The organism is Pseudonocardia sp. DR1-2, from assembly GCF_023717215.1.
GTDB classification, from domain to species: domain Bacteria; phylum Actinomycetota; class Actinomycetes; order Mycobacteriales; family Pseudonocardiaceae; genus Pseudonocardia; species Pseudonocardia alni.
Genome location: NZ_JAMQOF010000005.1, coordinates 224,076 through 339,418, shown reverse-complemented (window position 1 = coordinate 339,418; position 115,343 = coordinate 224,076). Strand labels below are relative to the sequence as shown.

The window sequence follows — 115,343 nt, the reverse complement described above, 5'->3', positions numbered from 1 at the left end:
CGTCGCCACCCTGGACTTCGTGTCCACCGGGCGGGCCGGCTGGCAGCCCGACGTGTCGCGCACGCAGGCCGAGGCCGACCTGTTCGGCCGTGCGCGCGCCGACCGCGACGCGGCCTCGCTCTGGCGGGAGGCCGGCGAGGCGATCGAGGTCGCCGCCCGGCTGTGGGACTCCTGGGAGGACGACGCCGAGATCCGCGACGCCGCCACCGGCCGCTTCGTCGACCGCGACCGGCTCCACCACATCGACTTCACCGGCGAGTTCTTCTCCGTGACCGGACCGTCGATCACCCCGCGCCCGCCGCAGGGGCAGCCCCTGACCGTGCTGCGCGGCGACGAGATCGAGGCGCTGGCGACCGTGGGCCGCTACGCCGACGTCGTCCGGGTCGCGGCCGACACGGTCGCCGGTGCCGCCGAGGCCCGGGACCGGGTGCGTGCCGCCGTCGCCGACGCCGGGCGCCACCCCGACCAGGTCACCGTGCTGCTCGACGTCGAGACCCTGCTGGGCGACGACGCCGCCGCGCGGCTGCGCGAGCTCGACGCACTCGCCCCCGCCGACGCCGACACCGTCCCGGCGACGCTGCGCCACGTCGGCGACCCGGCCGCACTCGCAGCCCTGCTGCGCGACGCCGCCGAGGAGCGCGCCGCCGACGGGTTCGTCCTGGTCCCGCTGGCGCTGCCGTCCGGGGTGGACGAGATCGTCGACGGCCTGCTGCCCGCACTCGGCGACGCCTGGACGCCCGCCCCCTACGACGGCACCCTGCGCGACCGCTTCGGGCTCGCCCGCCCCGCGGACCGGTACACCCCGACGGCGGGCTGACCGGCACACTCGCCGGGTGCGCGTCCTCACCGCCGACGACCGGCTGCGGGCCCTGCTCGCCCGCCAGCTCCTCACCGGGCGAGCCGTCCTGACGGTGCCGCGCGCCCTGGAGCGCATCGGTGGGCTGCAGACCCAGCACGCCCCGTCGGGCTACCTCGGGCTCTGGTCGCGGCTCATCGGCTTCGAGCGGTCCGCACTGACCGCGATGCTGCACGACGGACGCGTCGTACAGGCCTGGGCGATGCGCTCGACCATCCACATGCTCAGCCGCCGCGACCACCGGGTGTTCACCGCCGCCGTCCGCGCCGAGCAGCGCGCGGACTGGCTGCGGCTGTCCCGCGACGTCACCGACGCCGACATGACCGCCGCCGCACGCGTCGTCGGCGGGCTGCTGGCCGACGGGCCGCGCCGGCACGCCGAGATCACCGCCGCACTCGCCGACGCGGGCCTGCCCGCGGGCGTCTTCCCCGGCGTGCAGCACTGGGTCGGGCTCGTGCGGATCCCGCCCGCCGGCACCTGGGCGACCCCGCGCGCCCACGTCTACGGCCTCGCCGCGCCCGGCCCGGAGCCCGGCCCCGCCGCGGCACGGGCCGCGCTGGCCCGCCGCTACCTGCGGGCCTTCGGGCCCGCGTCCGCGCCGGACGTCGCGCGGTTCGCGGGCTGGCCGGTCCGCGTCGCCCGCGCAGCCCTGGCGGGGGAGGACCTGCGCCCGTTCGCCGCCGAGGACGGCACCGCGCTGCTCGACGTGCCGCGCGCCCCGCTGCCCGGGCCCGGCGCCCCGCTGCCGGTGCGCTTCCTCGGCCCCTACGACGCGGTGCTGCTGCTCGGGCACGCCGCGGCCACCGGGATCGTGCCCGCCGAGCACCGCCACCACGTGTTCGCCACGACCCGGCCCCGCTCGGCGCCGGTGTTCCTGCTGCACGGCCGGGTCGCCGGCACCTGGGAGCACCGCGACGGCCGCGTCGCCACCACCCCGTTCACCCCGCTCGACGCCGCCGACCGGCGCGCCGTCGACGACGAGGCCGAGCTGCTCACCGCCTGGTACCGGGACCCGGGGCCGGGAGCGTCCCCGGCGTGACGCACGATGGGATCATGACCGGCACGACGCAGCCGAAGTCGACCAGGCCCGCACCGGGCACCCGGGAGCGGCTGCGGCGCGCGCCGGTCGAGTCCGGTCTCGGGATGGCTCCCGACCCGTCGTCGACCCCGGAGCGCGTGGTGGTGCGCGCCCCGCTGCACGACGGCGTCCGCACCGCCGACGGCCGGGTCCTCCCGGTGCTCCCGGCGCTGCTGGCCGACGCGGGCCTCGGCTACCTCGTCTTCTCCACGGCGCGGCTCACCGGAGGCGCGCCCACCGTCGACCTGCGCCTGGACGCGGCCGGCGTCCCCGCACCGGACGCGCGGTGGCTGCGCGCCGAGCTGACGCTGCTGCACCTCGACGACGAGGTCGGCGTCGGCCGGGCCGAGATGCGCGACGACACCGGGGTCGCCGTCGCGCACGTCGTCGCCACCTTCGCCCTGACCGGTGCCCCCGCGGGCCCCGGCGGGCTCGCGACCGCGCCCGCGACAGGGACCACCGCCGCCGGCACCGACGCCCGGGCCGCGCTGCCGCCGTTCGACGCCACCCGGCTGCGGACCGAGCACCTCGAGCGCGACGCCGACGGCGACGTCGTGTTCACCCCCGGCCCGTCGACGACGAACCTCAACGGCACCACCCACGGCGCGGTCCTGTCCGGGCTCGCCGCCGCGGTCCAGTCCGCGCACCCCGGCGCCGCGGACGCCCGGCCGTTGTCCACGACGGTGGAGTTCCTGCGCCCGGTGCAGGTCACCGACCGGCTGCGGGCCCGCACCGTCGCGATCCGCGACGGCCGCCGCTTCCGCACCCTGGGCACGGAGCTGCTGCTGCCCGACGGGCGGACCGCGGTGCGCGCCGTCGGCACCGCGCTGCGCCGGTGATCGCCCGGACGGGTCGTCGCTGTTAGCGTCGTCACCGTCCCCGGCTCGGAGGTGCGCACGTGTCGACCCCGCAGGTCCCCGCCCCACGACCCCACCGGATCGCCGTCATCGGGTCCGGACCGTCCGGTCTGTACACGGCCGAGGCGCTGCTGGCGGGTGACCCGTCGGTGCACGTCGACGTGATCGACCGGCTGCCCGCGCCCTACGGTCTGGTCCGCTACGGCGTCGCCCCCGACCACGTGAAGATGAAGTCGGTCATCCGCGCGCTGGTGCGGACCTTCGACGACAGCGACCGTGTCCGGTTCCTCGGCAACGTCCACGTCGGCCCCGGCGGCATCCCGGGGGAGGCGCTGCGGGAGCACTACCACGCCGTCGTGCACGCGACGGGCAGCGCGGTCGACCGCGACCTCGGCGTCCCGGGGGAGGACCTCGCGGGCTCGGTCGGGTCCGGTGCGTTCGTGTCCTGGTACTGCGGGCACCCCGACGCGGTCGGTCCCGGCCCGCTGCTCGACCGCCCCGGCGTGGTCGTGGTCGGCGCGGGGAACGTCGCCGTCGACGTCGCGCGGGTCCTGGCCCGCCCCGCCGACGACCTCGCCGCCACCGACGCGCACGACGCGGTGCTCGACGCGCTGCGGGCGAGCGCGGTCACCGACGTGCACGTCCTGGTCCGGCGCGACCCGCTGCACGTGAAGTTCACCCCCGCCGAGCTGCGCGGTCTCGGCGGCCTCGACGACGTCGACGTCGTGGTGCACGACGACGGCCTGCTCGCCGCGGGCGTGGCCGAGCCGGAGGAACGCCGGATGCGCCAGAACATCGAGATGCTCACCGAATGGGCCCGCCGGTCCTCCACCGGCGCGCCCCGGCGGATCCACCTGCGGTTCCTGCGGTCCCCGGTCCGGCTCGTGGACGACGGCACCGGCCGGGTCGGCGCCGTCGAGATCGAACGCAACGCCCTCGGCGACGACGGCCGGGTGCGCGGCACGGGGGAGCGGGAGACCCTGGAGGCGGGCCTGGTCGTGCGGGCCATCGGCTACGCGGGCGAGCCCATCGAGGGGCTGCCGTTCGACGCGGCCACCGGCACCGTCCCGCACGAGGCGGGACGGGTGCTGCTCGGCGGGGAGCCGGTGCGCGGCAGCTACGTGGCCGGGTGGATCAAGCGGGGTCCGACCGGCGTGATCGGCACCAACAAGGGCGACGGCGCGCAGACCGCGGAGTCGGTACTGGCCGACCTGCCGACCCTGCCGACGCCGCCGCGGCCGGGCGGCGACGCCGTCGTCGAGCGGATGCGCTCCTACGGCGTCGACCCCGTGCTGTGGGAGGACTGGCTGCGTCTCGACGCCGCCGAGCTCGCCCTGGGGGAGCGGCGCGGCGGCACCGACCGGGTCAAGATCGCGGACCGGGCGGAGATGCTGGACGCCGCGCGCCGCCACAGCTCGCGGTCGTAGCGGCCGGTTCCCGCACGGCCGCCGTACGGCTCAGTACGGGTCGACCGCCATGACGCAGGACATCGCGCCCATGCCGCGGGAGAAGTCGTCGGCCTCGTCGGGGGTCATCGACATGGTGCAGGTGACCGAGCTGTAGGCGACGCCCTCACGGACGTCGACGCAGAACTCGCGCAACGTGCGGCCGCAGCTCTGCAGCGCCGAGGCGATCTGCATGACCCCGGCCATCCCGTCGCCGGTGACGACGGTGTGCCGGCGGGGCATCCGGGACGCGATGTCCGCGGCGCCACCGGAACCGGTGGGGAAGGAGAAGGTGGTGGTGGGACGGTCGGCGGTGATGCTCATGATCGTGTGGCTCCATGCGTTGCGCGAGAGAGAAGCGGGAACGCGAGCCAGGTCTCGTGGATCCTCACCGCGGTGTGCGGGAGGGAAGCGCCGGGATTGCGGCGCGGGCGCGTCGGCGGCCTGGATCAGCCGACGCGCAGTGCTACTACCGCGAGAAGTCGTGCGGGCAGCGCTGCGGCCGGAGCAAGGGTGTGCTCGACGGTGCGCATGACGATCACAGTAGCAACCGGATGCGGCCTGCGCCACAGGGGATGCCCCCACTAGCCTCATCGGTGTCCGCCACGCCCTGACCCGAGGGGGAGCCCCACCGTGATCACCGCGATCGTCCTGGTGCACACCGCCGCCGACCGGATCCCCGAGACCGCGCAGGCCATCGCGGACCTCGACGGCGTCTCGGAGGTCTACTCCTGCGCCGGTGACGTGGACCTGATCGCGATCGTCAAGGTGCGCGAGCACGAGCAGCTCGCCGACGTGATCGCCAGCCGGCTCAGCCGGATCGACGGCGTCGTCGGGACCGACACCCACATCGCGTTCCGGTCCTACTCCAAGGCCGACACCGACGCCGCGTTCGCCATCGGGCTCGACTGAGCCCGGCCCCCGCGGGTCAGGCCGACGCGAGCTCGGTCGAGAGCGCGGCCCAGCGGGCCAGCAGGTCCGCGGCCGCACCGGAGTCCACCGCCTCGGCGACGGCGTCGAGCGCCGCCCCGACCGACGCGGTGAGGTCCGCACCGACCCCGCGGTGCGCGGCGAGCGCCCCGGCGGCGTTGAGCAGCACGGCGTCGCGCACCGGTCCGGTCTTGCCGGCCACCAGGTCGCGGACGACGGCGGCGTTGACCTGCCGGGTGCCGCCGCGCAGGTCCTCGGCGGTGGCCACGCCGACCCCGAGGTCGGCCGGGTCGAGCCGCTCCTCGCGGACGGTGCCGCCGTCGCTGATCCAGACGGTGCTGCGTCCGGTGGTGGTCAGCTCGTCGAGCCCGTCGTCGCCGCGCACCACCAGTACCGACTTGCCGCGCCGGGCGAAGACCTCGGCCATCGTCGCGGCGTGCCGGGGGTCGGCGCAGCCGATCAGGCCGGTCTCCGGCTGGGCCGGGTTGGACAGCGGCCCGAGCAGGTTCATCGCGGTCGGGACGCCGAGCTCGCGACGGACCCCGCCTGCGTAGCGCATGGCGGGGTGGAAGGACTGCGCGAAGCAGAACGCGATCCCCAGCTCCGCGGCGCACCGCTCGACCGCGGACGGGGTCAGCTCGATCGCGACGCCCAGCTCCTCCAGCACGTCGGCCGTCCCGCACTGCGACGACGCCGCGCGCCCGCCGTGCTTGACCACCGGCGCACCCGCCGCCGCGACGACGATCGCCGCCATCGTGGAGATGTTCACCGTGTGCGCCTGGTCCCCGCCGGTGCCGACGACGTCGACCGAGCGCCCGGGCACGTGCACCCGCAGCGCGTGGGCCAGCATCGCGTCGGCCATGCCCGAGATCTCCGCGGGCGTCTCGCCCTTCGCGCGCAGCGCCACGAGGAACCCGGCGAGCTGCGCCGGGGTCGCGTCGCCGGCGAAGACCTGACCCATCGCCCAGGTCGCCTCGTCGGCGGTGACGTCCTCGCCGCGCATCAGGCGGCCGATCACGGAGGGCCAGGTGGGTGCGCTCACGACGTGAGGTGTCCTCTGTCTCGCTACTGCTGCGGGGTCAGGGTGCCGGGCCGGTGGTCGCGCAGGACCTGCGCGACGACCTCGGCCGCCTCGATCGGGTCGAGCGGGTGCACGAGCACGGCGTCCGCCTCCGACCAGGTGGCGAGCCAGCGGTCGTCCCGGCGGCGGACGGTCAGCACGATCGGGGGGCAGTCGACGATCTCGTGACGCAGCTGCTTGGCCACGCCCATCCCACCGGTCGGCTGCGCCTCGCCGTCGAGGACCAGCAGGTCGGCCTCACCGGCGTCGCAGGCCGCGAGGACCTCGGCGATGCCGGCCGCCTCCACCCAGCGCACCCGGCCCACGTCCGGAGCGGGCCGCCGCCCGACCGCCTCGATGATGCTCTCGCGGACCTCGGGACGGTGGCTGTAGACCAGCACCGTGCTGGTCCCCGTCACCGATCCGGCCGCGCTGCCGATCTCTGCCGCTCGTCCGCTCACGCCGGGGATACTAGGGGAACCCTCCGTCGCCCCCGAACGTTGTCGTGCCGGCGGTCCGGGACGGGGCCGTCCGGCGGCCCCCCGGTCGCCCCGACCAGGCGAAGAGTTCGGTGATCATGGGGTCCGTTCGCCGATCGTGATGTGGCGAGGGGTATCCCGACAAGCCGTAGAAGTTCGGCTCGGGTCATAATGCCCGACGTGACGACAGCGGCACCCAACATCAGCGCGCGGATCCATTCGCTGAACCGCCCCAACCTGGTCAGCATCGGCACCATCGTCTGGCTCTCCAGCGAGCTGATGTTCTTCGCCGGGCTGTTCGCGATGTACTTCACCGCGCGGGCGCAGAACGACGGCCCCTGGCCGCCGCCGCCCACCGAGCTCGACGTCCCCTACGCGCTCGCGATCACGATCGTGCTCGTGGCGTCCTCGTTCACCTGCCAGTTCGGCGTGTTCGCCGCCGAGCGTGGTGACGTGTTCGGCCTGCGTCGCTGGTACGCCCTGACGCTGGCGATGGGGACGTTCTTCGTGCTGGGCCAGGCCTTCGAGTACTACACCCTGGTCACCTCGCACGAGACGACGATCGCGTCGAGCGCCTACGGGTCGGTCTTCTACCTGGCGACCGGCTTCCACGGGCTGCACGTGGTCGGCGGCCTGGTCGCGTTCGTGTACCTGATCATCCGCACGAAGCTCAGCAAGTTCACGCCCGCCCAGGCCACCGCGGCGATCGTGGTGTCGTACTACTGGCACTTCGTCGACGTGGTGTGGATCGGGCTGTTCGCCACGATCTACTTCATCCGCTGACCGATCGCGCCGCCCGTTCCCTGACAGCACCCGCCACGACGTCGAGGTTGGAAGACCCCCAGCGATGACCGAGAACCAGAACCCACCACCGGCCGACCGGCCGGACGAGAAGGCCGGGGGCCGCACCCGTCCGCACGGCAAGATGAAGCGCCGCATCGCCGGCGCCCTCGCCATCGGGCTGGGCCTGCTGTCCGTCGGTTTCCTCTACGCCGCCTTCGCGCCGCAGCCGCAGGTCGCCCAGGCGCAGCAGGACACCGCGCTGATCGCCAAGGGCGAGCAGCTCTACAACAACACCTGCATCACCTGCCACGGTGCGAACCTGCAGGGCGTCGAGAACCGCGGCCCGAGCCTCATCGGCGTCGGTGACGCGGCGGTCTACTTCCAGGTGTCCTCGGGTCGTATGCCGATGGCGCGCCAGGAGGCCCAGGCGGCCCGCAAGCACCCGCTGCCGATCTTCGACCCGGAGACCCAGGAGGGCCGGGCGAACCTCGAGGCGCTGGGCGCGTTCGTGCAGGCCAACGGCGGCGGGCCGGTCACCCCGGCCGCGACCGGCGAGGCCCTGCGCGGCGACGACCCGGGCCGCGGCGGCGTGCTGTACCGCCTGAACTGCGCCTCGTGCCACAACTTCACCGGTGTCGGCGGCGCGCTGTCGTCCGGCAAGTACGCTCCCGCGCTCGAGCCTGCCAGCGAGGAGCAGATCTACACCGCGATGCAGACCGGTCCGCAGAACATGCCGCGCTTCTCCGACCAGCAGCTCACGCCGCAGGAGAAGCAGGACATCATCGCGTACATCAAGTCGGTGAACCACGCCAACGACCCGGGCGGCTACTCGCTGCTGGGTCTCGGTCCGACGGCCGAGGGTGTCTTCATCTTCGCCGTCGTGATGTCCGGTCTGGTCGGGTTCGCGATCTGGTTGGGGGCGAAGAGTTGAGCAGCGAAGTCAGCACCGGGTCGGACCGTCGTCCGACCAAGGAGGAGCTCGACGCGATGTCGCCCGAGCAGCTGGCCCGTCTGGCCGGTGAGCTCGACGAGGTCGAGGTCGTGCACAACACGCCGGCGTTCCCGATCCCGGGGACCCGTGCGGAGAAGCGCGCCGAGCGTTCGGTCGCGCTGTGGTTCGTCATCTCGGCGATCTCCATGATCGCCTTCGTGGTCGCGTTCATCGCGTGGCCGTGGGAGTACGTCAACGTCGGCGAGCCCGGCCACGCGCTCTACAACCTCTACACCCCGGTCATCGGCTTCACCTTCGGGTTCTCGGTGCTCTCCATCGGCATCGCGGTCATCCAGATGGTGAAGAAGCTGTTCCCGGAGGAGACCTCGGTCCAGCAGCGCCACGACGGCCCGTCCACCGACGTCGACCGCGCCACCTTCCTGGCCCAGGTCGCCGACGCGGGCAAGGGCACCACGATCGGGCGTCGCAAGCTGATCATCCGCAGCGCCGGTCTGGCCGCGGCCGTGGCCGGTATCGGCACCGGTGTCGTCGCTCTCGGCGGCATCATCCGGAACCCGTGGGCCGAGGGCGACGACGCCCCGCTGTGGCACACGGGCTGGCGTCCGGAGAACGGCGAGACGGTGTACCTGCGCACCGACACGGGTATCCTCTCCGAGATCGCCCGAGTGCGACCCGAGGACATGGAGCCGGGTGCCATGATGACCGTCTTCCCGTACCGCGAGAGCGAGCGGGGCAACGAGGAGGAGCTGCTGCACGCGCAGCGCGCCTCGGACGCGCCGGTCATGCTCATCCGTCTCCGCCCCGGGACCGAGGTCACGAAGCGCCCCGGTCAGGAGAATTTCAACTACGGTGACTTCTACGCCTGGTCGAAGGTCTGCACCCACCTCGGGTGCCCGACCTCGCTGTTCCAGGCGCAGGACAACCGCATTCTCTGCCCGTGCCACCAGTCGCAGTTCCTGGCCACGCAGGACGCCGAGCCCGTCTTCGGGCCGGCCGCCCGGCCGTTGCCGCAGCTGCCGATCACGGTGAACGAGGAGGGCTACTTCGTCGCCCGCAGCGACTTCGTGGAGCCCGTCGGACCCGCGTTCTGGGAGAGGCCGAAGACGACATGAGTTCGATCACGACACCCACCACCTCCTCAGGGGGCCTCGCGGCCAAGGGCGGCGCGGCACTCGACCAGGCGGACCAGCGCTACCACGCGGCCGCCGGACTGCGGAAGCAGTTCAACAAGGTCTTCCCGACCCACTGGTCGTTCATGCTGGGCGAGATCGCCCTGTACAGCTTCATCATCGTGCTGCTGTCGGGCACCTACCTGGCGCTGTTCTTCGACCCCTCCATGCAGGAGGTCGTCTACAACGGGCCGTACGACCCGCTGCGCGGCGTCCACATGTCGCGGGCCTACGAGTCCGCGCTGGAGATCTCGCTCGAGGTCCGCGGCGGCCTGTTCATGCGCCAGCTGCACCACTGGGCGGCGCTGCTCTTCGTCGCGGCGATGATCATCCACATGTTCCGGGTGTTCTTCACCGGCGCGTTCCGCAAGCCGCGTGAGGCCAACTGGACCATCGGCGTCGTGCTGATCCTGCTGGGCACCTTCGCCGGCTTCACCGGCTACTCCCTTCCGGACGACCTGCTCTCGGGCGTCGGGCTGCGGATCGCCTCGGGCATCACGCTGACCGTGCCGATCATGGGCACCTGGGTGCACTGGGCGTTGTTCGGCGGCGAGTTCCCCGGGACCGAGATCATCCCGCGGCTCTACATCATCCACGTGCTGATCCTGCCGGGGATCATCCTCGCGCTGATCGCCGTGCACCTCGGCCTGGTGTGGTACCAGAAGCACACCCAGTTCCCCGGCCCCGGCCGGACCGAGAACAACGTCGTCGGCGTGCGGATCATGCCGCAGTTCGCGGCGAAGGGCGGCGCGTTCTTCTTCGTCGTCGCCGGTGTGCTGGCCCTGATCTCCGGGCTGTTCCAGATGAACCCGATCTGGCACCTCGGCCCGTACGACGCCTCGCACATCTCCGCCGGGTCGCAGCCGGACTTCTACATGCTGTGGTCCGAGGGCATGGGCCGGATCTTCCCGCCGTGGGAGTTCTACCTGTTCGGGACGTACACGATCCCGGCGGCGTTCATCCCCACCGCGGGCTTCCTGCCGGTGCTGTTCGTGCTCGCCGGGGCCTACCCGGCCATCGAACGGCGCTTCACCGGGGACGACGCGCTGCACAACCTGCTGCAGCGTCCGCGCGACGTGCCGGTCCGGACCGCGCTCGGCGCCATGGCGATCTCGTTCTACCTGTGGCTCGTGATGTGCGGGTTCAACGACTGGATCTCGTACTTCTTCCACATCTCGCTGAACGCGACCACGTGGGCCGGCCGCATCGGTCTGCTCGTCGTGCCGCCGATCGTGTACTGGGTGGCCTACCGCTGGTGCATCGGTCTGCAGCGGTCGGACCGCGCGGTGCTGGAGCACGGCATCGAGACGGGCATCATCAAGCGGCTGCCGCACGGTGAGTTCATCGAGGTGCACCAGCCGCTGGGCGGCGTCGACTCGCACGGCCACGCCATCCCGCTGGAGTACCAGGGCGCCTCGGTGCCCAAGCGGATGAACCAGCTCGGGTCGGCGGGTGAGCCGGTCTCCGGTTCGCTGCTCACGCCGGACCCGGTCGAGGAGTCCCGCGCGCTGGCCGTGGCCCGCCACGAGGCCCACGAGCGGGAGCTCGAGGAGTCCCGCCGGCGCCACGAGGCGCGGGCGGAGCTCGAGTCCCGCAGCGGTGAGCTCGCGGGCCGCCCGGACGACGGCGGTCGTCCGCAGCAGCCGCGCGACTGAGCACGGTCCGGGCCCCGGCCCGGAAGCACTCCACGGCGGCCCCGCCGGAGACACGGTCTCCGGCGGGGCCGCCGTCGTGTGCCGGTGCGTCGTCGTCCGCCCGGCGGGGCCGCCGTCGTGTGCGGGCTGCGCGCGGTCGGACGCCGCGGCCCGTGTGTCCGGCCACGGCGTCGTCGCCCGGGGCGCCGTCGGGAGGACCGTGGACCGCCGGCCTCAGACCCCGGCGGGCTCGTCGGGGGAGCGGTCACCGGTGCGGTGCGACGCCTCCCGGGCCCGGTCGGCCCACTCCCGCCAGGCACCCCCGCCCCGTGCCGGCTCCGCCCAGGGCGGGTCGCAGTACACGAGCCGGGTCCCGCCGGTGGTGAGCCAGCGGTGCAGGATCCGGACCTCCTCCGACAGGGCCCCGCGCAGCGGCCCGTCGCCGGGCAGGACCGTCTGCGCGCCGGTCCGCAGCGCCTCGACGACCGGCATCGGCCGCACCCCGCGCGGGGCGTTGCCCGCCGCGGCGAGCCGTCCGTGGCGCAGGACGGCGAGCTCCCAGCCGCCCCGGCCGTCGGGCCGGGCACCGACCAGCTCGTCGATGCCCGCGAGCGCGGCCAGCGTGCCGCCCCGGTCGACCCCGGCGGCCAGCGTCGCCAACCGGTCCCGGGCCCGTGCGGCCGCCTCGTAACGCCCGCCGGCCGACCGGTCGTCGACCTCCGTGGCCAGCACCCGCAGCGGGCCGTCGTCCCGCCCCGCGACGAGGTCGCCCCAGGCGTGCACGGCGGGCGCGTAGTCCTCGACGGGCTGCAGACCGGCGCACGGGGCCGCGCAGCGGCCCAGCTCGTGCAGCGCGCACGGCGTCGCCGAGGGGTTCCGGGCCGGGATCCGGATCGTGCACCGGCGCAGCGGCAGTGCGTCGAGTGCCGCGTCGAGCACGTCGGTCGCGGCCCGCTGCGACCCGAACGGGCCCAGGGCACCCGCCCGCGGGGTGGCGACGACCGACAGCCGCGGGAACGCCTCCGCCGTCGGCGCCACCCAGTAGGCCCGGCCGGGGTTGCGCGAGCGCCGGTTGTACGGCGGGCGGTGCGCGGCGATGAGCGCCAGCTCGCGCACCGAGGCCTCCAGGGCGTGCGCGCAGACCACCGTGTCGACCTTCTCGGCGCGGGCGAGCATGTCGCGGACCCGGCGGCGCTTCTCCCCGGCCGTGAAGTACGACCGCACCCGCCGGTGGAGGTCGCCGCTGGTGCCGACGTAGAGCACCTGGCCGTCGCCGCCGCGGAACAGGTACACACCGGGCTCCGAGGGCACGTCGTTCGCCAGGTGCCTGCGGCGCCGCTGGGTGGTGGTGGGCCGGTGCGGGGCCCGGTCACGGACGAGCTGCAGCAGCTCCTCCAGGCTCTGCACACCCAGGTTCCCGATCCGCTCCAGCAGGTGGTGCAGCACCTCGACGGTCGCCCGGGCGTCGGTCAGCGCCCGGTGGTCCGGGGTGGTGGCGCAGCCGAAGTGCCGGGCCAGCGCGCCCAGCTTCACACTGGGGCACTCGGCGTGCGGGAGCACGGCCCGGGCGAGCCGGGCGGTGCACAGGACCGGCGGGCCGGGCCAGGGGCGTTCGAGGCGCTCGCAGGCGGCCTTGAGGAACCCCGTGTCGAACGGGGCGTTGTGGGCCACCAGCACCGCGCCGCGGAGCATGTCGAGCACCGAGGGCAGGACCGCACCCAGCGGTGGCGCGTCGTGCAGCATCGCGTTCGTGATACCGGTCAGCCGGGTGATGTCGGCCGGGACCCGTACACCCGGGTCGACGAGGGTGCCGAGCTCGGAGATCCGGCTGCCGCCGCGCACCGCGACGGCGCCGACCTCGGTGATGGCGTCGGTCCGGTGGCTGCCGCCGGTGGTCTCCAGGTCGACCACGCAGAAGGTGACGTCACGCAGTGGCGTGCCCAGCTCGTCGAAGGTGAGCTGCGGGGAGCAGGAGGTCACGCCCTGCACCGTAGCCGTGGGGTCCGACAGTATGTTCGAACACCCGGCCCCGGTCCGGGGGAGCCGGGGCGCGGACACCGATCCGGGGACGTCCCGGCTGCGGACGGCCACGCCGACGGCGATCCCGGCCGGGCGGGGATAACCTGGACCGATGGCGTACGACGACACGGAGCGACCGGAGCCCACGTGCTCCGGGGTCCCGTCGTGCGCCGCGGACCCGGCCGCGAGCGACTGGCCGGAGCTGCCCGCCCCGCTGCGGGCCCGGCTCGCCGAGATCGCGGGTACCGCGCTGGGCGGGCTGCCGCCCGGGGACGTCCCCACCCCGCTACGCCGCTTCGCCCGGTTCACCCCCGCCAAGCGGGCCCGTCTCGGCGGGCAGGTACTGGTGGCCCGGCTGCAGCAGGACACGGCGTTCCGGGCGGCCGTGGTGGCGTGGTGGGCCGAGAACCGGCCCGGTGAGCTGGAGCTGCCCGAACCCGCCACGACACGACCCGCCGGCGACCCGCCCGAGCCCCCGAGCGGACCCGGGGCACCCACCGGGGACACCGGAGCAGCGGAGGCAGCCGGCCCGTCCGGCCGTCCCGCGGCGCAGCACGCAGCCGCATCACCGGTGGACGGGTCGACCCCCGCCGCGGAGGCCGCGTCCGTCGCGGATCCGCTGCCCGCACCCGTCGACAAGCTCGACGCGGCCGCGGTCGCGCTGCTCACCGCCGATCCGCTCGCGCACCGGCGGGTCGCCGAGGTGGGGCAGACCGCGGACCTGGCGAACCTGCGCGCCGAGCGCGACGAGGCCCTGGCCAAGGTCGACAAGCTCACCGCCGAGCTCGAACGGGCCCGGGCCGAGCTGGTCGAGGAACGGGAACGCGCACGGGCGCTCGTCGGGGAGCGGGAGACCGAGTACCAGCAGATGCGCCGCCGGGTCAGCGACCAGGGCGCGCGGCTGCGTGCCGCACTCGACGCCCGCACCGAGCTGGAGGAGGAGGTCGCGCGGCTGCGCGGCGGCGTCGACGACGAGCTCGCCCGCTCCCGCGCCGAGACCGCCGCCGAGCGGGAGCGGGCCGACCGGGAACGCCGCCGGGCCGACGCCGCGGCCGGTCAGGTCGCCGCCGCCCGCCAGGCCGCCCGCGAGGCCCGGCGCGGCGACGAGGTGCGCCTGGAGCTGCTGCTGGACACCGTCAGCGGCGCGATCTCGGGGCTGCGCCGCGAGCTCGACGTCGGCGCGGGCGGACCGCGGCCGGCGGACCTCGTCGCGGGAACGGGCGACCGCGGGACCGGCGCGCGCGTCGCGGCCCCCGTCGACGGGCTGGCCGCGCTGGACGCGCTGCTGACCGTGCCGTCGGTGCACCTCATCGTCGACGGCTACAACGTCAGCAAGACCGGCTACCCGGACCTGCCGCTGGCCGACCAGCGCTCCCGGCTGGTGGCCCAGCTCGGCGCACTGGGTGCCCGCACGGGGGCCGAGATCACCGTGGTGTTCGACGGGGCCGCCGTGATCGCCGCGCCGGTGCGCGGCAGCCGCGGGGTGCGGGTGCTGTTCAGCGACGCCGGGGTGATCGCCGACGACGTCGTCCGCGACCTCGTCGCCGCCGAGCCGGCGGGGCGGCCGCTGCTGGTCGCGACGTCGGACCAGGAGATCGTGCGCTCGGTGCGCCGCCGGGGCGCGCACACCGTGGCGTCCGCGGTGCTGCTGCGCCGCCTCGGCGGGTGAGCGCTCACCCCACGTCACGGTGCCGCGGCCCGTGCCCGGCCGGCGGGACCACCGGCATCGGCAGCGCCGTACGTCCGGCCCGACCGGGCGCCGGTGCGCCCGGCTCGACCAGGCGCAGGTGCGGGATGAGGCCGCCCTCGGCCAGCACCTGCAGTGCCCGGCGCTCCGGCTCGGCGAACTCCAGCGGGGCGACGGTCGTGGCCACCGTGCCGGCCGGCAGGTCGACGGGAAGGTAGGGGATCGGCCGGTCGTCCTCCGGGACCTCCAGCAGCACCCCGATGACGCAGACACCGCACGCGGCACCGCGGACCTCGCAGCGATCGCAGTCGACGATCATGGCTCCTCCTTCGTCGGACCCGAGGTGGTCGAGCACCGCGGACGCTAGGGGAGGGGTCCGACAGAATGGCCGCGCCGGAGAAAAACCGGGCGGGGCCGTCACCGCGGGCCGCCGCGCTCGTTCACCTGAACAGCACGACATCCTCACCAACTGTGCCGCCGAGCGAGCACCACCACTCGTACGGAGCAGTGCCACCCCGGCGGGCGACCGATCCGGTCACGCAACGGTGAGGACGCGGAACTCGTCCGCTCCCCGGAGTGTCGGACGGCGGCCCGCATCCCCGACGCGCAGCGCGCGTGCGGAGCCGCCGTCCCGACCCCCGCTGTCCCCTCCGCCGGTGACCACCGGCGGCCGGCGCCCCGCCGAGGACTAGCGTCGCCGACCGTGGCGCGCACGCTGCTGGTGACCAACGACTTCCCGCCCCGGCCCGGCGGCATCCAGTCCTACCTGTCCGACCTCGCCCGCGCGCTCCCGCCGGACTCGCTCGCGGTCCACGCGCCCGCCTGGCGCGGCGCCGCCGACCACGACGCCGCGCTGCCGTTCCCCGTGCACCGGCACCGGTCGTCGCTCATGCTGCCGGTCCCCGAGGTCGCCCGGCGCGCCGCGGAGCTGGCCCGCGAGCACGACGCCGGGACCGTCTGGTTCGGCGCGGCCGCGCCGCTGGGGCTGCTCGGCCCGTACCTGCGCCGCCGGGCCGGGGTGGAGCGGGTCGTCGCCACCACGCACGGCCACGAGGTCGGCTGGTCGATGCTGCCCGGCGCGCGCCGGGCGCTGCACCGGATCGGCCGCGACGCCGACGTCGTCACCACGGTGTCGCGCTGGACCCGCGGCCGGCTCGCCGGCGCGCTGGGCCCGGACGCGGCGCTGGAGGTCCTGCCGCCCCCGGTGGACACCGTCCGCTTCGCACCCGACCCGGACGCCCGCGCCGCGGTCCGGGCCCGGTACCGGCTCGGCGACGCACCCGTCGTGACGTGCGTGTCCCGGCTGGTGCCGCGCAAGGGCCAGGACGTGCTGGTCGCGGCGCTGCCACGGATCCGCCGCCGGGTGCCGGGCGCCCGGCTGCTGCTCGTCGGCGGCGGGCCCTACCGGGACCGGTTGCGCACACTGGCGGCACGCGCCGGGGTGGCCGACGCCGTCGTGCTCACCGGCGGGGTCCCGGCCGCCGAGCTCGCCGCGCACCACGCCGCCGGGGACGTGTTCGCCCTGCCGTGCCGCACCCACCTCGGCGGGCTCGACGTCGAGGGGCTGGGGATCGCGCTGCTGGAGGCCGCGGCGTCGGGGCTGCCCGTCGTCGCGGGGGACTCCGGCGGCGCGCCGGAGACCGTCGAGGAGGGTGTGACCGGCCACGTCGTGCCGGGACGTGACGTCGCCGCTGTCGCCGACCGGGTCGCCGACCTGCTCGCCGACCCCGTCCGGGCGACGGCGATGGGCCACGCCGGACGGGCCCGCGTCCGGCGGGTCTGGGGCGGGCCGTCGTCGGCGGCCCGCCTGCACGGCTTCCTGACCGGCCACGACGGGCCGCGCTGAGTGCACGACCCGTCGTCGACGGCGGGGGGTCAGCCCTTGTCGGCGGTGGTCCCCGCGTAGAGCGCCTCGATCTCGCCGGAGTAGGACTCCACGACGACCTTGCGCTTGACCTTCATCGTCGGCGTCAGCTCGCCGCCGGCCTCGCTGAAGTCGTGCGGCAGGATCGTGAACTTGCGGATCTGCTCGGCCCGCGAGACGGCCTGGTTGGCGTCCTCGACCGCGGCCGCGATCTCGCCGCGCAGCTCCGGGTCGTCGACGAGGTCGGCGGCCGAGCTGCCGTCGCCCGCGGGCTTGCCGTTGCGCTCGCGCCAGCCCGGCAGGGCGTCCGGGTCGATGGTGACCAGCGCGGAGATGAACGGCTTCTGGTCGCCGATCACGATGCACTGCCCGACCAGCGGGTGCGCCCGCAGCCGGTCCTCGAGCACGGCCGGGGCGACGTTCTTGCCGCCGGCGGTGACGATGATCTCCTTCTTGCGGCCGGTGATGGTGAGGAAGCCGGCGTCGTCGAGCTCGCCGATGTCGCCGGAGTGGAACCAGCCGTCGGACTCCAGGGCCTCCTTCGAGGCCTCCTCGTTCTTCCAGTAGCCGCGGAAGACGATGTCGCCGCGCAGCATGATCTCGCCGTCGGAGGCGATCCGGACCGCGCAGCCGGGGACCGGGCGGCCCACCGAGCCGACCCGCTGGGCGTCGACGGTGTTCAGCGTGATGCCCGCGGAGGTCTCGGTCAGGCCGTAGCCCTCCAGCACGGGCAGCCCGATGCCGCGGAAGAAGTGCCCGAGCCGGCCCCCGAGCGGGGCCGAGCCGGACACCGCGGCCTTGACCCGGCCGCCGACGGCGGCGCGCAGCTTGCCGTAGACGAGCTTGTCGAACAGCGCGTGCCGGGCCTTGAGCAGCAGGCCGGGCCCGCCCGCGTCGAGCGCCTCGGAGTAGGCGATCGCGGTGTCGGCGGCCGCGTCGAAGATCTTGCCCTTGCCGTCGTTGTGCGCCTTGAGCCGCGCGCCGTTGTAGACCTTCTCGAACACCCGCGGCACCGCGAGCAGGAAGGTCGGCCGGAAGTCCGCCAGGTCGGGCAGCAGGGTCTTCACGTCGGGGGAGTGGCCGACGACCGTGCGGGTGGACAGGCAGCCGCACTGGATGGCCTTGCCGAACACGTGCGCGAGCGGCAGGAACAGCAGCACCGAGTCCCCGGGCTCGAACAGGTGCGGGATCGTCGCCGCGATCGTGCGGATCTCGGCGACCAGGTTGCGGTGGGTCAGCTCGCAGCCCTTGGGGCGACCGGTGGTGCCCGAGGTGTAGATCAGGGTGCACAGGTCGTCGGCGCGCACCCCGCCGCGCCGGGCGTGCACCACGTCGTCGGGGGTGTCCGCGCCGAGGCCGCGCAGCTGCTCGACCGCCGAGGGGGCGTCCGGGGCCGACGCGGCGGGCTCGATCTGCCAGACGGTGCGCAGCTCGGGCAGGTCTCCGCGGACCTTCTCCACCGACGCGGCGTGCTCGGCGGTCTCCACGACGATCCCGACGGCGCCGGAGTCGGACACGATCCAGGAGATCTGGTCCGGCGACGACGTCTCGTAGATCGGCACGGTGACCCCGCCCGCGGCGAGGATCGCGTAGTCGAACAGGGTCCACTCGTACCGGGTCCGCGACAGCAGCGCGACCCGGTCCCCGGCCTGCACACCCGCGGCGACCAGCCCGGCGGCGATCCGGGTGACCTGCTCGCCGAACTCGGCCGCGGTCACCTCCGACCAGTTCCCGTCCGCGCCCTTGCGGCGGTAGAGCACGTCCGACGGGTGCTGCGTGGCGTTGTCGAACACGGCGTCCGAGAGCGATTCCTCGTCTCCCACGGACACCGCGGCGGGAACGCTGTACTCACGCACGGGGATCGACCTCCTGGCGGCCTCGACAGGCTGAACGCGGTCGCCGCGACGGCTGCGGCGACACCTCGGAGCAGAACCTACCGGAGAGTAGGGTCCACGTACATCGATTCGGACATAACGGATCGGTCGGTGGTGCCGCCGGTCCGGTCCGGGCCGCGACGGTACCCGTGACCGGCGCCGTCGCACGGGGTGGCACGCTGACCGGGTGCCCGCGATCGACGTGATCGACGAGACCTTCCTGGCCGTGCCCCGCGAGCGGGTCGCGGCGGAGTTCGCCGACCCGGCCCGGTGGCCGTCGTACTGGCCCGACCTGCGCCCCGAGGTCGCGCACGACCGCGGACCGGCCGGGCTGCGCTGGACCGTGACCGGCGCGCTCGTCGGGACCATGGAGGTCTGGTGCGAGCCGGAGGGCGACGGCACCGTCCTGCACTTCTTCCTGCGCGCGGACCCGGACGGCCCGCCGCCCGGTGGACGGCTGCGGCGCCGCCGGTGGCTGCGCGCGGAGTCCGACCGGCGGCACCGCGCGTTCAAGGCGCACGCCTTCGCGCTCAAGCGGCGCCTGGAGGGCGGGCGCCCGGCGGGCGTCGCGCCGTCGGCGTTCCGGCCGGACCGGACGGCCTGAGCGTGCGGCTGCACGTCGTCACCGACGTCCACGGCGCCACCGTCCCGCTCGCCCGCGCCGCCGAGGGCGCCGACGGGGTGCTGGTGCTCGGCGACCTGCTGGAGTTCATCGACTACCGCGACCCGACCAACGGGATCATCTCCCGGCTGCTCGGGCCCGAGGTGGCCGCGGAGTTCGGCCGGATGCGCCGGATCGGGGCGCCGCGCGCGCAGGTGCTGGGCCTGCTGGAGCGCTCCTGGGCCCGGTTCACCGACCCGGCCGCCGCCGTCGCCGAGGCCGTCGCCGCGCAGTACGCCGAGGTCTTCGGGGTCCTGGGCGGGCTCGGGGTGCCGGTCTGGGCGATCCCGGGCAACGTCGACGTCCCCGACGCCTGGCCCGACACCGACGGCGTCACCCGCGCCGACGGACGGGTGGTCGAGATCGGCGGTCGCCGGTTCGGCTTCCTCGGCGGGGTGCCGCTCCCGCCCGGGGTCGACCCGCGCCGCACCGGCCCCTGGCGGCCGCACTTCGTGACCCACGAGGACTGGACCGCGCGCCTGGACGCGCTCGGCCCGGCCGACGTGCTGTGCACCCACGTCCCGCCGGCGCACCCGGGCCTGACCTACGACGTCGTCACCCGCCGCGCCGAGATCGCCAGCGCGCCGCTGGCCGCGCGGATCCGGGCCGAGCAGCCGTCGCACGCCCTGTTCGGGCACGTGCACCAGCCGCTGCACCGCCGCGCGCGGATCGGCCGCACCGAGTGCGTCAACGCCGGACACTTCCGCGCGCACGGCACGCCCTACGTGCTCCGGTTCTGACCACCGGATAGCCTCCCGCCATGGCCGACGCGACCTCGTCCTCGATCCACATCGACGCCCCGCCGGAGCGGGTCATGGCGGTGATCGCGGACTTCGCGTCCTACCCCGAGTGGACCGACCAGATCACCAGCGTCGAGATCCTCGACGCCGGTGCCGACGGCCGCGCCCGCCAGGTCCGCTTCGCGATGGACGCCGGGGCCATCAAGGACACCTACACCCTCGACTACGACTGGGCCGCCGACGACCGCTCGGTGTCCTGGACGCTGGTCAAGGGCGGCATCCAGCGCGCCCAGGACGGCGCGTACCGGCTGGTCGGCGACGCCGGCGGCACCACCGTCACCTACGAGCTCAGCGTCGAGGTCAACTTCCCGATGATCGGGATGCTCCGTCGCAAGGCGGAGAAAGTGATCATCGACGCCGCACTGAAGGGCCTCAAGCGCCGCGTCGAGAAGGGCTGAGCCGGTCGGCGGCGACCCGGACGCGATCGTTAGGCTCCGCGCTGTGCGCGTCGTGCTCTTCACCGGCAAGGGCGGGGTCGGCAAGACGACCCTGGCCGCCGCGACGGCCGCGCACGTGGCCGGGACCGGCCGGTCCGCGCTGGTCGTGTCCACCGACCCGGCGCACTCCCTCGGCGACGCGCTGGACGCCGAGCTGGGCGCCGAGCCCACCGAGGTCACCGAGAACCTGTGGGGCGCCCACATCGAGGCCCGGCACCTGCTCGAGGGCGCCTGGGGCGACCTGCAGGGGCACCTGCGCACGATGCTCGCCGGGGCCGGGGTGGACGAGCTCGTCGCCGACGAGCTGACCGTGCTGCCCGGCGTCGAGGACCTCCTCGCGCTGGTCGAGGTGCAGCGCTACGCCGAATCGGGCCGCTTCGACGTCGTCGTCGTCGACTGCGGGCCGACCGCGGAGACGCTGCGGCTGCTCACCCTGCCCGAGGCGCTGTCGGGCTACCTGGAGCGGCTGTTCCCCGCGCACCGCCGCGCGGTGCGCGGCCTGGTCGCCGGGCTGGCCGGGGCCAAGGCCGACGGCGCGGGCTGGGACCGCACGGTCGACGCGCTCGGGGTGCTGGCCGAGCAGCTGCGCGGGCTGCGCGGCCTGCTCGCCGACCGCTCCCGCACCTCGATCCGGCTGGTGCTGACCCCGGAGCGGGTGGTCGCGGCCGAGACCCGCCGCACCCTGACCGCGCTCGCCCTGCACGAGCTGCGGGTCGACGGGCTGCTGGCGAACCGGGTGATGCCCGGCCCGCCGCCGTCGCTGCGCGGGCCCGCGGCGCGCTGGCTGCGCGAACGCGCCACCGAGCAGCAGTCCGTGCTCGCCGAGCTGGGCGAGCTCGGTGCGGACGTGCCGGTGACCGCGGTCCGCTACACCGCCGCCGAGCCGACCGGCGTCGGTGCGCTGCGCGAGCTGGCCCTGTCGGTCTACGGCGACGACGACCCCGCGGGCGCCGCCGACGGCGCCCCGCCGCGGCCGTTGATGGAGCTGCGCCGCACCGCAGGTCACGGCGTCTCCGCCGACACCGAGTTCGAGCTCGACGTGGCGCTGCCCGGCGCCCAGGACGCCCCGCTGGACCTCGCCCGGGTCGGCGACGACATGGTCGTCGGCATCGGGTTCTCCCGGCGCGTGGTCTCGCTGCCGTCGGTCCTGCGCCGCTGCGAGGCCACCGGTGCCCGGCTGGAGGGCCGCGGCTCCGACGCCCGCCTGGTGATCTCCTTCATGCCCGACCCGGGCACCTGGATGACCTCGTGAGCGGCCGTGACACGCGGGGCGGCACCCACTGCGGCGATCACGGCGGCATCCCGGAGGACCTGCGGGTCACCGCGGTGGCGCTGCTCGACCGGCTGCGTGCGGCCACCGAGACGATGTCGGACTCGCTGCGGGCTGGCGGGAGCGACCCCGGCCCCGGCGACGCCGGCTCCTGCACCGCCTGCCCGGTGTGCGCGCTGATCGCCGTCGTGCGGGGGGAGCGGTCGGAGCTGGTCACCCGGCTCGCCGCCCACGCCGGCGGGCTGCTCGCCGTGCTCGTCGCGGTGCTGGAGGAGGCCGCCCCGCCCGCGCGCCAGGAGCCCCGCCGCCCGCACGGCGGCGGACGCTCCGTGCAGCGGATCGTGGTGCACCGGACGTGAGCCCCCGGATGTCCGACGTCCGCACCATCGGGGTGGACGTCGGGGGCACCAGCGTGCGCGCGGGCGTCGTCGACGCCGAGGGGGAGATCCTCGACTCCGCCTCCGCGCCGACCCCGCGCACCGACGACGCGCTGGAGGCGGCCATCGCCGGCGCCGTCGACGAGCTGCGGCGCAGGCACACCGTCGCCGCCGTCGGGCTCGCGCTCGCCGGGTTCGTCGACGCCCCGCGCGGCCTGGTCCGCTACGCGCCGCACCTGTCCTGGCGCGACGCCCCGGTCGCCGAGCGGATCGGCGACCGGCTCGGCGGGATCCCGGTCGTCGTGGAGCACGACGCGAACTCCGCCGCGCTCGCCGAGCGGCGCCACGGCGCCGCGGCCGGTGCCTCGGTGGCGCTGGTGATCGCGCTGGGCACCGGGATCGGCGGCGCCCTGCTGCTCGACGGCGAGCTGTTCCGCGGCGCGCACGGCGTCGCACCCGAGCTGGGGCACCTGCGGGTCGTCCCGGACGGACGGGCCTGCCCGTGCGGCAAGCGCGGCTGCTGGGAGCGCTACTGCAGCGGGACCGCCCTCGGCGCCACCGCGCTGGAGATGCTCTCGGGCGGCGACGTGCCGGGCCCGTCCGGGCTGGCCCGCGAGGCCGCCGTCGACCCGGGGCGGGTCACCGGCAAGCGGGTCGCCGCGGCCGCCCGCGAGGGGGACCCGGTCGCCCGCGCCGCCGTCGACGACATGGGGCGCTGGCTGGGGGAGGGGCTCTCGCTCGTCGCGGACGTCTTCGACCCGGACCTCGTGGTGATCGCGGGCGGGGTGTCGGCGTCGGCGCCGCTGTTCCTCGACGCCGCCCGCGAGCACTACGCCCGCATCCTCACCGGGGCGGGCAACCGGCCGCTGGCCCGGATCCGGACCGCGCAGCTCGGCGCTGCCGCCGCCGTCGTGGGCGCGGCGACGCTGGCCCGCGAGAGCCTGCGGTCCGGCGCCCGGCGCTGAGCGCGCTACAGCCGCGAGCCGTCGTCCCAGGGGTCGGGGCCCTCGTCGGGGTCGGGGCTCCACAGCCGCAGCAGCAGCCAGCCCAGGCCGGCCGCGATGAGCACCAGCCCGAGCGGCAGCGGCCAGGTCCCGCCGACGCCGATCAGCCCCGGCGCGATGCACAGCAGCAGCCCCACCGCGATCAGCCCGCCACCCACGACGGCCGGTGGTCCCGGCCGCGGCAGCGGCGGCGGCTCCGGCGGGTGGTAGTGGTCGTCCGGGTCGGCACCCGTGCCGGTGCCCGGGTGCGGGGCGGCCGGGCCGGGCCGGTGCGCGGGCCGGTCGGCGCCGCCCGCCGCGCCCGCGGCGTCACCGGCGTCGCCGCGGTCCGTGCGGTCGGCGCGCTCCACGGGCTCGGCGGGCCAGTCCGGGACCGAGCCCTCGTCGCGCCAGGCGGCGACGATCGCGTCGAAGTCGTCGTCGGGCCGGTTCTCGCGGTCACGCGAGGGGTCTGCGGAACTCATACCGGTCCGTCCCTCCCCGCTCGCGGCGGCTCCCATCCTGTCACGGCCCGTGTCCCGCCCGACACCGCCCACGGGCCCGCGCGGGCGCCGCGCGGGGCCCGCCCGACCCCGGTGACCACCGCCCCGTTGTGAGGAGGTGTCGACGCTCCGTAGGCTGTCGCCGAAGTCGGTAGGGAGGCAGCGCAGGGTGCTGTACTGGTGGTCCAAGTTCGTGCTGCTCGGCCCGTTGATGAGGCTGTTCTGCCGGCCGGAGGTGCGCGGTGCCGAGAACGTGCCCGGTGGTGCCGGCGCGATCCTCGCCAGCAACCACCTCGCGGTGGCCGACTCCTTCTTCCTGCCGTTGATGCTGCCGCGCCGGGTGACCTTCCTCGCCAAGCGCGAGTACTTCACCGAGCCCGGGATCCGCGGCTGGTTCAAGAAGCAGTTCTTCACCGGCGTCGGGCAGGTCCCGGTGGACCGTTCCGGTGGGTCCGCGGCGCGCGCCGCGATGGACACCGCGGTCCGGCTGCTGAACGAGGGCAAGCTGCTCGGGATCTACCCGGAGGGCACCCGCTCGCCCGACGGGCGGCTCTACAAGGGCAAGACCGGCGTCGCCCGGATGGCCCTGGAGGCCGGGGTGCCGGTCATCCCGGTCGCGATGGTGGGCACCGACAAGGTCAACCCCATCGGCTCCAAGATGTGGCGCCCGCGCAAGGTGAAGATCGTGATCGGCGAGCCGCTGGACTTCTCCCGGTACGAGGGCATGGCCGGGGACCGGTTCATCGAGCGCTCCATGACCGACGAGATCATGTACTCGCTGATGGAGCTGTCCGGGCAGACCTACGTCGACCTCTACGCAGCGTCGGTCAAGGAGAAGGCCGCGGCCGGTGCGCCGCCGCCCGCGCCGTCGCGTCCCGCTCCGCAGCGGCCGGACGCGAACGTGCCCGACTCCCGCGCCTCCTGATCGACTTCGGAAGTGCGTCCCGGCGATCTGACCCACCGATGTGGAGCTGGGCGAAGGCTCCTCTGTCGGTGAGAGCCCGTGGTGGACCGACCTGTCGCCCGGCAGAATCCGGCGGTCGGTGACCTCTCGGGAGGCGAAGCAGGCAACCGAGCCGGCCGGAGCCGGACGGCGGCCCGCTCACCTGTCCGGTCAGTGGAGCTTCCGGCTTGCGACAAGGGCGTCGAGCATGCTCGTTTCGATCCGGTAGGTGGACGACCTCCTCTACGATCGAAGGTCGTCGAGCCGTGGCGGAGCTCAGTGCCGGTTCTTCGGCTCGGCGGCGGAGTGGCTGCCGGTGTCGTCCGACGGATGAGCTCGATGCCCGGGCTCGGCCGGTCCCGATATCGCGCGAGCGCAGTACGATCGCCGCACTGTTTCGTATGGGAGGCGCGATGACCGCCGGAACCCACCAGGCCGTCACGCTGGCCGACGTGAGTGCACGTCGGGACTACATCGTGGACGTCGGGCGCCGTCATGGTGTTTACAACATCCGTGTCTTCGGTTCCGTCGCGCGTGGCGAATCGACCCCCACCAGTGATCTCGACCTGCTGGTCGACCTGGAACCCGGCCATGGTTATGTCGACATGGTTTCCTTCGCGCTCGCGGTCGAGGACTCACTTGGGGTTCTCACACAGGTCGCCACGGTGAACGGTCTCAAACGCCGTGTCCGTGATCAGGTTCTCGCCGAGGCGGTGGCAGTGTGACCGTCTTCTCGAAGATCGCTCGTGATGGAGGGATCCCTGTTGGTCCGACGTGACCGGGAGCGGATCGCGGACATGTTGGAAGCCGCTGAGAAGATCCGGGTCCGGGTTGCGCGCGGCCGTGCGCGGTTTGATGCCGACGAGGACGTGCAGATCGTCTTGACGCATCTGATCCAGGTGCTCGGTGAGGCTGCTGCACGCGTGAGCCCCGAGCTGGCTGCTGCTCATCCGCACCTGCCGTGGCGGGCACTGGCGGGAATGCGCAATCGTGTCGTGCACGAGTACTTGGAGATCGATCTCGAGATCCTCTGGGCTGCTGCGTCTCAGGAAGTCCCGGCGCTGGCGGTCCAGCTGCGTGCGGTTCAGGCAACGGAGGACGCCTGACCCGGAGCGGTCCCGATCACGGCAGCAGAGGCACGTACGCTCGTCGGGCGGCACAGCTCAACGACCGAACCCGAGCCCAGGACGGCAATGCGCTTCTTCTACGACACCGAGTTCATCGAGGACGGCACGACGATCGACCTGGTGTCGATCGGGATCGTCGGCGAGGACGGCCGCGAGTTCTACGCCGTGTCCACCGAGTTCGACCCGGACCGGGCCGGCAAGTGGGTGAGGGCCAACGTGCTGCCCAAGCTGCCCTCGCCCAGCGACCGGGCCTGGATGTCGCGGGCCCGGATGCGCGAGGAGATCCTCGACTTCTGCACCGGCGCCCCCGGCGACGTCGAGCTCTGGGCCTGGATCGCCGCCTACGACCACGTGGCGCTGTGCCAGCTGTGGGGTGCGATGCCCGCGCTGCCGCGGCCGATCCCGCGCTTCACCCGCGAGCTGCGCCAGCGGTGGGAGGACGCGGGCCGCCCGGCGCTGCCCCCGCCGCCCGCCGAGGCGCACGACGCGCTCGCCGACGCCCGGCACAACCTGCGGCGCTGGGAAGTGATCGCCGAGACCCTCGCGACGGGGGCCGCGCCCCGGTAGGGATCGGCCCCGGCCTAGGCTGGGCCGCGTGAACTGGTCCGTCGACGCGCCGATCGACGTCCTCCCGGAGCTGCCGCCGCTGCCCGCGGACCTGCGCTCCGCCCTGGACGACGCGCTCTCCCGCCCTGCCGCCCAGCAGCCCGAGTGGCCCGACCCGTCGCAGGTGGGCGACGTGCGGAAGGTCCTCGAGTCCGTCCCGCCGGTGGTGCTGCCGCCGGAGGTCGACCGGCTGCAGTCGCGGCTCGCCGACGTCGCGAACGGTGAGGCGTTCCTGCTGCAGGGCGGCGACTGCGCCGAGACCTTCGTTGACAACACCGAGCCGCACATCCGGGCGACGATCCGCACGCTGCTGCAGATGGCCGTCGTCCTGACCTACGGCGCCTCGATGCCGGTGGTCAAGGTCGGCCGCATCGCCGGTCAGTACGCCAAGCCGCGCAGCTCGCCGATCGACGCGAGCGGGCTGCCGTCCTACCGCGGGGACATCGTCAACGGGCTCGCCCCGGACGCGCAGGGCCGCATCCCGGACCCGTCGCGGATGGTGCGCGCCTACGCGAACGCCTCGGCGGCGATGAACCTGGTCCGCGGGCTGACCGCGACCGGGCTGGCCGACCTGTCCAAGGTGCACGACTGGAACAAGGACTTCGTCCGCACCTCCGCCGCGGGCGTGCGCTACGAGGCCGTCGCCGCCGAGATCGACCGCGCGGTCCGCTTCATGGACGCCTGCGGGGTGCGCGACCACAACCTGCACCAGGTCGAGTTCTACGCCAGCCACGAGGCGCTGCTGCTCGACTACGAGCGCGCGATGCTGCGCCTGGACCTGGAGCGCGACCCCACCGGCGGGGAGTCGCCGAAGCTCTACGACCTGTCCACGCACTTCCTCTGGATCGGGGAGCGGACCCGTCAGCTCGACGGCGCGCACGTCGCCTTCGCGGAGCTGCTGGCCAACCCGATCGGCATGAAGATCGGCCCGACGACGACGCCCGACCAGGCCGTCGAGTACGTCGAGCGGCTCGACCCGCACAACCGCCCGGGCCGGCTGTCGCTGATCTCCCGGATGGGCAACGACAAGGTCCGCGACGTGCTCCCGGCGATCGTCGAGAAGGTGACCGCCTCCGGGCACAAGGTCATCTGGCAGTGCGACCCGATGCACGGCAACACCCACGAGGCCTCGACCGGCTACAAGACCCGGCACTTCGACCGGATCGTCGACGAGGTGCAGGGCTTCTTCGAGGTGCACCGGTCGCTCGGCACGCACCCCGGCGGCATCCACGTCGAGGTCACCGGCGAGGACGTCACCGAGTGCCTCGGTGGTGCGCAGCGGATCTCCGACACCGACCTCGCCGGCCGGTACGAGACCGCCTGCGACCCGCGGCTGAACACCCAGCAGAGCCTGGAGCTGGCGTTCCTCGTCGCGGAGATGCTGCGCGGCTGACCCGTCCGTCCCCGGGGCGGCTCCACCCGGAGCCGCCCCGGTGGTGTGTCTCAGGCCCCGGTGCTGGCCCGGGCCGCGAGCCGCGAGGGCAGCAGGGGGGCGGCGGCGCCGTCGCCGTCCCCGGCGAGCACGGCGGCCAGCCGCTGGGCCGCGGCCCGGCCGAGCTCCTCCGCCGGCAGCGCCACACTCGTCAGCGACGGCGCCGTGACCTGCGAGTACGGCAGGTCGTCGAACCCCGCGACGGCGATGTCCCCCGGCACGGCCAGCCCGAGCCGGTGCGCGGCGGCCAGCACGCCGTAGGCCATCGTGTCCGCCGCCGCGACGACCGCGGTGGCCCCGGCCGCCCGCCAGCGCGGCAGCGCCTCGGTGCTGACGTCGGCGGCGGCGTCGAGGGTCAGCCCGGCCCGGGTGCCGTCGTCGAGGACCCGCAGGCCGTGCTCGGCGGCGACCCGGGCGAGCAGCTCACGGCGCACGGTGAAGGTGGCCGAGGGCGTCGAGCCCTCCAGGTAGGCGAGCACCGTGTGCCCGGCCTCGGCGAGGTGCGCGACCAGCGCGCGCACGCCCGGCTCCAGGTCGAAGGTCACGGTGGCCGCGCGGCCCTCGAAGCCGGGGGCGTCCATCAGCACCAGTGGCGGGCCGCCCGGTTCGAGGTCGTCGAGGAACGTCGGCGACGGCGCGTGCACCAGCAGCCCGGCCGGGCGGAACGCCGCGACCCGGCGGACGTCGTCGGCGCCGGGCTGTTCGCCGCCCTCGATCACCGACAGCATCAGCTGGTGCCTGCTGCCCAGCGCCTCCCGGATCCCGGTGGTGACCCGCCCGAAGTAGGGGTTGGGGAGGTCGGGGGCGAGCAGCACGACGAGGTCGGTGGTCCCGCGGGCGAGCGAGCTCGCCGCGTGGTCGACCACGTAGCCCAGCTCGTCGACCGCGGCGCGGACCCGCTCGGTGATCACCGCGGACACCCGTCCGCGCGACTTGCCGTTCACCACCAGCGACACGGTGGACACGCTCGTCCCCGCCCGCCGGGCCACCATCGCCGCGGTCACCCGCCGGCCCACCGGTCCTGCCATCCGGCGAGCCTACCCGGACGCGCCACACATCAAGCGCTTGACGTCATGCGCTTGACAAGTCACAGTCGACACGTCCGGACCGCCCCGGGCGACCACGACGACGAGGTGGGACACCGGAGATGACCGAGAAGATCGTCCTGGACTGCGATCCGGGCCACGACGACGCGATCGCGCTGCTGCTCGCCCACGGCGACCCGCGGATCGAGCTGCTCGCCGTCACCACGGTCGTCGGGAACCAGACGCTGGACAAGGTGACCCGCAACGCGCTCTCGGTCGCGACCCTGGCCGGGATCACCGGCGTGCCGTTCGCGGCCGGCGCCGACCGCCCGCTGCTGCGGGAGATCTCCGTCGCCGCCGACATCCACGGCGAGAGCGGCCTGGACGGCCCGGAGCTGCCCGCACCGGCGTTCGCCGCGGTGGACACCCACGCCGTGGACCTCATCGTGGAGACCGTGCTGGCCCACGAGCCGGGCACCGTCACCCTCGTCCCCACCGGCGGGCTGACCAACATCGCGCTCGCCGCCCGGCGCGCCCCCGGGATCGTCGACCGGGTCAAGCGGGTGGTGCTGATGGGCGGCGGCGTCGCCGTCGGCAACCGGACCCCGGTGGCCGAGTTCAACATCGCCATCGACCCCGAGGCCGCCGCGATCGTGTTCGAGGCGGGCTGGGAGGTGGTCATGGTCGGGCTCGACCTGACCCACCAGGCGCTGGCCGGTCCCGAGGTGCGCCGCGCGATCCGCGCCGTCGGGACCGGCCCGGCGCGCTTCGTCGACGAGCTGCTGGACTTCTTCGCCGCCACCTACCGCGACGTCCAGGGCTTCGAGGCCCCGCCGGTGCACGACCCGTGCGCCGTCGCCCACGTCATCGACCCGACGATCGTGCGGGCGTTCCCGATGCCGATCGTCGTCGAGACCGCGGGCCGGCACACCACCGGGATGACGGTCGCCGACCGGCGCGGCCCGGCCCCGCAGGGATGCCGCACGCACGCCGCGCTCGAGCTCGACCACGCCCGCTTCTGGGGGCTCGTCGTGGACACCCTGCGCGCCATCGGCGACCCCGCCCTCCCGGCCACCACCGTCGCTGCAACGGAGCAGATCGCATGACCACCCCCGACCGCCGCCCGGTCGTCACGCTCGTCGTGGCGGTGCTGGCCGCCTGCGTGGCGTTCCAGCTCAACGCCTCGATGCTCAGCCCCGCGCTGGTCACCATGGCCCGCGAGCTGGGCACCGACGACGCCACCGTCGGCCTGTCCCAGACCATGTTCTTCACCCTCGCGGCGATGTTCTCGCTGTTCCTGCCGCGGCTGTCCGACATCGCGGGGCGCCGGCGGGTGCTGCTGGTGATGCTCGCGGTCATGCTGGTCGGCAGCGTCGTCGCCGCCCTCGCCGTCAGCGTGCCGATGCTGTTCGCCGGCCGGGCCCTGCAGGGCATCACCGGGCCGGTCGTCCCGATCTGCCTGCTCATGCTGCGCAGCGAGATCGCCGACCCGCGCCGCTACGGCATCGTGCTCGGCCTGATCACCGCCGTGAACGGCGGCGTGGCCGGTCTCGACGCGCTGCTCGGCGGCTGGCTGGCCACCCACCACGGCTTCCGCTCGATCTTCTGGGTCATCGCCGCGGTCACCGTCGTCGCGCTGGTGCTCGTCGCCGTGTGGGGCGTGGAGTCCCGCCCCTCGCAGGGCACCCGGATGGACTGGCGCGGGGTCGTCCCGCTGGTCGTCGCGGTCGGCGCGCTGCTGCTGGCCTTCGACGAGGCCGCCGCGCTGTCCGACGCGCGCTGGGGCCGGGTCGCCGGGTACGCGCTGCTCGCGGTCGTCGCCGCGGTGGTGTTCTGGCGGCTGCAGGGCCGCACCGCCCAGCCGCTCGTCGCGCCCGAGGACCTGCGCCGGCGCGCCACCTGGGCCACCCTCGGCACCACGCTGCTGACCATGACCGGCGTGTTCGCCGTGGTCAACGGCCTGGTCGCGTCGATCGCGCAGAACCCGGCGGCCGGGTTCGGGCTCGGAGCGGACCTCACCGCGCTCGCCCTGCTCGCCCCCTACGCGCTGATCGGCTGGCTGGTCGGGCCGTTCGCCGGTCGCCTGGCCCCGGTGCTCGGCTACCGCACCGTCCTGCGGGTCGGGCTGGCCGGCAGCGTCGTCGCCACCGTGCTGCTGGCGGTCGTGGGCGTGCACTCGTTCGCGGTGCTGGTCGTCGCGACGCTGCTGCTCGGCGTCACCTACGCCGGCATCGCCAACATCATGCTCAACGGCCTGGGCGTGCTGCTCTCGCCCGCCGACCGGCCCGGCATGCTGCCCGGGCTCAACGCCGGCGCGTTCAACCTCGGCGCCGGGATCAGCTTCGTGGTGCTGCCCGCGGTGCAGGTCGCCGTCGGCGGGGCCGGGCAGACCGGGGTCGGCGGCTACACCGCGGGCATGCTGGTCGGGGCCGCGTGCACCGCGGGCGCGTTCGCGCTGTCGCTGCTCATCCCGCGCCCGGCCGCCGCCGAGACCGGCGCCGCGCACGACGTGGTGGACGCCCGATGAGCCGGGTGCTGGTCGTCGGCTCGCTCAACGCCGACCTGGTGGTGCGCACCGAGCGCTTCCCGGGGCCGGGGGAGACCGTGGCCGGGTCGGACCTGACCGTGGGCCCCGGCGGCAAGGGTGCCAACCAGGCCGTCGCCGCCGCCCGGCTCGGGGCCGCCGCGGGGGTCGCCGTGGGGATGGTCGGCGCGGTCGGCGACGACGACCACGGCCGGACCGTCCGCGACGCCGTCGCCGCCGCCGGTGCCGACGTCGACGGGGTCACGGTGCGGACCGGCACGGCCACCGGCACCGCGGTCATCACCGTCGACGCCGCGGGCGACAACACGATCGTCGTCTCGCCCGGCGCCAACGCCACCCTGGAGCCGGGTGACCTGCCCTCCTTCGACGACGTCGCGGTGCTGACCCTGTGCCTGGAGATCGGTGTCCCGACGGTGCTGGCCGCCGCCCGGGCCGCCCGGGCCGCCGGGACCACGGTGGTGCTGAACCTCTCGCCCTACGCCCCGGTGCCCGCCGAGCTGCTCGCCGCCACCGACGTGCTCGTGGTCAACGAGCACGAGGCCGCGCTGCTGGGGGAGCACCCGGTGCCCCGGTCGGTCGTGACACGCGGGGCCGCGGGCTGCGAGGTGCACGACGCGGGAGCGGCTACGCTGTCCACAGTGGATGCGATGCGGGCGGACGTGGTGGACACCACCGGGTCGGGCGACGCCTTCCTGGCGGCCGTCGCCGTGCGGCTCGCCGCGGGGGACGAGCTGCCGGACGCCGCGCGCTACGCCGTGCGCGCCGGTGCCCTCGCGGTCACCGTCGCCGGGGCGCAGCTGCCCGCGATCGGCGACGCCGAGCGCACCCGCTTCGGGCTGTAGGGCCCCTCGAACGCCGGTGTCCCGGCCGGGCCGCCATCCGGCCGGGGCGCCGGCTCCCACCCGCGACGCGGGCTCAGAGCACGGTCAGCGTGATCGTGTCGCCGGGCTCGGCGTCGCCGCCCGCCCCCGGGTCCTGACCGACGACGCGGCCGTCGCGGCGGCCGAAGGGGAAGCTGCGCTCGATGTCGACCTCGAAGCCGTCCTGACGCAGCAGCGCCTCCGCCTCGTCGGCCCGCATGCCGATCACGAACGGCACGGAGGTGGGCGCCGCGGGCTCGGCGGTCGGCGCCGGGGGCGGCGGTGCCGGCTCGGCGCCCCGGCTGGTCACCAGGGTGACCGCGGCACCACCGGCGAGCCGGGTCCCGGCGGGCGGGTCGGTGCGGATCACCGCACCGGCGGGGACCTCGCTGCTGAACTCCTCGGCGCTCGTCGAGCGCACCGGGGTCAGCCCGGCGCGGCGCACGGCGTCCTCCGCGGTGTCCACGGCGCTGCCCGCGGGCACGTCGGGCACCGCGGGACGGCCGGTCGACACCACCAGGGTGACCGTGGTCCCGCGCAGCACCCGGGTCTCCGGGGCCGGGTCCACCTGCGCGACGAGGTCGGGCGCCACGTCGTCGTCGGCCCGTTCGGTGACCGTGGGCGTCAGGTCGGACTCGGCGACGAGCGCGGTCGCCCGCTCGCGGTCCAGACCGGTGACCGCGGGCATCGTGGTCCAGCGGCCCGACCCGAGCCACCAGGCTCCCGTCCCGGCCAGCGCGGCCAGCAGCAGGAGCAGCACCATCCACAGCGCGAACACCCGGCGGCCGCGACGGCGGCGCCCAGCCAGCTCCTCGCGGGTCATCGGCTCCGGCTGCCCGGCGGGGGTGACGGCGGTGCCGTGCGCGCCGCGGGCCCGGGTCTGCACCCGGGTGCCGCCGGGGCCCGGCGCGGCGGCGTCGAGCGGCCGGTGGCGCAGGGGGCCTGCGGGGAGGGTGGGGCCGTCGTCGGGCGGGGGCGGGCCGGGCGGACGCGGGGTCGCGGTCCGGGGCAGGCCCAGCCGGTCGGCCATGTCCAGCAGCTCGCGCCGGAAGTGCTCCGCATCGACCGGGCGCTGCTCGGGGTCCCGCGAGGTGGCCCGGGCGACGAGCGCGTCCACGGCCGGCGGCAGCCCCGGGACCAGCGCCGACGGCGGCGGCACGTCCTCGTTCACGTGGCGGTAGGCCACCGACAGCGGGTTGTCGGCGGTGTAGGGCGGCTGCCCGGTCAGCATCTCGTAGAGCACGACACCGGCCGCGTAGACGTCGCTGCGGCCGTCGGCGCGACCGGACACGACCTGCTCGGGGGAGAGGTAGGCCATGGTCCCGAGGATCATCCCGGCGTGGCTGACCCCGGCCTCGGCGGCCGCGGTGAGCAGGCCGAAGTCGGCCACCTTCACCTCGCCGCCGGAGGAGATCAGCACGTTCTCCGGCTTCACGTCGCGGTGCACCATGCCGAGCCGGTGCGCGCGGGCCAGCCCGGCGAGGACCGGTTCGAGCACCCGGACCGCGGCCGGGAGCCCCAGCGCACCGCGGGCGCGCAGCACGTCGCGCAGGGTGCCGCCGTCGACCAGCTCCATGACGACGAACAGGCTGGCCTCGCCCAGGGGCCCCGCGGGGACGGTGCCCCGGTCGTAGACGGCGACGACGCACGGGTGGTCGATCCTGGCCGCCAGCCGCGCCTCCCGGTCGAACCGGGTGCGGAAGGCGTGGTCCCCGGCCATCCGCGGGTCCATCACCTTGATCGCGACGGCGCGTTCGAGACGGGTGTCGGTGCCGTGGTGCACCGTCGACATGCCGCCGCGGGCCAGTACCGGGCCGACCCGGTAGCGGCCGTCGAGCAGCACCTCGCCGGGGCCGTCGGCGGCGAGCCGCCCGGCCCCACCCGGGGCGCCGGGATCGACCGGACCGGACGGTGAGCTCATCGCGGGTCAGGTTACCGGTGGGGATCGGGTCGGTCGTGCAGGTGGTCGGCGTAGGACCCCACCGCGTCGGCCGGTCCGGTGGGAGTCGGCGCCGCCCGGGGCGGTGTGGGACAGTGTCCGGCTGTGAACGAGTCCCTCCCCGCCGCTGTCACCGAGGAGACGCTGAGCGTCGCCGAGGTGGCCGACCGCCTGTCGATCCCCGTCTCCCGGGTGCACCAGCTCGTCCGCGACGGGCAGCTCCTGTCGTTCAAGAACGGGCACGACGTCGTCGTCCCGACCGCGCTGCTCGACGACGACGGTGTCGTGCGCGGGCTGCCGGGCACGATCGTCGTCCTCCGCGACGGCGGCTACGACGACGACGCCATCCTGAGCTGGCTGTTCACCGAGGAGGAGTCGCTCTCCGGTGCCCCGATCACCGCGCTGCGCGCGGGCCGGCACAAGGAGATCAAGCGCCGCGCCCAGGCCATGGCCTTCTGAGGGTTCTCCCCGGCCCGGTTCACCCGCGGGACGGACGCCCGGCGCGTTCGCGCGCCAGCTGGGTCCCGCGGGCGGCCAGCGCCCGGCCGAGCCGGGGCAGCGCGACGGCGGCCCGGCGCCGGTTCGGCACCGCGACCCGGTGGGTCAGCACGTCGTAGCCGGCGTCGGCGATCTCGTCGAGGATCTCCGCGTACAGCACCCGGGCGGCGCCGACGCAGGCCCGCGACACCGGCTCCAGCATCGGGATCCCCGGGTCGGCCCGCCGGTAGGTGGCCCGGGTCCGGGCGACCAGGTGGGCCAGGGCGCGGCGGATCCGCGGGTCCGGGCGCCCGGTGCGCCTGCTCCAGGTCAGCAGCTCCCGGTCGACGCCGAACGCGGCGAGCTCGTCGGCGGGCAGGTACACCCGGCCGCGGTCGAGGTCCTCGCCGACGTCGCGGAGGAAGTTCGTGATCTGGAACGCCACGCCCAGCAGCGCGGCGTGCGGCTCGGCCTCCGCCCGCGGGACGACCGTCCCGAGCACCGGCAGCGTCTGCAGCCCGATCACGGCGGCCGAGCCGTGCACGTAGACGGCCAGCTCGTCGTCGGTGGCGTAGTCGGAGACGGTGAGGTCCATCCGCATCGAGACCATGAAGTCCCGGAACAGCGACGCGTCGAGGTCGTGGCGGCGCGCGGTCTCGGCGACGGCGAGCACCTCGGGCCTGCTGCCGGGCAGCGGGGCGCCCGCCAGTGCGGCCGCCAGCTCGGCGTCGAGCGCGTCGAGCCGGGTGTGCGGGTCCCCGCCGCCCGCGCCGTCGGGGTCGTCGACGATCTCGTCGGCGAAGCGGGCGAAGCCGTAGAGGGCGTGGATGTCGACCCGTCGTGCCGGGGGCAGCAACCGGGTCGCCAGGAAGTAGGTGCGCCCGTGCTCGGCGTGCAGCGCGCGGCAGGCCGCGTAGGCGGCGCGCAGCTGCGGGTCGGTCAGGCCGGCGGCGTCGAGCTCGACGCGCCCGGCCCGCTCAGCCGCGGACGCCCGCATCGGTGGTGGGCGCGGTCGACGGTGCCTCCGGGGCGCCCCGGCGCAACCCCAGCGGGTCCGGGCGGAGCAGCGACACCGCGGCCAGGACACCGGCCAGGGCACACGCCAGCAGGTAGTGCGGCACATAGAGGGCGGTCTCGCCGTCGGGGAAGTACACGATCATCAGCCAGATCGAGCCGACGACCACCCACTGCAGCCCGCGCGCGCTCCACGGGGTCATCGCGAGCAGGCAGAACCCCCAGCTCAGATACCACGGCAGCGTGGTGGGGGAGAGCACGGCGGCCAGCGCGAGGGCGATCGCGGCGTTGCGCACCGCGGCCCGCGGGTCGTCGCGGCCGCGCCACCACAGCAGGGCGATCAGCAGGCCCATCACCAGCGCGCCGAGGAACCGGAACGTGTCGACGAACGCCTGGGTGTTCACCTCACCGGCGAACATCCCGGCCACGCTCGCGGTCGCCTGACCGAACGCGGTCGGCACCGACAGCCAGTTCACGATCATCGACGGGGCGCTGAGCGCGGGCAGCCAGCCCAGCCCGAGACCGGTGAGCCAGGTGGCGCCGCCGAACACGACGCCGAACACGGCCACCGACGGCACCCCGGCCCGGACCAGCCGCGACCAGAACCCGCCGGACAGCTTCGCGGCCCACACCAGCACCAGGAACGGCAGCACGATCCCGGCCGAGGCCTTCACCGCCATCGCCAGCGACGCGACGGCGATCGCCCACACGAACCGCTGCCGCAGCGCCAGCAGCGCCGCCAGCGGCAGCAGGCCGACGACCAGCAGGTCGTTGTGCACCCCGCCGACCATGTGCACGACCATCACCGGGTTCGCCACGGCCAGCCACAGCGCGACCGCCGGGCGCCCGCCGAGGCGCCGGGTCAGCGCGGGCAGCACCGCCACGAGCAGCAGCAGCCCGGTGACCAGGGTCAGCCGCATCAGCACGACGCCGAGCAGCACGTTCTGGCCGGCCAGCAGGACCACGCCCTGCGCGAGCAGGATGAACAGGGGCCCGTAGGGGGCGGGGGTGTCCTGCCAGAAGAAGTGAACGTTGTCGGTGAAGATCCCGCCCATGGTGTCCGGCCCGACGACGTACGGGTCGTACCCGGCCAGCGGCAGCGCGCCCTGGGCGAGGTAGCTGTAGGGGTCGCGGGTGAACAGCGGCGCCGTGACGAGCATCGGCAGCATCCACACCGCCGCCGTCGTCAGCACCGCGCGGCCACCGGCGCGACGGGCGAGCACGGCGCGGCCCAGCCGCACCCACGCCCACACCATCAGCACCAGGCCGACGTAGATCACGATCGTCGCGAGCATCGCGCCGTGGCCGTAGCGCCAGAACGACAGCGCCGAGTTGCCGATCACCGGGTCCCGCATCGGGATCCCGCCGCCGCCGAACGAGCCGAGGAACATCAGCACGGTCCCGGCCAGCCCCAGCAGCAGGACGCCCCGCGGCGGCGAGCCGAGCCGCTCGACCAGGCCGGGGCCCGCGGTCCGCGGTGCGGGTGGCGGGGGCACGACCGCGCCCGTGCCGGGGTCCGGCGTCACCGGTTCGGGTGCCGCCGGGCGGGGGAGCGGGGGCGAGGGCTGAGCCGTCATCGTGTCCGTGTGTGCTGGTCGGGCATCGTCGGGAAGCATGATTCCACGCCCCTCGGCGCTCGTACTCGGCGCCCGCCCGCAGTGCCCCTCCTCAGGGCCCCGTGCGTGCGGCGGCCCCGCGTCCGGCGTGCTCGGCCGGGCGCGGACCGGTGATCCGTTCGGCCGCGAGCCGGCCGGAGATCAGTACCGGCGGGATCCCGACGCCCGGGGTCGTCCCGCACCCGGCGAGCACCGCGTTCGCCGTCCCGCGGACCAGGTTGCGCGGCCGGAACGGACCGGTCTGGGCCAGTGTGTGCGACGCCGAGAACGGCGTGCCCGCGGCCATCCCGGCGGCCGCCCAGTCCTGCGGGGTCCACATCCGGGTCCAGCTCGGCTGCGCGGAGGGGTCCACCAGCCCGCGGTCGGCGAGCACACCGAACAGCTCCTCGGCGTACGCCGGGCCGACCCGGTCCCAGTCGATGCCGGGCGCCACCGCGGTGTTCGGGCACGGGGCGAGCACGCTCATGACCTCGCGCCCGCCGGGCTGCAGCGACGGGTCGGTCAGCCCGGGCCGGGTGACCAGCAGTGACGGGTCGGACATCAGCCGTCCCTCGTCGATGATCTCGCGGAAGGTACCCGCCCAGGAGCCGCCGAAGGAGATCGTGTGGTGGTGCTGCGCGGTGCCGGGGGCGGGCGCGGGCATCCCGGCGTGCACGACGACGGCGCTGGGCGACCAGCGCAGCCCGACCGGGCGCCGCGGGGCCCCGCCGAGCAGGGCGTAGGCCGCGGGGAGCTCCGGGGTGAGCACGACCGCGTCGCACGGGGTCAGCGACTCGTCGGCGCCGTCGGGACCGGTGTGCCGGACCGCGGTGACCCGGTCCCCGGAGCGGTCCAGGCCGGTCACGGTGCGGCCGTAGTGGATCTCCGCTCCCGCGTCGGCGGCGGCGCCGGCCAGCGCGGTGCCCATCATCCGCATGCCGCCGCGCGGGAAGTAGACGCCCGCGACGGTGTCCATGTAGGCGATCACGCCGTAGGCGCCGAGCGCGTCGCGCGGGGAGACACCGGCGTAGAGCGCCTGGAAGGAGAACACCCGGCGCAGCCGCTCGTCGGGCAGGAAGCGGTCGATCCGCTTCCCGAGCCGCCCGAAGCCGCCGAGTGCGGCGAGCCGGGCCAGGTCGGGGCCGAGCAGCGACAGCGGCGAGTCCATGTTCGCGCCGATGAAGTTGTCCATCTCGGCGCGGTAGAGGTCGGTGAGCCAGCGGCGCAGCCGCCGGTACCCGGCCGCGGAGTCCGGGCCGCACTGCTCGCGGATCTCGTGCTCCATGGCGGCGGCGTCGGTGTGCACCGCGATGGCCGAGCCGTCGGCGAACTCGGCCCGGTAGGCCGGGTCGAGCCGGACGAGGTCGAGCCGGTCCGCGGTCGTCTCGCCGACGGCGGCGAAGGCGGAGTCCAGCAGCTCCGGCATGGTCAGCACGGTCGGCCCGGTGTCCAGGGCGTAGGTGCCGTGGTCGTCGGTCACGTCGAGCCGCCCGGCGCGGCCGCCGGGGAAGCCCTCCCGCTCGACGATCGTGACGCGGCGGCCCGCGCCCAGCAGGTGCAACGCCGTCGACAGCCCGGCCAGCCCCGCCCCCACGACGACGACGTGGTCGGTGTGCCCCTCGATCCGCCGCACCCCGCTCACCAGGCCCGCCGGGTCGCACGCTCGGCCAGCTCGAACAGGTGTGAGCGGCCCGGTTCGGCGACCGGTGCGGAGTCGAGCGCGTCGAGCGCGGCGCCGGTGAGCGCGGCGATCCGCTGCTCCACCGACTGCACCGCGCCCAGCTCCGACAGCGCGGAGCGGGCCCGGTCCAGGCTCGCGGCGTCCAGGTCGGGGTCACCGAGCGCGGAGAGGACGACGTCGGCCGCGGCCCGGTCCCCGCGCTGCTCGGCGCGCTGCAGGGCCGCGGCGACCAGCAGGGTCCGCTTGCCCTCACGCAGGTCGTCCCCGGCGGGCTTGCCGGTGACCCGCGGGTCGCCGAACACGCCCAGCAGGTCGTCGCGCAGCTGGAACGCGACGCCGATGTCGGCTCCGTAGCGCCGGTAGGCCGCGACGACCCGCGGGTCGGCCCCGGCGATCGCCGCGCCCAGGTGCAGCGGCCGCTCCACGGTGTAGGCGGCGGTCTTGAACCGGTCGATGGTCAGCGCGGTCGACTCGGCGGTGTCCCCGGAGGCCTGGGCCAGCACGTCGAGGTACTGGCCGGACAGCACCTCGGTGCGCATCGCCCGCCACGGCTCGGCGGCGCGGGTGTGGGCGCCCTCGGGGAGCGCGGCGGCGTGGAACATGTCGTCGGCCCACACCTGGGCCAGGTCCCCGACGAGGATCGCGACGGCGGCGCCGAACCGGGCCGGCGGGCCCGACCAGCCGTTCGCCGCGTGCATCCGGGCGAACTCGACGTGCACCGTGGGCCGGCCGCGCCGGGTCGAGGAGGCGTCCATCAGGTCGTCGTGGACCAGCGCGCACGCCTGGATCAGCTCCAGCGAGGCGATCGCGCTCAGCACGCCCTGCGCGTGCGGGTCGGCCGGGTCACCGCCCGCGCCGCGCCAGCCCCACCAGGCGAAGGTGGGCCGCAGCCGCTTCCCACCGCCCAGGACGAACCCGGCCAGCGCGTCGGCGGCCGCCGCGACGACCGGGTCGATGCCCAGCACCTCGGTGCGGCGGCGGTCCAGGTACCCGGCCAGCACCCGTTCCACGTGCTGGGGCAGCGCGTCGTCGAGCGGCGCCGGACCTGCCGTGGACAGGCCCGGGGATCCGGACGGACCGGACGGTGCGGACACGGGGGAGACGGGGTCGGCCACGACGACCAGGCTATCGGTGCACCCGGGACCCGGCCCGTCGATGCCGTCGTGGTGCACGTCATGGCGGGGCGCGGGCGGTGCGCGCCGGTCGGTGGACGACCGACCGGCGGTGGGCACCGTAAGGTCGTCGGGGTGACGACGAGCTCCGCATCCACGGTGACCGAACGGATCAACGTCGACCGCCCCTTCTTCGCGGTGGAGTTCTTCCCGCCCAAGGACGACCGGGGCGAGGCGGAGCTGTGGCGCGCCATCCGCCGCCTCGAGGTGCTCGACCCCGCCTACGTGTCGGTGACCTACGGCGCGGGCGGCTCCAGCCGCGACCGCACCGTGCGCACGGTCGAGCGGATCGCCACCGACACCACCCTCTGCTCGATGGCGCACCTGACCGCCGTCTCGCACTCGACCGACGAGCTGCGCCACGTGATCGGGTCGCTGGCCGCCGCGGGCGTCCGCAACATCATGGCGCTGCGCGGGGACCCGCCCGGCGACCCGCTCGGCGAGTGGGTCGCCCACCCCGAGGGGCTCGAGTACGCCGACCAGCTCGTCGCGCTGATCAAGCGGTCCGGCCCGTTCTGCGTGGGCGTCGCCGCGTTCCCCTACGGCCACCCGCGCTCGGCCGACCTCGACGCCGACACCGAGCGGCTCGTCGGGAAGTTCCGGGCGGGGGCGGAGTTCGCCGTCACCCAGCTGTTCCTGGAGCCCGACGGCTTCCTGCGGCTGCGCGACCGGGTCGCCGCCGCCGGTTTCGACCAGCCGATCATCCCCGGCATCATGCCGCTGACGTCGGAGAAGACCTTCCACAAGGGGCCCGAGCTGTCGGGCTCGCCGCTGCCGGCGGCGCTCGTCGAGCGGCTCGCGCCCTACTCCGGTGACACGGCGGCGTTCCGCGCCGCGGGCATGGAGGTCACCGGCGAGCTGTGCGAGCGGCTGCTCGCCGAGGGTGTCCCCGGGATCCACTTCTACTGTCTCAACCGGTCGACGGCGACGACCGAGCTGGTCGAGCGTCTCGGGCTGGCGCCGCGCCACGAGGGCACCCGGCTCTCCACGCCGGCCTGACCGTCCGCGGCGGGGCCCGCACCGGCCCGTCGCGGTGGGCCCGCCCCGGTGGGCCGGGTCCGGCCACCCGGTCCCCGGCCGGGACCGCCCGGCCCGGTGGTTCCGGCCCGCCGGACGGGCGGACGGTCAGGAGGCCGGGCGCACCAGGTGCAGGTCCGGGGCCGGGTGGGCGCCGACCGGCCCGACATCGGCCCAGGTCGTCTTGCCGCCGCGGTGCCGGCGCACCCCCCAGCGCTGCGAGAGCCGGCCGACGATCTGCAGCCCGCGTCCGCGGGTCGCGGTGGGGTCGTAGGGCTGCTCGCGTCCGCACACGACCGAGCCGTCGCGCACGCGCAGCCGCACCGCGCCGTCGCACACCCGTGCGGTCACCAGCATCGGGGTGTGCGCATGGTCGACACCGTTCGCCACCAGCTCGTGCAGCACCAGTGTCGCGTCGCCGACGGTCACGTCGTCCACCAACGGGGTCAGGAACCGCGTCAGCTCGTGCCGGGCCGTGCGGCACGCGGCCGCGTCGGGCTCCACCCTGAGGATCCAGGACTGTGCGGTCACGGGCCCGCCCCCTCCACGTCCTGCCGGGCCGGCCCGCCCGACGCGACCCGATTACCCGATGTGCCCGCCTCGCACACTCCCGCGGTCGCCCACCCGTGGGCGGAGCGGAGCGGGTACGGTCACGGATCCGACGCGTAGAGCCAACTGCGCGTGCCCGCAGCCGCGAGCACGACGTGGAGGCTCCGCTTGCGCATCGCCGTCATCCGTACCCCCGAGGTCCCGCGAACGTGCGGCGCGGGGATCACCGCCGCCTCGCTGGCCGCCGCCGGTCACGCGGTCCGGGTGTTCACCGACGTCCCCGACGACCCCGACCTGACCGCCCCGGCCGGAGGCGGCACGCTGCGCGTGCAGCCGTGGGAGGCCGGGCAGGACACCGCACTGGCCGCGGCCTGGTCCGACGACCCGCCCCAGGTGGTGCACGCCATCGGACCGCGCGCCGGGGCCGCCGCCGTCGCGACCGGGGTGCCGGTCGTGCAGGTCTATCCGGCCGACTGCCCGGGCCCGGCCGCGGTCCCCGCGGCCCGGACCGGGTCCGCGCAGGGGGCGGCCCGCGTGCTGGCCTCCAGCGAGGAGCAGCACACCGCCCTGCTGCGCCGCGGGGTGCCGCGGGCGGTGCTGCGGACGGTGCCCGCCGCCGTCGACACCGACGTGTTCACCCCCGACGGCCCGGCGCTGCGCCGGGACGACCGGCCGCGGCTGCTCGCGGTCGGCTCGCTGGCCGACGGCGCCGGGATGGACACGGTGATCCGGGCGCTGTCCCGGATCCGCACCGCCGAGCTGCTCGTCGCCGGCGGCGCGGCGGACCCGGATCCCGACCGCGCACGCCTGTTCGGCATCGCCCGCGAGGCCGGCGTCGCCGGGCGCGTCCGGTTCCTCGGACCGGTCGAGGGCGGCCTGATGCCGCGGCTGCTGCGCTCGGCCGACGCCGTGGTCGCCGCACCGGAGCGCGACGTCGGGGTCGGGCCGGTCCTGCAGGCGATGGCCTGCGCGCGGGCGGTCGTCGCGACGAGCGTGGGCGGGCTGCAGGACGTCGTGGTCGAGGGGGTGACCGGGGTGCTGGTCCGCCCGTCCCGGCCCGCCGAGCTGGCGGTCGCGCTGCGCGGCGTGCTCGGCGACGACGCCCTGCGCGCCGGGCTCGGGATCGCGGGCCGGGACCGCGCGGTGTCGCGGTTCGACCGGGCGCGGATCGCCGATGCCCTGACCGTCGTCTACGGCGAGCTGGTCGGTGAGCCGGCCGCCGAGCCCGCCGAGGAGGACGACCCCGAGGACCGCGCTCCGGTCGGGGCCGCGGGCTGACCCGACGGCCACGCCGGGTCGCGGAGGTCCCGGACCGCGCCCTCGACGGCCGCGTGCCGGTGCGGCCCGGGTGCCCCGGGCTGGCGGATGACCTGGAAGTGCCCGGTACGGCGGACCCGCCGGGCCAGCGCGACGCGGTGCCGGGGCGGGGCGACCAGGCGGCGGTGCACCCGCTGCAGCCCGGCCCCGCCCGCGAGCGCGACCGGCAGCGCCACGACCACGTGCCACCACGACGTCGCCCAGAAGTGCACGGTCGCGACGAACAGCGCGGTCCAGCCGAGCGCGGCCGTCCGGAGCAGCGTCAGCCGCAGGCGCAGCGGCCGGTCGCGGCAGCCGCGTCGCAGGACCGGGGCGGTGCGCGTGAGCACCCACAGCCAGTACAGCGCGAGCAGGGTGAGTGCGAGGTAGCCGGTGACCCGTCGGAGGTCCATGTGGCCCCCCTCGCCCCCGATCTACGCGGTGTTACGGCTCACATACGCAGTGTCGGTATGGGATGCGGTGTCCGGTACCGCCTGCGCCGTGCGAGTGATCATCCGCGTGACTGATGAGCAACGCTAACCGTCTGCTCCTAGCGTGATCGTCATGCGCACAGCCGACGATCAGTGGGACATCACCAGCAGCGTGGGCGCCACCGCCCTGGCCGTCGCCGCGGGGCGGGCGCTGGAGACCCGCCGCGCCGACCGGCTGGTCGACGACCCCTACGCCCAGCGGTTCGTCGACGCGGCCGGGACGCTGTCGGCGCAGCCGCGGGACCCGGACGACGCCGCCGACCCGTGGGTCGTGCAGGCCGGCTACCAGGGCGTGCGCTCCCGGTTCTTCGACGAGGCCCTGACCGGCGCCGGGACGACCCAGGTCGTGCTGCTCGCCGCGGGCCTCGATGCGCGGGCCCTGCGCCTGCCGTGGCCCGCCGGGACCACGGTGTTCGAGGTCGACCAGCCCTTGGTGCTGGACTTCAAGGACGGGGTCGTCGCCGAAGCGGGGATCACGCCGACCGTGCGCCGGGTCACCGTGCCGGTCGACCTGCGCCACGACTGGCCCGCCGCGCTCACCGCGGCCGGCTTCGACCCGGACCGGCCGACCGCCTGGCTGGCCGAGGGCCTGCTGCCCTACCTGCCCGCCGACGCCGAGCGGCTCCTCTTCGAGCGGGTGCACGCGCTGTCGGTGCCGGGCAGCCGGATCGCCGTCGAGCACTTCGGCGACCAGGTGGAGCGCATCGCGGACGATCCGTCGTTCCGCGAGGCGGCCCAGGAGATGCTGCACACCACCGACGTCCGCGAGCTGTTCTTCGCCGAGCCCCGGGCCGAGTCCTGCGACGACTGGCTCCGCCGCCACGGCTGGACCGTCACCGCCCGCCCGGTCCGCGAGGTCGCCGCGGGCTACGGGCGGCCGCTGCACGACACGGTCACCGACACCCTCGGCTCGGCGACGCTGCTGTGGGCCGACCGTCCCTGAGCGGCGGGCTCAGCGGGCGGCGCGGGCGTCGACGAGCAGGGCCAGGTGCAGCGCGGTCCGCACCTCGGGGTCGGTGAGGTCGAGGTCCAGCAGGCCGGACAGGCGGCGCAGCCGGGCGTAGGCGGCGGGGCGGCCCACCCCGAGCCTGCGGGCGACGTCGGCGACGACCCCGCCCGCCTCGACCAGGGCCCACAGCGTGTCCCGGGCGTCGGCGCGCGCCGGGGCGGGCAGCGCCGCCACCGGGCCGAGCACGTCCGCGGCGAAGCCGAGCAGGGCCGGGTCGTCGCCGAGGCGGTGCACCAGCCCGCGCAGCGCGGGTACCCGGACGGGGCCGCGGCCGCCGGTCGCGGCGTGCGCGGCCGCGTCGTCGCGGGCCCGGCGCAGCAGGTCCGCCACGGCGGCGAACGGGCCGGGCCCGGCCGTCGCCGCGGCCACCGTGGCGGGCAGCGCGGCGAGCAGCGGGCCGCCGTCGCCGGGCACGAGCACGACCAGCTCACCGGGTGCGGGGGAGACCACCGTCGCCCCCGGCGCGACGACGGCGAGCGCCGCGTCGACGGCCTGCTCCGGGTCGGCGGCCCGCCCGGGGGCGTCGTCTCCGGCCGGGCGCAGCGCCACCACCGACAGCGGACCCTCGGTGTCCAACCCGGCGGCGCGGGCCCGCACCGCCAGCCGTCCGGCCTCGGACGGCACCGCGACGGCCAGGTCGGCCACCAGCGCGTCGCGGGCGGACCGCAGCAGGCCCTCGGGCGACGGGTCGAGCAGCGACACCGCGTCCGCGGCGGCGTCGAGCAGTGCGCGGACCCGGTCGGCGGTGCCCGGCGTCGGTCGCGACGGCACCGCCAGCCGCCCCCACCGTGCGCCGGGCCGCCCGACCGGCGCGGTCGCCCAGCCCTCCGGCCCGGCGGGCCCGGCCAGCCGAGAGCGCGCCGCCCAGTCCCGCAGGTCCGGTCCGCCCGCGGTGAGCAGCACCCGGTGCGCGAGGTCCTCGCACACCACGGGCGCGTCGATCCGGCGGGCCAGCTCGCCGACCACGCGCGCCGGCGGCACCCGGTGCAGGGCGAGCGAGCGGAACGCGGCCTCGACGCCCGGCGGCCCCGGGTCGTCGTCGCGGTGGGCGACCTGCCCCAGCACACCCGCGACGATCTCGGCGAAGCGCACCGTGCGCCGCAGCTCCACCAGCGGGAACCCGGCCGCCCGGGCGGCCTGCACCAGCCCGGCGGGCAGCGACGGCAGCTGACGGCCGATCTCCACGACCAGCCCGACCGCCCCGGCGGCCCGCAGCGCGTCGACGTAGCGGGCGGGGACGGTGGTCGGGTCGGCCACCGGCACCCCGACCGAGAGCACCAGCACCCCCGGCGGCAGCGTCCCGGCCGGATCGGCGACCTCGCTGACGTGCACCCAGCGCACCGGTGTGTCCAGCGCCGCCCGCCCGGCCCGTACGGCGGGCGCCCCGGCCCGGACCTCCGGACGGGCCAGCACGTCGGCGATGGTCGGGTGCACCGGGATCCACTCCGTCCGCCGCGCGGTCGAGGACGATACGGATCGTATCCCTGACCGGGGCCGCCGCGGCGCCGACGATCAGAGGCGTACCGCGCCGCTACCGAGGGAGCCCCACGTGACCGCCGTCGAGAACACGACCCGGACCGAGGCCGGAGCCACCCCGGACGCGCCCGTCCTCTCGCCGCACGCCGACGCCGCCGGGCGGCATCTCTGGATGCACTTCGCCCGGATGCACGGCCGGGACGGCGCGGCCCCGATCCCCGTCATCACCCGCGGCGAAGGCGTGCACCTGTGGGACGACCGCGGCCGCCGCATCCTCGACGGCCTCGCCGGCCTGTTCGTCGTGCAGGCCGGGCACGGGCGGCGTGAGCTGGCCGAGGTCGCCGCGAAGCAGGCCTCGGAGCTGGCGTTCTTCCCGGTCTGGGGCTACACGACCCCGCCCGCGGCCGAGCTCGCCGAGCGGCTGGCCCACCTCGCCCCCGGCGACCTGAACCGGGTCTTCTTCACCTCCGGCGGCGGCGAGGCCGTCGAGAGCGCCTGGAAGGTGGCCAAGCAGTACTTCAAGCTCCGCGGCCGCCCGCTCAAGCACAAGGTGATCTCCCGGGCGACGGCGTACCACGGCACCACCCACGGGGCGATGGCCGTGACCGGGCTGCCCGCGATGAAGAAGGACTTCGAGCCGCTGGCGCCCGGCGGGTTCCGCGTACCCAACACCAACCTCTACCGCCACCCCGAGTTCGACGGCGACGCCGAGGCCCTGGGCCGCTGGGCCGCCGACCGGATCGAGGAGGCCATCGCGTTCGAGGGCGCGGACACCGTCGCCGCGGTCGTGCTGGAGCCGGTGCAGAACTCCGGCGGCTGCCTGACCGCGCCGCCGTCGTACTTCGCCCGGGTCCGCGAGATCTGCGACCGGCACGACGTGCTGCTCGTCGCCGACGAGGTGATCACCGGCTTCGGCCGCCACGGCGTCCCGTTCGCCAGCGCGAAGTTCGGGTTCACCCCGGACATCATCACCTGTGCGAAGGGCATGACCTCCGGCTACGGGCCGCTGGGCGCGATGATCGCCTCGGAGAAGGTGATCGAGCCGTTCCTCGCCCCCGGCGTCACGTTCCCGCACGGCTACACCTGGGGCGGGCACCCGGTCTCGGCCGCCGTCGCGCTCGCGAACCTCGACCTCATGGAGCGTGAGGACCTCTACGGCAACGTCCTGGCCCACGCCGGCGCGTTCGGCGCGACCCTCGACCGGCTCCGTGACCTGCCGATCGTCGGCGACGTCCGCGGCGACGGCTACTTCTGGGCGATCGAGCTCGTGCGGGACCGCGACACCCGGGAGTCCTTCGGCCCGCAGGAGCGGGAGCGGCTGGTGCGCGGGTTCCTGCCCGGGGCGCTGTTCGAGGCGGGCCTGTACTGCCGCCCCGACGACCGCGGCGACGTCGTGATCCAGCTGGCGCCGCCGCTGATCGCCGGGCAGCCCGAGTTCGACGAGATGGAGCAGATCCTGCGGCACGTGCTCACCGAGGCGCAGAAGATCGTGTGAGTCGGCGGTCGACCGCCGCGTCGGGTTGTTGCCGAACCCGCGGGTAACTAGGTTGACCCCCGCAGGCGCCGCACCGCGGCGGGGCATGCCGACGGGGGGCTCCATGACGACCGACGACCTCACCGGCGGACGCGAGGTCGTGGTGACCCAGGCGCGGTCGCACACCGAACGCGGCATCCTGCGGCGCTGGGCCGAGGAGCGGCACCCGGGCGCGGCGGTCGTCGGGATCGGGGCGAACGGCGAGGTCCCGTCCGCACTGGGGGAGGCCCTGCACGGCGACGACACGGTGATCGTCCCGGCCCGCGTGGCCTGGGTGACCCCCGAGCCGGAGGACGGCGGCCCGGTCCGCAAGCTCACCGGGCTCGCGACGTCGGCGGTGATGCGGATGGCGTGGTCGCCGCTGCACCCGTCGATGGCCCGGCACCGCCCGGACGCGGCGCGCGTCGTGGCGGGGGAGCCGGCGACCGTCGCCGACCTGGTGTCGCGGTTCGTCGCCCAGGAGAGCGGTCGGCCGGGCAGCAACGGCTTCACCCGGTTCGTCGCCCGCCAGGCCGTGCTGGCCTGCGACCGTGCGGAGCGGCGCATCCTCGGCGACCGCTACAAGGTGCCGCGCCGGATGGTCGAGCAGATCACCTCCTCGGCCCGGTTCCCGGCCCTGGTCGAGCGGCTCGCGCGCCAGACCGGCAGCCCGGCCACCGAGGTCGAGCAGCGCCTGGAGTCCTGCCTGCACGAGATGGCCGCCGTGCAGAGCCCGCCCGCCATCGACCTCTTCCGGGCGATGATGGGGCCGATGCACGCCAAGGCCTGGGACGTGCAGGTCGACGAGTCCGGGCTGGAACGGCTGCGCGAGCTGAACAAGGAGCACGCGCTGGTGTTCCTGCCCAGCCACCGCTCCTACGCCGACCCGCTGCTGTTCGCCGAGGTGCTGCACGACCGCAACTTCCCGCGCAACCACGTCCTGGGCGGCAACAACCTGTCGTTCTGGCCGATGGGATCGCTGGGGCGCCGCGCCGGGATCGTGTTCATCCGCCGCACCTTCGGCGGGGACACCGTCTACAAGGCCGCGATCCAGGAGTACCTGGGGCATCTGCTCGCCAAGCGCTTCAACCTGGAGTGGTACATCGAGGGCGGCCGCAGCCGCACCGGCAAGCTGCGCAAGCCCCGCATCGGGCTGCTGCGCTACCTGGTGTCCGCGCTGGAGGAACGCCCCGAGCTCGACGCGGTGCTCGTCCCGGTGTCCATCGTCTACGACCAGCTGCACGAGGTCGGCGCGATGGCCGCCGAGCAGCGCGGCGGGCAGAAGAAGGCGGAGGGACTGGGCTGGCTCTACGGCTACTTCCGCGACCAGCGCCGCCACATCGGCACCGCCCGGGTGCGCTTCGCCGAGCCGTTCGCGCTGCGCCGTGCGCTCGCCGACGCCGGCCCCGGCCGGGCCCAGCTGGAGAAGGTCGCCTTCCGGGTGTGTGCGGGCATCAACCGCGTCACCCCGGCGACGGCGACCTCGCTCGCGACGTTCGCGCTGCTCTGGGCGCAGGACCGGGCGCTGACCCTGCAGCAGGTCCGGGAGGTCGTCGCGCCGCTGGCGGACTACCTGGAGGCCCGCGGCATCCCGGTGCCGATCGCCGAGCTGCGGACCCGGCACGGCCTGCGGATGACCCTCGACCGGCTCGCCGAGGCCGGCGTCGTCACCATCTACGACGGCGGCACCGAGCCGGTCTTCGCCGTCAGCACCGGCCGCCATCACGTCGCCGCGTTCTACCGCAACGGCGCGCTGCACCACCTGCTCAACCGGGCGATGCTGGAGATCGCGCTGCTGCGCGTCGGCGACGCCGCCCCCGACGAGGACATCGTCGAGGTCGCGTGGCGCGAGCTGGCCCGGCTGCGCGACCTGCTCAAGTTCGAGTTCTTCTTCTCCACCCGCCGCGAGTTCCGCGCCGAGATCATCGGCGAGCTGGACCTGGTCGACCCGCAGTGGCGGACCCGGGCGGCCGACCCGGCCGACGTGCGCGGTGCGCTCCGCCAGGCTCCGCTGCTGGTCGCGCCGGGCGTGCTGCGGTCGTTCCTCGACGCCCAGCTCGTCGTCGCCGACCGGCTGGTCGCGCTGGGCGAGGAGCCGATGGCCGAGGAGAAGGAGTTCCTGGAGGACTGCCTCGGCGTCGGCCGGCAGATGCTGCTGCAGCAGCGGCTCGACCGCGCCGACTCGGTGTCGCGCGAGCTGTACGCCACCGCCGTGCGTCAGGCCGACAACCGCGACCTGCTCGGCGAGCCGGGGCCCGGCACGGCCGGGGTGTCACTGGGGGAGCGGCGCGCCGCCTGGCTGGCGGAGGTCACCGCGGTGATCCACGATCTGGGACGGCTGGGCGAGCTGCAGCGCGCACGCCTCGAGGTGGTCCTCGGCTCCGGCGGGACGACGGCGTCCGAGGCGGTCCCGGCGTCACCGGTGGTCCCGCCCCCCGGGGCGAAACAGCGTGCGGAAGGGGATACGGGTGTCGCCAGCTGACGGGACGCCGGCCGGGGACACCCGGGACCGGCTCCGGGCCATCCGGGAGGCGGAGCCGGGGCCGGGGACGGTCGCGTACTTCGACTACGACGGCACCGTCATCGACGGCTACTCCGCGGGGGCCTTCTACCGCAAACGGCTGCGCGAGTTCGACGTCGGGCCGGTCGAGATGGTGCGCACCGTGCTGTCGGGCATGCGCGGGATCCGCACCGACGACGACTTCAAGGAGTTCCTCTCCATCACGCTCGCGACCTGGAAGGGCCGCAGCGAGGACGAGCTCCACGCCCTCGGGCGGACGCTGTTCCGTGACGAGATCGCGGGCTCGCTGCACCCGGAGGTGTGGGAGCTGGTCGCCGCGCACCAGGAGCAGGGCCACCAGGTCGTGATGGCGTCCTCGGCGACGCGGTTCCAGGTGCAGCCGATGGCCGACGAGCTCGGCGCGGACCGGGTGCTGTGCACCGAGCTGGAGGTGCGCGACGGGGTGCTCACCGGCCGGGTCGCGGGCACCTCGCTGTGGGGCACCGGCAAGGCCGAGGCGGTCCGCGCCGACGCCGCCGCGCAGGGTGTCGACCTGGCGGGCTGCTTCGGCTACGCCAACGGCACCGAGGACGCGGAGTTCCTGTCCGCCGTCGGCCACGCGGTCGCGGTGTCACCGACCGACTCGCTGCGCGCGCTCGCCCGCGAGCGGGGCTGGCCGGTGCTCGACTGCGCACCCCGCGGCGGGCTGTTCCCCAGCGTCACCGACGTCGCCCGCACGGCCGTCTTCTACGGCGGCATGGCCGGTGGGCTGGCCGCCGCGGCCGGGGCCGGGCTGCTGCACGGCTCGCGCCGCCGGTTCGTCGACATGGCCGGCTCGGTCGGTGCCGACGTCGCCTTCGGGCTCGCCGGGATCGACGTCGAGGTGACCGGCGCGGAGTACCTGTACTCCGCCCGTCCGTGCGTGTTCGTGTTCAACCACCAGTCCAAGTTCGACGTGCCGGTGCTGATGAAGCTGCTGCGCGAGAGCTTCACCGGCGTCGCGAAGAAGGAGGCCGCGCAGATCCCCGTGTGGGGGCAGCTGTTCTGGGCCGCCGACGTCGCGTTCATCGACCGCTCCAACTCCCGTGCCGCCCGCGCGGCGCTGCAGCCGGCCGTCGACAAGCTGCGCGACGAGGGGATCTCCCTCGCGATGGCGCCGGAGGGCACGCGCTCCCCGACGCCCCGGCTCGGCCCGTTCAAGAAGGGCGCGTTCCACATCGCGATGCAGGCCGGGGTGCCGATCGTGCCCGTGGTCATCCGCAACGCCGGGGAGATCATGTGGCGCGGCGCCCAGACGTTGCGCGGCGGGACCGTGCAGGTCGCCGTGCTGCCCCCGGTGGACACCTCGTCCTGGGTCCCCGAGGACGCCGGGAAGTACGCCGAGGAGGTCCGCGGCCGGTTCCTCGACACCCTCGCCGCGTGGCCGGAGCGCCGCATCGCCCAGCAGTACGACCGCAGCGACCACAGCCAGGAGGACCCGGCATGAGCGACGCCCCGGCGGGCTGGGGTTCGGCCCGCGAGATGTCGCCGTTCGAGGTCATGATGTGGCGGGCCGAGGGCGACGACCCCCGTTTCCGGTCCCCGGTCCTGGCGGTCGAGCTGCTCGACGCCAAGCCCGACTGGGACCGGCTCGTCGCCGCCGTGGACTGGGCGACGCGGATGGTCCCGCGCTTCCGCGAGCGCATCCGGGAGCCGCTGGGCGGGCTCGGTACGCCGTACTGGATCCACGACCTCGAGTTCGACCTGCACTACCACCTGCGCCGGGTGCGGATCCCCGGCGCCGGACCGGGCTTCTGGGCGGAGCTGTCCCCGATCGCCGAGCAGTTCATGATGACCCCGTTCGACCGCGAGCGGCCGCCGTGGGAGGCCATGCTCGTGGAGGGGCTGCCCGGCGGGCGTGCGGCGTTCCTGCTGAAGCTGCACCACGTGCTCACCGACGGCCTGGGCGTGGTCCAGCTGCTGTCGCAGCTGCACAGCCGCAAGCGGGAGCACGACGACACCAAGCCGCAGCCCGCCGCGCCCGAGCCGACCTCGCCCGACCCGCTCGCCGAGGTCGACCGGCTGGTCCGCCGCGAGGCCGGGATCGTCCCGGCGGCCGCCCGTGCCGCCCGCGACGTCGTCGGCGCGCTCACCCACCCGCTGTCGGCGGCCCGCGACACCGCCCGCTACCTCGACTCGGCGCTGCGGGTGCTGTCCCCGCCGCCGGGCAGAGGTTCGGAGCTGCTGCGGCCGCGGGGCATGTCCTGGCGGTTCGTGGCGCTCGACGTCGGCTTCGCCGACCTGCGGGCGGCGGGCAAGTCGGTGGGCGGCTCGTTCAACGACGCCTTCGTGGCCTCGCTGCTCGGCGGGTTCCGGCTCTACCACGAGGCGATGGGGCACCCGGTCACCGGCGACGCGACGCTGCGCACCTCGGTACCGGTGTCGGTGCGCCGCGAGGGCGACGCCGCAGGCGGCAACCGCTGGGCACCGGCCCGGCTCGCCGCGCCGATGGGCATCGCCGACCCGGCCCGGAGGATCCGGGAGGTGGGGGAGCAGATGCGTGCGGCCCGCGAGGAGCCCGCACTGGAGAGTCCCGACGTCGTCGCGCCGCTGCTGGCCCGGCTGCCCGGCCCGCTGCTGACCCTGGTCGCGGGCGGGTCGACGCAGGGCAACGACCTCCAGGCGTCGAACGTGCCGGGGCTGCGGTCCGAGGCGTTCCTCTGCGGTGCCCGGATCGACCGCGTCTACCCGTTCGCGCCGCTGCCCGGCTGCGCCGCGATGATCTCCGTGGTCACCCACGGGGACCAGTGCTGCGTCGGCGCGAACGTCGACGCGGCCGCCATCACCGACCGCGAGGAGTTCGCCCGCTGCCTGGCCGGAGGTTTCGCGGAGGTCCTCGCGCTGCAGCCCGGGGCCGCGGAGCCCATGATCGTCGGATGAGCGCGTACCACGTCGGCGGCTCGGGGGAGCCGCTGCTGCTGCTCCACGGGATGACCTCGTCGTGGCGGGCCTGGAAGCCGTTGCTGCCGATGTTGGAGGAGCACCACGAGGTCTGGGCGGTGACCATGCCCGGCCATCTCGACGGCCCGCCGATGCCCGAGGGCGAGTTCAGCGTCGACCTGCTGGTCGACGGCCTGACCGAGCAGCTCGACGCGATCGGCGTGCCCGAGCGGCCGCACGTGGTCGGCAACTCCCTCGGCGGCTGGGCCGCGCTGGAGCTGGCCCGTCGCGGCCGGGCCCGGTCGGTCGTCGCGCTGTCCCCGGCCGGGGCCTGGTCGGTGCCCGCGGACCTGTACCGGCTGCTCGCGACGTTCCGGATCGGGGCGCTGCTCGCCGGCTGGGCACCGGTGCGCGCGCTGGCCTCGTGCCGGGTGATCCGCAGGCTGCTGCTGCTCACCCTGGCCGAGCACACCGACCGCTACACCCCCGAGGAGGTCGCGGAGCTGTTCGACGACCTCGCCGGCTGCACCATCCTGGAGCCGCTGCTGTCCGCGGCCCGGATGGACACCGCGATCGCCCCGTTCGAGCAGCTGCCCTGTCCGGTGCGGATCGCCTGGTCCGGCTCCGACCGCACCATCCCCTACGGCCGCTACGGCCGCCCGATGATGGACGCCGTCCCCGGCGCCGAGCTGGTGGTGCTCCCCGGCGTCGGGCACGTGCCGATGGTGGACAACCCGGCCCTGGTGGCCTGGACGATCCTGCAGCACACCCGCTACCAGGTCGCGTCGTGACCGGCTCCGGCAACGCCCCCGCCGACCTCTCCGCCGCCCTCGACGGCTGGGCCCCCGGACCGCTCGTCGGCACCGACACCGTCACCCCGTGGTCGGTCGCCGCGTTCTCCGGGCTGCTCGACCTCGACCCGGTCGCCGCCGACGGGGACCCGCTCCCGCCGCTGTGGCACTGGCTCGCCTTCCTCGACACCCCGCCGATGTCCGCGCTCGGCGAGGACGGCCACCCCCGCGAGGGCCACTTCCTGCCGCCGGTCCCGGACCGGCGACGCATGTTCGCCGGCGGACGCCTGACCTGGCACGCCCCGTGGCGGGTCGGCGAACCGGTGACCCGGCGCCAGGAGCTCGGCCCGGTCCGGGTCAAGCAGGGCCGCAGCGGCGAGATGGCGTTCGTGACGACGCGGGCGGAGTTCCGCCGCGGCGACACGCTGCTCTGCGTCGAGGAGCAGGACATCGTCTACCGCTCGCAGCCGGCCGGCACCGTCCGGGGCACGGTCGCGCCGGACCCGGCGCCGCGCCCGGAGCACGAGTGGGCCTTCACCGTGCCGACCGGCCCGGAGCTGCTGTTCCGGATGTCGGCGCTGACCTACAACACCCACCGCATCCACTACGACCTGCCCTACGTCACCGGCGTCGAGGGCTACCCCGGCCTGGTCGTGCACGGCCCGCTGTTCGCCCTGCTCGGCCTGGAGATCGCGCGCCGCCACCGCCCGACGGCGTTCGTGCGCGGCTTCGGGTACCGCCTCACCGCACCGGCCTTCGCCGGCGCCGACGTCTGGGTCGGCGGGACCCCGCACGGGGACCGCATCGACGTCGCGGCCGGGTCCGACGGGGCACCGGAGTCGGTGCGGGGGAGCATCGAGCTCGCGACCTGAGCCTGCCCCGGCCCGGCTGCCGGATCCGGTGCACCACGGCTGCGCAGTCAGCTCTCCCCGGCCCCGCCCCCGGTCATCGCGGCGATCGCCTCGGTGACGGCCTGCTCCACCCGCTCACCGTCGACTCCCGACCGGGTCAGGACACCGTCGCCGTCCTCCTGCTCCAGCAGGGCCAGCAGGACGTGCTCGGTGCCGACGTAGTTGTGCCCCATCCGCAGTGCGTGCCGGAAGGTCAGCTCCAGTGCCTTCTTCGCGGCCGGGTCGAACGGGATGAGGGCGGGCACCGTCGTCGCCCGGTCCGGGAGCGCGGCGACCGCGGTCTCGCGCAGCGCCGTGGTGTCGGTCCCCAGTCCGGTCAGCAGCGCGACGGCCAGCCCCTGCGGCTCGGCGAGCAGCCCGAGGACCAGGTGCGCCGGGGTGATCCGGTCGCTCCCGGCCGTACGGGCCTCGTTCTGCGCGGAGACCACCACGTTGCGGGCCCGCGGGGTGAACCGCTCGAAGCCCTGGGCCATGTTCTCCGGGGCGTCCGGACGGGGGACGAACCGCTTCTGCGCGGCCTGCTTGGTGACCCCCATGCTGCGGCCGATGTCGGTCCACGACGCCCCGGCACGGCGGGCCCGGTCCACGAAGTGGCCGATCAGGTGGTCGGCGACCTCGCCGAGGTGGTCCCCGGCGAGCACGGCGTCGGAGAGCTGCTCCAGCGGGTCCTGGTGGACCGAGGTGATGGCGTGGATGAGGTCGTCGAGGCGGACGGTGCCCCCCAGGGGCGTCGGTGACGTCATGCGTCAACCGTAAGTTGACGACAGTGTTCCGTCAACCTCGGGTTGACGATCACTCGTGTTCGGGCAGCAGGGGCACCTGCAGTCCCTCGTCGTGGCCGAGGCGGCTGGCGCGGCCGACGGAGGCCGAGCCGAACCGGCTCCGGACGGCGTCGAGCGCGGTGTCCAGGGCCGGACCGGCGTGGGCGTCGAGGGGGAGCTCCAGCTGCAGGGCGTCGTCGCGGTCCAGATTGGTCAGCGACAGGCCGAGCAGGGTGATGCCGCGGGCGTGGATCTCGGGAAGGGCGTCGCTCAGCAGCCGGCGGGCGGCGGAGAGGATCGTCGGCGTGTGCGCGGTCGCGACCGGCAGCGTGTGCGACCGCGTGATCCGGGCGTAGTCGCCGAACCGCACCCGCAGCACGACGGTGCGGCAGACCCGGCCGCCCGTCGCGGCCCCACCCGCGTCGCGTGGCCCGGACGTGCCGTCGATGTCGAGGGTCTCGTCCGGCTCGTCGCGGTCGGACCCGCGGGGGGCGCGCAGGCGCCGGGCCAGCCGGTCGACGGTCGAGGCCAGGATGCCGTCGAGCTCGGCGTCGGTGCGCGGGCGGCGCCCCAGGGCCCGCTGCGACCCGATCGAGCGGCGTGTCCGGTGCGTGTCCACCGGGCGGGGGTCCCGCAGGTGCGCGAGCGCGTGCAGGTGCCGTCCCGCGGCCGGCCCCAGGTAGGACACGAGCGCGGCCTCGCCGAGCGCGGCGACGTCGGCGACGGTCCGCACGCCCACCTCGTGCAGCCGCCCCGCCGTCACCGCCCCGACGCCCCACAGGCTGCGCACCGGCAGCGGGTGCAGGAACTCCCGCTCCCGCGCCGGGTCGACGACGAGCAGCCCGTCCGGTTTCGACGCCCCACTGGCCACCTTGGCGAGGAACTTGGTGCGGGCCACGCCGACGCTGATCGGCAGCCCCGCCTCCCGGGCCACCCGCTCGCGCAGCCGCGCGGCGATCTCCCGGGGCGTGCCCGCGATCCTCGCCAGACCGCCGACCTCCAGGAACGCCTCGTCGATCGACAGTCCCTCGACCTCCGGGGTCGTGTCGCGGAACAGCGCGAACACCCGGCGGCTCGCCTCGGAGTAGGCCGCCATCCGCGGCGGGACGACGATCGCCTGCGGGCACAGCGCCCGCGCCTGGCGGCCGTTCATGGCCGTCCGCACGCCGTGCGCCTTCGCCTCGTAGCTCGCGGCCAGCACGACACCGCCGCCCACGACCACCGGCCGCCCCCGCAGGCGCGGGTCGTCGCGCTGCTCGACCGACGCGTAGAACGAGTCCAGGTCGGCATGCAGGATGGTGGCCAGGCCGCGCACGAACACATGTTCGCATGCGTCGGGGTCCGCGGCGAGCGGCTGCGCCCGACGGCTCAGGCGCCCCCGGTCCGGCTGCGCCAGCGTTCCCGGGCCCGGCGTGCGGCCTTGGCCACCGCGGCGTCCGGGTGGTGCTCGCCGAGCGCGGCCAGCACCTCGCCGACCCGCGGGTGGTCCAGCTGCCACACGGCGTCGAACACCTCGAGGGTCTCGGGCGGGAACTCGGCGGCGAACGCGTCCGGCCAGTCCTCGGCGTCGACGGTGTCCAGCGCGACGGCCAGCACGTCGATCGAGGCGGTGAGCAGCAGCTCCGGCTCGACGGCGTCGGCGTCGATCTCGCCGCGCGCGACCAGCCGGCGCGCCACCATGCCGCGGTGCGGGCCGTCGAGGTGGTCGTGCAGCAGGGTGTCGACGGCCTCGGCGCCGAAGCGGTCCGCGGCCACGCCGGTCGCGGTGAGGGCGACGAGCAGGGTCTGGCCCGGTGCGAGCGCCGCCGCCACGAACTCGGCCACCGCCCGCGCCGGATCGGGCTGCGCGGCGTGCCAGGCGTCGATGTCGCGGCGCCACTCGTCGGGCGGGACCTCCCCGGCCAGCTCGACGATCTCCGCGGCCGAGGCGACCGCCGGGTCCGGCCGGGTCGGGTAGTGCAGGTCCTCCGCGGCGAGCAGCAGCAGCGCGCACGCGACCCCACCCGGGGTGAGCTGCACGATCCCGCCGACCCGGACCTCCTCCGCCCCGTCGGGCTCGTGGCGCGACCCGGCCCATTCGACCAACCCGAGCCGCTCCAGCTGCTCCAGCAGCGTCGCGGTCCGGAGCGAGGCGACGTCGGCGTCCCCGTCGGCGTCCTCGGTCCAGTCGAGCAGCACGTCCAGGGCGTGGCGCAGGTCGTCGTGGTCGACGCCGTCGTCGACGTGGCGCAGCAGGAACAGCAGGGCCGGGGTCGCGTCCTCCGACGGCGGACCCCCCTCGGCGCGCAGCAGCGCCTCGATCGCCTCGTCGTCGATCTCGCCGGTGAACACCACGTCCGCGTCGGGTGCGGTGTCGTCGACCGGGGTCGGCGCGGCCTCCCGGACGGGCAGGTCCGGGTCCGCGGTGTCCTCGGCGGCGACGTGCGGCCAGCCCGTCGACAGCGCGCCCACCTCGCGGGCGGCGAGCACCAGGTCCTCGTGGGCGGAGGTGTCGTCCAGCCCGGCGAAGCGCGGCACCGCCACCAGCCGTCCCGACTCCCGCCGGACGGCGCCGGCGCGCACGCTCGTCTCCAGCACCCAGGTCAGGGTCCGCAGCCGGGTCGAACGGTCGAGGCGGACGACACGGTCCGGCTCGTCGCCGGTGCCGAGCAGACCGACCAGCTCGCGGGCGTCGGCCAGGCGCAGGTTGCCCGTCGCGGTCAGGGACCGGCCGCGCGGGCCGCACCAGCCGGCTAGCGCCCGCGCGTCGTGCAGGATCCGGGCCTGCGCCGCGGACGCCGCCCGGTCGGCGGGCGAGGGGATCCGCACCGGGTCCGGGTCGTCACCCAGCTCGGTGAGCAGCGGCGACCCGGCCCCGGCCTCCAGCTCGTCGTACTCCTCGACGTACTCGCCGCACAGCCGCCGCACCTGCGACGGCCGCGGCGAGCCCGGGGCGAGCAGCCCGCGCTCGTCGAGGAACTCCACGAACGCGGCGACGCTGGCGGGCACCAGCCGCACCGGCAGCCGGTGCTCCAGCACGATGTGCGGGCACCAGCCGTCGAGGAAGGTCTCGACGTGCTCCAGCGGCCAGTCGGCGAGGTCGCCGTCGCCGGCGAGCCACTTGTACTGCAGCAGCAGCTCCGCCGACATCGGTTCGGCGACCACCTCGTTCTCGGTCAGCCACGCCGCGAACCCGTCGAGGAGTTCCTGGGCGGCCGCGTGGAACTCGTCGTCGGAGTCCGGGCCGAACCGCATGCGCATGGGCCGAGTGTGCACGCCCGGCACCGGCCACACACCCACGGGCGCCGATCGGCGTGTCCGGAGCAGGTCGTGCCGCGGGCGGGCAGGATGGGCCCGGACATGACCACACTGTTCGCCCTGCTGATCGCCGCGACCGCGATGGTCGGCAACACCGTCGCCGCCCTCTGGGAGGCCCGCGGCAGCCGGCTGGCGAAGTACGGGCGCCCGGTGTGGCTCCAGCCGTGGTTCCTGGCCGGGCTGCTCGCCGACGTCGTGGCCTGGGTGCTCACCGTCGTCGCGCTGCGGTACCTGCCGGTCTTCGCGGTGCAGTCGATCCTGGCGGGCGCGATCGCGCTGACCACACTGGCCGACCACGACTGGAACCCGTGGAACCTGATCCGGCGCGACCGGTGGGCGGTCGTCGCGGTGCTGGCCGGGCTGGTCGTGGTGGCCGCGAGCGCCGCGCCGGACCGCCCGGACGCGCTGCCCCCGGTGGCCACCCCGGTCCTGCTGGTGTCGTTCGTGGTGATCCTGGCCGCCGCCCCGTTCGTGTGGCGGGCCGGGCGGCCGATGCTGCTGGCGCTGCTGGCCGGGCTGGGCTTCGGCGGGACCGCGCTGGCCGTCCGCGCGATCCACCCCGGCCCGCTCCGGTGGGAGACCGCGGGCAGCCTGCTGCTCGACCCGCTGGTGTACGGCGTCGTCGCGATGGGGGTGCTCGGGGTGCTGGCCTTCGCCCGCGCCCTGCAGGACGGCGCCGTCGGCCCGGCGACGGCGGTGCTGTCGGTGACCGAGGTGGTCGTGCCCGGTCTCGTCGGGATCGCGCTGCTCGGCGACCGGATCCGGCCCGGCTGGGAGGGAGCGGCGCTGGCCGGGGTCCTCGTCGCGCTCGGCGGGGTGATCGCGCTGACCCGCCCGGACCCGGAGTCGGTCCGCCGCCGCGTGCACTGAGCCGCGGCACCGGGGGAACAGCTCCGCCCGGCTGTGGTGTTGCCCCCACATGACGAGCACCCTCACCGCCCACGACGCGTGGCGCGCCGCGCGCGAGCAGACCCTCCGCGAGCCGCACGGCTGGCTGTCCCTGACCGCGTTGCACTGGCTCGACGACGGTGACGGTGCCGTCCCCGGGCTGCCCGGGACCTGGCGCGCCGCGGGTCCCGACGAGGTCGCGGTCACCGCCGTCGCGGCCGACGGGGTCGTGCTGCCCGGCGCGACCGGCCCGCTCGACGGCACCGCGCACGTCCGGCCCGTCGACGGCGCCCCCGGCGTGATGGTCGCGGTGGGGGAGCGGGTCGTCGAGATCGCGCGGCGCACCGACTCGTGGGCGCTGCGCGTGCGCGACCCGCAGGCCCCCACCCGGACCGCGTTCACCGGGGTGCCCGCCTGGCCCTACGACCCGGCCGCCGTCGTCGACGCCGTGTTCACCCCCTACGACGCGCCGCGGACGGTGACGGTGGACGCCGTCGTCGCCGGGTTGCAGCACTTCCCGACCGCGGTCGGCGAGGTCGCGTTCACCTGGGCCGGTGCTCCGCAGCGGCTCGTGGCGCTGGCCGGCAAGGACGGCGGCCTGTCGCTGCACTTCCGCGACGCCACCTCCGGGGACACCACCTACGGCGGCGGCCGCATCCTGCGCACCGACGACCCGGCGCCGGACGGGACGCTGGAGGTGGACCTGAACCGGGTGGTGAACCTGCCGTGCGCGTTCACCGCCCACGCCACCTGCCCGCTGCCGCCCGCCGGCAACACCCTGGACGTGCCGGTCGAGGCGGGCGAGCGGACCCCGTCGTCTCCCGGCGCGGCCTGACGGGGCGGACGCCCGGCAGGTCCTGACCTGCCCGAACCGCCCCGCGCGGGATCGCGGACCTGCCGGCCGACGCCGCGACCCCGCGACCCGCTCAGGAGAAGAAGCGCTGGTGGAGGTCGGTCACCAGGAGCGTCAGGAACAGCGCCGAGGAGGAACCGAGCAGCACGTTCGACAGCCACCCGGACCGGCCCGCGGCGGGGATGCGCCGCGAGTTGAGCAGCAGCATCAGGGTGACCGCGAGGAACGGCATGAACACCGAGCCGAGCACCCCGTAGACCAGGGTCAGCCCGAAGGGCCGGTCGATGAACAGCAGCATCATCGGCGGGAAGGTCAGCCAGAGCAGGTAGCCGCGGAAGGGCCGCGACCGCTCGACGACGGTGGAGACGAACGTGCCCTCGCGGCTCCCGCCCGCGGCCTCGCCGTCGGCCGCGACGGTCGCCGTCCCGCCCACGGCGGCCTCGGTGCCGGCGGTCGCGGCGGCCTTCCCGTGCGGCAGGCGCAGCGTGCGGACCAGGTCGGCGAACAGCAGGCTCACGCCGTTCCAGACGCCGAACAGCGAGCTGGAGGTGACCGCGAGGAAGCCGACCAGGAACAGGATGCGGGCCCACTCGCCGTAGCTCGCGCCGAGCGCCTCGCCCAGGGTCAGCAGGCCGCGGTCGTTCTCGGTGAGGTCCTGGCCGAGCAGCATCGTGGAGCCGACGACGAGCATCGCGACGACGAAGACGCCGGTCATCGTGTAGCCGACGGCGTTGTCCAGGCGCATCATCGACAGCCAGCCGGTGCCCTTCCAGCCCTTCGCGAACATCCAGTACCCGTAGGCGGCCATGGTGATGGTCCCGCCGACGCCGCCGATCAGGCCGAGGACGTAGACCGTCGACCCGGCGGGCAGCGTCGGGACCAGCCCGGTCGCGAGGTCCCCGAGGTCGGGGGACACCAGCACCGCCACCGACACCACGGACACGAACTTGACCAGCACCAGCACGGTCATGAACTTCTCGAACACGTGGTAGCGCTGCGCCCACACCAGGGCCAGGCCGACGACGCCGGCGATCATCGCCCAGTAGCGCACCGACAGCCCGCCGAACAGCGCGTTGAGCGGCAGCCCGACCGCCGACATCGCGGTGGCCCCGTAGACGAAGCCCCAGATCACGATGTAGGCGGCGAAGAAGCCGGTCGCCCAGCGGCCCAGGTGCCGCCAGCCGTCGAGCAGCGTCGAGCCGGACGCGAGGTGCCAGCGCCCGACACCCTCGCCCAGCGCCAGCTTCAGGACGGTGCCGAGCACCGCTGCCCAGAGCAGTGCCGTGCCGTACTGGGCGCCCGCGACCATCGTCGCGACCAGGTCGCCCGCGCCGACGCCGGTCGCCGCGGCCAGCAGACCGGGGCCCAGGCTGCGGAACCGGGCGCGCCCGGTCGGTGGGATCAGGGGTTCGGACGGGTGTCGCTGCAGTCCGGTGGCGTCGTTGCTCATGCTCGGGCTCCTCGTTGCGCCGGAGGTGGTGACGCGACGGTAGGAGCGCGCCCGGCGCCGCCCGGCGGTTCTTAACCGGGTCTTGGGAGTCTCATCCGTGCAGCTCGCGGTACGCGGCCGCGGCCCCGGGGTGCAGCGGCACGTCGCCGGTGTCGACCAGCGCCGGCTGGTCGAGGTACTGGGTGCCCAGCGCCGAGGCGGGCACGAGGTCGGGGGCACGCTCGACGAGCAGGCGGGCCACGGCGCCGGCGTCGGCGTCCGGCAGCCGCGGCGCGGCGACCAGCAGGTTCGCCACCCCGACGGTGGCGACGGGGCCGGGTGCGCCGTACGCCCCGGCGGGGACGGCCGCCGCCGTGTAGGGGCCGGTGCCGAACCGGGCCCGCAGGGCGGGCAGGTGCTCGGCGAGGGGCAGCAGCCGGATCGCCCGGCGTGCCGCGAGCTCCCCGACGGCCGGGGTCGGCACCCCGCCGGACCAGAGGAAGCCGTCGATCCGGCCGTCGGCCAGCGACGCCGTCGCCGTCGCGAGGTCGAGCTCGCGGGTCCGGACCCGGGTGCCGGACACGGCGAGCAACCGGGCCCCGGTCAGGGCGGCGCCGGACCCGGGGGCGCCGAGCGACACCGGCCGGTCGGCGAGGTCGGCGAGCCGGGTGAAGGGCGTGTCGGCCCGCACCGCGAGCTGCAGGTAGTTCTCGTAGACGCGGCCGATCGCGCGCAGCTCCAGCGGCGCGGTGAACGGGGCGACCCCGGCCCGCGCGGCCAGCACGAGGTCGGTCAGCGCGAGCCCGACGGCCGCCCCGCCGCGGGCGACGAGCACGGCGTTGTCCCGCGACCCGCCGGTGACGACCGGGCGCAGCGCCGGTCCGGCCGCGGCGGCGACCCCGGCGAGCAGCGCGGAGAACTCGGCGTAGAACCCACCCGGCTCGCCGGCGGCCAGCGGCAGCGCGGCGTCCGGGCCGGGGGAGCACGCGGCGAGCAGCCCGAGCCCACCGAGGACCGTGCGCCGGGGGAGCCGGGCGGCCGTGTCCCCCGGGGACGCCGCCCGCGGCCCGGTCACCGCGCCTGCCCCAGGACCAGGGTGGCCAGCAACCCGCCACCCGCGGCGGGGCCCAGGTCGAGGCGCCCGCCGTGCGCCGCGGCGAGCCGGTCGGCGATCGCCAGCCCCAGCCCGGAGCTGCCACCGGCGCCGGGGGAGGCTCCCTGCCAGAACCGCTCCCGGGCCCGGCCGAGGTCGGTCCCGGCGATGCCGGGGCCGTCGTCGGCGACCGAGACCGTGACCCCGTCCGGGCCGCCCGCCCAGCGCACCCGCACCGTCGTGCCCGCCGGGGTGTGCCGGACCGCGTTGTCCAGCAGCACGTCCAGCACCTGTTCCAGGTCGGTGTCCGGCCAGTCGACGTCGACCCCGACGTCGACCCCGACGTCGACCCCGTCGTCGGTCAGGTCGTCGGGCCCGTCGTCGGGCCCCCCGTCGAGGCGGCCGGCGCGTCCGTCGAGCACGACCCCGGCGGCGTCGGCGGCCGGGCGCCACGCGTCGACCCGGCCGGCGGCGACCAGCCCGGCGTCGCACCGGGCCGGGTCCGCGGCACCGGCCGCGACCGCCGAGGCCGTCGCCTCCGCGGAGGCCAGCCCGAGCATGCCGTCGAGCAGCCGTTCCAGTCGGTCGACCTCGCCGAGCGTCGAGTCGTAGGCGGCGCGCCCGCCCGGCCCGACGTGCGGGTCCAGGCCGTCCGCGCGCAGCCGCAGCGCCGCGAGCGGGTTGCGGATCTGGTGCGAGGCGTCGGCGACCAGCCGCCGCTGCTCCTCCGCACCGGCCCGCACCGACGCCGACATCCGGTTGAACGACTCGGCGAGCGCACGCAGCTCCACCGGCCCGTCGGACACCGTGATCTGCTCCCCGGCCCGGCCCTGCGCGACGGCACCGACCCCGCGGGCCAGCGCCCCGACCGGGCGCAGCACCCAGCGGGCGAGCAGCAGCGCGATCGCGGCGAACACCGCCGCGGCGGCCAGCGCCCCGGCCAGCACGAGCACCCACGTCACGGTGACGTCGGACGCGGCCCGCGACGGGTCGGCGCGCAGCAGCACGGCGCCGTCGGCCCTGGTGCCGGTGCCGACCGGCTGCCACAGCAGCACCGGGTCCCGGTCGAACGGGGTGAGCCGGGCGGGCGCGTCGGCGGGCTGGTTGCGCAGTGCCGCGTCGAGCGCCGCGGGCACACCGGGGTCGCCGGGTCCCAGACCGGCGGACACCACGGTGCGGCGCTGCGCGTCCACGACGAGCACCCCCTCGCCGTACAGCTCGGCGTGCCGGCGGGCGCCGCGGTCCAGGTCGTCGCGCACCGTGTCGTCGCCCCCGGCCACCAGCGCGGCGAGTGCGACGAAGCGGTCCAGGTCGTCCGACCGGGTCAGCGTCCACACCTGGGCCCGCGCGGTGGCGCGCTGGTCGAGCAGGGGGGCGACGAACGCGGCCACGGTCAGCAGGGAGAACAGCGACAGCACCAGCAGCAGGCGGCGGCGCACGCCGTCACCGGCCCAGCCGGAAGCCGAACCCGCGCACCGTCGCGAGCAGCCCGGGCCGGTCGAGCTTGGCGCGCAGCGCGGCGACGTGCACGTCCAGCGACCGGGACGCGGCCATGCTCCCGTCGCCCCACACCTCCTCGAGCACCTGGCGGCGGCTCACCGCGACCCCGGGGCGGCGGGCCAGCGCGGCCAGCACCGCGAACTCCGTCGCGGTCAGCGCGGTCTCGGTGCCGCCGACGGTGACCCGCCGCGCGTCGAGGTCGACGCGCACGTCGTCCGCCTCGACCACCCCGGGGGCGGCCGTCCCGGCCGGGACCCGGCGGGCGACGGCGTCGATCCGGGCCAGCAGCTCGCGCAACCGCACCGGCTTGACCAGGTAGTCGTCGGCGCCCAGGTGCAGGCCGCGGACGACGTCGTGCTCGGCCGAGCGCGCCGTCAGGACGATCACCGGCACCGCCGAGGTCCGGCGCAGGCGGTGCAGCAGGCCCAGGCCGTCGCCGTCGGGCAGGCCCAGGTCGAGCAGCACCAGCTCGGCCTCGCCCAGCAGCTCGGCGGCCTCGGCCGCGGTGGCCGCGTGCAGCACGCCGTGCCCGCGGGCCCGCACGGCGTCGACCACCGCGCCGGCCACGCCCGCGTCGTCCTCGACCACCAGCACCCGCACAGGGCACGAGCTTGCCGCACCGCGCGGCGGTTGCAACCTCCCCGCAACCGGTGTCGTGGATCACGCGTGTGGTGTTCACTCGGCTCCGTTGCCCCGACGACCGCGGCAGGACGGCGAGCGCCGCCCCGGTCGTGGCGAACCGCTCGCAGGAGGTGCCCGTGACCACCACGCAGGAGAAGACGGCGGCACGCACGACCGCGGAGGGCTGGCTCACCGCCTTCGCCGACGCCCTGTCCGCCCGTGACATCGACCGCGCCGTCGCGCTGTTCGCCGACGAGAGCTACTGGCGCGACCTGGTCGCGTTCACCTGGAACATGAAGACCGTCGAGCACCACGACGGCGTCCGCGACCTGCTGACCCACACCCTGGACGCGACCGACCCGTCGCACTGGGAACTGTCGAAGGAGCCGACCGAGGCCGGTGGCGTCACCGACGGGTGGTTCACCTTCGAGACCGCCGTCGGGCGCGGCTCCGGGCACGTCCGCATCGTCGACGGGAAGGCGTGGACCTTCCTCACCACCCTCGACGAGCTCAAGGGGCACGAGGAGCCCCGCGGGGAGAACCGGCCGTTCGGCACCGAGCACGGCGCCAACCCGGACCGGGTCACCTGGAAGGAGCGCCGCGAGGCCGAGCTGGCCGAGCTGGGGCGCACCCGCGACCCCGAGGTCGTGATCATCGGCGGCGGCCAGGGCGGTATCGCGCTGGGCGCCCGGCTGCGCCAGCTCGGCGTCGACACGATCATCGTCGAGCGCAACGAGCGGCCCGGCGACTCGTGGCGCAAGCGCTACAAGAGCCTCGCCCTGCACGACCCGGTCTGGTACGACCACCTGCCGTACCTGAAGTTCCCGGACAACTGGCCGGTGTTCGCGCCGAAGGACAAGATCGGCGACTGGCTGGAGTTCTACACGCGGATCATGGAGCTGAACTACTGGGGCTCCACCACCGCGCGCAGCGCCGAGTTCGACGAGGCGTCCGGCCGGTGGAGCGTCGTCGTCGACAAGGCGGGCGAGCAGATCACCCTGCGCCCGCGTCAGCTGGTGATCGCGCTCGGCGTCTCCGGCAAGCCGAACATCCCCGACTTCCCGGGCAGGGAGCAGTTCCGGGGCGAGGTGCAGCACTCGTCGCAGCACCCGGGCCCGGACGCCTACCGGGGCAAGAAGGTCGTGGTCATCGGGTCGAACAACTCCGCGTTCGACATCTGCGGATCGCTGTGGGAGGTCGGCGCCGACGTCACCATGGTGCAGCGCTCGTCCACCCACATCATCAAGTCCGACACGCTGATGGAGTACGGCCTCGGGGACCTCTACTCCGAGCGCGCGGTCAAGGCGGGCGTCGACACCCACACCGCCGACATGATCTTCGCGTCGCTGCCGTACCGGATCATGCACACCTTCCAGAAGCCCGCCTACGACAAGGCCCGCGAGGTCGACGCGGACTACTACCGGCGGCTGGAGGAGGCCGGGTTCGAGCTGGACTTCGGCGACGACGACTCCGGCTTGTTCATGAAGTACCTGCGCCGGGGCTCGGGCTACTACATCGACGTCGGTGCCGCCGAGCTCGTCGCCGACGGCAAGGTGAAGCTGGTCCGCGGGCAGATGCAGGAGTTCACCGAGAAGGGTGTGCGGCTCGCCGACGGCACCGAGCTCGACGCCGACCTCGTCGTGTTCGCGACCGGCTACCGGTCGATGAACGGCCTCGCCGCCGACATCGTCGGCCAGGACGTCGCGGACAAGGTGGGCAAGGTGTGGGGCCTCGGCTCGGACACGACCAAGGACCCCGGTCCCTGGGAGGGCGAGCAGCGCAACATGTGGAAGCCCACCCAGCAGCAGAACCTGTGGTTCCACGGCGGCAACCTGCACCAGAGCCGGTTCTACTCGCTGTACCTGGCGTTGCAGCTCAAGGCGCGTGAGGCGGGCATCGACACCCCCGTCTACGCGCTGCAGGAGCGCCACCACCTCTCCTGACCGCCGAGCGGGAGAGACCTGTCCGGGACGGTCACCGCCGCACTACGGTGCGGTGGTGACCGTCCCCGACATCGCGGTGCAGGCCGCGCGGGCGCTCTGGGCCGAGCTCGAACCGGTCCACGACGTCGTGTACTTCGCCCCCGAGGCGCGGGCGGCCGCCGAGGCGGCCGGGTTCCGCGGGTTCTGGCGCGGCTACTTCGCGATGCGCGCCGCCCCGCTGGGGCCGGTGGGCGCGGCTCCGGTGACGGCCGCGTTCCACGGCTTCCACCCGTCGATGGTCGCCCGTGCGCTGCCCGGGGTCTGGTCGCTCGGGACCCCCGACGGGGCGCTCGCGGCCCGGCTCGCCGGTTCCGCCGCCGCGCTGCGCCGGTCCGGGCTCGACGGCGCCGACCCGGCCGCACTGCACCGGGCCGCGGAGCTCGCCTGGGCCGCCGCCGGGGAGGTCGACGCCGACGGCCGCGTCCTCGCCGCCGCGAACGCCGCGCTGCCCCGCCCCGACGGCGACCTCGAGGCCCTCTGGCAGGCGACGACGACGCTGCGCGAGCACCGCGGGGACGGCCACGTCGCGGTCCTGGTCGCGCGGGGTGTCGGCCCGGTCGCCGCGCACCACCTCAAGATCGCCGCCGGGGAGACCGACGGCGAGTGGCTGCGCACCGCCCGCGGCGTCGACCCGGACGCCTGGGCGGCCGGCGCGGAGGACCTGCGGGCCCGCGGCTGGGTCGACGCCACCGGCGCGCTCACCACCGCCGGCGCCGACGAGCACGACGAGATCGAACGGCTGACCGACCGGGCCGCCGCCCGCCCGTGGGCCGCCCTGGGCCCGGAACGGACCGCCGAGCTCGCCGCGCTGCTGGCGCCGATGGCCACGGCGGTACTCGCCGCCGGGGACGTGCCCGTACACGGACCGGTCGGGCTCGTCCGGGACGGCCGATGAGGACGGCCACGACGGTCGAGGCCTCCGGCGGTGACTGGCGCGAGACCGTCGAGTTCGTCGTCGAGGCCGAGAGGCTGGGCCTCGACGACTGCTGGGTCGCCGAGGCGTGGGGGTCCGACGCGCCGTCCGCGCTGGGCTACCTCGCCGCGAGAACCGGACGCATCCGGCTCGGTTCCGGGGTGATCCAGGTCGGCACCCGCTCGCCGGTCGCGATCGCCCAGGCCGCGCTGACCCTGCACGACATGTCGCAGGGCCGGTTCCTGCTCGGGCTCGGCCCGTCCGGCCCCCAGGTGATCGAGGGACTGCACGGGGTGCCGTTCGCCCGCCCGCTCACCCGGCTGCGCGAGACGATCGAGGTGGTCCGGGCCGCCTGCGCGGGGGAGCGCATCGCCTACGACGGCGAGACCGTCGCGATCCCACTGCCCGGCGGTGAGGGCCGCCCGATGCGGCTGTCGGCCACGCCGGTGCCGGACCTGCCGGTGTTCGTCGCGGCGCTGTCCCCGCGGATGCTGGAACTCACCGGGCGGGTCGCCGACGGCTGGCTGGGCACGAGCTTCGTCCCGGAGGGCGCCGACGCCTACCTCGCCCACCTCGACACCGGTCTGCGCGCCGCCGGGCGGGACCGGTCCGCGATCGAGATCTGCCAGGGCGCCGAGGTCGCCTTCGCCGCCGACGAGGCCGACCAGGCGGCGATGGTCGACGCCCGCCGCCCCGGCATCGCGTTCAGCCTCGGCGGGATGGGCACCGCCCAGCGGAACTTCTACTTCGACGCCTACCGCCGCCAGGGCTGGGGCGAGCGGGCCGACGCCGTCCGCGCCGCCTGGCAGGGCGGGGACCGGGCCGGCGCCGCGGCCCTGGTCACCGACGAGATGGTGCTGGGAACGACGCTGGTCGGCACCGAGGAACGGGTCGCCGCGCGGTTGCGGGACTGGGCCGCCGCCGGCGTCGGCACCGTCCGGCTCTACCCCGCGGGGGAGACCCTCGACGAGCGCCTCACCACCCTGGCGCGGGCCGTCGAGCTGGCCCGCGCCGCGGGGTGATCACACGTCGGCGGCGCGCTTCTCGGCGAACCGGCGCCACGCCGTCCAGCCCAGGCCGGCGAGGAGCAGCAGGTACAGCACCACGGTGATCGGGCTCGACACCAGCACCGCCGGGTCGTTGTCGGAGTTGCCCATCGCGTCGCGCAGCGAGTACTCCGCCAGCGGCCCGAGGATCACCGCGATCAGCACCGGCGCGACGGGGATGTCGTAGAGCCGCATCGCCAGCCCGAGCACACCCACCACCAGCATGATCACCAGGTCGACCTGGCTCGCCCCGGAGGCGTACACGCCGAACGCGGCGAACACCGCGATGCCCGCGTACAGGTAGGACTTCGGGACCCGCAGCAACTGCGCCCACAGCGGCGCGAACGGCAGGTTGAGGATCAGCAGCACGATCATCGCCAGGAAGAACCCGGCGAGCAGCGCCCACACGATGTCCCCGGAGCGCTCCAGCAGCAGCGGGCCCGGCTGCAGGCCGTACTGCTGGAACGCGGCGAGCAGGATCGCCGCCGTCGCGGAGGTGGGCAGGCCCAGCGCGAGGAGCGCGCCCATCGCGGTGCCCGCGGTGGCGTTGCCCGCGGCCTCCGGAGCCGCGACGCCCTCGATGGCGCCCTTCCCGAAGGTCGGCTCGGCCTTGCGCCGGTCGAGCCTGCGCTCGGTCCCGTAGGCCAGGAACGTCGGCACCTCGGCGCCACCGGCCGGGATGACACCGAACGGGACGCCGATCGCGGTGCCGCGCAGCCACGCGGGCAGCGCCTGGCGGAACTCGGCCTTCGACAGCCACCATCGGCCGGTCGGCATGACGGCCCTGGTCTCCTCGGCCCGGCCGACCTTCGCGGCCTGGCTGAACACCTCGCCCAGCGCCAGCAGCGACACCGTGATCACGACGATGGAGACGCCGTCGAGCAGCGGGGAGAACCCGAAGGAGAACCGCGGGGTGCCGGTCGGCTGGTCGATCCCGACCAGGGCGAGGGTGAGTCCGATCGCGAGCGCGGCGACGCCGCGGATCGCGGAGTCGGCGACGACGGCGGAGATCGCGACGAAGGCGAACACGGCGAGCGCGAGGAACTCGGCGGGGCCGAAGCCGGTGGCGAGCCGGGCGAGGGTCGGGGCGAAGAACACGACGAGCGCCGAGGCGACCATGCCGCCGATGAACGCGCCGATCGCGCCGGTGGCCAGCGCCTGGGCCGCCTTGCCGCGCAGGGCCATCCGGTGACCTTCGAAGGTGCTGGCGATGGCGGTGGAGTTGCCGGGGGTGTTCATGAGGAACCCGGCGATGGAGTCGCCGAACAGGCCACCGAAGTAGATGCCGGTGAACATGATCAGCGCGCTGGTCGGTTCGAGGACGAAGGTCAGCGGCAGCAGCAGCGCCACGGCCATCGCCGAGCCCAGCCCCGGCAGGACCCCGACCGCGGTGCCCATCAGCGCACCGAGGAACACGAACAGCAGTGCGGACGGGCTGAGGATGTCGGCGAAGCCGCCGAGCAGGTTGGTCAGCTGTTCCACGGGTCTACAACCCCCCGACGAAGCCGGCGGGCAGCGAGATCCCGAGCAGCATGCTGAACACGACCTGGACCGCCGAGGACACGGCGAGCCCGCCGAGCGCCATCGCCGGCCAGCGCCGGTTGCCCAGGGCGGCGGCGACGGCGACGAACAGCCCGGTCGCGGACAGGATCCAACCCAGGTAGGGCAGGACGACGATGAACGCGGCCACGCCGCCGACCGCGGTCAGCACGGCCGGGGCGTTCACCCCGGTGTCGGCCGGCGTGTCCCCGCCTGCGGTGCCGTCGCCGGTGCCCGCCGCGGCCGGTGCCGGGGCGTCGAACTCCGGCCGTGGCCGCAGGATGTCGAACGCCAGCAGCGCGGCGACCACGTAGCACAGGATCGCGACGATCCACGGCATGGTGGTCGGGCCGAACAGGCCGCCGTCGCCGACGACCTGCATGGTCAGTGTGCCGTAGGTGAGGAAGACCCCCAGCGCGGCGAGGATCGCGGGCACGACGAGCGCGCCCCGGGACAGGTGTGCAGGACGGCCGCTCATGCCAGCCCCAGCTCCTTCAGGAGGTCGTCGATGCGGGACTGCTCGGAGACCAGGTAGCGGTCGTAGTCCTCGCCGTAGGTCTCGCTGCGCACCCAGCGGTTGCGGGTCACGGCCTCGCCCCAGGACTCGGTCCCGACCATCTCGCGGGCGATCTGCTCCAGCTCCGCGCGGGCCTCGGGGGTGATCCCGGCGGGGGCGACGAGCCCGCGCCAGTTGACGAGGTCGACCTCGGGCATGCCCAGCTCGTCCATGGTCGGGGCGTCGACGCCCTGCAGGCGTTCGGGCGCGACGACGGCCAGCACCCTCAGCTGCCCGGACTCCACCAGGTCGCGGAAGTCGTTGTAGCCGGAGATCCCGACGCCGACGGTGCCGGCCGCGGTCGACAGCAGGCTCAGCGTGAGTTCGCCGCCGCCGGGGTGCGGGGTGTAGACCATCCGCTCGACGGGGATCCCGCGGGCCTGCGCGAGCTGGGCGGCGACCATGTGGTCGATGCCGCCCGCCGAGCCGCCGCCGACCGGCAGCGCGGCCGGGTTCGCGGCCCAGGCGGTGAGCATGTCGTCGAGCGTGCGGAACGGTGACTCGGCCGGGACCGCGACGACCTCGAAGTCCTCCGCGAGCCGGGCGATCGGCGTCGTGTCCTGCAGGCTGATCGCGCTGCCGGACTGGCTGATCCCGCCGAGCATGACGGTGCCGGTGACCATCATGGTGGTCTCCTCGCCGGCGAGACCGGCGAGCTGGTTGAGGCCGATGGTCCCGGCGGCACCGGGGATGTTGACCACCTGCACGGTGTTGACGATGTTCCCGGTGCGCATGGCCTGCTGCGCCTCGCGGGCGACCAGGTCCCAGCCGCCACCGGCGGCCGCGGGGGCGATGAGGGTGAGGTTGGAGCGCGCCGCCTGTCCCTCCCCGGACCGGGCGGCGTCGGCGAAGGCGGTCACCGCGAGTGCGGTGACGAGGACGATTCCCAGGGCTGCGATGACCTGCCGTCGTGGCATGGGGGCAGACGTTGGCACACGTCCGCTCCGTCCTCCACTGTCCGGATCGGAAACTCTACGACCTCTGTGACCAGAACGAACTTTTCTCCGGTATGTCCGTTCGGCGTGGTTAGTCTCCGTCCCGTCCGCGAACGCCTGATGGGGAGCGACATGACGATCTGTGTGGCCTACGGCCCGACGCCCGAGGGCGACGCCGCCCTGGACCTGGCGGTCCGCGAGTCCCGGCTGCGGGGCGCCCCGCTGACGGTGCTGGCCACCGGACGCCAGGAGCTGTTCGACGCCGACGGCACCGGGACCCACGACCACGCCTCGCTCGAGGTGGCCATCGGGTCGCGGCTGGCCGGGCTGCGCGCCGAGGGCGACCCGACCAGCGCGGTGCGCGTCGTCGACGACGGCGGCGACCCCGCCGAGGCGATCCTCGACCTGGCCGCGCAGGAGGACGCGCAGCTGCTCGTGGTCGGGGTGAGGCGGCGCAGCCCGGTCGGCAAGCTGCTCACCGGCAGCACCGCGCAGCGGATCATCCTGGACTCCCCGATCCCGGTCCTCGTGACCCACGCGGCGCGCTCGTAGGCTCGACTTTCCCCAGGTCAGGCACGCCTCACCGGGTGTCGGGCGGATCACGAACGGGTGTGGGCGCCCCGAGGGCGGGGCACTCCCGGTACGTCCCGAACCGACATCGGAAGGAGCGGTGAGCACCATGGCCACCCCGATCACGAGCCCGCTCGACAGCGGCGCCACCGACATCACCGGCCGCGTGCTGCAGGAGACCCTCGTCGACCTCGTCGACCTGTCCCTGGTCGCCAAGCAGGCGCACTGGAACCTCGTCGGCAGGCAGTTCCGCGACGTCCACCTGCACCTCGACGAGCTCGTCGACCTGGCCCGCGAGCACGGCGACACCGTCGCCGAGCGGGCCGCCGCGATCGGTGTCGCCCCCGACGGCCGCGCGCGGACCGTCGGCCGCGACACCGGGCTGCCCGAGTACCCGGCGGGCTACGTGTCCGACTCCGACACCGTGCTCACGATCTCGGCGACCGTCGACGCCGCCGTCGACCGGCTGCGTCCGCGCATCGAGCAGGCCGGCAAGGCCGACCCGCTCACCGAGGACCTGCTCATCGAGCTGGGCCGCGCGCTGGAGGAGGCCCGCTGGATGTGGCAGGCGCAGGCCGCCGGCTACCGCGGCGAGGTCTGAGCAGCACCCGCACGACCACCGGCCCCGGGCGTCCCCACCACGACGTCCGGGGCCGTGGTGTGTCCGGGGCCGTGGAGTCCGGGGCCGGCTCAGCGCACCGCCGTGGCGGCCGCGGTGACCGTGGCCCGCCAGATCGCCATCGCCGCCCAGAGCACGAACACCCCGACCGGCAGGGGCAGGGCGTCGGGAAGGTCCGCACCGTAGGACGGCCGTAGTCCGCCGGTCCGCCACACCCGTCCGGCCTCGTTGACGGCGTCGGCCGTGGTGAGCAGGGCGAAGCGGCGCCCGATCCCCGAACCGGTGAGCCGGTAGGTCAGGTCGCCGAGCTCGACGGTCCACCGCGGGCGGGAGAGCGGCCCGTCCGGGTGGTCGACCGATCGCTGGATGTGCGCCCGGATGTCGCCCTCCAGCGCGAACCGGGCGATCCCCTCCGACCGCAGCGCGTAGGGGTGTCCGTCGATGACGAGGTCCCGGTGGGAGTGCCAGGCCCGCGCGCTCCACCCGGTGACGGCCCGGCCGTCGGCGGTGACCTCGTAGCGCACACGGAGCAGGCCCGCCGGGGTGGAGGTCGCACGCAGCTGCACCCGCCCAGCGTGCCACCGGCGCCACCGCCGCGGGAGGATCACGCGGTGAACCGTGCGGTGGTCCTCGCCTTGCTGGCCGCGTGCGCCGGGGTGGTGGACGTCTGGGCCGTGGTCGCACTGGGCGGCGCGTTCGCCGGCGTCGTCACCGGCAACCTCGTGACGGCCGGGCACGCCCTCGCCGTCGCCGAGCCGGCCCGGCTGCTGCCGCCTGCGGTCGCGGTGGCCGGGTTCGTCGTCGGCGTCGCGCTGTGGTCGCTGCTGCGACGCCGGTGGCCGACGGCGGTGTCGGTCCCGCTCGTCGCCGAGCTGGTGGTGCTCGTCGTGCTCGCGGTGGCCTGGCCGCTCGCCCCGGGCGCGACGCTCCCGCTGCTCGCCGGCGCCGCACTGGCGATGGGCGGGCAGAGCAGCGTCGCGCAGCTGCTCGGACAGTCCACGACCTACATGACCGGCACGCTGACCGGCGCCGTGTCCGACCTGGCCACCGGCGACGGGCGGCGGTGGCCGGCGCTGCGCCAGCTCGCGGCGATCGTGCTCGGCGCCGTCGCCGGCGGGCTGGCGCTGGCGCACCTGCCGGCCGTCGTCCCGGCGCTGGCGGCATTGCTGGCCGCGGCCGCGGTCGTGGTCCGTGCCGTCGGGGACCGGCGGGTGCAGGATGATCAGGTGGGGCCCTCCGCCCCGCAGGACGACGTCGTCGAAGGAGCCCCGACCGTGCCGCTGCACCCGCAGGTGGAAGCCCTCCTGAACCTCATGGCCGAACAGGGCGGGGCGCCGCCGGAGACCATGACCGTCGCGCAGAACCGCGCGATGATCCGGGAGATGGCCGCGGTGTCCGGTCCGCCCGAGCCGGTCGCGGCGGTCCGTGACGACCGCGCCGGCGACGTGCCGGTGCGCATCTACACGCCCGAGGGCACCGGCCCGTTCCCGGTCCTGGTCTTCTACCACGGCGGCGGCTGGGTGATCGGCGACCTCGACAGCCACGACCCGGTCTGCCGGTCGCTGGCCAACCGGTCCGGCGCCGTCGTCGTCGCGGTCGACTACCGGCTCGCCCCCGAGCACCGGTTCCCGGCCGCCGTCGAGGACGCCATCGCCGCCCTGGAGTGGGTGCACGCCCACGCCGCGGAGTTCGACGGCGACCCGTCCCGCATCGCCGTCGGTGGCGACTCCGCGGGCGGGAACCTCTCGGCCGTCGTCGCCCAGCACGCCCGCGACCACGGCCCCGCCCTGCGGTTCCAGCTGCTGGTCTACCCGGCCGTCGACGCCGCCGACCAGAGCCCGTCGATGACCGAGAACTCCCAGGGCCCACTGCTGACCGTCGCCTGGATGGAGTGGTTCATGGGTCACTACCTCACCGGCGACCAGGACGCCCTGGACCCGCGCATGTCCCCGGCCCGCACCACCGACCTGTCCGGGCTGCCGCCCGCGCTCGTCGTCACCGCCGAGTTCGACCCGCTCCGCGACCAGGGCGCCGCCTACGCCGCGGCGCTGAACGCCGCGGGCGTGAAGGCGGAGCTGCGCGAGTCGCCGGGCATGATCCACGGGTTCCTGCAGTTCGGTGCCGCAGTCGACGACAGCCGCGCCCTGCTCGACGAGGCGGGGGCCGCCCTGCGCGCCGCCCTGGCCTGACCCGCTGCGCCTGCACCCCGGGGTTGCCCCCAGGGGCACTTTCGTGGCTTAGAGGGCTACGAGGGTGCCCCTGGGAGCAGCCCGGTTGGGGTGGCCGGCCACGCAGCGGCGTGGGAATGCCCGTCGCAGGCCGGTCGTTGCCGATGCTCAGAAGGCCGTCCGACCCGAGGAGCACCGTGCCCCGCCTGTCCCCGCCGGTGGCGTTCGCCGCCGTCGCAGCGACGTTCGTCTGGTTCCTCGCCGCGTCGTCCGCGCCGTCCCCGCTCTACGTCGTCTACCAGGAGCGGTTCGCCTTCACCGAGTTCACGCTGACCACGGTGTTCGCGGTCTACGTCCTCGCGCTGATCGCCGCCCTGCTCGTGGCCGGGTCGCTGTCCGACCACATCGGACGCAAGCCGGTGCTGCTCGGCGCGATCGCGCTGGAGGTCGTGTCCCTGGTGCTGTTCCTGCTGGCCGACGGCGTCGGCTGGCTGCTCGTCGCGCGCGTCGTCCAGGGCGTCGCGACCGGCGCGGCGACGGCGACGCTGCCCGCGACGCTGGTCGACCTCGCCGCCCGCGGTGACCGGCCGGACCGGGCGGGCGCGATCAACGGGACCGCTCCGCTCGCCGGGCTGGCGCTCGGTGCGCTCGGCTGCGGCCTGCTCGTCGAGTACGCGCCCGCCCCGACCCGCCTGGTCTGGGCGCTGCTGCTCGCCGGCCTGGTCCTGGCCGCCGTGCTGGTCGCGCTGATCCCGGAGACGATCGACCGTCGGCCCGGGGCGCTCGCGTCGCTGCGCCCGCGGGTCGGGGTGCCGCCGCGGGTGCGGGCCGGCTTCGTCGCGATCGTGCCGATCCTGCTGGCCAGCTGGGCGCTCGGCGGGCTCTACCTGTCGCTCGGGGGCTCGGTCGTCGCGCAGGTCTTCGGGGTGCACGACCACCTGGTCGGCGGGCTCACCGTCGTCGCACTCGTCGGGACCGGCGCGGTGACGGCGTTCGCGCTGCGCGGGCGGGTGCCGTCGACGCTGCTCGTCCCGGCGGCCGGGCTGCTGGCCGTCGGCACCGTCGTCACCCTGGCCGGGGTGTTCACCGGGCTGCTCGCGCTCGCCGCCGTCGGCGCGGTCGTCGCCGGGCTCGGGTTCGGTGCGGCTGCCTACGCCACGTTCGGGACGATGTCCTCGCTCGCGGCCCCGCACGAGCGCGGTGAGCTGTTCGCCGCCCTCTACACACTGGCCTACCTGGCGTTCTCGGTGCCGGCGATGGTCGCGGGCGTCGCCGCGACGCTGGGGGAGCTGCGCCCCACGGCGCTGGTGTACGGCGGCGTCGTCGCCCTGCTGGCCGTCGTCGCGGCCGTGCTGGGCCGCCGTGTGCCGGTTCCCGCGACCGGAGAACCGGTCCCCGCGCCGACCTGCGGAGCCTGATCGGCGGACGGCGCAAGCGGTATGCGTTACTCCGTCCGTCGGTGAACGCGGGCAGGCGACCACTCGTCGCGTACTCCGCGGTGGGCGGGTGTCACGGGTTGTGACCGATGGTCTCGGCGTGGTTACGGTGTCGGCCGCTCCGGGTCCTCCCCGCACTCCGGCCCGGGCGGCACCTGCTCCCCGAGGTAGAGGAACGACCATGGCTGGACGACACCGCAAACCCACCGAGACCGGCCGGAAGGTCGCCCGGATCAGCGCGTTCGCCGCGATGGCGGCCGCCCCGCTGGGCGTCGCCGGGACCGCCTCGGCGGCCGAGTCGACCTCGTCGGCCCCGTCGGCCCCGTCGGTCGAGCGCTCGGCCACCTGGGAGAAGCTCGCGCACTGCGAGAGCACCGGCAACTGGGACGCCGACACCGGCAACGGCTTCAAGGGCGGCCTGCAGTTCACGCCGTCGACCTGGAAGGAGTTCGGCGGCAGGCAGTACGCGCCGAGCGCCGAGCAGGCCACCAAGGCCCAGCAGATCGAGATCGCGAAGAAGGTGCAGGGCGAGCAGGGCTGGAAGGCCTGGCCCGCCTGCACCAAGAAGCTCGGCTGGCGCTGACGCGCCACACTGGCGGCATGGATCTGGACGCGGTACGGCGGATCGTCGCCGAGGACTCCGGGCTGTGCACCGTGGCGGTCGTACGCGCCGACGGCCGCCCGCACACCTCGCTGGTCAACGCCGGTGTGCTCGACCACCCCGTCACCGGCGCCCCGGTGGCCACCTACGTCACCTACGGCCCCGTCAAGCTGACGGCGTTGCGTGCGCGACCCGCGACGTCGCTGCACTGGCGGGCCGGGTGGCGGTGGGCGGCCGTCGAGGGCAGCTCCGAGATCATCGGGCCGGACGACCCGCGGGACGGCGTCGACGTGCCGCAGCTCCTCCGGGACGTGTTCGTCGCGTGCGGCGGGACCCACGACGACTGGGCCGAGTACGACCGGGTGATGGCCGAGCAGCGGCGGGCCGCGGTGCTCGTGGCACCGGAGCGGGTGGTCGGGAACTACTGATCAGTGGCCTTGAGGAAACTCTGCTCGACGCCGCGCAGAGGAGCCGTGATCAGATCGGCGGCTTGATCGCTGTAGAGGGTCCATGCCGGTAGGCGGACGGCGTGCGTCAAGCGACTCCGGGCGAGGACCCGGCGCAGGTGCGCGCCGTTCGCTGACGTCGTGGTACTGGGACCTACCAACACCGCGCGCCCGTCGGGCAGCAATCCGTCCACGGTATGACCGTTGACCGTCGCTCCGATCCGTACGCCCTGTCCCGCCACCGTGGTCAGAACTCCGTAGAGACGGTCGGCGAGATCGTCGTCGAGGCCGAGCCGAACCGAGCCTGCGGATGTGGTTGACGTCCGGGAGGCGTCCAGCAGCTCGGCCCCGACCCCGCCGCGTTCGCCCCACAGCTCTGCGTCGCCGACCACCACGAGCTGGGACCGTGCCCGAGTGATCGCGACGTTCCACAGCTCGGGTCTCTGGTCGATCCAGTCGAATCGGCGGGGTGCCTCGTTGCTGGCGGCGACGAGGGAGAACACCATGACGTCGCACTCACCGCCCTGGAAGCTGTGGGCGGTTCCCACCCGGACCCGGCCACCGAACCGGGTGCAGCGCGCGGCGATGAGATCCGCCTGCGCCTTGTAGGGGGTGACGACACCGATCGTCGCTGGTCCCGGTAGTCCGTCGAACAGCTCGGTGAGCACCGTCATGACCTCAGCGGCCTCGGCCTCGTTGCGCCACGAACCTCCTGACGGACCGCGCGTGGCACGCCCTGTCACCTGGCGCCATCGCACTGCCGCGTCGGTCGACGCGATCCGATTCGCGGCTGCAGGGTCGGTCAGGACCGTCAGCCTTCCCTGGTAGAAGAGCCGGTTCACCACCCCGGCGATGTCCGGATGGCACCGGTAGTGCTCGTCGAGGAAGATCGTCTGTGCAGCCCGCTGTTCGGCGGCGGCGAATGCGGAGTGACGGATCGGGGAGAGCCGGTTCTCCGACAGCCAGCGACGTGGCACCGTCCAGCGTCGTCGGAGCTCGGCGTCCGTTCCGGCATCCACCTTCGTGATGTGTCCGAGCTGCATCGGATCGCCGATGATCACAGCACGGCGGGCCCGGTACAACAGCGGGACGATCGACGGGATCGTGCACTGGCTGGCCTCGTCGATCACCACGAGATCGAAGAGGTTCGGGCCGAGCGGGAACTGCCGTGCGGCCAGACTGGTGGACGCCCACGCGGACAGATAGGGCAGTGTCCGCCGGAACTCGCCCCAGTCGGAGTTTCTCGACGCCGTCGCCCGCTGCAACTCCTGGATCTGTCGGTGCCCGTCGAGACCCCGCTGGGCCACCAGGTCGTGGATCAGCGCCTCTGCTCTCGCTGTGCGCAGGCGTTCGCTCTCGTCGAGTTCGCGGACCAGGGTCGGATCAGCGGTCTCGGCGAGCACGTCCCGGAGCCTCGTCCGGTCCCGGTTGTAGGCGCCCCACTGTGCAAGAGCGGCGCAGATGCTTCGGGTCTCGTCAGAGGGCGTTTCGAGCGGACCACCGTCCGCGGGGAACGCGCCGAACTCGCGCAGAAAGCGTCGGCGCCGCCAGGTGCCGAACCACCGTGCCCGGGCGAGCGCCTTGGCCCGTTCGGCCCATCCGGGCGCGGCGCTGCGAGCCCATGGGCCCGGATCCCATCCCAGCTGTTCCTGGGCCGTGACACAGGAGCGCTCAGCGGCCAGGAGCGCTTTCTCGTGTCGAGCGACCGTGTCCAATGAGCTGCGCACTGCTCGCCACTGCTGCTCGGCGGCGCGCAGAGCCCGGTACCGAGTCTCGACGACCGGCTCGGTCGCGGGGGCCCGGAGCAGCCCGGCGACGATCTCTTGCTCCTGCCTGCGTGCACGGGTGCTTCCGGTCCGTACGACGAGACCGGGTTTGATGCGGTTGCACCGCTCGGTGACCTCGTCAACCGCCTTGTTGTTCGTCGACGCGACCAGGACACTCTGGCCCGCAGCGACCGCGGTGGCCACCGTGTTCGCGATGAGCTGGCTCTTACCTGTCCCCGGAGGGCCGGTGGCAACGGTGAGGCGGCGGGTCATCGCGCTGCGGATGACCTGTTCCTGGGCATCGTTACTGGGGAGCGGACTCACGATCTCGGCGTCCTGGGCGGGTCCGTTCTCCGGCGAAGCGCCCGGGTGCAAGGCAGCGAGCGAAGTCCCGGCGATCGACGTCGGCTGTCGGAGAATGTCGGCGTAGTCTTTGAGTAGCTTGGCCGTGGCAGGCGCTCCGGGAAGCCCGAACAGGATCGCCGCGTTGCGGGCTCCTTCACCGGGGGTAGCGACGTCGACCGTGCCGGCCAGGTGCTCTGGTCGGAGCTGTTCGAGCGACGGAAGACCGAAGGACCGCCGGAGCAGGTCGTCCGCTTCTGCGGCCATGCGTGCCGATTCACCGGCGTGCCACTGAGGGCGGTAGGACCAGCGAAGACGGTCCGCCTCGTCGTCTTCCAGCCACGCCGTGACCAGGCCCGGGTGGAGAACGACGTCTCCGGTAGGTCGAAGACGCAGCGAGGAGTCGTCGTCGACGACCTCGACCCGGCGCATCAACAGCGGTGCGCACAGCGATCGAGGACCAGGGTCCGCGCGCGGACTCGAACGATGCAGGACAACGGTCGGCCAACCCGCCCACAAGGTGAGCCCATGGTCGCCCCGAGTGGCAGCGACCAGCGTCTCGGCCAGCTCGGGGACGGGGATCGTCCCGTCCCTGTCCACGTCTCCCCGCAGCACGCGCTCGGAGCCGGCGATGTCGACGTAGCAGTCCCCTCCCACCGGCATCAGCTCCGGTTGGTCTGTCTCGGCCCGGACGACGTCGGCGTAGTAGGCGAGCAGTGCCGGCCAGTCCGGGACGGTGGTCGCATCGTCATCGGACTCGACGATCGTGGGAGCGGGGCGAGCACCTCGCCCGGGTCCGGCCGCCGGATCGTCGGCTGCGGTACGGCCCGAGGGCCGACTGGCGATGACGATCGACCCCACGACCTGGCTGGACGACTTCACGGGCGTCTGGGGCGGTTCCAGGCCGAGCATCCGGTGATGTACGGCATCGGCGAGGTCGTCGACAGAGACGAACCCACCGCCGGTCGTTCCCGCGGCGCCGGTGCGAAGGATGTCCACGACCGCGCCGGTGAACACCGAGGGAGTCGGCGAATCATCGGGGCCGACCGGCCCGGAGAAGGAGTACTGGTCGACATCCGACGAGGCGAGGACGTAGACACCGCGAGGGCGGACCGGAGCCATGTGGAGACGGGGTGGCACGGACGACCCCTTGACCGGACGGGTGCGGAACCCGGCCGTGAAGCCGCCGCTCTGGCAGGTGTCGAACAATGCGACCTTCTGTGCGGGGTAACCGTCCTCAAGGCAGCCGTTGACGAATCCTGCGGACACCCCGGTGGCTGTGATGTCGTCGGGGTCGGTGTCGGCAGCGACGAAGGTGAACTCACCACCGTTGTCGAGCACGCCATGGCCGGACACATAGAGGAGGAGCAGCTCGTCGTCCACGCCGTCCTGGCAGAACGTCGCGATCGTCGCGCGCATGCGCTCGGCGTCGAGATCACCGACAACGGTGACGTCGAACCCGCCGATCGTGCGGTCGCGCAGTACCGATGCCAGTTGCTCCCGGTCGGCTCGCGCCGACGGCAGGCCGGACCATCGGTTGTCGCGGTACAGCTCGTTCCCGATCACCAGAGCACGCCGGCGCAGACCGCCGCTCATGGACGTTCGCCCGCCTCGGGGGCGTCACCGGTGGGACGGTCCTCCGAGGCGTGCTCGAAGAACCTGTCGATCAGAGCTCGGTCCTCCGGGCCAGGACTGCCGGTGAACGTCAGGGACCGGTCACCTTCGGTGACCGTGACGGAGATGCGCCGGTCGCGAGCGCACCAGGCACCGAGCGCGGATTTCAGAACCTCCGCGGCGGGCGGGAGGTACCACTTCCCGACCACTGCCAGCGTGCCCGCCACGCCGACGAGCTCCGCAGCACCCTTGGCTCCGTCGGGTGGGGCCGGCAGGCGGGGCTCACGAGCGGACAGACCTGCCTCGACGAATGCCGGGTCCCTGGACAGAACACCGAGAAGCTCTTCCGCCGATCGAGCTCGTCGACGCGGATCAGACCCGGCATTCACCATGATCGTCAGCTCGCGAGCGCTCACGCGCACCCTCCATGCTCTCCGTGATGGCAACGCCACCGTTCGTATACATCCGACGACGCGAGGGGTACCGCCGCTCGGGGCACGAGGTGCGGGGTGCTCCACAGTGCACGCTCAGCGAGCTGGGTCCGATCCGCACTTTCTTCGGAATCCCCGATCGTGATGCGGTCGTGCAATGGCCGTGGCTCGGGCAGGATGACCGCACGAAGGGCGTAACGACGTGGCGGCGCGCGTCGACCCTGAGGGTGGGCACGACGAGCACGGGGGCACGACTGCAGTGGCGAAGCTGAGCACGATCCTGGACCAGATCGACGCGGGGTCGATGCTCCTGCCGGAGTTCCAGAGGGGGTACGTCTGGAACCGTGACCAGGTACGTGGTCTGATGCGCTCGCTGTACCTCGGCTACCCCGTCGGCGCGCTGTTGGTCTGGGAGACCGAAGGCGATGCCCAACCCGTGCGCGGGGGCGGCTCGACCGCGGGCCAGAAGCAGCTGCTCCTTGACGGGCAGCAGCGCGTCACCACTCTCTATGGTCTGATCCGAGGCCAGGCCCCGTCGTTCTTCGAAGGGGACCAGGCCGCGTTCACGGGGCTGCGGTTCAACGTCGATGACGAGACCTTCCAGTTCCACGCGCCAATCAAGATGAAGGACGATCCACGCTGGGTCGACGTCACGGCGCTGTTCCGATCCGGAATCGGTGCAGTGGCGCAGTCATTGAACGAGCACCCGGAGACCGGGCCGCGCTTCTACACCGAATTCCTCCCGCGGCTGCAGAAGCTGATCAACATCTCCGACCGCGAGTTCCACATCGAGCAGATCACCGGTGCGGACAAGACGGTCGACGTCGTCGTCGACATCTTCAACCGGGTCAACTCCGGTGGCACGAAGCTGTCCAAGGGGGACCTGGCGCTCGCCCGGATCTGTTCGGAGTGGGCCGACGCACGCCCGACGATGCGCCGCAACCTCGATCGGTGGGCGGAGCAGGGCTTCCGCTTCAACGCCGACTGGCTGCTGCGCAACACCAACGCCGTCGCGACCGGCCGCGCCCCTTTCTCCGCCCTGGAGAACGTCGCCGCGTCCGAGTTCCAGGACGCCCTGACCCACACGCTCCACCACGTCGACCACGTGCTCTACCTGATCGGGACGAGGCTCGGCGTCGACCACGACCGGGTCCTGTTCGGACGCTACGCCGTCCCGGTCATCACCCGGCACCTGCACAACCGTGGTGGCCGGTTCACCGACGGGGCGGAGGCCGACAAGGCGCTCTACTGGTACGTCCACGCCGCACTGCGCGGCCGGTTCGCCGCCTCGGCGGAGACTGCGCTGGCCAAGGACCTGGAGACCGTCGACGCCGGGGGCGTCGACGCCGTGATCGCCGCGCTCAGTCGATCCCGTAAGGGCAACATGCGCATCGACGCGCAGGACTTCGAGGGCGTCGGGCGGGGTGCTCGGTCCTACCCGCTCCTGTACCTGCTGACACGGGTCCGCGACGGCCTCGACCTGGTGACCGGCACCGTCCTGGGCTCGGACAGCGCGGCCATCGAGGTCCATGAGATCTTCCCCAAGGCGACGCTCGTCAAGGCCGGCTACTCCCGGGCGGAGATCAATGCGATCGCTAACTTCGCGTTCGTCTCCCCGGCGTCGGAAACTCACCTGTCGGGTGCCGAGCCGGAGGCGTACCTGGCGTCGCTCCCGGAGGCCGCACGGCGGTCGCAGTGGATCCCCGAGGACCCGTCCCTGTGGCGCGTCGAGCGTTACCGGGAGTTCCTGGTGGCCCGCCGGGAGCTGCTGGGGCAGGCCGCGACCGGCCTGATGGACGACCTGCTCACCGGCAGGATGCCCTGGAATCGCGAGTTGCACGCCGTCGAGGTCCGGGAGGAGGCGCCGGTCTCGGACCCCCGCCGCGTGCAGCTCGACTCGCTGGTCGTCGAGCTCACGGAGCTCGGGTTCGCGTCGCCGGAGCGGGACGCCGAGATCGCCGACGACGAGACCGGCCGCGTCCTTACCGTGGCCGAGCTGTACTGGCAGCGGGGTTTGCAGCCCGGGCTGGGACATCCGGTGGTGCTCGAGCTGGATCCCGACGAAGCGGACCTCGCTCGCCTGGCCGAGCTCGGTTACGACGTGTTCACCACCGTCGACGCCCTGCGCGGCTATGTGCACCGGCTGGGCGAGGAGGCGGCAGGCGAGGTGGCCGAGGCCGCCGAGCCCGTGGAGTTCGAGGTCCCGGCGGACGGAGAGTTCGACCGCGCCGTCTTCGCGACCATGGATGCCTGCCGAACCGAGCTCGGCTACGACCCCCGCTACTTCCGGGAGATGGTGCTGCAGCACGGAGCGGTCGGTGCGGTCCGACGACTGCTCGCATCCACTACCCCTAGTGACGGGTTCGTCCGGTTGTGGGAGGCCGGGCGCCTGGACCTGACGGTCGAGGCGATGGCCGTCGACCCGCGTTTCGCCGCTCTTTTCGGCGAGCGCGAGCGTGACATCGCGCAGCGGCGTCTCGATGCTTCTCGACAGGGTGTCGACCAGACGGTCTAGTCGCACTGGCCATACGGTCGTTCGATACTGTCTCCTGCCTACTCATGGCAGGGATCTGTTGCAGGGAGTGAGTGCGTGGGTCAGGGCACCGAGAGTCTTGCCAGCCAGGTGAACGCGCTGCTGGAGGGCAGGCTCGTCATCCCCTCGATCCAGCGGGGCTATGTCTGGCGACGTCCGCAGGTGCCGTACCTGCTCGACTCGCTCTACCGGGGTTACCCGGTCGGGGCGCTGTTGATCTGGAGGACGCAGCTGCAGGTCCCACTGCGCACCGCGGCGGTGCTGCAGAACACCCCTGTCTACGACCACCCTGCGATGCTCCTCGACGGGCAGCAGCGGCTCACGTCGCTCGCGAAGCTCATTCGACCCACGGCTGTGGCCGCTGGGCCGAGCCTGGACGTCCGGTTCGATCTCCGGGAGCAGACCTTTCTCAATCCGAGCGCCGTACAGCGCAAGGATCCCCTCCTGGTTCCCGTCACCGACGTTCTGCAGGAGTCCCCGCAGTTCGCAGCGATCCTTCGCCGGGCGGGCGTCGATCCCGACCACGCGGACTTCGACATGTACTACGCCCGGCTGAAGCGAGTGCACGACATCCGCAAGTACCCGACTCCGATCCTCACCGTCGAGTCCAACGACTACGAGGAAGTCGCAGAGATTTTCGCGCGCGTCAACCAGGGCGGTCGTCGCCTCTCGAAGGGCGATCTGGTGTTCAGCGCGATCGCAGCACGCTGGCCGGAAGGGCTCGACACCATCGATCAGTTCTACGAGGAGCTGGACTCGCAGAACTTTGCACTCGACCGTGAGGCGATCCTCCGCCTCACCGGTCTGCTCGCCGGCGTCGGTGCCCATGCGATCAAGCTGATCGCTCCGACTGTGAATGGCGATGACCTCAAGCAAGCGTGGTCCGAGACCGAGCGAGCTCTCCGATTCGCCGTCGATTTCCTCAAGGGCGAGTGCGGCGTGCCGCGGTCTGCCGCACTGACCTCGCCCAACGTCGCCATCGTTCCTGCTCTCCTCCTGCATCAGCGCAACGGCTCCCTCAGCCCGGATGAGGCGGCAGGTCTTCGGCGGTGGGTCTACACCGCTATGGCGTTCAGCCACTACTCCAGTCAGGTCGAGACCAAACTCGACGCCGAAGCCAGGGTCGTCCAGAGCGAGCGCGGTCAGCGGCTCGTCGATGAACTCATCCGACGTGCCTCCGGACCCCGCTCGGTCGACAGCCCGATCTCGCCTGACGACCTGGAGCGTCGCGGTGCAAGCTCGTCCTTCTTCACCTTGCTCTACATCGCTGCGTTGCGGGCGGGGGTGAAGGACTGGAAGTCACAGATCGCGATGAGCGCTCAGCCCATGACGTCGACGAGCAAGATCGAGTACCACCACGTATTCCCCAAGGCCAAGGTGTCGCGCAAGTACGGTGCCGAGGCCACGAACAGCCTGGCGAACCTCGCGTTCATCTCGGGGAAGACCAATCGCGAGATCGGCGCGAAGGATCCTGCGGTGTACCTGTCGGCGATCCATGAGGAGCGGCTCGTCGAGCAGTGGGTGCCCGGACCTGACACGTGGCGAGTCGACCGCTTCCCGGACTTCCTCGCCGCACGCCGGGAACTTCTGGCAGGCGTCCTCAACGACATGCTGGGTTTGCCGCCCTACGTACGGGGCGCGGCACGTGGCGCCGACGACGAGGTCCCCGAGGACGATGTCCAGCTGGCCGAGCAGGAGGTCTGACGGTGGCGCCACCGGTTCCCGGGCCTCCCCAGACGGGGGCGCAGCGCTGGTTTCAGGAGCGCCCGTCCGACTACCCGTGGGAACAGGACGGCCTCGAGCACGTCAAACGCCTCATGCCCCAGGCCGAGCCGTTCCGAGCCTGGGCGACGTTCTCGTTCACCGCGCAGTCCGGCCGCATCCACGAGTGCGACCTGCTCGTCGCCGTCCCCGGCGGCCTCTACCTGGTGGAGCTGAAGGCTCATCCGGGTCGTGTCGTCAACCAGGGCGATGAATGGCTGTTCTACGAGCAGGGTCGCGAGTGGCCTCGCACGCTGCGCAACCCGCTGCACTTCACCGACCTGAAGTGCAAGGAGCTCAAGCAGCGCCTGGAGTGGGCGGCCAAGCGGAAGGGGATGCGCAACCTGCGCATCCCGCGCGTCCAACCGGCGATCTTCCTGACCCACCGCGGCCTGGAGTCGCACCTCGACGACGTCCAGCGGACCCGCGTCTACGGGCGCGACGAGGACTCGACCGGCCTGGACTGGATCTGGCGGGACCTGTTGTCTACGCCGCCGCAGCGGGAGGGCTGGCGGGTCGACACAGCGTTCTCCCGCGACGTCCTGCCCGGCCTCCTCTCCGAGATCGGGATCCGGGCGGCGACCGCCCACCTGCGCTTCGGCGACGACTGGCAGCTCGACCAGTCCGTGCTGGATGCGGGCCCGGCGTGGGAGGACCGGCTCGCGACGAGGTCCGGGTTCGTCACCGAGTCCGGCCGGGTGCGGATCTACCTGACCGAGGAGCAGGCGGGCGAGGAGCGCCGTGCCCAGGTGGAACGGGCGGCACGCCGCGAGTACCAGGTGCTGCAGGGCATCACCCACCGCGGGATCGCGCAGCCGGTCCTGATCCGCGAGCACCAGGGCCGCCCGGCGATCCTGTTCCGCCACGATGCCGCCGACCTTCGCCTCGATTCGTACCTGACGCTGCACGCGGCTCGACTGACGCCGGAGGTCAGGCTCGACCTCGTCCGCCAGCTCGCCGAGGCCGTCCGCTACGCGCACAGCAGGTCGCTCTACCACCGGGCACTGGCCGCCCGCTCGGTCTACGTCTCCGCGCGACCCGACGGACGTGCACCGGTCCTGCGGGTCATCGACTGGCAGACCGCGGCGCGGGACTTCGACGCCGGTGTCAGCTCGTCGATCGGCGTCTCGTCCCTGGGCGACGACGTCGTCGCGGACTCCGCCGGCCCGTACCTGGCGCCGGAGTTCGACACCCCGTACCCGGATCCGGCCGACCTGGACCTGTTCGGACTCGGCGCGATCTCCTACCTCATCCTCACCGGGCGCCCGCCCGCGACGGACCGTCCGACGATGGTCGAGCGCGTCCGCACCGACAGTGGGCTGCACCTGCACGGTGTCGACGGCACGCTCCCTCAGCCGCTCGACGACCTCGTCTTCGCGGCCACCCGGTCGAGCGTGGACGAGCGCCTCGAGTCGGCGGAGAAGTTCCTGCTCGGCCTCGACCGGACCGAGCGGGATTCGGCCCAGCCGGCCCAGCCGCGGGTCGATCCGCTGACGGCGACGGCAGGGCAACGCGTCGACGACGAGTGGACCGTCGAGCGGATCCTGGGGACCGGCTCGTCGTCACGGGCGCTGCTGGTGCAGCGGGTCCGCGAGTCCGACGACGGCGAGGAGCAGCGGGAGTACCGCGTCCTGAAGGTCGCGCTCGACGAGGAGAAGGCGGTCAGCCTGCGCTCCGAGGCGGAGATCCTCGACCGGGTCGGCGGCGCACAGATCGTGCGCAAGCTCGGCGGGCCACGCACCCTGGCCGACCGGACCGTGATCGACCTGCAGTACGCGGGCGGCAGCGACCTCGACGGCGGCACACTCGGCACGCTGCTGCGCTCCGAGGGCCGGCTCAGCTACCACGACCTCGAACGGTTCGGCCGTGACCTGTTCTCCGCACTCGACATCCTGGCGGGCGAAGGCGTCCGGCACCGCGACATCAAACCCGACAACCTCGCGATCTTCCGGCGCGCCGACCGGTCGCGACAGCTCATGCTGCTCGACTTCTCGCTGGCCGCGGCAGCGGAGTCCGAAGTCGGCGTCGGCACCCGCGGCTACCTCGACCCCTTCCTCGGATCGCTGCGCAGGCCGCTGTTCGACGACCACGCCGAACGCTACGCGGCCGCCGTCACGCTGCACGAGATGGCCTCGAAGCAGAAGCCGGAATGGGGCGACGGGCTCACCGACCCGCGCACGACGTCGGATGAGACACCGGCGCTCGCCTCGGACCAGTTCGACCCGGCCCTGAAGGACGGGCTGATCGCCTTCTTCCGGCGCGCTTTCCATCGCGACGTCGGCCGCCGCTTCGACACCCTCAAGCAGATGGACGACGCCTGGCGCGCCGTCTTCACCACCGCCGACCAGCGGGTCCCGGTCGAGGGCGACTCCCCGGAAGCGCCGGAGGCCGTCCGCGAGACGCTCGCGGCCGAGGCCGGGCTGGACACCACCCTGGAGCAGGCCGGCCTCAGCCCGCGGGCGGTGTCGGTCGCGGCCGGCTACGCGGCCGGGACGGTCGGTGAGCTGCTGAAGGTCCGCACCACTGAGCTGGCCCGCGCCCGCGGCGCCGGTGCCGCGGTCCGCAAGGAGCTCATCCGGCGGCACAAGCAGTGGGCTCCGCTGTTGCGGGTCCCGGAGCCCGAGCCGGACGTCGCTGACGGCGCACGCCTGTCGGTCGAGGGACTGGTGGCGGTCCTGACCCGCCGTGCCGGCACCCGGCCTACCAAGCGTGACGCCGTCGTTCGGCTGACCCTCGGACTCGACCCAGCGCTGCCGGAGTGGCCGACCCAGACCGCGATCGCCAAGGCGGCATCGACGACCCAGCCGACGGTGTCGAGGACCCAGCAGGCGCTCTTCGAGGAGTGGGCAGAGTCGCCGCACGTGGCGGACGTCCGGGAGATCCTCGTCGACGCGCTGGCCGGCGCAGGACGGGTTATGACGACGGCCGAGCTCGCGACCGTCGTCCGCGCCCGCCTGGGGTCCACCTCGGCCGACGGTCAGACCGCGGCGCTCGGCGTCGTGCGGGCCGCCGCCGAGGCCGAGATCTGGGCGGGGGAGCACGCCGAGAGCGAGGACGCCGACCCCCGGCTGGCGGTCCTGCGCCATGGCGGCCGGGTCCTGCTCGCACTGGAGTCCCTCGCCGGGGCCGACGACCCGAGCCCGTCGGAGCTCGGCGACCTCGCCGCGGCGCTCGGCGCCGCCGCCGACGAGCTCGCGGTCGAGGAGCCGCTGCCCGGACGGAACGCCGTTCTGAACCGGCTCCGTGAGGTCCCGACCCCCGAAGGAATGGTCGCGCTGCCGGATGCCCGGCTCGTCTCCCTGGCCTCGGCGGCGTCGAAGGACGCGCTGATCTCGCCGAACGGCGAACTGTACCCCCGCAGCCTCGACCTGGTGCCGGCGCTGCGGATCTCGCAGGCGGCCGCGGGCGTCCGGCGTAAGGACCCGGGAGCCCGGTTCGCGACCGGCATCACCACCGACGCGCTGCTCGCCCGGGTCCGGGCCCGGTTCCCCGGGATCCGGCTCCACGAAGACATCACCTACGTGCAGATGGAGGAGGCCCTGCAGAAGGCCGGGTTCCTCCTGACGTACGACACCCGGGACCGTCGCTTCTACCCGGAGGCACCGCCCGCGCCGCTCGCGTCATCGACGTCGCTGCCGCTCCGGCTACCGGGAGCGATGGCCCGTGACGGGATCCGTCGCCAGCTCGACCGTTCCGCGGAACGCGGAGGGTTCGTCGCGCTCACCCTGCGCGGCCGGGACCTCCCCGGCACCGCCGACGCCCTCACCGAGACCTTCCAGCTGCAACCGGTCGATGTCGGTGCGACCTTCCTCGCCGAGCTGCGGACGATCGCCGGTGAGCGCGGCCGAGACTGGTCGGCGGTGCTCAAGAGCGACCTCAAGTTCACCGAGAGCGCGCAGATGTCGCGCGGGCTCGACTCGTGGGTGCGCTTCGCCTGGGAGCGGGTGGGCGAACGGATCGACGCCGCGTGTGCCCCGGACACCCTGCTGTTCCTGCACGACGCCGGCCTGCTCGCCCGCTACGCCGAGTCCGGCGGCCGGGAGCTGCTGGTGCGGCTCCAGGCGGCGGGGCGCAGCCCGAACCGGGCACCGCACGGGGTGTGGTTGCTGTGCCCGGGGGACTCCGCGGTCGGGGCACCGCAGCTGGACGGCATGGTCGTCGAGGTGATCGACGAGTCCGAACGCGTCGTGCTGGACCGCGACTGGCTCAAGGAGCTACGCACACCGGCCGAGAACATCGCGTGAGCACGAGCACGGAAGCAGGAATCATGACGAGCACCGAGTCGGCCGCGACGACCGCGGCCCTGGTCAAGGACCTGCGAAAGCTTGCGCTGGACCTGGAGAAGGACCTCAAGGTCCGGGCCCGCGACGACGCTGAGATCGCCGCGCGGTTGACCGTGGAGTACGAGGCCGCGCGTTCCGCGGAACGCACCGCGGCGAGCTACACGGAGTGGCTCGGCGGCCGGGTCACCCAGGCCGCGGCGGCGTGGGTGCTGAGTACCGTCTTCGTGCGGTACTGCGAGGACAACGGCCTGATCGACCGGCGGTTCCTTGCCGGGCCGGCCGAACACCTCGGCGAGGCCGAGGACTACCAGGGCAAGTTCGTCACCGAGAACCCCACGCTCAACAATCGGGACTGGCTCGAGGCGGCGTTCCGCCACATCTCGGACGCGCACCCGACTGGGGCCGGCCTGTTCGACGCCACGCACAACCCGCTGTGGGACATCACGATCTCCTATGAGGCGGCGAACGATCTCATCGCCTTCTGGCGACGCCGCGACGACAGCGGCGCGATCCGCTACGACTTCACCGGGTGGGACACCCGGTTCCTCGGTGACCTCTACCAGGATCTGTCCGAGGCGGCGCGGAAGACCTACGCGCTGTTGCAGACCCCGGAGTTCGTCGAGGAGTTCATCCTCGACCTGACCCTCGACCCGGCGATCGAGGAGTTTGGGCTCGACGGGCTGCGGACGATCGATCCGGCCTCGGGGTCCGGGCACTTCCTGCTCGGGTTGTTCCGGCGGATCCTGGCCAAGTGGCGTGAGCAGGAGCCGGGGACCGACGACTGGACGTTGATCCGCCGGTCGATGGAGTCGGTGCACGGGTGCGACAAAAACCCGTTCGCGACGTCGATCGCCCGATTCCGGCTGCTCGTCGCCGCGCTCGACGCGGCGGGGGAGCGGCGGCTTGCCCACGCTGAAACCTTCCCGATCAACGTCGCAGTTGGGGACTCGCTGCTGCACGGTCGCGGTGTTGCTGGCAAGCAGGGTGAGCTGTTCGAGACCGATGGGCCTCATACCTACTCGATCGAGGACGTCAGCGACTTCGCTGATAAGGACCTGCTCGGGCGGTCGAGTTACCACGTAGTGGTCGGGAACCCGCCCTACATCATGGTCGCGGACGCCCGTGAGAGCGATCTATATCGTGATCGGTACCCGGCGTGTCGCCGTCGGTATGCACTCTCAGTTCCGTTCGCCGAGCGACTCTTCCAGCTCGGGCTACGAACCCACGGCTCGGATAGCCGAGCCGGATTCGTTGGGCAGATCACCGCCAACTCCTTCATGAAGCGCGAGTTCGGCCGTGGTCTGATCGAAGGGCTCTTCCCGGACATCCAGCTCACGCACGTGATCGATACCTCTGGTGCGTACATCCCAGGGCACGGGACGCCGACTGTCGTCCTCGTCGGACGAAACCACGTCGGACGGGACGATGTTCCGGTCCGATCTGTTCTCGGCATTCGGGGGGAACCGAGCCAGCCGGCCGATCCGTCACAAGGTCTTGTGTGGTTAGCAATCACATCGCAGATCGATAGGCCGGGGACTGAGTCTGGGTGGGTGTCATCGCTCGACTTGCCGCGTAGCTCTTTCCGTGTCTTTCCGTGGAGTCTCGCGGGTGGCGGTGCAGGTCAGGTGTTCAAAGAAATCGAGTCGGGTAGCAGCCGCCGACTCGACGATCAGATGGATGTGATCGGCCGTACCACACATACGGGGCTGGACGATGCGTACTACCGCCCCTCTGGTTCGGGCGCGACGTACGGAATAGATTCGTACTGCGTGCCGGTGGTTCCCGGCGACGAGGTCCGCGACTACCGAATTGATCTGACTACGGAGACGGTCTTCCCCTACGACTCGGACGGAATTGCTTCTAGCCCGACTGAGCTGCTCAGTCGGTACTTCTGGACTCTACGAACGCCGCTGCTGGAGCGAGTCGACTTTGGGCGACGTCCGACAGAGCGCGGGCTCCGGTGGTTCGACCACAGCATGTTCTTCGGTGGGCGATTCCGTGTGCCGCATTCGATCGGCTTCGCGTTCGTCGCGACACACAATCACTTCGTCCTGGACCGCGGCGGGAAGGTCTTCAACCGAACTGCGCCGGTGATCAAGCTGCCGGCGGGGGCGAGTGAGGACGACCACCTGGCGCTGCTCGGGGTGCTCAACTCATCGGCGGCGTGCTTCTGGCTGAAGCAGGTTTGCCACGACAAGGGCGGCGGCGGTATCGGCGGCGGGATCGCGAGCGAGGCGTGGGAGCAGTTCTACGAGTTCACCGGCACCAAACTCCAGGACTTCCCGCTCCCGGCCGACCTACCCCTCGAACTCGGCCGCACCCTCGACGCCAATGCCCAGCGCCTCGCCGACCAGGAACCGTCGGCGGTCTGCGAGCGGGGGACCCCGACCCGCGCCACCCTCGACATAGCTCGCGCCGAACACTCCCGCATCCGCCAGCGCATGATCGCGCTCCAGGAGGAGCTCGACTGGGAGGTTTATCGCTCCTATGGACTTCTGACCGATGCCGAAGCGAAGGCGGTCTGCAGCCCGGACCCTGAGCCGCTCGCGTTAGGTGAGCGCGCCTTCGAGATCCTCCTCGCCCGACTGGTGAAGACCGGAGTGACCGAGACGGCGTGGTTCGAGCGGCATCGGTCGACGATGGTCACCGAGCCGCCGCCGCACTGGTCCGATGAGTATCGCGAGGTCGTGCACGCCCGTATGGAGCTCATCGGTCGCCGTCGCGATCTTGCGCTCATCGAGCGTCCCGAGTGCAAGCGCCGCTGGGCGTCCGACCGGTGGGAGAAGAAGGAAGCCACGGCGCTACGGACCTGGCTGCTGGACCGCTGCGAGGACCGCAGCCTCTGGTACGCGATGCGCGATGGGATCGAGCAGCCGCGCGCGCTGACCGTCAGTCAGCTCGCCGACCGGTTTCCGCCGGACGCCGACATCCACGCCGTCGCCGCGCTGTACGCCGAGGACCACCTCGACCGGCGCGACATGACGCTCGCGCAGGTTCTCGAACAGGTCGTCGCCGATGAGCACGTCCCCTACCTCGCCGCGATGCGCTACAAGGACTCCGGCCTGGAGAAGCGCGCCGAGTGGGAGCGCACCTGGGAGGGCCAGCGCGAGGAGGACCGGACGGGCACGAACCTGAACCTGCTCGTCCCGCCGAAGTACAAGCCCGCCGACTTCCGCAAGAACAGCTACTGGAGCCACCGCGGCAAGCTCGACGTGCCCAAGGAGCGGTTCGTCTCCTACCTCGGCGCGAGCCCGGACGCCGATCCGACGCTGCTGCTCGGCTGGGCGGGCTGGGACCACAAGGACCAGGCACAGGCGCTGGTCAACCTGGTCAACGACCGCACTACCCAGGCCGGCTGGGATACCGAGAAGGTCACGCCGCTGCTGGCCGGGCTGGCCGAGCTGATGCCCTGGGTGCACCAGTGGCACGGTGAGTACGACCCGGAGTGGGACGGCACGCCCGCCGAGGAGTACCAGACGTTCCTCGACCAGCAGCGCGCCGACCGCCGGCTGACCGAGCAGGCGTTGCGGGGCTGGCGTCCCGCCGCCCCGACCCGCGGACGCCGACCGAGGAGCACCTCGTGACCGACACCTACCTGCGCGACGTCCTGGACCTGCCGGAGTCCGTGCACGCCGGCGACTTCAAGATCGAGCTGACCGGTGGGTTCACCGAGGAGCAGACCGCCGCCCGGGTCCGCGAGTACGTCGTCACCCCGCAGCTCGGCACCGCGTTCGACGACGCGCTCGGCGTCGTCCGTGCCGGGGTCCGCAACGGCAACTCCTACGCCGCCTACCTGCACGGCTCGTTCGGCTCCGGCAAGAGCCACTTCCTCACCGTGCTGCACGCCGTGCTCAACAACGACCCGGTCGCGCGGGGCAAGCCCAGCCTGCAGCCGATCATCGCGAAGCATGACGAGTGGCTGCAGGACCGCCGCTTTCTGATGGTGCCCTACCACCTCATCGGCGCGGCCGACCTCGACTCGGCGCTGCTCGGCGGCTACGTCGCGACCGTGCGCCACCTGCACCCCGACGCCCCCGTGCCCGCGGTCTTCCGCTCCGACGCCATGCTCGCCGACGCCGCGACCATGCGGACCCGCCTCGGCGACGACGCGTTCATCGGCCTGCTCGTCGACACCGCGACGAGCGTGGACGACGACGAGGGCGATCTCGACGTGATCGGCGAAGAACCGGGTGGGGGCTGGACCTCGGCAGGTCTCGACGAGGCGTTCGCCGCCCCAGCCGGGTCGCTCAAACGGCGGGCGCTGGAGTCCGCGCTGCTGACCGGACCGATGTCGTCCTACAGCCGTGGCGCGACCGGCGACGCCGCCGCGTTCCTCCCACTGGAGAACGGGCTCGCCGTGATCTCCGAGCACGCGAAGTCGCTCGGCTACGCCGGCGTGGTGCTCTTCCTCGACGAGCTGATCCTCTGGTTGCAGGCGCACATGACGGACCAGAAGTTCGTCAACACCCAGGTCAGCAAGCTCGTCAAGCTCATCGAGTCCGGCGTCGCCGACCGCGCGGTGCCGATCATCTCTTTCATCTCCCGCCAGCGGGATCTGTCGAAGCTCGTCGGCGAGGACGTGACCGGCGCCGCGGTGAAGAACCTCGAGACGCAGGTCGAGTACCTCGCCGAGCGGTTCGACGTCGTGTCCCTGGAGGACTCGAACCTGCCCGCGATCGTGCGTGAGCGGGTCCTCAAACCCCGCGTCGGCAAGGAGTACCTGCTCGACGAGGCGTTCGCCTCCATCGAGACCAGCCGGGCCGGGGACCGCGAGGTGCTGCTCGACGCCACCGGCGTCACCGAGGCGAGCTGGGAGGACTTCAAGCGCGTCTATCCGCTCTCGCCGGCCCTGTTGAACGTGCTCGTCGTGCTCGCCGGAGCCCTGCAGCGCGAGCGCACCGGCCTGAAGCTGCTGCAGGAGATGCTGCACCGCCGCCGCGACGACATGAAGGTCGGGCAGCTCATCCCGCTCGGCGACCTGTGGGACGTGCTCACCGACGGCACCGGCGCCGCGTTCACCACCACGCTGCGACGCGAGGCCGAGGCGGGCAAGCGGTTCCACGACAAGGCCCGCACCCACCTGCTCGGGCTCTACGGCTCCGAGGACGATCCGCGCTTCGTCGCCGCCGACCGGTTCGTCAAGACGCTGCTGCTCGCTTCGCTGGCCCGCGAGGTCCCCGCGCTCCAGCGGCTCACCGGGGCCCGGCTCGCAGCGCTCAACCTCGGGTCCATTCGGTCCCGCACGGTCGAACCCGGCCAGGTCGTGGTCACTCGGCTGCGCGAGTTGCAGGCCGAGTTCGGCGAGCTGCGCAGTGAGGGGGAGAAGGACCCGGTCTTCGCACTGCATCTGTCCGATCTCGACGTCGAACCGCTGCTCGACGCCGTCGGCGAGCAGGACAACGTCGGCGCCCGCCGGATCTGGATCAAGGACCGGTTGTGGTCCGCGCTGCGCATCCCGGACCAGCAGTCCTTCGTCTCGGAGCGCGAACACGTCTGGCGCGGCACGAGGCGCACCGTCGAGTTCGTGTTCGGCAACGTCCGTGACACCGTCGACATGCCCGAGCCGCAGTTCCGGCCCGGCGTCGACGGCCGGGTCCGGTTCGTCTTCGACTACCCCTTCGACGACGCCGACCACTTCCCGTCCAGCGACATCCAGCGTGTCGACAGCCTGCGCCGCGCGGGGGTGGAAGGCGCGACCCTGGTGTGGGTCCCGCACTTTCTCACCGAGCAGCGCACTGCCCAGCTCGGACGGCTCATCAAGATCAATTTCTTGCTGGACAAGAATCGGCTCGACGAGTACGCGGTGCATCTGTCCGGCGACGACCGGGCCCGGGTGCGGGTCCAGCTGCAGGCCCAGCGGGACAACCTGACCTCGCAGCTCACCGCGGCGCTGGACCAGGCCTACGGGATCGCGAAGGCGGACACCACCAGCGTCCGCACCGACCTCGACGACGGTGTCGTCAGCACATTGTCGCTGCTGCCCGGCCACAGCCCACGCCTCGCCGGGGGTGCGTCGCTCGAGCACAACGTCGCGACACTGGCCGACGGTCTGTTCGCCACGCTGTACCCCCAGCACCCGGACTTCGACCCCTCCGGTAACCGCAAGGCCCTCACCCTCGGGGAGCTGCGCACGGTCCTGCGGTGGATCACCGCCGCGACCGAGAACGGCGACCGAAGGGTGGAGGTCACCAGCAAGGACCTGCAGCTCGTGCGGCGGGTCGTGCACGGGTTGAAGCTCGGCGAGGTCACCGACGGGCCGCTCTACCTGCATGTGGAGTGGAAGCAGCAGGTCGAGAAGCACGCTGCGGCCCACGGGGTGACCGGTGACTTCCCAGTCGACGAGATGCGCCGCTGGGTCGCCGAGCTCGTCGGGCCCGGTCTGGATCGCCCGGTGGCGAACCTGATGATCGCTACCTACGCGCTGCTGGCCGACCGGGCGTGGGTGCACCACGGTGTCCCCGCGGAGGCTCCGGACCTCGACCGGATGGGTGCCGGGGACGCGCTGCGGGCGCAGGAGCTGCCGAGCGCCGACGAGTTCGCCGCGGCGCGGTCCCGCGCCGCGGCCCTGTTCGGGATCACCGTGCCCGAGCCGCTGTTCGCCCGGAACGTCCAGCAGTTGGCGACGAGGACCCAGCAGAAGATCGCCGAGCTGGAGAACGACGTCGTGGCTGTCTGGCAGGCCCTCGACCGGCACGCAGGCGATCTCGGGGTGAGCACGACGGCGAACCGTCTGCGGACCACCCGCGCAGCCGCCGACGCGCTCGCGCGGCTGTCCGGCACGACGGACGCGACCGCCTTCGCTCGAGCCCTCGCCGACGACACCGGCCAGCAGATGTCGGACCAGGTGCTCGGCGCCGCGATCGTGTCCGCGCCCTCGGTGCGGCGGGCCCTCGACGGTGTCCAGTGGCAGCTGCTGTCGTCGGCCCGCAACCTGGGCCGGCATCCGGAGGTCGGGGAGCGAGCGGCGCGGCTGGCAGCCCAGGTCGCCGACGGGGCCGCAGCCGAGCAGTTCGAGACCGACCTCGCCGCTCTCCTGGGTCGGGCGAACGGCGAAGCGATCGGCATCGTGTCCGATGCGACGGATGACCGGCCGCCGCCACCTCCCCCGCCGTTGCCACCGCTCCCGCCGCCCGGGCCCCGCCCGGAGCGCCGCGAGATCACCGCGACGGATCTTCCCGCGGTGATCTCGGAGATCCAACGCGTGGTCCAGGCGGATCCAGCCGCCCGCTACGAGATCACCTGGCGGGCGCTCGACGGGGAGACCGAGTGACCCCACCGGAGGTCGACGACCGCACCGTCGGGCAGCTCCTGCGCAGCTACCTGCCGCTGGAGCCATATCGCCGCCTCGTCCTCGTGCACGGCCGGTACGCGCCGACCGCGCAGCAGCGGTTCACCGTCGACGTCGACGGCACCGACCACGACGTCACCGTCACCGACGCACACTCCGTCCTCGGCGTGCTCGGTGCCTGGCAGGAGCACCGCGAGTCCGCGAAAGAGGGCGCGGTGCTGGTGGTGACCACCGGCGTGCCCGACGACCGGCTCGGCTGGGATCTGCGCGGCCACGCCCTGCGGCGGACGACCCTCACGGTGGACCGGGCCGAGATCGTCGCCCAGCGATTCGGGGCGACGGAGGTCGAGCCGCGGATCCGTAAGGAGCCGTGGCTGCTCGAGGCGCTGCTCGACGCCGAACCGTCCGAGGGCTGGTCGCGCACCGGACCGGTCCTCACCCACGAGTCCGCCGTCCGGGCCCTGCTCGCCGTCCGGTTCGGACTCGTCGATGACTCACCGGACGCCGGGGCCCTGCTGGAATGGGCGCAGTCCGCGGGAGGACCTGCCCGTTTCCTCGACCTCCCCTCGGCAGAGCAGGACGGCTTGACCCGCCGGCTCGTCGACACCGTCGGACCGTTCGCCGTGGTGTTCACCGCGCTCGTCCGGGAAGGTCGGGCGCGCGACATCCTGCCGATCGGCGTGCTGATCTCCCTCCTCGACGAGGCCGAGGTACCCACCGACGTCGCACTGGCCGTCGGCGGGCTCCTGCAGAACGTGAAGGCCGACGCGGCAAGCCGGCACGCCTTCGTCGTCGCCGTGCAGGGGACGCTCGAACGCTGGATCGTTCAGGCCGAGGACGGTGGGTTGCGGGGGGAGGACGCCCGACGGCGGGTGCTCGACGTCCTCGAACGCGCCGACCGGATCGCGACCGAACGTGGAGTCGAGGCTTCCGACCACCCGTTCCTGCCATCAGGGTTCCGCGGGCGCCTCCGCGCGGTCGCGACCGCGCTGACCGCGCAGGTGGACGGCACCACGATCCAGGTCGCCGAGGGAGCGCTCGACCGGCTGCGGGAGCACCGGGTGACCCGGTTGCACCCCGAGCGACTCGCCGCCGCGACGATGGCGGTCCGCCTGATGCGCTGGCTCGCCACCACCCCCGATCCTGCGTCCGGTGTCGCCGGCGCCGTTGCCGGACACGTCCGCACCGGCGGATGGGTCGACAGGGCGCTCACAGCGGTCTGGGCGGGGGAGAACACCGCCGAGCAGGCGGTCGGCCACGCTTTCGGGCTCGTCCACGACGCGGCCCGGCGCCGACGCGACGACCTCGACGAGCACTTCGCCGTCCGGCTCCGCCACTGGACCGAGCACGCCGCGGCCACTGCGCCCGGCGGAGCCCTGCTGGTGGAGCAGGTCCTCGACGAGGTGGTGGCACCGCTCGCGGCGGAGACCGGCGCTCCGTTGGTGATCGTCGTCGACGGGATGAGCGCCGCCGTCGCCGTCGAGCTGGGGGAACAGCTCCTCGACCGCGGCTGGACCGAGACCGCCCGCAACGCCGGCGGCCGCGAGGCGGCGGTCGCTGTGATCCCCTCGGTCACGCGGCTGTCCCGCGCCAGTCTGCTCACCGGTGTCGCCGCCGCGGGGGACCAGGCCGGTGAGCGTGACGGGTTCGCCGCGTTGTGGAAGCGCCACGGTCGCGAGGCCGAGCTCATGCACAAGTCCGACATCGCGGGAGCCGCCGGTCGACGACTCTCCGAACGGCTCGTCACCGCTCTCGCCGACCCGGACCGGGTCGTCGGCGTCGTGCTGAACACCGTCGACGACGCGCTCGACCACGGCCGAGAGGGCGACCGCACCGGCTGGCGGCTGCACGACATCACCTATCTGCCGGACCTGCTCGACGCGGCCCGCAGCTACGGCCGCCCGGTCGTGCTGGTCTCCGACCACGGCCACGTCCTGGAACGGTCGACCGACTCGGCGAAGTCCGGCGGCCCGACACAGGCACCGTCCGCCCGCTGGCGCACCGGAACCCCGGCCGAGGGCGAGATCGAGCTGCGCGGCCCCCGCGTCCTCGAGGGCGACGGCCGCGTGATCGTCCCGTGGCGCGAGGACATCCGCTACACCAACCGACGCGCCGGCTACCACGGCGGCGCCTCACTCGCCGAGATGACCGTGCCCGTCCTCGTCTTCACACCCGGACCGGACGCGGTACCGATGGGCTGGTTCGTGCTCAGCCCCGAGCTGACCCGACCGGCCTGGTGGAGCAGCCGGCCGTCGCCCGTCGTGCCGCCGGCGCCCGCGCCGCCGCGGAAGAAGCCGGCCCGCGCGAAGAAGGTGGACGACACCGACGGGCTGTTCGACCTCCCCCCGGGCCCCGCCGACGACGCTCCGGCACCCGCACCGCGCACGACGACGCTCGGAGCCCGGGTGATCCGGTCGGCGCCGTTCGTCGCGCAGCGCAAGCTCCTGCGCCGTGCACCGGAACCCGAGGGAGTCGCCAGACTGCTCGACGCACTCAACGACGGTGGCGGCGAGCTGAGCGCCGCCGCGGCGGTCACGATGCTGGGGCGGACCGGGCGTGAACCCGGACCGGTGATCGCCCACCTGCAACGACTGCTCAACCTGGAGGGCTACCAGGTGATCTCCTTCGACGGCCGGACCGTGCGACTCGACGTCGACGTCCTCAGCCTGCAGTTCGGGCTGGACCGCACGTGACGGGCCCGGTCAGCGAAGCTCGCCGCAGGGACGTCATCGATGCGCTGCGGCGGGGCACCGTACCCGCCGCCGGTCTCGACCTGCTCGCCGTCGGGCTGGACCGGTTCTCCGACGCGATGGACGACGACATCCGGACCGCCGCCCGCGGCGGGGCCGCCTTCCACGCCGTGCGCGGCGACTACGGCTCCGGGAAGACGTTCTTCGCGCGTTGGCTCGCCGAGCGCGCTAAGCGCGCCGGGCTCGCCACCTCGGAGATCCAGATCTCGGAGGCCGAGACCCCGCTGCACAAGCTGGAGACCGTCTACCGGCGCCTCACCGAGCGGCTCACGACCGGCACGCATCCCCCCTCGGCGCTCCGCGCGGTCATCGACTCGTGGCTCTACACCCTCGAGGAGGAGGTACTCGACGCCGGCGAGGTCGACGAGTCCGACACCGCAGGTCTGGCAGTTGCCGTCGATGGCCTCATGGAGCAGCGGCTCGCCACGGTCGCCCGCACCACCCCGGCGTTCGCCGCGGCGATCCGTGGGTACCGGCAGGCCCAGCAGGCCGGCGACCTCGCCACCGCGGAGGCGCTCATCGCCTGGCTGGGAGGTCAGAAGTCCGTCGCTGCCGCGGCCCGCCGTGCCGCCGGGGTCCGCGGCGACCTCGACCACTTCGGTGCACTCGGTTTCCTGCAAGGGCTGCTCAGTGTGCTCCGCGACTCCGGCTACCCCGGTCTGTTCGTGGTGCTCGACGAGATCGAGACCCTGCAGCGCGTGCGGGGGGACGTACGGGAGAAGGGGCTCAACGCGCTGCGCCAGCTTCTCGACGAGATCGACTCCGGACGATTCCCCGGCCTCTTCCTCATCATCACCGGTACCCCTGCGTTCTTCGACGGACAGCAGGGGGTGAAGCGGCTGCCACCCCTCGACCAGCGTCTCGCCACCGACCTCGCCACCGACCCACGGTTCGACTCCCCACGGGCCGTTCAGCTCCGGCTCACCGGGTTCGACCTGGACCGCCTCTCCGAGCTCGGCCGCGCCGTCCGTGAGCTGTACGCAGGGGCTGCACGCCACCCCGACCGCGTCCGGGAGACGGTCGACGACACCTATCTCGACGAGCTCGCCAGGGCCCTCACCGGCGAGCTCGGTGGGAAGGTCGGCATCGCACCACGGCTGTACCTGCGCAAGCTGGTGCAGGACGTCCTGGACCGGGTCGACGAGCACACCGACTTCGACCCGCGCCGGCACTACGCCCTGACCCTGAACGCGGGCGAGATGACCGACGTCGAGCGCAACGCGGCGCGCCCGGGCAGCGCCGCGGACGTCGCCCTCGACCTCCCGTGAACATCGAGACGCTGGCCCCCGGGCTGGCCCACCACATCGTCAACACCCTCGGCTGGCGCAGCCTCCGCCCGCTGCAGGCCGACGCCATCGACCCGGTCCTGCGCGGCGACGACGCCGTGCTCCTCGCACCCACCGCGGGCGGCAAGACCGAGGCCGCGATGTTCCCGCTGCTCACCGCCATGGAACAGCAGCGCTGGACCGGCACATCGGTCCTCTACGTCTGCCCGCTCAAGGCACTGCTCAACAACCTGCTGCCGCGCCTACAGACCTACGCCGACTGGCTCGGCCGCCGGGTCGAGCTCTGGCACGGCGACGTCACCCCGTCCGCGCGGCAGCGGATCCTGACCGGCCCGCCCGACGTCCTGCTCACCACACCCGAGTCCCTCGAGGCGATGCTGGTCGGCAACCGCGTCGACCACGAGCGGTTCTTCGCCGGACTGCGAGCCGTCGTTGTCGACGAGGTGCACGCCTTCGCCGGCGACGACCGCGGCTGGCACCTCCTCGCCGTCCTGGAACGGCTGACCGGCGTGTGTGGCCGCTCCCTGCAGCGGATCGGGCTGTCGGCAACCGTCGGCAACCCGGCCGAGCTGCTGGAATGGCTGCAGGGCTCCGGACGTGGCACCCGCACCGCGACCGTGGTCGCGCCGCAGATCGGCGGTCCGGCCGCCGAGGCCGACATCGAGCTGGACTACGTCGGATCGGTCGACAACGCCGCCACCGTCCTCGCGGCGCTGCACCGCGGTGAGAAGCGGCTGGTGTTCTGCGACAGCCGGGCGCTGGTGGAGAAGCTCGGCACCGCACTGCGCGAGCGCGGAGTGACGACGTTCCTCTCCCACGCGTCGCTGTCGGTGGACGAACGGCGGCAGGCCGAGGCCGCGTTCGCCGAGGCCCGCGACTGTGTGATCGTCTCGACGTCCACGCTGGAGCTCGGCATCGACGTCGGCGACCTCGACCGGGTCGTCCAGATCAACGCGCCGCGGACCGTCGCGTCGTTCCTGCAGCGGCTCGGCCGGACCGGGCGGCGTCCCGGCACGGCCCGGAACTGTCTGTTCCTGGCCCTCGACAAGAAGTCGCTGCTCTGGGCAGCCGGCCTGTTACGGCTGTGGGGGACCGGCTACGTCGAACCCGTCACCGCGCCGCCCGAACCACGGCACATCGTCGCCCAGCAGTTGCTCGCGCTCTGCCTGCAGGAGAACTCCGTCGGGACCGAGCTCGCGCTCGACGGCTGGAACGGCCTGCATCCGTTCGACCACGGCTCCCGGCCGATCCTCGACCACCTGCTCGCCGACGGGTTCGTCGACCGGGACGGTGAGCTGATGGGCATCGGGCCGGCCGCGGAGAAGCGGTACGGGCGCCGCCACTTCATGGGGATGACCGCGGTGTTCACCTCACCGCCCCAGTTCCGGGTGTTCGAGGGTCGACGTGAGATCGGACTGCTCGATCCCGCGTTGCTGACCGACCAGGTCGAGGGGCCGAGGCTGATCCTGCTCGCCGGGCGGAGCTGGCGGGTGACCTGGGTCGACTGGCCCCGGCAGCGGTGCTTCGTGGAGGCCGACGACCGCGGCGGGCGGGCCCGGTGGAACAGCGGCGGTATCGGCGGAGCGAGTTTCGCGCTCACCCGGTCGGTCCGCGACGTCCTCCTCGGCGACGACCCGCCGGTCCGGCTCAGCGGCCGTGCCGTGGACGTACTCGCCGAGCATCGCGACACCGAGTCCCACACGGTCCATCCCGGAGGGACGCTCGTCGTCCGGGAGGGCTCCGACCTGTACTGGTGGACCTGGGCTGGGTTCCGGACGAACGCGACGCTCGCGTCGACACTGTCGGAGCTGGTCGACGGGACGCAGCGAGTCAACGACGTGTCGATCCGGATCCGCGGGGACGTGACCCGGGAGACGTGGGCGTCGGTGACGAGGGACGCAGGCGAACGGCTCTGCCTGCCCGATGTGGACGTGCGAGCGCTGGAGGGGCTGAAGTTCTCCGATGCCCTACCGAAGCGGCTCGCGGTCGCGACTCTCGCTGCGCGGTTGGCAGACCTCGACGGAGCCGCACAGGTCCTCGCCGAGCCGGTCCGTTTCGCATCGGTCTGAACCCGCGGTACGACCGGTGGCCGCCATCCTTGTCGGACCCCTGTGGGACGCTCTGCACGCACCTTCGGGGTAGCCCGTCACGAAGTCGCTCGTGGCGAGTCACGTCCCGAGCGCTCCGCCGTCCCGTCGCTCCCCGATCGGAGATCGATGCACGAGATCCTCGGAAAGGCCCGCACCGTCCGGGAAATGCTCGACGGCGCCCGGTACGCGATCGACTACTACCAGCGGGAGTACCGCTGGGAGGCCAAGCAGATCCAGGAACTGCTCGACGACCTGACCGGAACGTTCCTCCAGGAGTTCGACCCGGGACACGACCGCAGTGCCGTCGCGAGGTACCCCCACTACTTTCTCGGGTCGGTGATCATCAGCCGGCGAGACGACACGAGGTACATCGTCGACGGCCAGCAGCGACTGACCAGCCTCACACTGCTGCTCGTCCTTCTCCACCGGTTGCAGTCGGGTCGCGACGACCGCGTGCCCGTCGAGAGTCTGGTCTGCTCGACCCGGTACGGCCGCCGGTCCATGAATCTCGACATCGACGATCGCAATCCGTGCATGGAGGCGTTGCTGGAAGGCCGCGACTACGACGTGGCCGAGCGATCCGACTCGGTACGCAACCTGGTGGCCCGGTACGAGGACCTGGAGACGATGTTCCCGGAGGAGATCCGGGGCGGAGGACTCCCGTACTTCGCCGACTGGCTGCTCGACAAGGTGCACCTGGTGGAGATCACCGCGTTCTCCGACGAGGACGCCTACACGATCTTCGAGACGATGAACGACCGCGGACTCCAGCTGACCCCGACCGACATGCTCCGGGGTTACCTCCTCGCCAGGATCGATGATCCGTCCCGTCGCAGTGTCGCGGCAGACCTGTGGCGGACGCGGGTCCGGGAGCTGAACGACGCGGGCAAGGAGGTCGAGCCCGACTTCTTCAAGACGTGGCTGCGCAGCCAGTACGCGACGCGGACCAGGGCCCGGACGAAGGGGGCGACCGCCGAGGACTTCGAACGGATCGGCACCCAGTTCCACCGGTGGATCCGCGAGGCGCAAGATCGAATCGGACTGAAGCGATCCGATGACGTCTTCGAGTTCGTGAATCGCGACTTCGACTTCTACAGCCGCTGGTACCTGGCCACGCTCGATGCCGCGGCCACGCTCCGTTCCGGGCTCGAACGCATCCACTACACCGCACAGCTCGGCTTCACCCTGCAGCATCTCCTCCTCATGGCCCCGCTCGATCCGGGGGACGACGACAGCGTCGTACGCACGAAGCTGGACATCGTCTCGCGGTTCGTCGACATCCTGGTCACCCGACGGATCTGGAACTTCCGGAGCATCGCCTACTCCACGCAGCTCTACGCGACGTTCGTGACGATGCGCGACAGTCGGCGGCTTTTTCCTGGTGATCTCGCCGATTACCTGCACGAACGCCTGACAGCAGAGGACGAGACGTTCGACAGCAACGATGGTCTGCGTATCCACCAGCAGAACCGGTACCTGCTGCACCGGGTGCTCGCACGCCTCACCGACCATGTCGAGACCGAGTCGGGCAACGCCTCCCGTTACGCCGAGTACGTCGCCGGTGGCCAGGGACGCTACGAGGTCGAGCACATCTGGGCCAATCATCCCGAGCGGCACAGAGAGGAATTCCCGCAGGCCGCGGACTTCGCGATGATGCGGGATCGGTTCGGTGGCCTGCTCCTGCTTCCCAAGCGCTTCAACGGGAGCTACGGAGATCTCCCGTACGAGGAGAAGGTCCCGCACTATCTGTCGCAGAATCTGCTCGCCCGATCGCTGCACCCGCAGTGCTACGAGCGCAACCCCGGTTTTCTCGACTTCATCCGCCGATCTGGCCTGCCGTTCCATGCTCACGACAGCTTCAGGTCGACGGATCTGGTGGAGCGGTACGAACTCTACCGCGAGCTCGCGAAACGGATCTGGAACCCGGACGACGTCCGGCGGGCCGGCGGAAGGACTATCGAGAGATGAAAACTCCCATCGACACGGCCAGGCTCGCAGAGGTCGGGCAGCGGCTCGCCGACCAGGTACTGCAGGTCGGCATCGACGGCAAGGGGCCGTTGAAAGGAGCAGAGGAGGTCGCGGCCGAGCATCTCCGTTCTGCGCGAGGAGACGTCGAGAAGGCCATCACGAAGTTGATCGCCACCCACGTCCGGCTCGCGGCAGTGTCCGGAGCAGTGACGGGAGCCGGTGGCCTGATCACGCTGCCGATCGCGGTGTCGGCATCGCTGGCGGGGCTCTATATCGTTGCGACGCGGATGACGGCCGGTATCGCCCACCTCCGTGGATACGACATCCACAGCGAGGAGGTGCGCAGCGCGATTCTCGTGTGCCTGCTGGGCAGCGGGGCGTCGAGCGCGATCAGCAAGGCCGGCGTCGAGATCGGTCAGAAGTCCGCCCTGGCCGCACTCCAGAAGCTCCCCGGTCGTGTGCTGATCGATATCAACAGGCGAATCGGGTACCGGCTTGTCACCAAGGCGGGCCAGAAGGGCGTCATCAACCTGACCAAGATGGTCCCACTGGTCGGCGCGCCGATCGGTGCGACTGTGGACGGCGTCGGGTGCAAGAGCATCTCGGTCTACGCACTCCGGACTTTCGAGCCGCTGGATGACACCGGGCCGACCGGGGTTGGGGGCACGGTCGAATGAACCCGCGTAGCCGATGCCCCTCGGAACGTCTGTGAATCCGCGCCTGGCACGCTCGGACATCTCACCTGCCGCGACGTCGTCTCCGCATCGTGGACGGCCGAGTCACTGAACTGAAGAGGCTCGGGAAGTCCAGGTGTTCCTCCCGAGCAACCTCCCGCCCGTCGTGTCGAGCAGGTCGGCGCCGGCTCTGATGCCGTCCGTCGTTCGCGATGGTCCACCACCACGGGCGCGGTCACCGGTGCCCGGCCGCGGGTCCGGCGGAACCGCCGCCGTCCGGGCGTCGTCCAAGCCGCATGACCACCTACGCCCACGACCCGGTCGCCTCGACGATCGTCGCCTGCTGGCCCACCGGCGACGGCGCCGTCGCCCACCGGGCCGCCCGCGTCCCGAAGTCCCTCGACCACTCCCTGGCCCGCCGCACCGCGAAGGCGCTGAGTGCCCTGTCGACGCACCTGTGGGCCACCTACGCCGACCAGGCCGCGCACGAGCTCGACCCGGAGACGCTCGCCGCGGCGGTGCGGCACCCGAACCAGCCGGTCGGGGACCTGCTGCGCGTCATGGAGGACGGCTGTGCCGAGACCGCGCACCTGCTGGGCCGGATCGTGGCGCGGGCACCGGGACGGGCGTTCCGCGACGCCGTCGTCGCCGACGTCCGCGCCGAGACCGACGCCGTGCTCGACGCCGACGACGGCGTCCTCACCGGACGCTCCGCCCAGGCCGTCGTCCACCCCCGGTGCGACGCCCCGGCCGAGCAGCTCCTGGTCGCCCACTCGCTGCTGCACGACGACCCGCTCGGCCCGCCCGCGATCGTGACGTCGGTCGAGCCGAACGCGGCCGCCGTCGCGACCCTGCGCTGGCTGCGGGCCTCGGCCGCGCTCGTCGCCGAGCGGGTCGGGCACACGGTGCCCGACGTCGTCGCGCTCGCCGAGGCGATCGGGCACGAGGACCTCGCGGTGACCCGGCACGTGCTCTGCACCCTCGCCGGGACCGGTGAGGCGGAGGTGGTCCTCGACCTGCTCCAGGAGGCCGTCCTGGCCCGGCGGGGCTGGTTCGTCGTGTGCCCGGAGCCGGCGCCGGACCCTGAGCGGGGCCACCGGGCGGTCTCGACCGTGCTGGACCCGCTGGACCCGGCGTCGTGCCTGCTCGACGGCCTGGTCCGCGGGCTGCACGGCTGTTTCCGGGTGTGGCTCGACGACGTCGTGGCCCGGGAGACCCCCGGCGCCGACCCGCGGCTGGTCGGGACTGCCCGGGCCGCGGCGCTGCGCCTGCGCTACACCGACGAGGTGCGGCGCTCGGTCCGGGCGGGCCGCTGAGCGGCTCGGCCGGCGACGACCGGCCCGGCCGGCCACCGGGCGTCGCCGGGGTGCGGGTGGACGATCACGCCGTTCCGGGCCGGCGCCCCGCGAGCAGCTGTACCGCGGTCCCGGCGACGGGCAGCACCAGCAGCAGCGCGAGCGCCGCGGTGAGCCCGACGACGGCGGCGAACCCGCCGATCACCGCCGCCCCGATCCCGGCGCCGGTGAGGAAGCACAGTGTCGCCACCCCGATCGCGCCGCTGCGCCGGTCCGTCGGCACCGCGGTGCCGACGGCGGCGATCATCGCGGGCTGGCCGGTGCCGAACGCCAGCGTCACCAGCATCGGCGCGAGCGCCAGCACCCACGGCAGGTGGCTCGCCACCCCGGCCACGGCCACCACCAGCCCGACGACGGTCGTCGCGCATGCGTACGTCAGGGTCTGCCGCGGCCCGATCCGGGCCTGCAGGAACGCCGACGCCGCCGGGCACACCAACGCCACCACCGCCGAGGGCACCAGCACCAGCCCGGTGGCCAGCGGGCTCCAGCCGCGCTCGGCGAGCTCCAGCGGGATGCCCAGCAGCAGGGCGAACCAGCTGGCGGGCACCGCGGACGCGCACAGCGAGCTGCGCACCACCGTCGCGTTGCCGACCACCCCGCGCGGCAGGAACCCGTCGGGCCGGGCCCGCACCCACAGCGCCGTCACCGGGACGCCGACCGCGAGCAGCACCCCACCGGCGACGGCCGCGACCGCGCCCGCGCTGGGCGACTGCACCAGCAGCACCAGCCCGGTGACCGCCGTCGCGACGATCACCGCACCCACCAGGTCCACCCGGGCGCCGTCGCCGCGGACCACCGAGTGCCGCCACAGATAGGGGACCGCGAGCAGCGCCAGCACGGGCAGCGCGACCGCGGCCCGCCAGCCGCCGACCGTCGTCAGCGCCCCGCCGATCAGCGGGCCGAGCGCGGACAGTGCGGCCGAGATCCCGGCCAGCCGCCCGAGCACGCCGCCGCGTCGTTCCGGTGGGGTCCTGGCGGCCAGCAGCGCCGAGGCGAGCACCGGGACCGACGCCGCGCCGAGCCCCTGCACGATCCGGGCGGCCATCACCAGACCGAAGCTCGGAGCGGCCGCCGCGGCGAGCGCTCCCAGCCCGAGCAGGCCCACCCCGACACACAGCGGCACCCGGATGCCGACGGCGTCGGCGAGCCGTCCGTGCACCGGCGTCGCGACGGCCAGCGCGACCGCGTACCCGCTCACCATCCAGGTCGCGACCGCGGTGTCGACGCCGAGACCGTCGGCGAGCAACGGCAACGCGACCGTCACCCCCGACGTCGAGGTGCCGGCGAGGCCGAAGAGCAGTCCGAGCACGATCGACAGGAGCACCCGTCGATCCTCACCCGCGGACACGACCGGTGCACCGTGATTCGCTGTGAACCGTGCCGAACCGACCCGTCATCCGCCCGGCGACCGCCGAGGACGCCGACGCCTGCGCCGCCGTCTACGCCCCCTACGTCCGGGACACCGCGATCAGCTTCGAGGCCGAGCCGCCGGGCCCGGTGGAGATGGCCGAGCGGATCGCCGCCGCCCGGGAACGGCACGCCTGGCTCGTCGCCGTCGGCCCCGGCGGTGAGGTGCTCGGCTACGCCTACGGCGGGCCCTGGAAGTCCCGCGAGGCCTACGCGTGGACCTGCGAGGTCTCGGTCTACCTGGCCCCGTCGGCGCAGGGGCGGGGGCTGGGCCGGGCGCTGTACGAGGCGCTGTTCGCCGAGCTGGTCGCGCGCGGCATGGTCGTCGCCGTGGCGGGGATGACCGTGCCGAACGAGGCGAGCGCCGCGCTGCACCGCGCCCTGGGGTTCGGCGAGGTCGGGACGTTCCGCGGTGTCGGCTGGAAGCACGGGGCGTGGCGCGACGTGACCTGGTTCCGGCGGGCGCTGGTCGAGGCGCCGCCGGACGGCCCCCGGGACTGACACCGCCGGACGCGTGCGAGGATCACCGCCCGTTGCGCCCCGCACCGTTCCGGCCCACCGGCCGGGACCGGCGCCGGCGCGCCCCGCCCGTGACCCGGGCCGGGGGAGCGGTACCGCACGGGGAGCACCATGGACGGCCTGCGCCGTGAACTCGACGGACGCCAGATCGGCATGATTGCCGTGGGCGGCGCGATCGGCACCGGGCTGTTCCTTGGCTCCGGGCTCGCCATCTCCATCGCCGGGCCGGCGGTGATCGTCGCCTACGTCGTCGCCGCGGTCGTCGCACTGGTCCTGGCATACGCATTGGCCGAGATGGTGGTGCGCCACCCCGAGGCCGGGGGATTCGGGCCCATCACCCAGCGCTACCTCGGGCACGGTGCCGGGTTCGTGCAGCGCTGGATGTACTGGGCCGCGCAGGTCGTGAACATCGGCAGCGAGGTCGTCGCGGCCGGGCTCTACCTGACGTTCTGGTATCCCGACCTGCCGCTGTGGATCCCGGTCGTCGGGTTCTCGGTGGTGATGCTCGCGGTCAACGCGGGCGCGGTCCGCTTCTTCGGCGAGACCGAGTACTGGTTCGCGATGATCAAGGTCGTGACGATCGTGGCGTTCATCGCCGTCGGCCTCGTCGCGATCGTGTTCGGTCTGCCCGGGCAGCAGCCCGTGGGCCTCGGCGCGCTCACCGCGCACGGCGGGTTCGCCCCGAACGGCCTCGGCGCGATCTGGCTCGCCCTGACCGTGGTGACCTTCTCGTTCCTCGGCACCGAGGCCGTCGCCGTCACCGCGGCCGAGTCCTCGGACCCGGTCCGTGACATCCCGCGCGCGGCCCGGCGCACCGTGGTGCGCCTCGCGGTCTTCTACGTCGGGGCGATGCTGGTGGTGGTGACCCTGTTGCCGTGGAACACCGTGACGACCGGCGACGACGTCACCGAGTCGCCGTTCGTCCGCCTGTTCGCCCTGGCGGGGGTGCCCGCGGCGGCCGCGGTGATGAACGTCGTGGTGCTGACCGCGGCGCTGTCGGCGATGAACACGAATCTCTACGTGACCGCGCGCATGACCTACTCGCTGGCCCGCGACGGCTACGCACCCCGTTCGCTCGCCCGGGTCAACCGGCACGGCGCCCCGCAGCGGGCGCTCGCGCTGTCCGCCGTCGGGCTGGCGCTCGCCTCGCTGGTCTCGGTGTTCGCCGAGGCCACCGCCTTCCCGCTGCTCGTCGGGCTGGCGCTGTTCGGGGCGCTGGTGACCTGGCTGCTGATCTTCGCCGCGCACCTGGCGTTCCGCCGGTCCGGCGCGGGGCAGGAGTCCCCGGTACGGCTGTGGGGCGCCCCGTACACGACCGTCGCGGCGATGCTGTTCGTCGCCGCGGTGCTGGCGACGACGCCGTTCACCACCCAGTTCGCGACGGCGGCGCAGGCGGGTGTGCCCTTCCTGGCCTTGCTCGTCGTGGTCTACCTGGTGGTGCGGCGCCGCCGCCGGCGGGTCACGCCTTCTTCAGTTCCGAGTGGAGCTTGAGGACGGTCTGGCCGTCCTCCTGCTCCAGCACGTAGGCCGGGTTGTCCTCGGTCCCGTTGCGGGACTGCTTCGACCCGTCGATGGTCTTCTCGATGCGGTCGGTGGAGTGGTCCACGACCTTGCCGGTCGGGGTGCCGTTGCCCCAGTTCCACGCGACCCACGTGCCCTTGGCGAACTTCTGCGTCATGGGACCGGATACCCCCGCGCCGGCCGGTCAACCCGGCGCGGGGGAACGCCTCACCAGATCCGGACGCGCCGGTCCGGGTCGGTGTAGAGCCCGTCGTCCTCGGTCACCCCGAACGCCTCGTGGAACGTGTCGAGGTTCGTGACGACCGCGTTGCACCGCAGGTCCGGCGGCGAGTGCGGGTCGGTGGTGAGCCGCCGGATCGCCTCGGCGTCGCGGGTCACCGCCCGCCACACCTGCGCCCAGCCGAACAGCACCCGCTGCTCGCCGGTCAGGCCGTCGATCACCGGCGGCTCGGAGCCCTCGTGCGCGATCCCGTAGGCCTTCAGCGAGATCGTCAGCCCACCCAGGTCGCCGATGTTCTCGCCGACCGTCAGCGAGCCGTTGACCTTGTGGTCGGGCAGGCCGGCCGGGGACAGGCCGTCGTACTGGTCGATCAGCATCTTCGCGCGGGACTCGAACTCGGTCCGGTCGGCGGCCTCCCACCAGTCGGTGAGGTTGCCGTCGCCGTCGTAGCGGGAGCCCTGGTCGTCGAAGCCGTGCCCGATCTCGTGGCCGATGACCGCGCCGATGCCGCCGTAGTTCGCGGCGTCGTCGGCGTCGGCGTCGAAGAACGGCGGCTGCAGGATCGCGGCCGGGAACACGATCTCGTTGAGCCGCGGGTGGTAGTAGGCGTTGACCGTCTGCGGGGTCATCAGCCACTCGCCGTGGTCGACGGGGCCGCCGAGCTTGGCGTACTCGAAGTCGTGACGCCACTGGGCGGCCCGGCCCGCGTTGCCGAGCAGGTCGGCCGGGTCGATCTGCAGGTCGGAGTAGTCCTTCCAGGCGTCCGGGTAGCCGACCTTCGGGGTGAACTTGCCGAGCTTGTCCAGCGCCCGCTCCCGGGTGGCCGGGCTCATCCAGTCCAGGGTGGAGATCGACCGCCGGTAGGCCTCGACGATGTTGTCGACCAGCTCGGTGATGCGTTCCTTGGCCCGCGGCGGGAAGTGCCGCTCGACGTAGATCTTCGCGACCGCCTCGCCGAGCGCGCCCTCCACCAGCGACACCCCGCGCTTCCACCGCTCGCGCAGCTCCGGGGTGCCGGACAGGGTGCGGCCGAAGAAGTCGAAGTCGGCCTCGACCAGGTCGGCGGACAGGAACTCCGCGCACGACCCGGCGACGGTCAGCGCCAGCCACGCCTGCCACTGCTCCAGCGGGCGCCCGGCCCACAGCTCACCGGCCGCGGTGACGAAGCTCGGCTGGCGGACGATGACCTCGTCGTAGGCGTGCGCGGGCACCCCCAGCGCGGACTCCCACTCGGCCCAGTCGAAGCCCGGGGCGGCGGCGCGGAGCTCGTCGCGGGTCATCAGGGTGTAGGTCTTCTCGGCGTCCCGGTTGAGGACCCGGTCCCACGACGCGTCGGCGAGCGCGGTCTCCAGGTCCATGACCTGCTCGGCGACGCGCTCCGGCTCGGCCAGCCCGACCAGCTCGGCGAGGCGCCGGAGGTGCTCGACGTACTTCGTGCGGATCTCCGGGTCGCCCTCCTCGCCGTAGTACGACTCGTCGGGCAGTCCCAGCCCGGCCTGGTTGAGGTTCACCAGATAGCGGGACGAGTCCTTGAGGTCGGTCGCGATGAACTCGCCGAACAGCGCGGCGCGGCCCTCGCGCTGGCGCCGGCCGAGCACGGTCGCGAGCGCGGCCCGGTCGGTGGCGGCGTAGATCTCGTCGAGCAGCGGGCGCAGTGGCGCGGTCCCGAGCTCCTCGGCCCGCTCGACGTCCATGAAGGACCGGTACAGGTCCCCGACCTTGCGGGCCTCGGTGCCGGGCTCGGACGACGAGGCACATTCCTCGACGATCTCGTGGACCTGGTCCTCGGCCCGGTCGCGCAGGACGCGGAACGCGCCGTCCTGCGAGCGGTCGTCGGGGATCTCGTGGGTCGCCAGCCACCGGCCGTTCACGTGGGCGAACAGGTCGTCCTGGGGGCGGACGTCCGGGTCGACCCAGCTGAGGTCGAGACCGGACGGTCGCGAGTTCGGGGCGGACTCGGTGGTCGTCATGGGTCCATCCTGCCTGTCGGGTCCGACGGTTTCGAGCAGCCGACGACGACACGCCCGCGCCGCCCGGTCCGTCGGGGGAGAGCGGGTGCTGGGCGGGTGGTACCCCGTGGCCGTCGGCCCAACCGCGGCACGCGTGTAGAACCGTCACCGATGACCGACATGTGGGACGACCTGTTCGAACCCCCGGACCCCGCCGACGTCCTCGGGGACCTCCACGAGGTCGCGACGGGCGTCTTCGACCTCTGCTACGACGGCTCCGAGCCGGAGTGGGCGGCGTGGGCCTGGTCGATCCTCACCCGGGCCGGACTGGCCGCCGCCGGCACCGAGTACGAGCGCGGCGAGCTGGTGCTGCGGCTGCTCGCGCTGAACATGTTCCACCGCGAGTTCTGCGCCCGCGCCCTCGACCTGGGCGTGCCGGGGGAGTGGGACGTCGACCCCGACCGCGTGCTGGGCGACCACCCGCGCCTGAACCCGGTGCTGCTCGGGATCATGGCGGAGCGGCGCAGCCTGGACCTCGCCGACTCCACCGACCCCGGGGACCTGGACTTCGACGTCTCGGTCGCCGCGACCGCGCTCGACGCGCTGGTGCGTTCGGAGTACCGGCGGGTGGTGCCGCTGCTGGTGCAGGCGGCCGGGCCGGTGGACCTGGCCGCGTCGGTGTGGGCGTCCACCGGGGAAGGGGCGCGGTTCCCGCTGCCCGACACCGCGGTCCGTGAGCTGACGGCCGCGCTCACGCCCGCCGGGCACGCCGCGCTGGAGTGGGTCCGGGGCGGCGCGCGCCGGAGTTGACCGGACAGGACTCCGCCGGGTGGACCCCGCATTGTCGGCCACCGGAGCCGGCGCGCACCATCGCGGTGTGACGATCAACTTCGACGCGCCGGTCACCCGGCCCCGCACCACTCCCGCCATCGACCTGCTGGAGGGCGAGCGCCTGCTCGCCCGTCTGCCGGGCGACGGGCCGGACCGGAGCAGCGCGCGGTACGAGGCGTTCACCGTCACCCCGCTCGGACGCACCCTGGGCGCCGAGATCACCGGGATCGACCTGCGGGAGCAGGTCGACGAGCAGTTGAGGGCCGAGCTGCACCGGGCACTGCTGGAGTGGAAGGTCCTGTTCTTCCCCGGCCAGCACCTGACTAGCGAGCGGCAGCGTGAGCTCGCACTGCTCTGGGGCGACCTGGAGACCAACCCGATGCTCGACACCGGTGACTCCGCCGACGTCGTCCGTTTCGGCACCGGGAAGCGCACCTACGAGAACATCTGGCACGCCGACACCACGTTCCGTACCGCTCCGGCGATGGGCGCCATGCTGCGGATGGTGCAGACGCCGCCGTTCGGCGGGGACACGATGTGGGCCGACATGGCCGTCGCCTACGACAACCTCACCGACGAGGTGAAGGCACGCATCGACGACGCCGTCGCGGTGCACGACATGGTGCCCGGCTTCGCCCGGTTCCTGGACCCGGAGCGGCTGGCCCGCGGCCACGAGCTGTTCCCGCCGGTGACCCACCCCGTCGTCCGGACCCACCCGGAGACCGGGCGGCGCACGCTGTTCGTGAACGCCTCGTTCACCACCGCGATCGTCGGTCTGCCGCGCGAGGAGTCCGACGCGCTGCTGCGGCACCTGTTCGCCCAGGCCCACGTGCCCGAGTTCCAGGTCCGCTACCGCTGGTCGGAGGGGACACTCGCGTTCTGGGACAACCGGGCGA

The 115,343-nt window shown here is 73.8% G+C and carries 93 protein-coding genes and 1 pseudogene (2 of these 94 cut by a window edge); 62 read left to right on the top strand and 32 right to left on the bottom strand.

What is annotated here, in order from left to right; all coding sequences use genetic code 11:
• The 4 genes in view from ND486_RS17290 to ND486_RS17275 are tightly spaced (at most 59 nt apart) and all read left to right on the top strand, a layout consistent with a single transcriptional unit that may run on beyond the window.
• Positions 1–817: the 3' portion of an LLM class flavin-dependent oxidoreductase gene (locus tag ND486_RS17290; RefSeq protein WP_251785147.1), read on the top strand. The gene continues 320 nt to the left of window position 1, outside the view; 817 of the gene's 1,137 nt are visible here — the last part of the coding sequence; the start codon falls outside the window, past its left edge; its stop codon occupies positions 815–817.
• Positions 818–833: 16 nt separating this feature from the next.
• Positions 834–1,895: a winged helix DNA-binding domain-containing protein gene (locus ND486_RS17285; protein ID WP_251785146.1), complete on the top strand. Its 1,062-nt coding sequence runs from the start codon at positions 834–836 to the stop codon at positions 1,893–1,895.
• 14 nt (positions 1,896–1,909) lie between these two features.
• A complete protein-coding gene (locus ND486_RS17280) occupies positions 1,910–2,773 on the top strand; it encodes a PaaI family thioesterase (protein WP_251785145.1) in 864 nt (287 codons plus the stop codon).
• A 59-nt stretch (positions 2,774–2,832) separates the two neighbouring features.
• Positions 2,833–4,218, top strand: coding sequence for an FAD-dependent oxidoreductase (locus tag ND486_RS17275; RefSeq protein WP_251785144.1), 1,386 nt, complete (start codon positions 2,833–2,835; stop codon positions 4,216–4,218).
• Positions 4,219–4,248: 30 nt separating this feature from the next.
• Here the strand turns inward: ND486_RS17275 and ND486_RS17270 are convergent, their stop codons facing one another.
• On the bottom strand, positions 4,249–4,560 hold the full coding sequence (locus tag ND486_RS17270) for a hypothetical protein (RefSeq protein WP_062396096.1): 312 nt from the start codon (positions 4,558–4,560) through the stop codon (positions 4,249–4,251).
• A gap of 309 nt (positions 4,561–4,869) precedes the next feature.
• On the opposite strand from ND486_RS17270, the gene ND486_RS17265 reads away from it, so the two are divergent.
• Positions 4,870–5,148 (top strand): Lrp/AsnC family transcriptional regulator, encoded by a 279-nt coding sequence (locus ND486_RS17265; protein ID WP_060711495.1) that lies wholly within the window; start codon positions 4,870–4,872, stop codon positions 5,146–5,148.
• 16 nt (positions 5,149–5,164) lie between these two features.
• Here the strand turns inward: ND486_RS17265 and trpD are convergent, their stop codons facing one another.
• Both trpD and ND486_RS17255 read right to left on the bottom strand, forming a co-directional pair.
• Positions 5,165–6,208: an anthranilate phosphoribosyltransferase gene (trpD, locus tag ND486_RS17260; protein WP_251785143.1), complete on the bottom strand. Its 1,044-nt coding sequence runs from the start codon at positions 6,206–6,208 to the stop codon at positions 5,165–5,167.
• Between the two features lie 23 nt (positions 6,209–6,231).
• Positions 6,232–6,627, bottom strand: a complete 396-nt coding sequence (locus tag ND486_RS17255; RefSeq protein WP_373324244.1) for a hypothetical protein — start codon at positions 6,625–6,627, stop codon at positions 6,232–6,234.
• Between the two features lie 249 nt (positions 6,628–6,876).
• Between ND486_RS17255 and ND486_RS17250 the strand changes: the two genes are divergently transcribed.
• The 4 genes from ND486_RS17250 to ND486_RS17235 all read left to right on the top strand — a co-directional run bounded on the left by ND486_RS17250 (position 6,877) and on the right by ND486_RS17235 (position 11,264).
• A complete protein-coding gene (locus tag ND486_RS17250) occupies positions 6,877–7,488 on the top strand; it encodes a heme-copper oxidase subunit III (RefSeq protein WP_062396094.1) in 612 nt (203 codons plus the stop codon).
• 64 nt (positions 7,489–7,552) lie between these two features.
• Positions 7,553–8,419, top strand: coding sequence for a c-type cytochrome (locus ND486_RS17245; protein WP_073574278.1), 867 nt, complete (start codon positions 7,553–7,555; stop codon positions 8,417–8,419).
• A complete protein-coding gene (locus tag ND486_RS17240; protein ID WP_251785142.1) occupies positions 8,416–9,552 on the top strand; it encodes a ubiquinol-cytochrome c reductase iron-sulfur subunit in 1,137 nt (378 codons plus the stop codon). Before ND486_RS17245 ends, ND486_RS17240 begins: the two co-directional genes overlap by 4 nt.
• Positions 9,549–11,264 (top strand): ubiquinol-cytochrome c reductase cytochrome b subunit, encoded by a 1,716-nt coding sequence (locus ND486_RS17235; RefSeq protein ID WP_208824681.1) that lies wholly within the window; start codon positions 9,549–9,551, stop codon positions 11,262–11,264. The genes ND486_RS17240 and ND486_RS17235 overlap by 4 nt, the downstream gene beginning before the upstream one ends.
• 213 nt (positions 11,265–11,477) lie before the next feature.
• Here the strand turns inward: ND486_RS17235 and ND486_RS17230 are convergent, their stop codons facing one another.
• On the bottom strand, positions 11,478–13,223 hold the full coding sequence (locus ND486_RS17230; RefSeq protein ID WP_251785141.1) for a DEDD exonuclease domain-containing protein: 1,746 nt from the start codon (positions 13,221–13,223) through the stop codon (positions 11,478–11,480).
• Positions 13,224–13,374: 151 nt separating this feature from the next.
• Here ND486_RS17230 and ND486_RS17225 point away from each other — a divergent pair, with 151 nt between their 5' ends.
• Positions 13,375–14,931 carry an NYN domain-containing protein gene (locus ND486_RS17225; protein ID WP_251785140.1) on the top strand — a complete coding sequence of 519 codons (1,557 nt, stop codon included), beginning with the start codon at positions 13,375–13,377 and terminating at the stop codon, positions 14,929–14,931.
• A 4-nt stretch (positions 14,932–14,935) separates the two neighbouring features.
• Here the strand turns inward: ND486_RS17225 and ND486_RS17220 are convergent, their stop codons facing one another.
• The gene (locus ND486_RS17220) at positions 14,936–15,268 is read right to left on the bottom strand and encodes a hypothetical protein (RefSeq protein WP_251785139.1); all 333 of its coding nucleotides are present in this window, start codon (positions 15,266–15,268) and stop codon (positions 14,936–14,938) included.
• 384 nt (positions 15,269–15,652) lie between these two features.
• On the opposite strand from ND486_RS17220, the gene ND486_RS17215 reads away from it, so the two are divergent.
• Positions 15,653–16,795, top strand: a complete 1,143-nt coding sequence (locus ND486_RS17215) for a glycosyltransferase family 4 protein (RefSeq protein ID WP_251785138.1) — start codon at positions 15,653–15,655, stop codon at positions 16,793–16,795.
• Between the two features lie 29 nt (positions 16,796–16,824).
• Here ND486_RS17215 and ND486_RS17210 read toward each other — a convergent pair whose 3' ends face one another.
• A complete protein-coding gene (locus ND486_RS17210; protein ID WP_251785137.1) occupies positions 16,825–18,669 on the bottom strand; it encodes an AMP-dependent synthetase/ligase in 1,845 nt (614 codons plus the stop codon).
• 205 nt (positions 18,670–18,874) lie between these two features.
• Here ND486_RS17210 and ND486_RS17205 point away from each other — a divergent pair, with 205 nt between their 5' ends.
• From ND486_RS17205 to ND486_RS17180, 6 genes are read left to right on the top strand one after another with little or no spacing between them, the layout of a single operon-like run.
• The gene (locus ND486_RS17205; protein ID WP_062396088.1) at positions 18,875–19,291 is read left to right on the top strand and encodes a hypothetical protein; all 417 of its coding nucleotides are present in this window, start codon (positions 18,875–18,877) and stop codon (positions 19,289–19,291) included.
• A gap of 2 nt (positions 19,292–19,293) precedes the next feature.
• A complete protein-coding gene (locus ND486_RS17200; RefSeq protein ID WP_251785136.1) occupies positions 19,294–20,088 on the top strand; it encodes a metallophosphoesterase in 795 nt (264 codons plus the stop codon).
• A 20-nt stretch (positions 20,089–20,108) separates the two neighbouring features.
• Entirely contained in the window at positions 20,109–20,546 is a 438-nt protein-coding gene (locus ND486_RS17195) for an SRPBCC family protein (protein WP_020623841.1), read from the top strand.
• 43 nt (positions 20,547–20,589) lie between these two features.
• Positions 20,590–21,837 (top strand): ArsA family ATPase, encoded by a 1,248-nt coding sequence (locus tag ND486_RS17190; protein ID WP_251785135.1) that lies wholly within the window; start codon positions 20,590–20,592, stop codon positions 21,835–21,837.
• Positions 21,834–22,214 carry a hypothetical protein gene (locus ND486_RS17185; protein WP_251785134.1) on the top strand — a complete coding sequence of 127 codons (381 nt, stop codon included), beginning with the start codon at positions 21,834–21,836 and terminating at the stop codon, positions 22,212–22,214. Before ND486_RS17190 ends, ND486_RS17185 begins: the two co-directional genes overlap by 4 nt.
• Before the next feature lie 8 nt (positions 22,215–22,222).
• On the top strand, positions 22,223–23,197 hold the full coding sequence (locus tag ND486_RS17180) for an ROK family protein (RefSeq protein WP_251785355.1): 975 nt from the start codon (positions 22,223–22,225) through the stop codon (positions 23,195–23,197).
• A 5-nt stretch (positions 23,198–23,202) separates the two neighbouring features.
• Here the strand turns inward: ND486_RS17180 and ND486_RS17175 are convergent, their stop codons facing one another.
• Positions 23,203–23,700 carry a hypothetical protein gene (locus ND486_RS17175; protein WP_251785133.1) on the bottom strand — a complete coding sequence of 166 codons (498 nt, stop codon included), beginning with the start codon at positions 23,698–23,700 and terminating at the stop codon, positions 23,203–23,205.
• Positions 23,701–23,887: 187 nt separating this feature from the next.
• Here ND486_RS17175 and ND486_RS17170 point away from each other — a divergent pair, with 187 nt between their 5' ends.
• The 5 genes from ND486_RS17170 to ND486_RS17150 all read left to right on the top strand — a co-directional run bounded on the left by ND486_RS17170 (position 23,888) and on the right by ND486_RS17150 (position 27,787).
• Entirely contained in the window at positions 23,888–24,643 is a 756-nt protein-coding gene (locus ND486_RS17170) for a 1-acyl-sn-glycerol-3-phosphate acyltransferase (RefSeq protein WP_062396084.1), read from the top strand.
• Positions 24,644–25,074: 431 nt separating this feature from the next.
• On the top strand, positions 25,075–25,386 hold the full coding sequence (locus ND486_RS17165; protein ID WP_251785132.1) for a nucleotidyltransferase family protein: 312 nt from the start codon (positions 25,075–25,077) through the stop codon (positions 25,384–25,386).
• A 24-nt stretch (positions 25,387–25,410) separates the two neighbouring features.
• The gene (locus ND486_RS17160) at positions 25,411–25,767 is read left to right on the top strand and encodes a DUF86 domain-containing protein (protein ID WP_251785131.1); all 357 of its coding nucleotides are present in this window, start codon (positions 25,411–25,413) and stop codon (positions 25,765–25,767) included.
• 87 nt (positions 25,768–25,854) lie between these two features.
• Positions 25,855–26,355, top strand: coding sequence for a polyadenylate-specific 3'-exoribonuclease AS (locus tag ND486_RS17155; RefSeq protein WP_062396083.1), 501 nt, complete (start codon positions 25,855–25,857; stop codon positions 26,353–26,355).
• A 28-nt stretch (positions 26,356–26,383) separates the two neighbouring features.
• Positions 26,384–27,787, top strand: a complete 1,404-nt coding sequence (locus ND486_RS17150; protein WP_208824702.1) for a class II 3-deoxy-7-phosphoheptulonate synthase — start codon at positions 26,384–26,386, stop codon at positions 27,785–27,787.
• A gap of 50 nt (positions 27,788–27,837) precedes the next feature.
• Here the strand turns inward: ND486_RS17150 and ND486_RS17145 are convergent, their stop codons facing one another.
• Entirely contained in the window at positions 27,838–28,854 is a 1,017-nt protein-coding gene (locus ND486_RS17145; RefSeq protein ID WP_208824704.1) for a LacI family DNA-binding transcriptional regulator, read from the bottom strand.
• 119 nt (positions 28,855–28,973) lie between these two features.
• On the opposite strand from ND486_RS17145, the gene ND486_RS17140 reads away from it, so the two are divergent.
• From ND486_RS17140 to ND486_RS17130, 3 genes are read left to right on the top strand one after another with little or no spacing between them, the layout of a single operon-like run.
• Complete coding sequence (locus ND486_RS17140; protein WP_251785130.1) at positions 28,974–29,957, top strand: nucleoside hydrolase; 984 nt, start codon at positions 28,974–28,976, stop codon at positions 29,955–29,957.
• Complete coding sequence (locus ND486_RS17135; protein ID WP_251785129.1) at positions 29,954–31,378, top strand: MFS transporter; 1,425 nt, start codon at positions 29,954–29,956, stop codon at positions 31,376–31,378. The genes ND486_RS17140 and ND486_RS17135 overlap by 4 nt, the downstream gene beginning before the upstream one ends.
• Positions 31,375–32,238: a ribokinase gene (locus ND486_RS17130; RefSeq protein WP_251785128.1), complete on the top strand. Its 864-nt coding sequence runs from the start codon at positions 31,375–31,377 to the stop codon at positions 32,236–32,238. Before ND486_RS17135 ends, ND486_RS17130 begins: the two co-directional genes overlap by 4 nt.
• 73 nt (positions 32,239–32,311) lie before the next feature.
• Here ND486_RS17130 and pknB read toward each other — a convergent pair whose 3' ends face one another.
• Positions 32,312–34,177 carry a Stk1 family PASTA domain-containing Ser/Thr kinase gene (gene pknB / locus ND486_RS17125; RefSeq protein ID WP_251785127.1) on the bottom strand — a complete coding sequence of 622 codons (1,866 nt, stop codon included), beginning with the start codon at positions 34,175–34,177 and terminating at the stop codon, positions 32,312–32,314.
• A 123-nt stretch (positions 34,178–34,300) separates the two neighbouring features.
• Between pknB and ND486_RS17120 the strand changes: the two genes are divergently transcribed.
• A complete protein-coding gene (locus ND486_RS17120; RefSeq protein ID WP_062396076.1) occupies positions 34,301–34,654 on the top strand; it encodes an Rv2175c family DNA-binding protein in 354 nt (117 codons plus the stop codon).
• A 19-nt stretch (positions 34,655–34,673) separates the two neighbouring features.
• Here ND486_RS17120 and ND486_RS17115 read toward each other — a convergent pair whose 3' ends face one another.
• The 4 genes from ND486_RS17115 to ND486_RS17100 form a co-directional block, all read right to left on the bottom strand.
• Positions 34,674–35,669 carry a phytoene/squalene synthase family protein gene (locus ND486_RS17115; RefSeq protein WP_251785126.1) on the bottom strand — a complete coding sequence of 332 codons (996 nt, stop codon included), beginning with the start codon at positions 35,667–35,669 and terminating at the stop codon, positions 34,674–34,676.
• Entirely contained in the window at positions 35,650–37,182 is a 1,533-nt protein-coding gene (gene mptB, locus ND486_RS17110; RefSeq protein ID WP_251785125.1) for a polyprenol phosphomannose-dependent alpha 1,6 mannosyltransferase MptB, read from the bottom strand. The genes ND486_RS17115 and mptB overlap by 20 nt, the downstream gene beginning before the upstream one ends.
• Before the next feature lie 172 nt (positions 37,183–37,354).
• The gene (gene crtI, locus ND486_RS17105) at positions 37,355–38,914 is read right to left on the bottom strand and encodes a phytoene desaturase family protein (RefSeq protein WP_251785124.1); all 1,560 of its coding nucleotides are present in this window, start codon (positions 38,912–38,914) and stop codon (positions 37,355–37,357) included.
• Between the two features lie 5 nt (positions 38,915–38,919).
• The gene (locus ND486_RS17100) at positions 38,920–40,020 is read right to left on the bottom strand and encodes a polyprenyl synthetase family protein (protein ID WP_062403344.1); all 1,101 of its coding nucleotides are present in this window, start codon (positions 40,018–40,020) and stop codon (positions 38,920–38,922) included.
• Positions 40,021–40,209: 189 nt separating this feature from the next.
• Here ND486_RS17100 and ND486_RS17095 point away from each other — a divergent pair, with 189 nt between their 5' ends.
• Positions 40,210–41,133 carry a methylenetetrahydrofolate reductase gene (locus ND486_RS17095; RefSeq protein WP_062396074.1) on the top strand — a complete coding sequence of 308 codons (924 nt, stop codon included), beginning with the start codon at positions 40,210–40,212 and terminating at the stop codon, positions 41,131–41,133.
• A 126-nt stretch (positions 41,134–41,259) separates the two neighbouring features.
• Here ND486_RS17095 and ND486_RS17090 read toward each other — a convergent pair whose 3' ends face one another.
• Positions 41,260–41,682 (bottom strand): ATP-binding protein, encoded by a 423-nt coding sequence (locus ND486_RS17090; protein ID WP_251785123.1) that lies wholly within the window; start codon positions 41,680–41,682, stop codon positions 41,260–41,262.
• Between the two features lie 186 nt (positions 41,683–41,868).
• On the opposite strand from ND486_RS17090, the gene ND486_RS17085 reads away from it, so the two are divergent.
• Positions 41,869–42,978, top strand: coding sequence for a glycosyltransferase family 4 protein (locus ND486_RS17085; RefSeq protein WP_251785122.1), 1,110 nt, complete (start codon positions 41,869–41,871; stop codon positions 42,976–42,978).
• Here the strand turns inward: ND486_RS17085 and ND486_RS17080 are convergent.
• Positions 42,891–43,409, bottom strand: a complete 519-nt coding sequence (locus ND486_RS17080) for a hypothetical protein (protein ID WP_251785121.1) — start codon at positions 43,407–43,409, stop codon at positions 42,891–42,893. The two genes, ND486_RS17085 and ND486_RS17080, sit on opposite strands and share 88 nt — an antisense overlap.
• 151 nt (positions 43,410–43,560) lie before the next feature.
• Between ND486_RS17080 and ND486_RS17075 the strand changes: the two genes are divergently transcribed.
• Positions 43,561–44,430 carry an SAM-dependent methyltransferase gene (locus ND486_RS17075; RefSeq protein ID WP_251785120.1) on the top strand — a complete coding sequence of 290 codons (870 nt, stop codon included), beginning with the start codon at positions 43,561–43,563 and terminating at the stop codon, positions 44,428–44,430.
• Positions 44,431–44,439: 9 nt separating this feature from the next.
• Here the strand turns inward: ND486_RS17075 and ND486_RS17070 are convergent, their stop codons facing one another.
• The gene (locus ND486_RS17070; RefSeq protein ID WP_251785119.1) at positions 44,440–45,930 is read right to left on the bottom strand and encodes a PucR family transcriptional regulator; all 1,491 of its coding nucleotides are present in this window, start codon (positions 45,928–45,930) and stop codon (positions 44,440–44,442) included.
• Between the two features lie 115 nt (positions 45,931–46,045).
• Here ND486_RS17070 and ND486_RS17065 point away from each other — a divergent pair, with 115 nt between their 5' ends.
• From ND486_RS17065 to ND486_RS17040, 6 genes are all read left to right on the top strand, one after another.
• Positions 46,046–47,467, top strand: a complete 1,422-nt coding sequence (locus ND486_RS17065) for an aspartate aminotransferase family protein (RefSeq protein WP_308215853.1) — start codon at positions 46,046–46,048, stop codon at positions 47,465–47,467.
• A gap of 103 nt (positions 47,468–47,570) precedes the next feature.
• Positions 47,571–49,967: a glycerol-3-phosphate 1-O-acyltransferase gene (locus ND486_RS17060; RefSeq protein ID WP_251785118.1), complete on the top strand. Its 2,397-nt coding sequence runs from the start codon at positions 47,571–47,573 to the stop codon at positions 49,965–49,967.
• Entirely contained in the window at positions 49,954–51,471 is a 1,518-nt protein-coding gene (locus tag ND486_RS29815) for an HAD-IB family hydrolase (RefSeq protein WP_251785117.1), read from the top strand. Before ND486_RS17060 ends, ND486_RS29815 begins: the two co-directional genes overlap by 14 nt.
• Positions 51,468–52,904: a wax ester/triacylglycerol synthase domain-containing protein gene (locus tag ND486_RS17050; protein ID WP_251785116.1), complete on the top strand. Its 1,437-nt coding sequence runs from the start codon at positions 51,468–51,470 to the stop codon at positions 52,902–52,904. The genes ND486_RS29815 and ND486_RS17050 overlap by 4 nt, the downstream gene beginning before the upstream one ends.
• Positions 52,901–53,695, top strand: a complete 795-nt coding sequence (locus ND486_RS17045) for an alpha/beta fold hydrolase (RefSeq protein WP_251785115.1) — start codon at positions 52,901–52,903, stop codon at positions 53,693–53,695. The genes ND486_RS17050 and ND486_RS17045 overlap by 4 nt, the downstream gene beginning before the upstream one ends.
• The gene (locus tag ND486_RS17040) at positions 53,692–54,567 is read left to right on the top strand and encodes a MaoC family dehydratase N-terminal domain-containing protein (RefSeq protein WP_251785114.1); all 876 of its coding nucleotides are present in this window, start codon (positions 53,692–53,694) and stop codon (positions 54,565–54,567) included. Before ND486_RS17045 ends, ND486_RS17040 begins: the two co-directional genes overlap by 4 nt.
• A 47-nt stretch (positions 54,568–54,614) precedes the next feature.
• On the opposite strand, the gene ND486_RS17035 is transcribed toward ND486_RS17040, so the two are convergent.
• From ND486_RS17035 to ND486_RS17025, 3 genes are read right to left on the bottom strand one after another with little or no spacing between them, the layout of a single operon-like run.
• Complete coding sequence (locus ND486_RS17035; protein WP_251785113.1) at positions 54,615–55,349, bottom strand: Clp protease N-terminal domain-containing protein; 735 nt, start codon at positions 55,347–55,349, stop codon at positions 54,615–54,617.
• A 49-nt stretch (positions 55,350–55,398) separates the two neighbouring features.
• Positions 55,399–56,688, bottom strand: a complete 1,290-nt coding sequence (gene dinB / locus ND486_RS17030; RefSeq protein ID WP_251785112.1) for a DNA polymerase IV — start codon at positions 56,686–56,688, stop codon at positions 55,399–55,401.
• 47 nt (positions 56,689–56,735) lie between these two features.
• A complete protein-coding gene (locus ND486_RS17025; protein ID WP_251785111.1) occupies positions 56,736–58,607 on the bottom strand; it encodes a hypothetical protein in 1,872 nt (623 codons plus the stop codon).
• Between the two features lie 99 nt (positions 58,608–58,706).
• On the opposite strand from ND486_RS17025, the gene ND486_RS17020 reads away from it, so the two are divergent.
• A complete protein-coding gene (locus tag ND486_RS17020; protein ID WP_251785110.1) occupies positions 58,707–59,534 on the top strand; it encodes a hypothetical protein in 828 nt (275 codons plus the stop codon).
• Between the two features lie 49 nt (positions 59,535–59,583).
• On the top strand, positions 59,584–60,387 hold the full coding sequence (locus ND486_RS17015) for a DUF1684 domain-containing protein (protein WP_251785109.1): 804 nt from the start codon (positions 59,584–59,586) through the stop codon (positions 60,385–60,387).
• A gap of 91 nt (positions 60,388–60,478) precedes the next feature.
• Here ND486_RS17015 and ND486_RS17010 read toward each other — a convergent pair whose 3' ends face one another.
• The 4 genes from ND486_RS17010 to ND486_RS16995 all read right to left on the bottom strand — a co-directional run bounded on the left by ND486_RS17010 (position 60,479) and on the right by ND486_RS16995 (position 65,027).
• Positions 60,479–61,855 carry an Nramp family divalent metal transporter gene (locus tag ND486_RS17010; protein WP_251785108.1) on the bottom strand — a complete coding sequence of 459 codons (1,377 nt, stop codon included), beginning with the start codon at positions 61,853–61,855 and terminating at the stop codon, positions 60,479–60,481.
• A 91-nt stretch (positions 61,856–61,946) separates the two neighbouring features.
• Complete coding sequence (locus tag ND486_RS17005) at positions 61,947–62,909, bottom strand: TAXI family TRAP transporter solute-binding subunit (protein WP_251785107.1); 963 nt, start codon at positions 62,907–62,909, stop codon at positions 61,947–61,949.
• Positions 62,906–64,366 carry a HAMP domain-containing sensor histidine kinase gene (locus ND486_RS17000; RefSeq protein WP_251785106.1) on the bottom strand — a complete coding sequence of 487 codons (1,461 nt, stop codon included), beginning with the start codon at positions 64,364–64,366 and terminating at the stop codon, positions 62,906–62,908. Before ND486_RS17000 ends, ND486_RS17005 begins: the two co-directional genes overlap by 4 nt.
• 4 nt (positions 64,367–64,370) lie before the next feature.
• The gene (locus ND486_RS16995; RefSeq protein ID WP_208821864.1) at positions 64,371–65,027 is read right to left on the bottom strand and encodes a response regulator transcription factor; all 657 of its coding nucleotides are present in this window, start codon (positions 65,025–65,027) and stop codon (positions 64,371–64,373) included.
• 158 nt (positions 65,028–65,185) lie between these two features.
• Between ND486_RS16995 and ND486_RS16990 the strand changes: the two genes are divergently transcribed.
• From ND486_RS16990 to ND486_RS16980, 3 genes are read left to right on the top strand one after another with little or no spacing between them, the layout of a single operon-like run.
• A complete protein-coding gene (locus ND486_RS16990) occupies positions 65,186–66,991 on the top strand; it encodes an NAD(P)/FAD-dependent oxidoreductase (RefSeq protein ID WP_251785105.1) in 1,806 nt (601 codons plus the stop codon).
• Positions 66,992–67,046: 55 nt separating this feature from the next.
• On the top strand, positions 67,047–67,925 hold the full coding sequence (locus ND486_RS16985; RefSeq protein ID WP_251785104.1) for a hypothetical protein: 879 nt from the start codon (positions 67,047–67,049) through the stop codon (positions 67,923–67,925).
• Complete coding sequence (locus ND486_RS16980; RefSeq protein WP_251785103.1) at positions 67,922–68,965, top strand: LLM class flavin-dependent oxidoreductase; 1,044 nt, start codon at positions 67,922–67,924, stop codon at positions 68,963–68,965. The genes ND486_RS16985 and ND486_RS16980 overlap by 4 nt, the downstream gene beginning before the upstream one ends.
• On the opposite strand, the gene ND486_RS16975 is transcribed toward ND486_RS16980, so the two are convergent.
• The 3 genes from ND486_RS16975 to ND486_RS16965 are packed head-to-tail and all read right to left on the bottom strand — an operon-like array spanning position 68,966 to position 72,001.
• The gene (locus tag ND486_RS16975; protein ID WP_226357785.1) at positions 68,966–70,471 is read right to left on the bottom strand and encodes a tripartite tricarboxylate transporter permease; all 1,506 of its coding nucleotides are present in this window, start codon (positions 70,469–70,471) and stop codon (positions 68,966–68,968) included.
• 4 nt (positions 70,472–70,475) lie between these two features.
• On the bottom strand, positions 70,476–71,006 hold the full coding sequence (locus tag ND486_RS16970; RefSeq protein ID WP_251785102.1) for a tripartite tricarboxylate transporter TctB family protein: 531 nt from the start codon (positions 71,004–71,006) through the stop codon (positions 70,476–70,478).
• Positions 71,003–72,001: a tripartite tricarboxylate transporter substrate binding protein gene (locus ND486_RS16965; protein ID WP_251785101.1), complete on the bottom strand. Its 999-nt coding sequence runs from the start codon at positions 71,999–72,001 to the stop codon at positions 71,003–71,005. The genes ND486_RS16970 and ND486_RS16965 overlap by 4 nt, the downstream gene beginning before the upstream one ends.
• 150 nt (positions 72,002–72,151) lie before the next feature.
• Between ND486_RS16965 and ND486_RS16960 the strand changes: the two genes are divergently transcribed.
• On the top strand, positions 72,152–72,571 hold the full coding sequence (locus ND486_RS16960; protein ID WP_062403334.1) for a universal stress protein: 420 nt from the start codon (positions 72,152–72,154) through the stop codon (positions 72,569–72,571).
• Between the two features lie 127 nt (positions 72,572–72,698).
• The gene (locus ND486_RS16955; RefSeq protein WP_251785100.1) at positions 72,699–73,190 is read left to right on the top strand and encodes a Dps family protein; all 492 of its coding nucleotides are present in this window, start codon (positions 72,699–72,701) and stop codon (positions 73,188–73,190) included.
• An 89-nt stretch (positions 73,191–73,279) separates the two neighbouring features.
• Here the strand turns inward: ND486_RS16955 and ND486_RS16950 are convergent, their stop codons facing one another.
• The gene (locus ND486_RS16950) at positions 73,280–73,774 is read right to left on the bottom strand and encodes a hypothetical protein (protein WP_161152389.1); all 495 of its coding nucleotides are present in this window, start codon (positions 73,772–73,774) and stop codon (positions 73,280–73,282) included.
• Here ND486_RS16950 and ND486_RS30050 point away from each other — a divergent pair.
• The 5 genes and pseudogenes from ND486_RS30050 to ND486_RS16930 all read left to right on the top strand — a co-directional run.
• Positions 73,664–74,383, top strand: a pseudogene (locus ND486_RS30050) (DUF1275 family protein); the annotation flags it as partial. The gene ND486_RS16950 and the pseudogene ND486_RS30050 overlap by 111 nt on opposite strands.
• A gap of 138 nt (positions 74,384–74,521) precedes the next feature.
• Positions 74,522–75,397 carry an alpha/beta hydrolase gene (locus ND486_RS30045; RefSeq protein WP_374231433.1) on the top strand — a complete coding sequence of 292 codons (876 nt, stop codon included), beginning with the start codon at positions 74,522–74,524 and terminating at the stop codon, positions 75,395–75,397.
• 176 nt (positions 75,398–75,573) lie between these two features.
• The gene (locus tag ND486_RS16940; RefSeq protein ID WP_251785098.1) at positions 75,574–76,794 is read left to right on the top strand and encodes an MFS transporter; all 1,221 of its coding nucleotides are present in this window, start codon (positions 75,574–75,576) and stop codon (positions 76,792–76,794) included.
• A gap of 199 nt (positions 76,795–76,993) precedes the next feature.
• Positions 76,994–77,395 (top strand): transglycosylase family protein, encoded by a 402-nt coding sequence (locus ND486_RS16935; RefSeq protein WP_251785097.1) that lies wholly within the window; start codon positions 76,994–76,996, stop codon positions 77,393–77,395.
• 17 nt (positions 77,396–77,412) lie between these two features.
• Positions 77,413–77,841 (top strand): pyridoxamine 5'-phosphate oxidase family protein, encoded by a 429-nt coding sequence (locus ND486_RS16930; RefSeq protein ID WP_251785096.1) that lies wholly within the window; start codon positions 77,413–77,415, stop codon positions 77,839–77,841.
• On the opposite strand, the gene ND486_RS16925 is transcribed toward ND486_RS16930, so the two are convergent.
• Together ND486_RS16925 and ND486_RS16920 are read right to left on the bottom strand one after the other, a co-directional pair.
• A complete protein-coding gene (locus tag ND486_RS16925; protein ID WP_251785095.1) occupies positions 77,835–81,563 on the bottom strand; it encodes an AAA domain-containing protein in 3,729 nt (1,242 codons plus the stop codon). The genes ND486_RS16930 and ND486_RS16925 overlap by 7 nt on opposite strands.
• The gene (locus tag ND486_RS16920) at positions 81,560–81,997 is read right to left on the bottom strand and encodes a hypothetical protein (protein WP_251785094.1); all 438 of its coding nucleotides are present in this window, start codon (positions 81,995–81,997) and stop codon (positions 81,560–81,562) included. Before ND486_RS16920 ends, ND486_RS16925 begins: the two co-directional genes overlap by 4 nt.
• 274 nt (positions 81,998–82,271) lie before the next feature.
• Between ND486_RS16920 and ND486_RS16915 the strand changes: the two genes are divergently transcribed.
• From ND486_RS16915 to ND486_RS16865, 11 genes are all read left to right on the top strand, one after another.
• Positions 82,272–84,527: a DUF262 domain-containing protein gene (locus tag ND486_RS16915; protein WP_251785093.1), complete on the top strand. Its 2,256-nt coding sequence runs from the start codon at positions 82,272–82,274 to the stop codon at positions 84,525–84,527.
• Between the two features lie 75 nt (positions 84,528–84,602).
• Positions 84,603–86,249: a DUF262 domain-containing protein gene (locus tag ND486_RS16910; RefSeq protein WP_251785092.1), complete on the top strand. Its 1,647-nt coding sequence runs from the start codon at positions 84,603–84,605 to the stop codon at positions 86,247–86,249.
• Positions 86,250–86,251: 2 nt separating this feature from the next.
• A complete protein-coding gene (gene pglW, locus ND486_RS16905) occupies positions 86,252–90,550 on the top strand; it encodes a BREX system serine/threonine kinase PglW (RefSeq protein WP_251785091.1) in 4,299 nt (1,432 codons plus the stop codon).
• 23 nt (positions 90,551–90,573) lie between these two features.
• The gene (gene pglX / locus ND486_RS16900) at positions 90,574–94,173 is read left to right on the top strand and encodes a BREX-2 system adenine-specific DNA-methyltransferase PglX (protein ID WP_251785090.1); all 3,600 of its coding nucleotides are present in this window, start codon (positions 90,574–90,576) and stop codon (positions 94,171–94,173) included.
• The gene (locus ND486_RS16895) at positions 94,170–97,859 is read left to right on the top strand and encodes a PglY protein (protein WP_251785089.1); all 3,690 of its coding nucleotides are present in this window, start codon (positions 94,170–94,172) and stop codon (positions 97,857–97,859) included. The genes pglX and ND486_RS16895 overlap by 4 nt, the downstream gene beginning before the upstream one ends.
• Positions 97,856–100,570, top strand: coding sequence for a BREX-2 system phosphatase PglZ (gene pglZ, locus ND486_RS16890; protein ID WP_251785088.1), 2,715 nt, complete (start codon positions 97,856–97,858; stop codon positions 100,568–100,570). Before ND486_RS16895 ends, pglZ begins: the two co-directional genes overlap by 4 nt.
• Positions 100,567–101,895 carry a BREX system ATP-binding protein BrxD gene (brxD, locus tag ND486_RS16885; protein WP_251785087.1) on the top strand — a complete coding sequence of 443 codons (1,329 nt, stop codon included), beginning with the start codon at positions 100,567–100,569 and terminating at the stop codon, positions 101,893–101,895. Before pglZ ends, brxD begins: the two co-directional genes overlap by 4 nt.
• Complete coding sequence (locus tag ND486_RS16880; RefSeq protein WP_251785086.1) at positions 101,892–103,982, top strand: DEAD/DEAH box helicase; 2,091 nt, start codon at positions 101,892–101,894, stop codon at positions 103,980–103,982. The genes brxD and ND486_RS16880 overlap by 4 nt, the downstream gene beginning before the upstream one ends.
• Before the next feature lie 147 nt (positions 103,983–104,129).
• Positions 104,130–105,971 (top strand): DUF262 domain-containing protein, encoded by a 1,842-nt coding sequence (locus tag ND486_RS16875; RefSeq protein ID WP_251785085.1) that lies wholly within the window; start codon positions 104,130–104,132, stop codon positions 105,969–105,971.
• Positions 105,968–106,648, top strand: a complete 681-nt coding sequence (locus tag ND486_RS16870) for an EcsC family protein (RefSeq protein ID WP_251785084.1) — start codon at positions 105,968–105,970, stop codon at positions 106,646–106,648. The genes ND486_RS16875 and ND486_RS16870 overlap by 4 nt, the downstream gene beginning before the upstream one ends.
• A 293-nt stretch (positions 106,649–106,941) precedes the next feature.
• Complete coding sequence (locus ND486_RS16865) at positions 106,942–107,961, top strand: hypothetical protein (RefSeq protein ID WP_251785083.1); 1,020 nt, start codon at positions 106,942–106,944, stop codon at positions 107,959–107,961.
• Positions 107,962–108,025: 64 nt separating this feature from the next.
• Here the strand turns inward: ND486_RS16865 and ND486_RS16860 are convergent, their stop codons facing one another.
• Positions 108,026–109,324, bottom strand: coding sequence for an MFS transporter (locus ND486_RS16860; protein ID WP_251785082.1), 1,299 nt, complete (start codon positions 109,322–109,324; stop codon positions 108,026–108,028).
• 53 nt (positions 109,325–109,377) lie between these two features.
• Here ND486_RS16860 and ND486_RS16855 point away from each other — a divergent pair, with 53 nt between their 5' ends.
• Both ND486_RS16855 and ND486_RS16850 read left to right on the top strand, forming a co-directional pair.
• Positions 109,378–109,908, top strand: coding sequence for a GNAT family N-acetyltransferase (locus tag ND486_RS16855; RefSeq protein ID WP_251785081.1), 531 nt, complete (start codon positions 109,378–109,380; stop codon positions 109,906–109,908).
• Between the two features lie 129 nt (positions 109,909–110,037).
• Complete coding sequence (locus ND486_RS16850) at positions 110,038–111,417, top strand: amino acid permease (RefSeq protein WP_251785080.1); 1,380 nt, start codon at positions 110,038–110,040, stop codon at positions 111,415–111,417.
• Here ND486_RS16850 and ND486_RS16845 read toward each other — a convergent pair.
• Entirely contained in the window at positions 111,386–111,604 is a 219-nt protein-coding gene (locus ND486_RS16845) for a DUF2945 domain-containing protein (protein ID WP_062396049.1), read from the bottom strand. The two genes, ND486_RS16850 and ND486_RS16845, sit on opposite strands and share 32 nt — an antisense overlap.
• A gap of 50 nt (positions 111,605–111,654) precedes the next feature.
• On the bottom strand, positions 111,655–113,637 hold the full coding sequence (locus tag ND486_RS16840) for a M13 family metallopeptidase (protein ID WP_251785079.1): 1,983 nt from the start codon (positions 113,635–113,637) through the stop codon (positions 111,655–111,657).
• Between the two features lie 150 nt (positions 113,638–113,787).
• Between ND486_RS16840 and ND486_RS16835 the strand changes: the two genes are divergently transcribed.
• The gene (locus tag ND486_RS16835; RefSeq protein WP_251785078.1) at positions 113,788–114,426 is read left to right on the top strand and encodes a hypothetical protein; all 639 of its coding nucleotides are present in this window, start codon (positions 113,788–113,790) and stop codon (positions 114,424–114,426) included.
• A 73-nt stretch (positions 114,427–114,499) separates the two neighbouring features.
• Positions 114,500–115,343, top strand: the 5' portion of a protein-coding gene (locus tag ND486_RS16830) for a TauD/TfdA dioxygenase family protein (RefSeq protein ID WP_374231432.1). It continues 83 nt past the right edge of the window; only the first 844 of its 927 coding nucleotides appear in the window; the start codon lies at positions 114,500–114,502; its stop codon lies beyond the right edge, outside the window.

Bases quoted from the DNA above. Each gene is read 5' to 3' on its own strand.
- ND486_RS17280 (WP_251785145.1), top strand. From the start codon at position 1,910: ATGACCGGCACGACGCAGCCGAAGTCGACCAGGCCCGCACCGGGCACC.
- ND486_RS17270 (WP_062396096.1), bottom strand. From the start codon at position 4,560: ATGAGCATCACCGCCGACCGTCCCACCACCACCTTCTCCTTCCCCACC.
- ND486_RS17250 (WP_062396094.1), top strand. From the start codon at position 6,877: ATGCCCGACGTGACGACAGCGGCACCCAACATCAGCGCGCGGATCCAT.
- ND486_RS17245 (WP_073574278.1), top strand. From the start codon at position 7,553: ATGACCGAGAACCAGAACCCACCACCGGCCGACCGGCCGGACGAGAAG.
- ND486_RS17235 (WP_208824681.1), top strand. From the start codon at position 9,549: ATGAGTTCGATCACGACACCCACCACCTCCTCAGGGGGCCTCGCGGCC.
- ND486_RS17225 (WP_251785140.1), top strand. From the start codon at position 13,375: ATGGCGTACGACGACACGGAGCGACCGGAGCCCACGTGCTCCGGGGTC.
- ND486_RS17220 (WP_251785139.1), bottom strand. From the start codon at position 15,268: ATGATCGTCGACTGCGATCGCTGCGAGGTCCGCGGTGCCGCGTGCGGT.
- ND486_RS17195 (WP_020623841.1), top strand. From the start codon at position 20,109: ATGGCCGACGCGACCTCGTCCTCGATCCACATCGACGCCCCGCCGGAG.
- ND486_RS17180 (WP_251785355.1), top strand. From the start codon at position 22,223: ATGTCCGACGTCCGCACCATCGGGGTGGACGTCGGGGGCACCAGCGTG.
- ND486_RS17175 (WP_251785133.1), bottom strand. From the start codon at position 23,700: ATGAGTTCCGCAGACCCCTCGCGTGACCGCGAGAACCGGCCCGACGAC.
- ND486_RS17165 (WP_251785132.1), top strand. From the start codon at position 25,075: ATGACCGCCGGAACCCACCAGGCCGTCACGCTGGCCGACGTGAGTGCA.
- ND486_RS17160 (WP_251785131.1), top strand. From the start codon at position 25,411: ATGGAGGGATCCCTGTTGGTCCGACGTGACCGGGAGCGGATCGCGGAC.
- ND486_RS17155 (WP_062396083.1), top strand. From the start codon at position 25,855: ATGCGCTTCTTCTACGACACCGAGTTCATCGAGGACGGCACGACGATC.
- ND486_RS17145 (WP_208824704.1), bottom strand. From the start codon at position 28,854: ATGGCAGGACCGGTGGGCCGGCGGGTGACCGCGGCGATGGTGGCCCGG.
- ND486_RS17140 (WP_251785130.1), top strand. From the start codon at position 28,974: ATGACCGAGAAGATCGTCCTGGACTGCGATCCGGGCCACGACGACGCG.
- ND486_RS17135 (WP_251785129.1), top strand. From the start codon at position 29,954: ATGACCACCCCCGACCGCCGCCCGGTCGTCACGCTCGTCGTGGCGGTG.
- ND486_RS17130 (WP_251785128.1), top strand. From the start codon at position 31,375: ATGAGCCGGGTGCTGGTCGTCGGCTCGCTCAACGCCGACCTGGTGGTG.
- pknB (WP_251785127.1), bottom strand. From the start codon at position 34,177: ATGAGCTCACCGTCCGGTCCGGTCGATCCCGGCGCCCCGGGTGGGGCC.
- ND486_RS17115 (WP_251785126.1), bottom strand. From the start codon at position 35,669: ATGCGGGCGTCCGCGGCTGAGCGGGCCGGGCGCGTCGAGCTCGACGCC.
- ND486_RS17080 (WP_251785121.1), bottom strand. From the start codon at position 43,409: ATGGACCTCCGACGGGTCACCGGCTACCTCGCACTCACCCTGCTCGCG.
- ND486_RS17075 (WP_251785120.1), top strand. From the start codon at position 43,561: ATGCGCACAGCCGACGATCAGTGGGACATCACCAGCAGCGTGGGCGCC.
- ND486_RS17060 (WP_251785118.1), top strand. From the start codon at position 47,571: ATGACGACCGACGACCTCACCGGCGGACGCGAGGTCGTGGTGACCCAG.
- ND486_RS17050 (WP_251785116.1), top strand. From the start codon at position 51,468: ATGAGCGACGCCCCGGCGGGCTGGGGTTCGGCCCGCGAGATGTCGCCG.
- ND486_RS17045 (WP_251785115.1), top strand. From the start codon at position 52,901: ATGAGCGCGTACCACGTCGGCGGCTCGGGGGAGCCGCTGCTGCTGCTC.
- ND486_RS17035 (WP_251785113.1), bottom strand. From the start codon at position 55,349: ATGACGTCACCGACGCCCCTGGGGGGCACCGTCCGCCTCGACGACCTC.
- ND486_RS17025 (WP_251785111.1), bottom strand. From the start codon at position 58,607: ATGCGCATGCGGTTCGGCCCGGACTCCGACGACGAGTTCCACGCGGCC.
- ND486_RS17020 (WP_251785110.1), top strand. From the start codon at position 58,707: ATGACCACACTGTTCGCCCTGCTGATCGCCGCGACCGCGATGGTCGGC.
- ND486_RS17015 (WP_251785109.1), top strand. From the start codon at position 59,584: ATGACGAGCACCCTCACCGCCCACGACGCGTGGCGCGCCGCGCGCGAG.
- ND486_RS17010 (WP_251785108.1), bottom strand. From the start codon at position 61,855: ATGAGCAACGACGCCACCGGACTGCAGCGACACCCGTCCGAACCCCTG.
- ND486_RS16980 (WP_251785103.1), top strand. From the start codon at position 67,922: ATGAGGACGGCCACGACGGTCGAGGCCTCCGGCGGTGACTGGCGCGAG.
- ND486_RS16970 (WP_251785102.1), bottom strand. From the start codon at position 71,006: ATGAGCGGCCGTCCTGCACACCTGTCCCGGGGCGCGCTCGTCGTGCCC.
- ND486_RS16965 (WP_251785101.1), bottom strand. From the start codon at position 72,001: ATGCCACGACGGCAGGTCATCGCAGCCCTGGGAATCGTCCTCGTCACC.
- ND486_RS16960 (WP_062403334.1), top strand. From the start codon at position 72,152: ATGACGATCTGTGTGGCCTACGGCCCGACGCCCGAGGGCGACGCCGCC.
- ND486_RS16955 (WP_251785100.1), top strand. From the start codon at position 72,699: ATGGCCACCCCGATCACGAGCCCGCTCGACAGCGGCGCCACCGACATC.
- ND486_RS30045 (WP_374231433.1), top strand. From the start codon at position 74,522: ATGGCCGAACAGGGCGGGGCGCCGCCGGAGACCATGACCGTCGCGCAG.
- ND486_RS16935 (WP_251785097.1), top strand. From the start codon at position 76,994: ATGGCTGGACGACACCGCAAACCCACCGAGACCGGCCGGAAGGTCGCC.
- ND486_RS16930 (WP_251785096.1), top strand. From the start codon at position 77,413: ATGGATCTGGACGCGGTACGGCGGATCGTCGCCGAGGACTCCGGGCTG.
- ND486_RS16925 (WP_251785095.1), bottom strand. From the start codon at position 81,563: ATGAGCGGCGGTCTGCGCCGGCGTGCTCTGGTGATCGGGAACGAGCTG.
- pglX (WP_251785090.1), top strand. From the start codon at position 90,574: ATGACGAGCACCGAGTCGGCCGCGACGACCGCGGCCCTGGTCAAGGAC.
- ND486_RS16875 (WP_251785085.1), top strand. From the start codon at position 104,130: ATGCACGAGATCCTCGGAAAGGCCCGCACCGTCCGGGAAATGCTCGAC.
- ND486_RS16870 (WP_251785084.1), top strand. From the start codon at position 105,968: ATGAAAACTCCCATCGACACGGCCAGGCTCGCAGAGGTCGGGCAGCGG.
- ND486_RS16865 (WP_251785083.1), top strand. From the start codon at position 106,942: ATGACCACCTACGCCCACGACCCGGTCGCCTCGACGATCGTCGCCTGC.
- ND486_RS16850 (WP_251785080.1), top strand. From the start codon at position 110,038: ATGGACGGCCTGCGCCGTGAACTCGACGGACGCCAGATCGGCATGATT.
- ND486_RS16845 (WP_062396049.1), bottom strand. From the start codon at position 111,604: ATGACGCAGAAGTTCGCCAAGGGCACGTGGGTCGCGTGGAACTGGGGC.
- ND486_RS16840 (WP_251785079.1), bottom strand. From the start codon at position 113,637: ATGACGACCACCGAGTCCGCCCCGAACTCGCGACCGTCCGGTCTCGAC.
- ND486_RS16835 (WP_251785078.1), top strand. From the start codon at position 113,788: ATGACCGACATGTGGGACGACCTGTTCGAACCCCCGGACCCCGCCGAC.